Below are 115,343 nucleotides of genomic sequence, written 5' to 3'. Positions count from 1 at the left end.
CTAGCTCAGGTAAAGGGAATGGCTCTCTTTCTAATTGAATCTGAGCTTGCTCTAAATGGTTTTTGTATAAATGGCAATCACCACCTGTCCAAATAAAATCACCAACATCAAGATTACACTGCTGAGCAATTATATAAGTTAGTAATGAATAAGAAGCGATATTGAAGGGAACACCTAAAAAGACGTCAGCAGAACGTTGATATAACTGACAAGATAATTTTCCCTGCGCAACATAAAATTGAAATAAAGCATGGCAAGGCATTAAAGCCATTTTATCTAACTCACCAACATTCCAAGCACTAACAATAAGACGCCTTGAATCCGGATTAGTTTTAATTTGTTCTAAGAGTTCAGCTAATTGATCAATGGTGCGGCCATCAGATGTCGGCCAACTACGCCACTGTCGCCCGTAAACAGGACCTAAATTACCTTGCTCATCGGCCCATTCATCCCATATGGTAACACCATTTTCATTTAGATAAGCCGTATTGGTATCACCACGTAAAAACCACAATAGTTCATGAATAATACTACGCACATGTAGTTTTTTTGTAGTTACCAGTGGAAATCCTGTCGCTAAATTAAAACGCATCTGATAACCGAAAACAGATAATGTACCTGTACCTGTCCGATCTGATTTCTCGATACCCTGTTGTAAAATATGTTTTAATAACGCTAAATACGTTTGCATCGTCTATTCCACCATAACCAAAATCCTGCGGCAAGCATAGGAATTGATAATAACTGTCCCATGGTTAGCCAATTAAAAGCGATGAATCCGATTTGTACATCCGGCTCTCGGAAAAACTCAATAATTAAACGGCTACAAGCATAACCAATTAAAAAAATAGCAGACACACAGCCATGGGGTCTTGGCTTTGCAGCATACCACCAAACTAAAATAAATAAGGCAATTCCCTCTAAACCAAATTCATAAAGTTGAGAAGGATGACGAGGCAGACCATCTGAATGTGGAAAAACCATAGCCCAAGGAACATCAGTTACACGTCCCCATAGCTCACCATTAATAAAGTTCCCTAATCGGCCAGCAGCAAGTCCTAAAGGCACTAGCGGTGCTACAAAATCGCCAACTTCTAAAAAAGACTTCTTTATTTTACGTGAATATAAGATTAGGGCTATAGCAACACCTAATAATCCACCATGAAAAGCCATTCCGCCTTCCCATAATTTAAAAAATATTAAGGGATTACTGATAAATTGTTGGGTATTATAAAATAGCATATATCCTAATCTACCGCCTAAAATAACACCGAGAGCGGCATAAAAGATTAGATCACTAATTTGTTCACTTGTCCAATTCAAATGATAATGTTTGACACGCCACTGGGCTAAACACCAAGCAGCTGTAATCCCAAATAAATACATTAAACCGTACCAATGTACTCTTAACGGTCCAATAGAAAATGCAACCGGATCAATAGTAGGATAAGTTAGCATATTCTTACCTCAAGTTATTTGCAGAATTTCGCCAAATTGCCGGTAAAAACTAATTACCTCTTTAAGATATCTAAGGTTAAATACTTACATAATAAAAATTAAATAGCTTTAATATTATTAATTATGACGCAATAAAACTACAATGCTAATTGGATACTTGTTATAAGTAAAATCAAAATAAAAACATATTCTAAATGTTTTGGTGAAAGAAGATAAGTAAGTTTCACTCCCCACCAAGCTCCAAGAATACTAGGCAGAGCAATACATAATACAGCTGGCCAATACACATAGCCAGTACTATAAGCTGGAAGTGTAGCCTCAGAAAGACCAATTATCATAAACATGATAGTCCCAACAATAGCTGCGGTCATAATGCATAAGGCTGCTATAGGCGTGATTTTTTTTATATCCAAGCCACAGTAAGAGAGATATGGAATAATAAGTACACCACCTCCAATACCTAATAAACCAGAAATTAATCCAATAAAAAAACTAATTAAAATATTTAAGCCAGTGGAGGGATAATGTAGTGTAGGTTGTTTGAGCTTAAGGTTAAATATTCTCTCCATAGCAATAAGCAAAAGAAAAAAAGCCAGTATTCTTTCTAACCAAATAACCGGTAAATAATTAGATAACAGCACGCCAACAAAAGTACCAAGAAAAATACCTAGTGCTAGCTTGAGATAAGTCCACCATAAAATGGTACCTCGCCGATAATGCGCCCGCACCGTTGCTTGTGAAATTAACAGAATAGTTGCAAGAGAGGTGCCTGTGGCTAAATGAATAGCTAAATCTGCGGGCATTTTGCCTATATATTGGAAAATAAAGAGTAAAGCGGGCACAATAATAATCCCGCCCCCAATACCTATCATGCCTGACATTAAGCCTGCGACAATACCAGTAAAACTATAAAGGAAAGTAGTCAAAATCATTATATTCTGCCAGCTCTAATTAAGCCACCTAGACCTTCATCTTCTAATGCTTTTTGTAAATAAAGTCTTATTTCAACAGCATGTTCTAATTCCAATACATCAGCAAGCACCTTTCGTGCTTTAGCTAAAGAAATATTACGAATTACCCATTTTACCCGAGGTAGGCTGGTAGAATTCATACTTAATGTATCAAAGCCCATAGCGATTAGTAAAATCACAGCCAATGGATCACTAGCCATTTCTCCACAGATACTTACTTCAATTCCCGCTGCATGACCACCTTCTATAATCTTTATGAGAGAACGTAACATCGCGGGATGAAATGAATCATATAAATTAGCTACGCGAGAATTGTTCCTATCCACAGCCAATAAATACTGAGTTAGATCATTACTTCCTACTGAAATAAAATCAACGCGCTTGGCTAAATCTTTTGCCAAATAAACAGCCGCCGGTACTTCAATCATTACACCCAGTTTAGGTCTCTCAATTACACAGCTTTCTTCTAGTAGTTCTTGAAATGCTTGTTCAATTAAAAGTGCGGCTTCCTCCACCTCACTTAAACTGGTAATCATAGGCAACATAATGCGCAGATTATTTAGATCTTCACTCGCTCGCATCATTGCTCGGACTTGAATGAGAAATACATCAGGATGATCGAGCGTAACCCTTATACCGCGCCAACCTAAATAAGGATTATCTTCCTGAACAGGAAAATAAGGTAAAATTTTATCGCCGCCAATATCCAAAGTGCGCATAGTTACTAATCTGGGCGCAAATGCTTTTAATATTTGGCGATAGATAATATGCTGCTCGTCTTCCGAAGGAAAGCGATCGCGGCTCATAAAAGGAACTTCAGAGCGATAAAGGCCTACGCCCTCTGCACCAACGCTCATGGATAAACCAGCATCCATTGCTAATCCGGTATTAACCTGCAGAGATATTTTAAAGTTATCCAGTGTCTCAGCAGGTTTATCCCGTAAGCTTTCAAGGCTTTGATTTAATTCCAACTCTTCACGAGCTAGTTTTTTAAATTCAGCAAGTAAAGCGCGCGAAGGAGAAACATAAATATGACCTAGAAAGCCATCTACAATAACAGCTCGGTTAGATAAAGTTTCTAATTTAAGGCCACGTACTCCCATAATTGTGGGGACACCTAGAGCACGAGCTAAAATAGCTACATGCGAATTATTTGATCCTTTAGCCGAAACAATACCTACCAACTGTCCTTCAGGTACTTCAGCTAGTACAGAAGCTGTAATTTCTTCGCCAACTAAAACCGTGCGTCTGGGATAGGTAATTTCTATTCGCTGTGAGAGTTGTAATTCAGCCAGAACTCGCCGGCCTAAATCTCTAAAATCACTTGCCCGCTCTTGCAAGTATTCATCTTCCATACTTTCAAATTGCTGCACATGTTTACGTATAACAACTGATAAAGCAGCTTGAGCACTTAATTTTTCGGCTTGAATAACGGAAATGACTTCCGCGCCTAAACTTTCTTTATCTAGGATGCGAATATAAACATCGAATAAAGCTTGTTCATCTTCTGCAACTGTTGATTTCATACGCCTACTTAGACGTTGCATGTCTTCACGAGCGGATTGAAGCGCTTTTAAAAAAATATCTATTTCAGCTTCAATATCTTCAACCGTATGACGCGGCACCGAATCAATATCTGCAGGCGCATAAATAACGACAGCACGCCCAATACCGACCCCCGGTACACAGCCAATGCCTGATAAGGCTATATGCGCAGGTGGTTCAGCTTTTTTTGCACCGAAAGGCTTTGGCTGGGTTAATTGAGCTAGCTCCCCTGTCGCTTCTGCATGCGCAATAATGCCACCTAATTGTGCAGCCAACGTAATTAAGAACGCTTCTTCTGCATCATCAAAATAGCGTTGTTCTATTTGCTGTACAGTAATAACGCCATAGAGCTTGCGATGCTGGATAATAGGAACGCCCAAAAAAGCATTTAGATGTTCCTCACCTAAAAGAGGATTTTTATGAAAATCAGGATGCAGAGGTGCATTAATAATGTTAATAGGCTCTTCACGCCGGCCAATTAACCCAATAATTCCACTATCTAAGCCTACTCTAACTTTAGATTCAGCATATTTATTTAAGCCTTCTGTTGCGATTAAAACATACTCAGCATGTTTATTGTCTATCAAATAGACAGACACAGCGTCTGCTGCTAAAGCCTTATGCAAACGCTGGACGAGAATAGCTAAAGCCTCAGATAAATGATTGGCGGTTGTAACATCCTGTACAATTCGTTTTAAAATTTTTAACATTTATGAACTATGATTACCTCGCTTGCGGCGCATACCAAATGGCGTGCGACGTTTTTTCAACAGGTGCTCTAACTCTTTCATAGCTTGAGCATAGACTTGTCTTTTAAAAAAAATCACCTGTTCCTGAGGTTCGTGATAATCAATCCACCGCCAACTATCAAATTCTGGCGAATCACTTAAATCAAGACGCACCTTCTGCTCACAAGCAATTAACCTAAGTAAATACCATTTCTGCTTCTGGCCAATTACTAATGGCTCACTTCCATGCCGTAAGTACTGTTTGGGCAGGCGATATTTTAACCATCGCTTCGTTACACCTATAATTTCTATGTCTTCTTTATCTAAGCCTATTTCCTCACGTAGTTCACGATACATCGCTTCAAGCGGCGTTTCACCTGCAATTAAACCGCCTTGCGGAAATTGCCAAGCATCATGGCCGTTACGCCGACCCCAAAAAACTCGACCGGAATCATTAATTAAAATAATTCCAACGTTAAGCCTATAACCGGCTCGATCAATCACCATTTTATTACTATTTACATATAAGTCATTAATTCGTGATTTTTCCATAAAGTGCAAGACTTTGGCAATTACTCTCTATTTTAATTTAAGCACAAGGGATAATATTATACTTTGTATGTAGAGAATTCGTATTTTTTTAAACGAATTTTTGCTAAATTTTTATGTTTACAATTTTGCAATAATTTAATGTTTAAACCAAATCCACTTGCGCCAATTTTTTCCCATATTGCTTTTTTTATTTACTAAATATAAGTAAAATTATCAACTTATTTAAATAATGTACTTTTATTGTTTTTTCCGCCCTAAAATCATTTAATTTACAGTTTTGTAACAACTTATTGGGCATATTTGTTTCACATCACATAAATATTTGCTATGATGCCAGCGATTTTTTCAAACATATGGAGAAAAATTATGGCATTATTTAAATTTAGAACCCCGGATAGAAATTTTATTAAAAATAACTGGAAAACTATTTCTGCAACTAGCTTGGCTCTTTTAGCTGCAGTTGGCGTTGGCGTAACTTGTGCATTCTTCCCACCTGCAATTCCTTTTATTGCTGGCCTTTCTTTCTTCGGCTTTAAAGCTTTCGCAGGCTTAAGTGCTATGTCTGTTATTGCGGCCTCTTTCTCATCTGCTGGAATTGCTGCTGCTGCCGTTGTTGCTGGTTCAGCTATTGTTAATGCTTTAACTAAAGTCTCTAACCTCTTAGATAACTTATTCCGTACTAAGAAAACTCATATTACAGACTTTAAGCGTGAAGAGATTGTTGTCACTGGTAGTCCTTACTCTAGTCGGGCATTAGGCAGTAAATCAGCAAAGGTCTCTATTTTAGAAGAAGAGGAGCCTTTATTACGTACTGATAAGAGTGCTAAAATTGATACAAGCAGAACGCCTGGTGTAACAGTCACACCTAATAATTCTACTTCTACGTCTCGAATAGAAGACTTAGGAACAAGCAGCAACCAATTTACATTCCATCAGCCTGTTCCTGCTGAAGTAAAAACAAATGTAACTGTTAAGAAAGACTCTGAGCTTGTCGTTGGAGAGCCAACTACTACTGCAAGATTAGGTTAATCTCTAAGTTAGAGCATATGTTGAGTTTTGACTCAACATATGCTTTTTTATTCTTCGCTCCATTATCTTATTTTCTGCCCTTCTTTCTAACTAAACTTTCGAATCAATTTGCCATATAAAAAAATTAAGAGTAAGCAGCATTTTGCTAACAAATGAATTATAATCTGTCATTTTCTTGAAAGGATAGGGTTAAAGTATGACTCGCAAATTAGTGGTAACCAGCGCACTGCCTTATGCTAACGGCCCACTCCATCTAGGACATTTAGTTGAGCATATTCAAACAGATATATGGGTTCGTACCCACAAGATGTTAGGCAATAATTGTATTAGCGTTTGCGGAGACGATGCTCATGGCACGCCTATTATGCTAAAAGCAGAGCAACTTGGCATAAGCCCAGAAGAATTAACGACAAAGATGAAACAAAACCATGAAGAAGATTTTCATGATTTTGCCATTTATTATGACTACTATCATACAACCCATTCAAGTGAAAATCAGATTCTAGCTAGTAAGATTTATCAGCAATTACAAGCTAATGGCGATATTGTTAAGAAAACAATACGACAAGCTTACGATCCTGTTAAAGAAATGTTCTTGCCTGATCGCTACGTTAAAGGTACCTGCCCAAAATGCGGTACGACTGATCAATATGGGGATAATTGCGAGGCTTGTGGAGCAACTTATTCAACAACCGATTTAATTGATGCAGTTTCAGCTATTTCAGGCGCAAAACCTATCGAAAAAGAGTCTGAACACTATTTTTTTGATTTACCACGCTACGAACAGTTATTAAAAGAGTGGACTCGCCAAGGTCACTTACAATTAGAGGTAAGTAATAAACTTGACGAATGGTTTGCAGCTGGCTTAAAACAATGGGATATTTCGCGTGATGCGCCCTATTTCGGCTTCCCTATCCCAGGCACTGTAAATAAATTTTTCTATGTCTGGCTAGATGCCCCTATTGGCTATATGGCAAGCTTTCAAAAATATTGTGAACTAAAGGGATTATCTTTTGACGAATACTGGGGAAAAAACTCTAATGCTGAACTTTACCACTTTGTTGGGAAAGATATAGTTTATTTTCATGCTCTCTTTTGGCCTGCCATACTTGCTGGCAGTAATCATCGACTTCCTACAGCAATTTTCACCCATGGTTTTTTAACCATTAATGGCCAAAAAATGTCTAAATCACGTGGCACTTTTATTGAAGCACGTACGTATCTTAACCATCTACATCCTGAGTATTTACGTTACTATTTTGCTGCTAAATTAAATGGTCGAGTTGATGATCTTGATTTAAATTTTGATGATTTTACTAATCGTGTTAATGCTGATTTAGTTGGCAAAGTTGTCAATATTGCTAGCCGCTGCGCTGGATTTATTAATAAATGGTTTGATAATCAATTAGCAGAAAAATTAAGTGAACCTTCACTTTATCAAGAAATTTTAAGTTTACGCGAAACGATTATTGATGCCTATCTACAACGAGACTATGCGAAAGCAATTCGGCAAATTATGGAATGCGCTGATCGTGTTAACCAATATATCGATACGCAGAAGCCTTGGGTATTAGCCAAAAATCCAGAGCAACTCCCTGAAGTACAAACTATCTGTACTATGGGATTAAATTTATTTCGAATTTTAATAACATACCTTAAACCTGTGCTACCTTTAATGGCGGTACAAGTTGAAGCATTTTTAAATTGTGGCCTGCTAACATGGGATTGTTTAGATAAACCCTTACTTAATCATTCTATTAACTTATTTAAGCCTCTAATGGTTCGGGTTGAACGTGATAAGATAGATGCGCTACTTGCTGAAATAAAGGAAAATTTAATTAACGGCCAACAATTAAAACCCGTAGAACAAGTTCAGACAAAATCTATTAGTATTGATGATTTTAGTAAAATTGATTTACGGGTTGCTAAGATTATTGCTGCCGAACCCGTTGAAGGCGCGGATAAGTTGTTGCGTCTTAAGTTAGATTTAGGCGATAGCCAAAAACAGGTTTTTGCAGGTATAAAAACAGCTTACGCCCCTGCTGACCTTGTTGGACGTTTAACAATTGTTGTTGCCAATTTAGCGCCTCGTACCATGCGTTTTGGCGTATCAGAAGGAATGGTTTTAGCAGCCGGTGATGGTAAGAAAATTTTTTTATTACAACCTGACACAGGCGCTTTACCTGGTATGAAAGTAAAATGAGTATTTCAGTAAAAGATATTGATGCAGTATTGCCGCAAACTCAATGCGGCGAGTGTGGTTTTTCAGGTTGTCTACCTTATGCAGAGGCTCTACTACAGGGTAATACCCCTATCGATCGTTGTCCGCCAGGCGGCGTTGAAACAGTCAAAGCGTTAGCTAAGTTATTACACCTAGACGCTAGCCCTTATCTAGCGACAGCTCAAGCTAGCAGACGCGAACCAAGTGTTGCTAAAATAAATGAGGAAGATTGTGTAGGTTGCACCAAGTGCATTCAAGCATGCCCTGTTGATGCCATTGTCGGTAGCGGTAAATTGATGCATATTATTTTAAAGACAGAGTGCACGGGCTGCGGCCTCTGCGTAGAACCCTGCCCAGTTGATTGTATTGAAATGCAGCCCATAAGACAGCCCACCTATAATCGCGATACTGCTCGACAACGCTTTCAGGCTAAACAAGTAAGACAATTACGTGAACAGCACGAGCAACAGCAGCTTTATCGTGCTAAAAAACAATTAGCGCAGCGCACACAACTTGCGCAAGAGCTTGAAGCAAAGCAAAATTATATATTACAAGCCCTTAAACGTGTAAACATCAAAAAAAATCATGGATAATTTAACTCGCCGCGAAATTTTTAAACGCTTTCAAGCAGCTAATCCTAATCCGACGACTGAATTAAAATTTAATTCTGCTTTTGAGTTGCTAATTGCTGTTATCTTATCTGCTCAAGCAACCGATGTGAGTGTTAATAAAGCGACTGATAAGTTATTTGCTATCGCTAACACACCGCAAGCATTTCTTGAGCTAGGTGAAGAAAAATTAAAAGAATACATAAACAAAATTAATTTATATCGAGGAAAGGCTAAAAACATACTTAAAACTTGTCAAACACTACTAGAAAAACATCATGGCAATGTGCCAAAGACACGGGCTGAATTAGAAGAACTAGCAGGTGTTGGCCGCAAAACAGCTAATGTTGTTTTAAATACAGCTTTTAAACAATCAACCGTAGCAGTTGACACCCATATCTTCCGGGTAGCTAATCGTACAGGTATTGCGCCCGGTAAAAATCCACTTGAGGTTGAACTCAATTTACTTAATGTTGTTGATGAGGAATTTATTCTCAACGCCCATCATTGGCTGCTCTTACACGGCCGTTATGTCTGTGTAGCCCGTAAACCACATTGTGGTGTCTGCTTTATTCGTGACTTATGTGAATATAAAGAAAAAACACTATAAAACTTCTAAAGCTTAAGCTAATTAATGTGAATTCGACATAAAGGAGCCTTCGTCCCTTTTATGTCGAATTTACGTTAATTAAATTAAACAACAAAATGTCTAGAAATTAATTTACTTTGGCCCTAGAATAAAATTTCCGACTTCAGCAAGGGAGCATTTATGAGTTGGTGGGACAAGGTAAAAGGATGGACCAGTGCGCTATGGAATAACGATGTGGTTGCTCAGGCAACAACAGATGTTAGCAGCTTTACTTACAATACTATCTTAAAATCTGTTGAGCTTGCGCCTGCAACTATTAAAACTGCTGCCTCAGTATTTACACATACCCAGACTAGGCAAGTTGCTTATCATATAGGACGTATTTTTGTCGAAGATATAGCGCCTTTGGTTGCCGTTAATTATATTTTTGACTCTATAAAAAAATACAGTGAAGATGAATTAATCGAAAAAAACGCCGCTTGGGTAAGTACTAGTACATTCTTACAGACCTCCCTAATTATGCTGCAAGCAGCTTTATGGGTCTACAACGCACGGAGAAAAACTCAAGCTACAGTACGTATGACTGTTGTAGCCATTGAAGCCGCTAAATCATTAAACACAGTTAATAGTGACTTACCGAAGCAAATTTGTATTGACGAAAAATGTGACTTGTTACGTTATGTACGTGGTAATTTTCGTGATCTTACAGCCTTTTGGGCTACAGAAGTAGCCTTATCTTTAGTTGGATACCTCCCACTAGGCGATAAAATTGTGGCAGTTTTATCTGTATTTCACCGCGGGCGTTATGCCTTAACAATGGTATTACCTGACTTATGCCAACGTCACCAAGTAGAATATTTAAAAGAGTATGCAGAGCTGCCGTTAACTTTAGGTATTCATGAGCTAATTTCAACAACCCTACTTAGCTGGGGTATTGAATCATTGACTGGGATACCCATAAAGTATTATAGACCTTTTGTAGCGCAAGCCATGCTTTTGACGCAAATTAGTGTTGCAGCGCACTCCCGTTTACCGCCACCAGTCCTGCAGTCTCAGCGAAAAATTATTGATCCTATCGGAGCCTATCAAAGCTTAATTGGCTTTGTTTTTGACATTGTATCCTCTGGACTTAAAAAACAAATTCCTCTTTTACTTAAAGGGCCGCCAACTGATATTCCTTGGCAAACATTCTATAACTTAGTCAAAGAAGTACAACAAAATTCTTATATCCAAAAAATTGAAACAATTATTTTACCGCGCATGCTTCACAGCTCAGAAGCCTTTATTTCTGACCCTGTTATTCAACCTTACTGGCGATATTTACGTGAACGCTCCATTCTAGCTTTGAAAGCGTTAGAAGATTCAAGTGAAACCTTTTTAACTATTACTAAAGTAGCAACGGTTGATCCTAAAAAAGCAGCTAAATTAATGTTAATTAAAGTCGCGATTTATGATCCCCAAAAAGCTGCTAAGTTATTGTGGTTAATTTTTGGCATACCTAAATCGGTTGCACGAGAAGTATTAAAATTACTTGGTAAGCAAGAGTTTATGCTTGATCTAGGTTCTATGCGCAGAAGACTAGAGGCTTTAGAAGTTAAAAAATCACTCAAAGAGATTGATTTAAGTCCTTTAACACTGCAGTTAAGACAACCCGACACTAAAGAGGAATTAACAATACCTGCACCTACAGAAGATAAAGAGGATGGTAAAAAAGTAGATGCTAAAGCAATAATCAATCCTAGGAAAAACTCTGGCACCAACCCAGCAAAAAATATTATTATTACTACCTTAAACCGACCAATACCCCATAAACAGCCTAATAATTTAATTCGGGCTAAATTTACCCCTCCGTCAACAACTTCTCGAGTGTCAGCAAATAAAGAAGGCTTATTCAACACGAATAAAGGATATAATCAACAAGAAATATCCGAACTTGACTCTATTGATAGTATGACCTTATTTCAATAGAAATCTAAGTCGATAATTATATCAATGCCACAGACATACTGTGGCATTTTCTATTAATATTAGGATTAATTCAGCTACCCCCGTCACTCATGGATGTCATCTTCGTAACAGCTAAACTCTAATCGTACTTACATTAGTTACACTTTAAAAATAAGTTTTAGCTAGATTTGCCAAATAAATAATGATAGTGTTATATTGCCGGACAGTTAATCTAAATTAGATACTTTGCTTGATTAAGTTTTTTTTGTGTAATTCTGCCATTGATCGATGTGAGGTATAAATCTATCTACTGAACCAAAATAAAGAAGAGTTATGCTAGTATTCGGCCAGAACTCCCTGTAAATGATGAGAGGATTAACTCAATACTTACAGAAAAAATAGTCAATTATTCAAGGATTTATTCATTGTAGTTTTAGTAAATGGTTTTTAATATGAATTTAATTGCGACACCATTTTACGATCGTAGGTACATGTCTCTTACATTAGCAATAATAATTTGCTTAATTCTTCTAATCAATGTTTCATTTAAGATCATTGTTATTCATGGTTTATTTTTTACAGCTAACAGCATATTATGTTCTTTAATTGCTGGTTTATACCTTTTAGTATTAAAAAATTGTAGTTTAAAGCAACAACGACAAGTTTTAAATCAATCTTTATTGGCCCTATATTTATTTTCTATTGGCGTTTATCTTTTATTAAATCTACCTTCGATAGAAAATATACGAAATACAATTGCCTATCAAATTGTTTTTGAAGAAATTCCTCGAAAATTTTTCTCTTCAACAACTGCTTTTGGTATTAGTTTCTACCTACCTCATCTTTTATTTTCGTCACGATATTCTCACGTTTTTAATTCACCGCGTAAATGTATGCTACTGGCTCTGTTAGGAGGCTATGCTTTTTTTTCTATTGATTTTTTATTACTTTTTTCTGAGCCATACACTAAGAATTTTGGCTTAATTTATATGGATTCTTTATTAATTACAGCAAGTATTTTATTGCTTATTGGCATAAGTTATTTAACTTATTTGCTCGCTTTACATAATAGTACAACATTTAATAAGCCCGATTATTTTTTTAATCCTTATTATCATTATTTAACGGGTTTAGCCGTTATCATTTTATTAATTTGTTTTGCTTGTGAATATCGCTTAATCGCCTTTGGCGATCATTGGATCATAGCGGCTAATGGTATTTTATTTCCTTTTATAATACTTATCAGTAGTTTAGTAGGAGAATTATTTGGTTATAGAGCTAATTTATATTTAATATTTATTATGATATTGGCTGAATTAGTTTTTGACTTGCTATTTTTATCTACTATTTTATTACCTTCCCCTGATTTTTTTAATTTAAATCCTTATTATTCTTTCATAATGCCAAAACGAATTCCAATGGTGACATTGGCAATCTTATTTGCTTTTAGTAGTAATGCACTTTTACTTGAAAAATTTAACAAAAATAATTATATCACTTCTCGTTTTGTACGTATTTTTGCTGCTAGTATACTTGCCAATACCTTACTTTGTATTATCAACTATACTGTTTTACTTGCTGGAATTTATCCATACGAGGAGCTCTTTAATTTAAGTTTGAGTGGTTGGATTTATAAATTTATAGTTACTCTCCTTAGCCTACCTTTTGTCATTTATTTATACAATAAATTACAAGAAAGCAGAAAATAAAAATTCTAACTTAGCTATATGCTATCCATTTAAATTACACAACGCGCCGTTGGGTGTTTTATTCTTCCTTTTTAATAGGTCTTTTCCAACCAAAGATTGTTTTTTGTGGATTTTCGCATATTGTTAATTCACCGGCGGGAGCATCTTTACGGATAGTACTACCAGCACCAATTGTTGCATAGGCCCCTACTTTAACTGGCGCGACCAATTGAGTATCTGAGCCAATAAAAGCGCCATCTTCAATAATAGTTTGATGCTTATTTACTCCATCGTAATTACATGTAATGGTACCAGCGCCAATATTAACGTGCTGACCTAACGTTACATCACCTAAATAACTTAGGTGATTGGCTTTGCTGCCCTCAGCAAATACTGCTTTCTTAGCCTCAACAAAGTTTCCTATTTTACATTGTCGTCCTAATTGTGTGCCCGGACGTAGACGCGCAAAGGGTCCTATTTGACATTGCTCTTCGATTTTACATTCTTCAAGAACACTGTTGGCATAGATTTCAGATCCAGCGCCTAAAGTTACATTTGAAAGGATACAATTAGGACCAACAGAGCAGCCATCACCCAAAATTACTTCACCATTAAAAATACAATTAATATCAATAAATACATCTTGGCCACAAATTAATTTACCACGTATGTCAATACGATTAGCATCAGCAATAGTAACGCCACTAAGTAATAATTGTTCTGCTTGACGTTGTTGCCAGGTTCGCTCCAATTGCTGTAACTGTAATCGTGTATTGACTCCTTGAACTTCTAAGATATCTTCTGTAGTAAAGGAGTTAATGTTATAACCTTCATTAACAGCAAAAGAAATAATTTCAGTAAGATAATATTCTTTCTGAGCATTATCATTACTAAGCAAAGGTAACCACCGTTCTAAATCCTTAACTGGTAGGCAACAAATCCCGGTGTAAATTTCATTAATTTGCTTTTGCTCTAGGCTGGCATCTTTTTCTTCAATAATCGCTTTTATAATGCCTGCCTGATCGCGAATAATTCGTCCAAGCCCAGTTGGATCAGGTAGTTTTGCTACTAATAAAGCTAAAGAGTTAGTAAGCTTATTAGAGCTTGCCATTTCAACTAATTTTTGCAAAGTGGGGACCTGAATTAGAGGTACATCACCTGAGAGAATTAATACGTTTGAATTAAGTGAAAGATAAGGCAAAGCTTGCTTAACTGCATGTCCTGTACCTAATTGCTGATCTTGTAAAATCCAATTGACTTCTAAATCATTTAGTTCTTGTTTTACCTGTTCACCACCATGGCCATAAATAACATGAATAGCAGCTGGCATTAATTGTTGCGCTGTATTGATTACATGCTGCAACAACGGTATGCCTGCAAGTTTATGAAGTACTTTTGGCTTAGCAGAATACATTCTTTTACCTTGTCCTGCTGCAAGTATAATGATCTCTAGCGACATAGTTACTGTAATTTCCTTAAGCTAATTGGCATCATCCTAGCTGTAAGATACCTGATTTAAGCAATTTGATTTGATATTGCTAATATTAAAATTACTGCTATGATAAAAAAATTGCGCCACAAGGAGTAGTGTAACATGACTATTTTTTTAAAAATAATTCGTAATCACCTAGTTGCTGAGTTAACAGATTATATGGGCAACTCTTCAGCTGCAGATAAATCATTCTTTAATCGTATTTCTCAGTCTTTAAGTGCCGGTCGAGAAGCCACTCTTTCAACTAAAAAGCGTGCTATTGCAGGTCAGTTGATTCATACATTAAATAATCTCGATATTTCTATTCCTGCTTTAACAAAATTACCTATTACAGAGTTAAAAGAAAAAAGCAAGGAATCAAATAACCTTTCAGGGAAAACTGAAATCTCAACTACTTCTGATAGCCTTAACAAGTCTATTCCTCAGGAAGATATCACTGATCAAGCAGTTGCAGATCAAATTATTAAATTATTACGAGACGCCAAAGAAGAAGCAAAGAAAATCAGTGACGCTTTAAATTATGATGAAGGCACATTTGGCCCCTTAATTCTAGATGCAATAGAAGTAATTGAGAAATTTTTAGAAAAGTTAGATGATATGAAGCTAGAAGACATCCCTGATAACTCAGATCCCTATAATAAATTCTGCTTTCATATGGCAAATTACTTATTTAAAAATACCTTAGCTGAGCTACATTCTAGTACCTTAGATAAAATAACAAACAATCCTAAAATAACTAATTCTCGCAAACTTACTCGAGAGAAAGAGGCACTTGTCAAGGAGATGATTAAAACATGTAAGGAAGATTTAGATGGATTAGATAAAAATTATAGTAAGTATAATCAGCACCGGCAAAAGTGTGTTCTAGATAATATAGGTGAACTAAAAAGACGAAATTTATCTAAGGTTAATGAATACGGTATTAATGTGACTGTACCTGTTACCTTTGCTTTTTTCTCTACATTTAATATTAGTGCGCCTAAATTAGGCCCTGAGGCAGGAATGCTTAATGACTGCTTAACTCATGCAGAAAATGAAATAAGAATGGAAAATCTGGAGCACGTAGTAGGGCATATTTCGTCAATTACGAGCCTAAGTTCACCCTAAAGAGACGAAGACCTTGTATGGACTCTAATAAATATTAGCCCGTATAATGGCTTAAGCATTTATACGGGCTCCTAGTATCCCATACACTATTTGCTGAAATGAAAACGCTTAAGTCTTAAACAACTATTAATTACGCACTCAGTTCACCACATAAATTTTTTTCCATTAATTTTTTTAGGCGGACAGGATTAAGATTTTTGCTTAACAAATAGAGTAGTTTGCAGTGCGCCGCTTCAGGTGTCATATCACGACCACTAATTAAACCCACCTGCTTTAATCCATGACTAGTTGCATATTGACCCATTTCAACAGAACCCTGCTGACACTGTGTACAATTAACAATAATAATATTACGGGTACATGCTTGTTTTAGTAGGCTTAAGAACTGGGGATCATAATTAGGCGCATTACCTGAGCCGTAGGTTTCTAAAACTAGACCTTGTAAAGGTTGCTGTAATAAATAAGCTAAAATATCAGTTAAGAAACCTGGGAATAAACGTATATTAGCAATTAAATGAGGAGAAATTTTTTGTAATTGTAATTCTTTTTTAGGTTTAGGCAACAATAGCTTATGATGGATATTGATAGAAATACCAATGCTTGCTAGATGTGGATAATTCGGCGAATCAAATGCTTGAAAGCGCTCGGCACTGATTTTTTGTGTACGGTTACCACGCAATAATCGTTGGTTAAAATAAATGCAGACCTCATGAATTGGCTCATGAGCACATAACCATAAAGAAGTGATAATATTATCAGTCGCATCATTTCTTACTTCTGATAAAGGAATCTGCGAACCTGTTAAAATGACCGGTTTAGCAAGGTTTTCTAACATGAATGATAAGGCAGAAGCCGTATAAGCCATTGTGTCAGTACCATGAAAGACAATAAAGCCATCATAGGATTGATAATGTTTAAAAATATCAGTAGCAATTCGATTCCAATCTGTCATCGTCATGTTAGAAGAATCAAGTAGAGGCGTGTATTCTTTAATATCATAATGAGGCATGTCGGGATGATTTAAGGCAGGAATTTGAGCCAGTGCCTTTTCAACATAGCCTAGTGCAGGTTCATAGCCGCAATTCGTTTTAACACTACTAATTGTACCACCGGTATTTAAAATTAATACTCGTTTCTTCATGTCACTAATTAATTTTTAAAAGATCATAAGTTTACCATAATGGTCTATTTTTTGGGTAAATTAAGATTGAAAGTATTTAAATTAATGTAAGTTTTTATACATTTTTGCAATTAACTGCAATTAAGGTAATTGCATCCCTGTAGACTTATCAACTTTCCGTCTTTTTTTCGCTGCTTCTTGTGAAGTGCTCGAAGTAAAAATAGATCTGCCTTGCTCTAGAGCTCGCTCTTTTTGCGATGAATAAGCGACGTCCGTTAGCGCCGCTGATACTTCTTTTTCTGTGCCAACTTCCAATTCTTCTTTTGAAGCTTTCATTAAGGTTGGTAATGGCTGATGTTGCTCTTGATTAGTACTAAAAAACCCTGGGACCATCTCTTTTCTTTTTCTTGGTTGTATAGATTCTCTTTTTTGTAAATCCTCTTCTTCTATAGGCGTTAGTGTCATTTTCTCAGCATCTTGCAGCTTCTTACTTTGTGCAATAAGAATGTTATCTGCTAATCGCAGAAGATCTCTAAAAGTAGGCGCAGGCGTTAAGTTCTCTCGCGCTGCTCTTTTAACTTGGACTTCATAAGCTTCAATTAGCTCTATTATTTGCTGTTTGCTTAGGCCTTTTGCTTGTAAAATAGCTTCCATTTCAGCCGTGTTATAAGGTGGTAGCGTTGCTTTAATAAGCCTTCTAGCCAAGGCATCACTTGGATGTCGGCGGCCGGCCATCGTGACTGGATTTTGCGTACCAATAATTAAAAACCCCGGCTTCTTAGGTCTTTCTTTTTTATCATTATACCCCATAAGTAAATCATTGATTAGACGTTCCATCATGGGTGAACTGTTAATTTCATCAATGACAACGACAGCACCTTCGTTAAAGGCTTTCAATAAGCAGGCTTTTTTCTCTTCTAAGGATAAGCTGACAGGAATATGATAAAAGATTTTTTCTGGTAGCGACTGATTTGAATCGACATGAATAGAAACCTGTTGATAACCTTGCGCGATTAAAGAGGCCATGACGAGTTCGCTTTTACCAGTACCCGGGTCACCCTCAAGAATAAGCCCCCCTAAGCCACCATACTTTTGCGCTTCATTTGCACCTTGTTGCCGGTAAACACGCAGTGCCAATAAAGCTTGCAATTGTTGCCATACCGGCCTGCGTGAAGGGGTCAGTAAAAAATCTTTTGTCACAGCTAGCGCTGCTACATCGGCTGTTTTAATTTTAGGTTTAAATTGCTCATCAAATTTTAAGCGACCGGCCGTAGGTACGTTCTCAGCAACCACATTATAAGCGTAATAACTTGCTAATTTGCTCAGAATATCAGAACTTAAGTTTAAGTTAGGGCGATTTTTAAGGTGAGAAGCCACAAAAAGAGCCATCATTTGTACTTCACGAGGTGAAATTAACACGCTTTCAGCTGAAGATTCACAAAGAAACCGATAGACTTTAAGAAGCTCACAACTTACTTTTAAAACACTCTCTTCGTCTAATCCACTCTCAGCAAACACCGGTTTTAATATCTTTTCATAAATGTACTCTTGGGGCATGGGCTCAAATATCACGGCCCGGCCATGCTCTGCAAAAAGTGATGCTAGACGACGTTCATCCCCGTAATTTAAGGGATTACCAGCAAAAATGACTTTATGGTCTGAACTTAATTCGTGGATAACGCCCTTAATAAGGACGGTAGGTGGTTTATTAAATAATCCTTTAAAAGCACTAAATTCACTCGGTAATAAATTGGCCTCATCAATAAATAAAATCTTTTGTTGACCAAATTCACTGTCAGTTGCCCAATTTAGAAGGTTATCTAATCCCTGATATAAATTTACATTGGTTTTGTTTTTAAAATGCTTTTCAACAAAGGTTGATTTTCCAACGCCTGTTAAACCCGCTAGAAAGACATGAGGGCTGTAAGCGAGTACTGCATTTACTGCTGCTAACCGTTGTCTATCAAATTCTTCAGCAATAACAGCACTCTTTGTCTTATCAAAATCCTTTAATTTCACACCGCCTGATATGCCCTCTAAACCGGCCCAATTTAACTCACTATTAGTCTTATTAGGATGGGAACGCAAATAGAGTAAGCGTGAATAAAGCTTATCAAAGGTCTCATTAACAAATAAACTTTCATCTCTGAGTTTATAAATTTCTGTGGGAAATAACCGTTGCAATAATGCCCACTTGTCCATAAGTTCTACATTATGTACACGAGTAATAGGTAAATAAGGAAAGCTGCTTTCATGACTTACAAGAGTAAGCTGGTTTGGTTTAAGCTTGTCTAAGTGACTTAGTAGGAATGGCGCTAAAGCATCAATTAAATCTTGTGAAAAATGGCCTTTTAAAATAATTGGCGTGCCATCCTCAATGGCTTTTAATAAAGCACGCTTAAACGATTCAAAAACTAAGCCTTGCGCGTGATTGAATTCAGCATGGAGATCCACTAATAAATCACTTGGCTCACATTCTGAAACATCAATGACACAATAGTCATTATTTCCTAATGTTAACTGATGAATCGTTGCACTGATATCATCGCTTATAATAGAGACTATAGAATCATGAGTAGTCTTCCGCCAGGTTGAAAACGCCGGTGGGACTTTTATTAAATCATATCGGTTTAAAGCAGCAGGTAATTTAACACCTGGTGCAACATGAACGGTTAATTTAACCTTATGCTTTTGACAAGCAGCTAAAAACATAGCCCATTGATCATCAGTTAATTCACGAGTTAAATGCACAGCCAACGCTTGTCCAGTATAGTGTTCTATTAATCCAGTGGTTGTGAGCAGCTGTTTATCTTGGCAACTGTACTGATTAAAAAAAGAGCCAAACTGACCTGGGTTTAATACCTCGGCTTGGGTATTAAGAAGATGTGAGATTGCTACGTTTGTTACTAAATAAGCCCAATCATAACCCTTGCTTACTTTTAGTTGAAAATCCTTTGGTAAGCTAATTCGCTGCCCCTCGTAATCAACATAACCTAAAGCAATCGTTTGTTGCCAGAACTGCTTAAACGCCTGGTCATCCCAGGGGCCATTCTTAATTTCAATGGGCATTGGTTTCTTTAACGCATTATGAAGTGCCCCTTCAACAAATTGAAGTTGGTTACCTCTAACAGCCCAATAACCCAGTAAACGCTCTTTCCAATCAGGCGCATTATAAAGGTCAAGGGTATTTGCTTCATGTGTAGCCTCAACAGGCATATCAACCGCAGGTAAAGGCGCAAGTCGATTAAGTTCAGCAAATAACATCTCATCTGTGACGGGACAAGCTTCAACCGCATCGAAACGTGAATAAAAATCCTCGCCTTGATAGCAGTCCGGTTTACGGGTATTGATTAACCCAATAATCTGCGTGTTAACTGGTAAAGGCGTTCCATCGGCATTAGGGGCTTTATCAATTAAAGCATTTAAGCGAACAATATCATCTGCATCAAAATTATCATAATTAACGATTAAGTAAACGGGCGCTGTACTCGTTCGGTAGCTTTCAAGGAAATCATGTAATGGCCCGCCAGGCCCTTTTTGTAACGCTCCAATCTTACCCGTGCGTTTTATAAAAGGCGCTGAACAAACCAAGTCATCAGGTGAATTAATATAAAAATAAGGACGAGAGGTGCGTTTACAATAATCCTGTAAACTAATTTGCAATGCACTAACCGCCTCAGAGCTCGATAACTCAACTAACGTTTTTTTCTTTTCTGGCTTTGCTAAGTGCTGACAATAGTGTTTAGTTGAGGTGGCTTCTGGCTTTGATTTCTCCCAGGTAGCCAAATATTTTGCATATTTAGGTTGGGTAGCGAAGATATGCTCTGATGCTGTAATAGTTTTTGGCGTGTTGGCCTTTGCCACGGACTGAGATTTAATGACTTTGTCTGGATGATTAGAGTCATTAATCTTGCATTCAGCCGGGTAACCACCTAAATCTATTTTTACCCATTGATTACATAAGTAAATCTCGGGAAACGCATGACATGAGTTACCTATAAATCGAGTTAGAACTTGATCATGATTTTCTCGTCTGACCAATTCTTGAAATGCTAAGGTACGATGACGACAAGCCCCTTTTTCCTGATCAATGATAGCTTCCAAATAATCTTCGCCAGTTGGGTTTGTTTTTTGAAACTTAAGCGCATCAGAACCAAATTTTTGCTTAAAGTACTTCTCCACATTCTCACAATATAAAGCCTGCGTAGAAGGTAACGCAGGTTGAGACTCTATTTTCAATAAAAATGAAATGTTGACGGCCTTATCACCAGGACCATAAAGATAATATAAATTATCACGTTGAGAATATTTAAGCTCAACGCCTGGAACTGGTGGGTCTAAATGATAGTGAGTTATCATTTCATGGGCAACCCAAGAATCAAGAGCAGCCCCTTCTGGCGAAGGAACAAGTCCTTCTTGATGGCCAAAATAATAAATTACGCCACTTTGCCTTCTTTTCTCATCAGCAATAAGCCTTTGCCCTTGCTCTATAATTTCCTCTACACTGGATGTCTGCTGTATATTAGTAGGTTCAACTAAGCTTAGATCACCTACATTACGTAATAAGAATGCTTGATTTGGCAAGCAGGGCTCTTCGTTAACTTCAAAATCGTTATATACGCTTTTGCGATACATAGTTACATCAGGTACTGGCGTCTCTGAATCAAGGGGGAAAAAAGTACGTTTAACATTAAATTTTTTGTTAGGATTAAACTTTGTGTCAGCATCCATCACTTTTGAATCATAGGAAGAGTGCGAGTGTACGCTTTCATCGTCATCTGTTCTTGCTCGAAAACCATGCTGACTACGTGATTTACTTCTTACTTCCTCACTATCTTCCTGCTCTAATTGGTTAAGAGCACTTAACAAATTGCGTTCTTCTAGCAATTTTTTTAATTCATCATCAATGAAATCAAATTGGCAACCACAGATATCGAGCTTCTTAAGATTAGGAGCAGCGCGAATGATTGCCTTTAAATTTTCCTGGCTTATATCTGAAGAACTTAAACTAAGATCTTCTAGCCTAGCTAACCGAAAAGAATGCTTTTCTTTAAAGGGAGAAAATAGCCCATTACAATCAGCTAAATTTAGACTTTTCAACTCACTTGCTTGATTAAAAATAGCTTCCAGGTCAGATACCTTAAGGCTGTTATGGCTTAGATTAATATACTTAATATTACTAAAGTTAACGCCAACCGTGAAATCTATGAGATCCTCCGGGTCATCTTGATCACTTTCTAAGTTTAAATCTTCAAGTAGGTTAGTTTGCCTTAATAAACTATTTAAATCTTTTCCATGAATAGAGGTATTTATTGCGTGAAATTTTTTAAGCTTCGTTAAATTGAACCCTTGTGTAGCATTACTTCTGATAATACAAAAATTTAGCTCCAATGAGGTAAGCTCTGTTGCTTTCTGTAGCAAAGAATAACTAAAATAGTTATTGTCAATTTCTTGGCCTTTAAGATGCAGGGCTTTAAGGTAAGGAAATTCAACTTCCTTAGGTAGAGGAGCGCATAAACCAAAGTTTTTTCCTAAACTTAATGTTTCAAGTTTTGTCGCTTGAGTTAGAATAGTTGCTAAATTACCTTCTGTAACCTCACTTTCAAATAGGTGCAGTCTCTTAAGATGTTCAAAATTGGCGGTTAACGGAATTTCACTACATAACTCTTCACACTCAGTTAAATTTAATGATTCAAGGTGCTTAGCATGTTTTAAAATACTCTCTAAGGTGGCAATAGTGATCTCACTAGCACTTGCATCTAATTCCTTTAGGTTGGAAAAATGAATGTCTTGCATAAGAGCACTATCGTTAAACGTTATAGTTATCCCCGACAAATTTAATACCTCAATAGCTGGGGCTTGTACTGAAATAGTAGATAATTCGGACACATCAACTTCAGGTGATAATTTAAGCGCTCTTAAAGAATTAAAGGGTGTTGTAAAAAAACTGGCTAAATCGTCATGTTCTAGTTCTAAACTTTTAACTGATTTTGATTGTTCTAAAATATCCTTTAAATGTGTTTTATTTAAATTATCCTCTATAGCATAATTAAACTTTTTTAATTGTAACGAAGTAATGTGGCCTAAATTTAAGTCCCTTGTAAAGGGGCACGTATCTACTAAGGTAATATCCTGCACAGTTAAAGATTTAAGCGAGCTAGCTGATACTAGTAACGATTCTAGACTTGCTACGTCGGTAGTGACATGTGTTATTGAAAGTGCTTCAAGCGTTGCGATTTTAGAAGAATTTTGGAGAGCTGTACTTAGATTTAAGTTTTTTAAATTTAAAGATTTAAGATTAGGAAAATAATCAACGACTGTCGCTAACTCTTCTGCCTTAAGCTCGCCTTCATTATAATAATTAATAGTTAATTTTTCTAAAGCGCTTAGTTCTGAAATAGTCCAAGTCTCATTATTAATTGTTAATAAACCCTCTCTTAGCAGCGCTTCTAGTTGCTCTCTATTAAGTTCAAGTTGCCTATATTGAGTGCGGATAGCGATCTCTTTAGATAGAGTTGATAATAAACTTTCAACATTAAGCGTTTTAAGTGTAAGTAAAGGTCCTAAATCACAGTCTATAATAACGGCATCAAAAGGAGGTGTTGCTTGTTTAGTCGTAGCTAGAACAGTACTTATATCATCACTAGCGACTAAATCGCTTAAAAACAGTTGTTGGCTTTCAGTACTAGCAGGTGTTTTTAATAAGCTTGTTAACCAATATTTATCAAGAATCTTAATTTGGTCTCTTATTAAATGATGCTGGGCTGCTGTATCAGCTATAATTTTGCGAGAAATAGTTGGGGTGATTAATTGACGAACCTCTTTCTTTTTCAGACAATTAACATTTTCTTCACCTAAAGCTATTACCTGACCATCCTGCCAAAGATAGACTGGAAAACCGTCTTCCATTAGTCGCCTTATACTTTGTATGATTTTTTCAAATTCCCAATCTTCTAAATTATTTAATGTCCAATCTGCGATTACGAGAGACTTTGGTTTAAGTTGGCTAGTTACATGTGCTTTTTTAAAAGGGGCCTGATTCCTAAGAACTCGATTTACAATTAACTTACCTTGAGGAATACGGCTAAAAACGTCACCTTCGCCTTTACTACTAAAATAAAATGTCTTATCGTACATAAAAAAATCGATATAAAAAACTTGTATTATATTTTAGCAAATATTTCTTAAAGTTTAATTAATAAGCTTTTTGTTCATTTATCAAACATATTTATTTAAATTTTATCAATCAGCTTTGTCTTTCTGGATTTAACGCTTAAAAACTCCAGTAAATAAGCCATGTAATTTTGGTTTATTTATGCTTATTTATTTTAAATTATTTAACCATCTTCTCTATATTAATAAGATCTATCAAAAGCTTAACATTTTATTACGAGTCACTTTTATTGAAAAAAGTGATATAGAGGTTTCTTGTGAAGGCTTTTAAATGGGCTGTTCCCTATGAAATCAAATTAGCTAATTTGTTATTTTTTTTACCAAAAGATTTGGCAAAATTAGTTTGCAAAAATGTAAAATCTTACAAATTGCACTGTCATTTGAATACAATCTGTGTTAGAAAAATTCTTAGTGCGATACTAAAAAACAATATGCCATTTAATTTAATTTTTGGGTAATAGCAACATGAGCATTAGCCTTTGGAGTCTCTTATTAGGGCAAGAAGGATTAAATCGAGCTCGTAGATTATTTGAGAATTTGCATAATAATCCCGACGAAGCCTTTGCTGATTTAAAATTTGAGGAAGCTCATCAATTACGTAATTTATTACCGTCGATTTCAAGTTATTATAGCCTTGAATTAACTCGCATTAATCCGGCCTATTTTAGTTATTTAAGTGATAAGCAACGAGAAGAATTAATAAATAAACTACTTTTTATGTTCTATGTTTTTGCCTTAGAATATAAAATTCATCTCACTGAAGATCGAAAAGCAAAAAGAATTGAGCTTGAAGCTAAATTAAAGCAATGTAGTGAACTTCTCTATCAGTTAGGAGAAAGCGCTAAACCGTTAACCCCTGAAAATCAACTCAATAGAGAGATAAATCATGCCGAAAAATGCTTACATTTATTGGGCTATACTATTGTCGCACCCTATATTATAGAAAAAGCATTAGCTTTTATTGATGCAAAATATCAAGAAGCTAAACAGGCTGATATTGATGTAAATACAGCAAAAATAAATGAAATCTTAACAGATATAAACGACGCGAGATTATATTGGGTATGGGCAGGTGGCCTACTAGCCAGTATTTTTCAAGCGATATCCGATACTTTTTATGGTAATGCCAAAGCAAAACAACAGCTTAATAAGATTGCGCCTTATACAGGCTATATGAGCTTTATACTTTATTATATTCGTTTTGCCGTTAATATTCTTTTACTGCTTAAACATACCATCAAAGGATTTTGGATGAGTACTGCTGAGAAAGAGATTGAACTACCAACATGGGAGAAATTTAAAACTCAATGGCAACAGCGTAAGTTTGCATTATTAAATGATTTGATCTGGGGCCTAGCGAATATGGCTTGCTACCTTTGGCTTAAAGGTGAGGGAAAGCTAGGTTACATTGGTAGTATAGTCTGCGCTCTCTTATTACTGATGGATTTAACACTATCAATCTGGCGTTATAAGGAAGAAAAAAAAGAATATGATGAAAAGATAATAGCCCTTGAGGAAGCTCAACGCCAGTTAAAAAAGCTAAAAACTAATTTAAAAGAGGAGCTAAAAGCATTAATAGATGACGATAAAAAGAGAGAGGCTTTATTACGGGAGCTAAGAGAGATAGATTATAAGATTGCTGAAAATAGCAAGCTACAGAAAGACATCCAATTTAACTGGCAATATAGTCGTTACCAACATATTAATAATATAGCTTACTCAGCAAGTTTATTTTCAGGCTTTGCAGTTATGAGTGGTTTTCTTATTCCAACTCACTTATTAGCTCAGTCCATGTTATTAACTACAGGCATTGTAGGTGCAGCATTATGTTTTACCTTGACCACCATCTATGCTGCAGTCACTTATGCCATTGAAGTTCATAAATTAACTGAGTCAAAAAGACTAATTGATGAAGAAAAAAAGCTATTAACTCGTGAATTTAAAAAGTTACAAGGTAATGATGAAGATACAGAAAATCAACGCAAACAGCTTTTCTTGCGAATCAGGGGATTAGAATTAGAAGCAGAATATACCCGCCGATTAATTTTATTTCAAAATCTGAAACTAGCTAAATCAATTATAAGTAATGTCTTAATTCCTACACTTGTTTTTATTGGACTTGTTTTTATGCCATTCGGAATTGGTGCTGCTGTAATAGCTGCTAGCGTCTTTTTAATTTTATTAACTAATGTCTTGGTAAATAGACAGAAGCCAGAAGCACCTAAGTTAGTTACATTTAATAAAGACGCTTATGAAAAATTCAGGCATAAGCAAGATAATTTAGCAGCTGCAGGAAATGAGCCAAAGACCAAAATCAGCCGTTATAGGTTGTTCAACTCAGATGGTATAAAGCAAAAAACAGTAGAATCGGCTGAATCGGCTGCAGAAGAAGCGGAATCGCTTTTACACGGAACAGAAGCTACAAGTGGTGCTATTAGCGTCTGCGGTTAAAATAATTACTCTATCTTAATAACAGCAGCGCCTATAAGTCGACCATATCGCAAATCATCAAGCGCTTGGTTTACTTTAAGTAAGGGATAAATATGAATATCGGTTTCAATGGGGATCTTGGGTGCAAGTGCTAGAAATTCTTCCCCGTCTTTACGAGTTAAATTAGCCACTGAACAAATTATTCGCTCCCCCCAAAGTAGGTCATAAGGAAAACTTGGTATAGGACTCATATGGATTCCTGCACAAATAACGATTCCGCCCTTAATAGTATGGCTAAGAGCTATCGGTATTAATTCACCTATTGGTGCAAAAATAATTGCTGCATCTAAAAGTTGTGGCGGGATTTGAGTTGAATCACCAGCCCAAACAGCGCCTAATTGATAAGCAAATTGCTGCGCTTGTATATCGCCCGCCTTAGTAAAAGCATAACATTTTCTACCTTGCTGATGAGCAACTTGAATTAAAATGTGGGCAGCAGCACCAAAGCCATAAATACCTAAGTATTCAGCATTGCCTGCTTTGAGTAACGCCCGATAACCAATTAAGCCAGCACAAAATAAAGGAGCAGCCTGTTCATCGAGGTAATCATTAGGAATTGGAAAACAAAAACGATAATCTGCTACGCAGTACTCGGCAAATCCACCATCTAATTGATAACCTGTAAAGATAGCCTTATCACAAAGATTTTCCCTGCCAGCTAAGCAAAAAGAACATACTCCGCAACTTCCTCCAAGCCAAGGCACACCTATACGCTGGCCAATGGTAATACCTTTTACTGACTCACCTTTTTCCTGAACTACGCCGACAATTTGATGTCCGGGAATAAGAGGTAATTTAGGGTGCTTTAAGTCACCATCAACAACATGTAAATCAGTCCGACAAATACCACATGAGGCGACTTTAATTAAAACTTGGCTAGAATTAGGCTTCGGCTTATTTAATTGGCGATGCTTTAATCTTTGTCCAATTTTTTCAAGTACCATGGCTTTCATATGCTTTGTCCCTGATTAATTTTTTAAGATTAAATTAAAGAGACTTATACAACGATGAGTAAAATTTTATAAGTCTTAAGGCTCTATCCTTTTGAAAGATTTTGGATCATTTGGATCAGGGTTATGTGGCGTTGGCGTCGTATTAAATAAACCATGTGTAGAAGGTCTTTGCACTGGTATAGTATGGATTAAATAATTTATTGTGTCTTGTTTTAGCTGTATCGAATTTAAATCTTGTCTATGGACATTAACTGAAATAAAGTTACAGAGCAAGTCTAAAGCTCCTGACCCTTTTTTATTAATTGTGTTACGTAGCTCTTGCTGTTCTAATATTGTTGATAAGACATCAACACCTATCTCACCTAACTGTGGATCTAATCTAGCAATGAACGCTAGAATAATTGTAGGGCCATTTGGATAACCTGCAATAAAATTAGCTGCGGATTCATTTTCAATTAAATTAAGAAGAAATTCACCGTATTGTGGCTTTAAGCTTTCATAATAATTTTTTGGTATTGCTGCTGTGCCTAATAAATTATTAATTTCCTCTTCTGTGCGTGGCATAAACAACTCCAAAGTACAGTGTTGTACTAATATTATACAATAAAATTAACTTTTAATAAAAATAAGTTTAAATTAGAAGGGAATAAGCTTTCTAAATGATTTACTCAATAGGAGAAGAGGATGTGTGGACGGTTCGTGCTAGAAGTGGATGCTAAACGCTTAAAAGAGCAGTTTGGACAAGTTTCTATTGAGTCTTTACCTCAGGGCTATAATATAGCACCAACTGAGCAAGTACTGTGTTTGAGACAAACAGAGCAAGGTTTGCTAGCTGAAAATATGAAATGGGGGATTACTCCCTGGTATCAGCCTCAAAGAAATTCAGTATTATTTAACGCGCGCCAAGAAAGCGTAGCTCAAAAATCTGTTTTTCGACAAAGTTTTAAACATCGCCGTTGTCTTATGCTTATGAGCGGCTTTTTTGAGTGGCAACCTATTAAACAAGCAAATACTGTTAAAAAGCAACCTTTCTATATTACACGGGCAGATAAGAAATTACTTGCCGTAGCTGCAATTTGGGAACGAGGAAAAACTGAAGAATCAAATGGCTTACCGTCTTGCTGCCTATTAACTACAGATGCCAATGATGTTATAAAAAAGCTTCATAATCGTATGCCTTGGATTTTAAATGAAGAACAACAAGAATTATGGTTACAAATGAAACCTCTAGATGCCAACCATCTTGAACTTATTAAACAACTCGACCACCCTATTGAACTTGATTATTTTCCAGTAAGTACAATAGTTAATAATGCTCGATATAAGGCAAACGATACAACGAAACCCTTATAAATAATTTTTATAATCAACCACTTTTATTGACTTCGTATAGGAGTTCAATTACTTTTATTCTTCAATAATAGTTAGTATCTGTCTAAAAGGTGTAGTAAATGTTGTCTATCCTTAACAGGAGTTTAGGATTAATCGCTGGCGCTATCTTTTATTCTGTTAAATCTTTATTAATTAATTTAATAATAACTGCTGGATTAATAAGTATAAGTTTACCAGTATCTTTAGGCTTCTCTTTTACTCTTAGCTACTATATTTATCATAAAACCCGAAGTAATAAACTTGATAAAAAATTGATTAGTGCATTCTTAGCAGGCATAACTTCTTTGCTGTTCATACCTTTAACACCAATCATTTTTACCGCATTAATCTTAGCTACAATTGCCGATGTTGCTACTTGCACTGTTAAAGGCATTACTGAAGGCTTTAAACAGGGTATTTTTGTAGTATTAACCTCTACAATTACGGATTTCTCGAAATTTAGCTCCTTGCTTACTTTCTTAAAGGTAGTAATAGAAACTATAAAAGAGAGAAACAACCTTAATCCTACAAGCACGCCTACTTACAAAGATTTTAATATTACTGTAGAAGATAAAATTTTTTCTGTGCAGTTACTCGAAAAGGAGGAAGTTCAATTAGCAAGTAAAATACCTACACTTAAGGTCGTGCTTGCACATTATTTATCACTTTGTGAGCGTCTAGAGCAGTTAGATAAAGCGATTATTAAGCGTCAAACTGCTAATAAGTTAGAGAATAATGAGTTAGGTACTTTAGATGATGAACTTATAACTGATGAAGTGATTTCCCTTATGCCTATAACTATACCTGTGTTATTAGTTAAGCAATATAAAGATGAGCATAGCAACTGGAAGGCAGTAATAGGTAGTACTAATATTTCCGATCTTAATAATCTTCAAAAAAGTATGAAAACGTGCCAAAGGGCTATTATTGCTCATCCACGAACAGGCGAAGATTTAATTAATGAATTTGTTGAGCCTACGGGTAGACTATGCCGTTATCGTATTTATAAGTATGTTGATATAAAAAGAAGCTCACAAGAATTATTCCAAGCTATAAAAAGTATTCGAGCATATCTGGCTCAAACTACTTTTGCTACAGAAGAGCTAGCGTCAGAGTCTAGGGCAGCTACTTATCCTTTTTTTAATCATAAAATTCAAACTAATTCATTAGATAAACAAAAATTAAACAATCACTTTGGATCTATTTAATTTTGTTAAAAAGTATCATTTTTTAGTTATAGTATCCTAAAATTTCTATATAACACTTGATCTGCACTTTTTCTTCTATGGTTAAATCTTTTGTACTTTTATAAAATTTAGTATTCAAATTTATAATTTTGTATTTGCACAGACATAAAGCTTATCCATTACTCATTAGATCCTTTCAGCCTCATTAAGATGTTTAATTAATCCTTTTTGCAAGTAAATAGGAGCCGCAACTCGACGAATTTCAGGAAGCTTTTTTATGTACCAAAATAAAACTAATAAAAGTATTATTGCGGCAATACCAAAAGCGATCATGACATTAAAAAAACTGCCAACTACGCCATAAAATAAGGTACTTCCGATAGGAATGGTACCAAAACTCACCATGGTAATAATGCCAATTATCCGGCCTTGAAATTCCACGGGTACAATCTGCTGGATAAATACCATACCTGCAGTTAGGGTTACCATTAAACCAAAATCAATTAAGAACAACACGGGTATCGCCCACAATACAGAGCGGCAAAAAGCTAATAAGAACATACTAATTATTAAAATTAAAAAAGAAAAAATAAATATACGATTCAATCCTAGAACCATTCTCCTTGCTGACATATAAAAAGCGCCAATGGTACCTCCTATGCCTCCTATAGCTAATAATAACCCTAATGTTCCTGCGCTACCGCCTAAATAGTAGCGATTAACCACAGGTACTAAAAATAGATAAGGCCACCCTAATAACCCTATAAAACCAAGTAAAGTAATGATAACGAAAACGGGTAGTGAATTTTTTACATAGAGTAAGCCGGCTAGCATTTCCTGTAAAACGGACTTCCTCGTTATAGGTATTTCTGCCCTATGAGGAATATTTAGCAAAAAAACAAAACTTAAGAAAAATAATAAAGCATTAAACCAATACGTTGCTCCTTCACTTAGATAGGTAATCAGAAGACCTCCTAGTCCATAACCAAAAAACATAACCACTCGATTAGTAGAGTTAATTAAACTTGTCGCATTGCCTCGAACATTTTCATCACTGATAAGATCAGACACACTCGTTACAATAGCAGGAAAATAAAAGGACTGACTGAATCCATAGACAATAACTAAAAACAACATTAGCCAAAAATTTGGCCAGCCAAATATCAATAATATTGCCATAAAGAGTGCTGCAAATAGCCCACTTAACGAAACTAGCTTCATAATAAAAGGACGTTGATACCGATCAACAAGCGCGCCCACTAAGGGGCCAAGTAGCATAGGCAAGTTAAAGCCAAAACCTATTAAACCTACATAAAAAGGAGAATTACCTTTGATATGGGTAGCAATTAAGCCAAATACCATACCTGCCATCCAAACAGCTGTAAAGAAGCATATTTCTGAAATATATATAAAGCGGAATCCAGGATACGCAAAAGGTTTTACAAAAGGTATTTTGGAAGCATTCATAATGTGCTCTCTAACTATAATTAGTTGTAAGCATTCTATGAGTTTAGCTACATTATTTAATTTTAGTAATTTTTTCTAAATCAGTTTTGCTAAATAGCTAAAGTTCTTATTTATAAATTGTTGCGCAGAGCTAATAAAAATTTACTATAGCGCCACCTACTAAGCTTTATACTTCGTTGTACACTCCTTCGCCTTGCTCACTTGCGCTTTGTCTAAAACTTAGTGGGCGACGTATAGAGTATTATTAATTTATTTAATTTGTTTTTAAAAATTAAATGTGTATAAATTTATGATTATTTGCACGAGAAAAAATTTTTTAATATAAGCTATTGAATTTAAATTATTTTAAAAAAAAGCACTTGTGGGTAAGTTGTGCATAATGTTGTTAATAGTTTAATTAAGCTATCTTAGGTAAAGTGATGCACTTTGCATTTATAACTTTAAAAACGCAAAGTGCTTACTGACTTTTACTTATTTAAGTGTTTTTCTCAGCTTTTGTATGGCTCGAATTTGTGCCACAGCCCTTGCTAACTCAGCTGCTGCTAAAGCGTAATTTAATTCCGTATTTTTACCAGCCATTGCTTCTTCAGCTCGAGCTTTTGCTGCGAGTGCCGCTGTTTCATCTAGGTTTTCTGCTCGCTCAACGACATCTGCCAAAACAGAAACATGATAAGGTTGAATTTCCAGCATACCTCCGGAAACATAATAGATTTCCTGCTCACCGCCTGGATGTGTGACTCTAATTTCACCAGGTTTTAATACAGTAAACAAAGGCGCATGCCCAGGTGATACACCTATTTCACCTAATTCGCCAGTAGCCACAACCATTTCAACAGGGCCTGAAAAAATCTCTTGTTCTGCGCTGACAATATCCAAACGAGTTGTATTTGGCATTTTATCTTGCCTCATAATGTTTTTGCTTTAGCTACGGCTTCTTCAATACTGCCAACCATATAGAAGGCTTGTTCAGGTAAATCATCATATTCACCAGCAAGAATACCTTGGAAGCCTTTAATAGTATCTTTTAGTGCAACATATTTACCTGGAGAGCCCGTAAATACTTCAGCAACGAAAAATGGTTGTGATAAAAAGCGTTGAATTTTACGCGCTCGAGTAACAACCCGTTTATCTTCTTCAGATAACTCATCCATACCTAAAATAGCAATGATATCTTTTAATTCTTTATATCGTTGTAGAGTCTGCTGGACACGACGAGCTGTATCATAATGTTCTTGCCCTACAATAAGTGGGTCAAGTTGGCGTGATGTAGAATCAAGTGGATCCACAGCAGGATAAATACCTAATTCAGCAATTTGACGCGATAATACAACTGTTGCATCTAAGTGAGCAAATGTAGTCGCAGGCGATGGATCAGTTAAGTCATCTGCAGGTACATATACCGCTTGTATTGATGTAATTGAGCCAGTTTTTGTAGAGGTAATACGTTCTTGTAACATACCCATTTCTTCAGCTAAAGTAGGTTGATAGCCCACAGCAGAAGGCATGCGGCCAAGTAATGCTGAAACTTCAACACCCGCTAAAGTATATCGGTAGATGTTATCAATGAACAGAAGCACGTCTCGACCTTCATCACGGAATTTTTCAGCCATGGTTAAACCAGTTAAAGCAACTCGTAGGCGGTTTCCAGGCGGCTCATTCATCTGGCCATAAACAAGCGATACTTTATCAAGTACATTTGAATCTTTCATTTCGTGATAAAAATCGTTTCCTTCCCGAGTCCGCTCGCCAACGCCAGCAAACACCGAATAACCGCTATGCTCAATAGCGATATTACGGATTAATTCCATCATATTTACAGTTTTACCAACACCAGCACCACCAAAGAGACCTACTTTACCACCTTTAGCAAATGGACATAGTAAATCAATAACTTTAATACCTGTTTCTAATAGCTCTTGGCTACCAGCTTGCTCTTCATAACTTGGTGCTTTACGGTGTATTGGCCAGAGTTCTTCAGCTTCAACTGGACCCTTTTCATCTATGGGGCGCCCTAGAACATCCATGATTCGGCCTAAGGTTTTCTTTCCAACTGGTACTTGGATTGGTTTCCCGGAATTAGTAGCACGTATACCTCGCTTAAGCCCGTCAGTTGAGCCCATAGCAATCGTACGAACAACACCATCACCTAACTGCTGCTGTACCTCAAGTACTAATTCATTATCCAATTGCAGCGCATCATTAACTTTGGGAACGTTATCACGATCAAATTCAACGTCTACTACCGCACCAATTATCTCAACTACCGTACCTAAACTCATAAAATTACCCTCTTATAAAGCGGATGCACCACCGACAATTTCTGCTAACTCTTGCGTAATGGCAGCTTGCCGGGCTTTGTTATAAGCCAATTGGAACTGTTTAATTAATTCACCAGCGTTGTCAGTTGCACTTTTCATAGCAATCATTTTTGCTGCTTGCTCACAAGCGATATTTTCTACAACAGCTTGATAAGCCTGTAATTCAATATAGCGTTCCAATAAAGCATCTAATAATTCTTTTGCATCGGGTTCATAAATATAATCCCAATAATGTCCTAGGTCTTGACTATCTTCTTCTGCCACTGGAAGAGGAAGTAGTTGTTTAATGAGAGGCTTTTGGGTCATTGTATTAATGAACTCATTATATACAATATGTAAAGCATCAATCTGACCATCGTAGAAAGCATCTAGCATTACTTTAACGACACCAATTAAATCCTTCACACCAGGTTTATCACCTAAATGATCAGCTGTGGCAATAATATTACCACCTACGCGCTTGAAAAAAGCTTGCCCTTTACGACCTATGATACACAAATCTACTTCTTTATTCTCAGTTTGCCACTGACGCATTATTCGCACAGTTTCACGCAATAAATTAGCATTTAAACCACCAACTAAGCCTCTATCCGAAGTAACAACAATTAAACCTACGCGCTTAATCTCTCGAGCCGTCATAAAAGGATGGCGATATTCAGAATTGGCTCGCGCAATATGTTTCACAACTTCGTATATTTTAGTGGCATAAGGTTTAGATGCACGCATTCTATCTTGCGTTTTACGCATTTTACTTGCTGCAACCATTTCCATCGCCCGAGTAATTTTTTGCGTATTTTTTGTACTTGCAATTTTCGAACGAATTTCTTTTGCTCCAGGCATATATCACCTTAATTTATTTGTCGGATATTAAACCAACTACACGCTTACTTTCACTTACCAACTGCCTGTACGTTTGAACTCCTCGACAGCCTTGCTCATTTCCGCTTCAATGTCATTATCGTAAGCCCCACTTTCATTAATCTTATTCATTAATGAGGCATAAGAAGAATGCATAAATGCTCGTAGAGCAGTTTCAAAGCTACCAATTTCAGTAGTCGGAATATCGTCTAAGTAACCTTTTTCAACTACAAACAAAGAAACACTCATATCAGCTACAGACAAAGGAGAATATTGCTTCTGTTTCATTATTTCTGTAATTCGTTGGCCTCGTTCTAGCTGTTTGCGTGTTGCATCATCTAAATCAGAAGCAAATTGTGAAAACGCTTCTAGCTCACGGAACTGTGCCAATGCTAAACGAGTACCGCCACCCAGTTTTTTCATAATTTTAGTCTGAGCTGCACCACCAACTCGCGATACTGAAAGACCAGAGTTAATTGCTGGACGAACACCTGAGTTAAATAAATCGACATCTAAAAATATTTGACCATCCGTAATAGAAATAACGTTAGTCGGTACGAAAGCCGATACGTCACCTGCTTGCGTTTCAATAATAGGTAAGGCAGTAAGCGAACCAGTCTTGCCTTTTACTTCACCATTTGTCAAGCGTTCAACCTCTGTAGCATTGATGCGCGCTGCACGCTCAAGTAACCTTGAATGTAGATAAAAAATATCCCCAGGATAAGCTTCACGGCCAGGTGGGCGTCTTAAAAGTAAAGAAATTTGCCGATAAGCCCAAGCTTGTTTAGTTAAATCATCATAAACAATTAAGGCATCTTCACCGCGCTCCATAAAGTATTCACCCATAGCGCAGCCAGCATAAGGAGCAATAAATTGTAATGCAGCAGAATCTGCAGCACTCGCTACAACAACAATGGTATGTTCCATTGCGCCATGTTCTTCAAGCTTACGTACCGTATTAGCGATAGAAGAAGCTTTTTGGCCAACAGCAACATAAATACATTTAATGCCTGTGCCTTTTTGATTAATAATCGCATCAATAGCAATAGCTGACTTACCCGTCTGTCTATCACCAATAATCAATTCCCGCTGCCCACGGCCAACAGGAATCATGGCGTCGATGGCTTTTAAACCAGTTTGTACTGGTTGATCAACTGACTGGCGAGAAATAACACCAGGCGCTACTTTTTCAATAGGGGACATTCTTTTAGCGTTAATCGGTCCTTTTCCATCAATAGGATTACCTAATGCATCGACAACCCGGCCTAATAAAGCCTCTCCAACTGGAACTTCAAGGATCCGGCCTGTACATTTACCTTTTTGGCCTTCTGATAAACTTGAAGCATCTCCTAAGACCACAGCACCCACCGAATCCCGCTCTAAATTAAGCGCTAATCCATAAATACCGTCAGGGAATTCTATCATTTCACCCTGCATTACATCGGCTAGACCATGAAGGCGAACAATGCCATCTCTTAAACTTACAATTGTACCTTCATTTCTTGCTTCTGAGACAACATTAAATTGTTCAATTTTCTGTCTAATTAGTTCGCTAATTTCAGATGGGTTTAATGCAACTTGTTCTGACATGAAATCTATCCTCTTAATTTATGCGGCCAAACTGGTGCTAAGTTTTTCTAATTTGCCACGAACTGAGCCATCTATTACTAAGTCGCCAGCTTGAATTACAGCACCACCAATAAGTGTTTTATCAATAGTAATTTGCAAAGTTACCTTACGTTGTAGGCGTTTACTTAGTGAATCAATCAATTTTAGCTGCTGATTTTGAGACAATTCTGAATAGCTAATTACATTTACTGTAAGCGTTTTTTCTTGTTCCGCACGCATTGCCTCAAACATATTAAAAATATCAGGCAAAGCCTTTAGACGTTTATTCTCTGCTAACAGAGTAATAAAATTTTTCAGATAAGCAGCATCTTCAGACTCAACTTGACCTACAGTAGTGATCAGCAATTCAATATGCTGCTCTATTGTTGATGCGGGATTATCAATGAAATTTGCTGCATTTTCGTCTAATATCGATAAGGCTAAACTACGCAAATATTCTGACCAGCGCTGTAATTTTCCAGCATTAAACGCATATTCAAAAACAGCTTTGGCATAAGGCCTAGCAATCGTTACGCTCTCAGACATGATGTCAAATCTCTTTATCTAAATTTCAAATCTCTTCAATTAAACTATCTAGCAATTGATTATTTATTTTTTCATCAATTTTGCGCTGAAGGATAACTTCTGCTCCTGCTACAGCTAGTTCGGCTACTTGTTTACGTAAATTTTCTCTAGCATGATTTATTTCTTGCTGTAGCTTTTCATGCGCTATCTTAGCTTGACGATTTGCCTCTTGTTTAGCATCTTCTTTGGCTTCCTCAACCAGCTGTGCAGCCCGTTTAGTCGCCTTCTCAATGATATCTGAAGCTTGAGCTTTAGCATGCTTTATTTCATCTTTAACACGAAATTGTGCTAACTCTAGCTCTTTGCGACCTCGCTCGGCCGCAGCAAGACCGTCTGCAATTTTATTTTGGCGTTCTTCCATAGCCTTTGCCAAAGGAGGCCAAACAAATTTCATCGTAAACCAAACAAATACTGCAAATACCAGCATTTGTATAATCAGTGTAAAATTAATATCCAACGCAGTCTCCCCCGTAACTTTTAAAACGCAAAGGCGCTTCTTGTTATCAAGAACCTAAATTACTTAGGAAAGGGTTAGCAAAAGTAAAGAACAAGGCAATACCTACACCGATCATTGTTACTGCATCAAGTAAACCTGCAACAATAAACATTTTTACTTGTAACATAGGAACCATTTCTGGTTGACGTGCGGAACCTTCAAGAAATTTACCTCCTAAAAGGCCAAAACCTATCGCTGTACCTAAGGCACCAAGACCAATTAGTAATGCGACTGCAATAACAGTCATACCTTGAACTTGCGCGATTAAATTTGCAGCTTGCATATAAATCCCCTTAAATGAACAATAAAATTAAAACGAACTAATGATCTTCATGAGCTAAACTAAGATAAACAATTGTTAAGACCATAAAGATAAATGCTTGTAATGTAATAACCAATATATGAAAAATCGACCAGCCAAGTGATAATAAAAATTGGGCTATACTTAATGTCGCCGTACCTACTATAGATGACTCCGCTGTCACATTAAGCGTTAGCAAAGCAATTAAAATAAAAATTAATTCACCGGCATATAAATTACCAAATAATCGTAATGCCAAAGAGATAGGTTTAGCAATTAAACCTACTAATTCTAATAACATATTAAATGGAATAAACAAAGGATGATTAAAAGGTTGTAAAGTTAATTCTTTTGCAAACCCTTTTAAGCCTTTAATTTTAATACTGTAAAAAATGATTAACAAAAATACTGATAATGCTAAGGCAAGTGTTAAGTTTAAATCATTAGTAGGTACCACTTTTAGATAATGAATTCCTACTGATTGTGCCATAAGGGGTAAGATATCCACAGGCACAATATCCATAAAATTCATTAAGAAAACCCAAGTAAAAATCGTTAATGCCAATGGACCAATTAGCTTATTTTTGCCATGGAAGCAGTCTTTTACCTGATTATCAGCGAATTCAAGCATCAGTTCAGCGAAATTTTGTAATTTACCCGGAACACCCGTTGTAATTTTACGAGCGCCAAAATACAAAAGGCCTAATACGATAAATCCTAAAACCACAGAGAAAAATACCGTATCAAGGTTTATAGTCCAAAAACCACCGGACGAGCCTAGACTCATCGTTTTTAGATCATAAGTCAGGTAGGTTAAGTGGTGCTTAATATAATTTGTACTTGATACCATTTCAGTCACTTTCGGGCCTATTCTGTTTACTATCAACCAGTAGTGGAGAAAACCAGTGCGTCATCACTACAACTATATATGTTAAAAAAAATGCCAGAGGAGTTACCTCAAAAAATATAAAAATCAAGGTAAATAGTACAATTGATGATATTATTTTTAGAAATTCCCCCAGATAGAAACTTCTAACTATTTGCCTTGCTGCTCTCGCCCCATGGTATTTAAATAATTTTTTTGCAAATATCATTGAAGGCAAAAAAGCGACTAAACCCCCTAAAAATGCAGAAAGGGCTGCCTGCTTTCCTAAAGCTACGAGCAATCCTAATGCAATCAGAGCCCAAACTGTTAGCTGAACTAACAGTAAGCGCCTAATTTGGCTCAGACTTTGATCATCTTTCACTTAGCGTACCTACCTTTCAGGCGCGGATTATAAAGTAATCAATTTGGATAAGCAACGCCAATTTCTAATTTCGCTAATCTTTACTATAACTTATTACCTACTTACCTGAGAATTTGGTAAATTAAAAGCAAATTGCCTATATTTAAATTGAGGTTGTTTTTTTATTGTCATTGAAATTAATAACTTTATTCACTCTATAGCCATTATAGAATGGATAGTAAGTTCGTTTAGAGTTTCAACTTTAAATTAATCTCATGATAGGAATAAGTTATGTCTGAGAAGCAACAAGGTACAGCGTACAGCATGCGCGAAAAAATGCACAATCGTTACGGTGATAGTATATATCATAAACACAATAAAAACCACCTGCCTTACCGTAAACATTCTAGAACCTATCCCATAAGAAGTGAAGAACACTTAAATGAAGAGGATACTCATGAAAACCTTACGAACCTTAAAGGCACAATTAAATTAAGAAAAATACGCAAACGACTGGATAAAGGTCGTTACCATTGATAAAGTTAACCTTAACCTCCCAGGTTAGCCACTTCCTGGTTTGGGTCGGTTGCACTGTGGCCTTTTTAAATAGGCCACAGACCTTAACCGGCAGGCGCTTCACTTAAATTTAAATAACGCATTAGCTTTACAACCCGCACAACACCTTGAGTATGTTTCGCTAAATTTAAAACGCGCTCTGCTTGCTTAGGTCTAACATCTCCCATTACATAAACGATATTATCGACGGTAACAATTTTAAAGTCATTAGGGTCAATTTGGGCATCTGCAAATATTTGGCTTCTTATCTTCGCTGTAAGCCAAGCATCCGTAAGATCATTTGCTGGTGCCGAATAAAGAGCAACTTGAAAAAATAATTCCCGGTATCCCCTTAATGACTGCAAGCGTGCTTTAGTTAGATCGCGCAATTTTCTATTAGGCAAATGGCCCGCTAATAAAATATCGCCTTTAAATACAGCTAAATCCAGATAGCAACCCTCTTGTTTTAATAGACGATCTTGAAATAGAGTCTGATTGGCTTGTAAAGCAAGTTGATAATCATAAATTTTTTTATAAATATTATGCCTGTCATAAACGAGCGTAGCGCCGGTCCATAAACTACCTATACAGCCAGTTAACAATGAAATAGTCGAAACGATAAATAAATAAAACCCACATCGATGCATACTTAGCAAATCCCTTATCTTAAAGCATTAGTTAACTGAGGTGAGTTTAATATACAAATAATCAATGCTGGTTAGACGACTAGTAAAACTTTATTTTGCACATACGCTACATTCCTATAGGGCTTAAATCAAATAGATTAGCTCCGTGCTAAAACTTGTTTTATGATATTAAGATCATATAAATTAATTAATATAGCGAAATACTTTAACTACCTTACGAACGCCTTCCACATGCCTTGCCACGTCTACAGCTAATTCAGCTTGCTCATGAGTTACTATTCCCATTAAATAAACAACTGAATTTTCAGTCACTACTCTTATAGATCCCGATTCTAAACCTTTTCGACTAAGCATATAACTTCGAACTTGACCTGTAATAAAAATATCTTTTGTTCTTTGTTTTAAAGGCAGCGGTTCGCCGATAGTTAATTCATTGTATACGCGGCGGACAGCGGGTGTATTTTGAGCTATTTTTTCAGCGCTAACTCGTAAGGATGAATAAGGCGTTTGGCCAACTAATAAGACAATTTGATTGAAACTAACAACGCCTATGTGTGAGCTGTTAAAACGAGCATTATCAATAATAGCTTTATGTATTGAGTGAAATATTCGCAGGTCACTTTCTATTGATTTTAATGACCGGCGATCATAAACAATCACACCTGCAGCAGCCCCTGCTACCACAGCAGCCACACAACTACAAAGTAGACTACTAATTAATAAATAAACTACAGCACGGCACTTCATAGTTACTCCAACATTTGCCCAAATAAAGACTGGTCAATTAAGTCACAAAAGCAATGTAATATAAATAAATGAATTTGACGAATTAAAGCTGCATTGTCTGCAACAACGCGAATTTCAATATCCTCGGGGCCTAAATGATTAGCTAAAACGCCACCATCTCGACCATTTAAAGCAATAGTGTCCATACCGCGATCATTAGCCGCATTGATTGCATTGAGAATACTATCTGCATTACCTGAGGTTGAGATAACCAGCAAAATATCCCCTTCTTGACCTAAAGCTTGAATTTGGCGCGCAAAAACATGCTCATAATGACTGTCATTTGCTATCGCGGTAACAGACGAGGTATCCCCTGTTAAGGCAAATACTGGTAATGCTGGGCGTTCTACTGCGAAGTGATGGAGCATAGCAACCGAGAAGTGATGACAATTAGCAGCAGATCCACCATTTCCACATAATAATATTTTGCCATCGTTTAATAAACAGTTAACTAAACGAGCGCCAGCTTTCGCTATTAGTGCTGATAAAGAGTCAGCAGCAGAAATCTGGTTTTCGATACTTATACCAAAGAGTTGTTTAACCCTTTCTTCCATTTGCGACATAACTAATAATTCCAGGTTCTTTGAATCAAATTTGACATTTTATTTTTCTACCCGACAAAGCTTATATTTCATCGATATAATTATCTTTAGGAAGTTATATCAAATTTATTATTTATCTTTTCTGAGCAAAATGTAACTTAAATAAATATAAAACACTAGTTTAAGAGGAAAGCCAACCACTTAAAAGGCTTCTTTAAGCCATTGAAGTTTTTCATGATCAATCCCGATTACATCAAACCGAACCGGATATTTATCCCCCCAGTTTTTTGTTAAAATAAAATGATTAGCAGTTTTTATAATTTTATTTTTTTTAGCTGTTGTAATACTTGCAAAAGGTCCACCAAATAAAGCAGAACTGCGCGCTCTTACTTCAATAAATACTACATATTCCCTATCTTTCATAATTAAATCTATTTCACCCCAACGGCATTGATAGTTACTTGTAAGCAATACTAACCCTTGTTTAAGAAGATAGTTACAAGCTTGTTTCTCTGCCGCTAAACCTAGCTTTTTTGACATACATTTTCACTTAACTGTAATTTTTAGTTATTTTCATGCAACCATGTTTATAAAGTTGTCTCAATTCAACACACGTGAAATTTACCGATTTAGTCTAATAATAGTCTTCTATGTTTAAAAACTAAGAATTCTGGTAGCATACGAAAATCCAAATCGTACGAACGCAATAGGATAAACGATGGATAATGCTTCAGCAACCGCCCTTGGCATACTCTATATTGTAGCAACGCCTATAGGTAACTTAGACGATATTAGTCAGCGAGCTATTAACACCTTAAAACAGGTCGATACCATTTTAGCTGAAGATACGCGCCACTCCCTACCTTTGTTAACAGCACTTGGTATCAATAAACCCATATGGTCTTTTCATGCTCATAACGAACATGAAAAAAGTGAAATTATTCTTGATGCTCTAAAAATGGGTCAAAATTTTGCTTTAATTAGTGATGCTGGTACGCCCTTAATTAGTGATCCAGGTTTTCTATTAGTTAAGTTAGCTAGAAAGGCTAATATACGAATAATTCCTATTCCAGGCCCCTGTGCTTTAGTTACGGCTCTTTGTGCTGCAGGCGTTCCATGTGATAACTTTTTATTTGTTGGTTTCTTACCCGCTAAGCAGCAAGCTCGCCTAACAAAAATAAAATCCTTATCACAAAGTGAATATACTGTTGTGCTCTATGAATCAACTCATAGAATACTTGAGTGTATCAATACTGTTCTTGACGTGTACGGTTGTGATTATGAGTTTGTACTAGCTAAAGAGCTTACTAAAACCTTTGAACGTTTTATTTATGCTAATGGCAATATTATTAAAGCTTGGTTAGATGAAAACACAGCTCACGTTAAAGGCGAGTTTGTTATTATTTTGCCTGCAAAACCTTTACTTAAGTCAGATGAGGAAGATAAAAAGCTATTAACTATTTTACTTAAGGAGCTGCCTTTAAAGCAAGCAGTTAAAATCGCCAGCTTACTCTCCTCAACGGCCAAAAATGATTTATATAAATTAGCACTTGATTTACAAACTAGGTAACATAGCGACAACTTAAATATTATTTTGAACAATTCGTTATGACACTATGAATAGTCTAAGGCCTAAGCAAATTATTTATCTAATATTTACTATAATTTACTTATAACAATTAACTAAACTATAAACCTATGCCTCTGATAAAAAAAACTTGTTTTATGCTTGTTTTTTTATTAGTTTTCTTACCCTTTGTAGGTTACTCATTAGGCGGCCTCTATAATTTTCTGCCTACTTTTATACTTTTTATTATTGTGCCTCTTATTGATTATTTAGTACAAGATTATTCCAACCCTGATGATAAGCAAGAACAATTACTGAAGAAAGAGAGGTATTTTAAAGCTATTACGTTAATTTATGTCCCGGTACAAATTATTTTTCTATCAGCAGCAATTTATATTGTGAGTAGTAATACATTACTTTGGTATGAGTGGCTAGGTTTTTGCCTTTCAATTGGCGCCTTAACAGGTGGCGTAGGTATTAATTTAGCGCATGAACTCGTTCATAAAAATAACCCAATAGAACAATTCGCGGGTAAGATATTATTAACTATGGTGTTTTACGGACACTTCATGATTGAACATGTTCGTGGCCACCATATTTGGGTCTGCACGCCTCATGATGCTGTTACAGCCAAACTTGGCGAAAGTTTTTATCAATTTTTACCTAGAGCAGTTGTAGACTCTTTTCTTTCTGCTTTAAAAATTGAGAAAAAAAGGCTTGCAAGAAATCAGCAATCTTTTTACAGTTATCATAACCAGTTTTGGTGGATTATTTTTTCACCTTTAGCAATAAGTGCCATTTGCTATCTATTAGGTGGCTGGTCTGCTTTCCTATTTTTTATAGGACAAGCGCTTGTAGCTATTTTTATACTAGAGACGGTTAATTATATCGAGCATTATGGGTTAGAAAGACAAAAACTAGCTAATGGCCAATATGAGAAAGTTTCTTCTCACCATTCTTGGAATGCTAACCATTGGTTAAGCAACGTTATACTGTTTCAATTACAACGTCATGCCGATCATCATTTAAATGGCGCAAAACCTTACCAAATTTTAAAGCATATTGACGAAAGCCCCCAATTACCTTCAGGCTACTTAGGTATGATTTTTTTAGCTTTAATTCCACCACTTTGGCATAAGGTAATGGATAAAAGAGTCTTAGAGTATAGAGCTAAACTCCCTATTAAGCTTAATTTAGAGATAGATAAATAAATTAATTTTCCTTAGTGGGATGAGTGCACACTAAAAAATCAAAGGTTTTTAATCTGCTAACGAACAAACATTATCCCGTAAACGAAAATCCTCTGTTAAATACCGTCTTCTTGCCATACAGAAATCATCTTCATAACACATGTCATCTGGAAGCCAATAAACTGATTGCAAATATAACAACTTAACTAATTTTTGCATTATTAGCTATACTAAATAACAAACCATTAAATTATGATCAAATTATGCACAGTATTTTTAGTGAACCAAATATACCCGTGTTAATAGAAGAAAAATTACGTGATGAACCCAATGGATTGCATGTGCTTAGTTCACTCAAAGGAATCTCTATTTTTAAATATAAAGGTGTACTTTATGAAGTAGTAAAGAATTTAAATTCAGGATCTTTTGGGCGTGTCGATCTCTTAATAGATATAATGGATAAAGATAAAAAAAAATACGTCTTAAAAACAATGAAGGTTGCTGCACCTAGCCCTTCATATAAAAATCTGCTTAAAACAGCTTCTGAAAGTGATTTGTTAAAAAAAGAAGAAGAAGAGATAAAAAGTCCCCAAAGTGAACCTATGCCAAGAAAAGTGAATCAATTTAATTTCACACCAGAGGAAATTGAAAGGAAAGCACATTGCGAGCTCAAAGTTTTACAACATCTTGAACGCACTTCGATGCAAGAAGTTGTTCAAATGGAAAAAATTGAAAATGACCATCGAGAATATATCCATTTTTATATTCTTATGGATTATTGTGGCACCCCTCTTTCCGATATTATTCAGGATAAGGAAAGCCGGAAAAAGTATTCTTTATCAGAAGTAGATTATCTTGATATCGCAATCACTCTTTGTGAAGATTTACAAAAATTGCATCAGCCAGAAAAAAATTATCCAGGCAATTTTCATGGCGACTTAAAGCCTAGCAATATTTTAGTATTAAAGCAGCCTAATGGTCAGTTTAGAGCATATTTGGTCGACTTCGGTAATACATCAAAGATTGAACAAAGGGAAGTAGTTACCTCTTCTGAAACTGTCTGGAAAGTTAAAGGGACTGATACGATTATTAATGATGAAAATATGGCACAGTATCTTAATGGAGAATTTGAACTTATTGAAGAAACCAGTCAAATCTGTGAGGTGCGCCTACAAGCTGAATTTCCTCGAGCTGGAACTAAAGGCTATGCAGAGGCAAAGTATGCGTCACGATCAACACAAGCCTCTGAGATTTACGAATTAGGAGTGACTTTAGCAGAATTATTCGCCTTTGGAAAAGTAGAAATAGATGACTATTATAATCAACCTAAATTTGTATTTTATAAACAAAGTCCAGCCCCCGAAGAGAAAGCTATTTATGATTTAGTGGAGGAGATGGTGTCAGATGAAACAAAAAGACCTAGTTTAACCAAAGTAATAGCAACATTAAGACAGCAAAAAGCTGAACTGTTAGCTCTCTCAGTATCTAACCAAACCAGTAAATTAGACCTGTAAATTTCCTGAAGCATTCTATTGAAAATAGAGGATAACTTTTCTTACTAAGAAGTATTAGCTAATTCAACATAAAAATTAACTAATATCTTTATGTCGAACTAATAACGAGTAAGATTAAGTAAGAATAAATTAAGCCTTACCTATAATTCTAAGCTGGACAACAACTTAAGAAAGAATTATTAATATGCTCATCTTCCTCAGGCTCTTTTGCTATCCTATCTCCTAATTCAGGATTATCTCCTTTGACTGTCAGCACTTTCGCTTGTGGCTTATTTGTCTTATGCTTCTCATAAGCATCCCAAAGCTTATAAGTAAGATAAACAGCAGTTAACACTAAGGCAGCTTCCCAGCAAATAGCAAAAGTAGCAATCATAAGTCCAGGTAAAATTGCATTTTTAACCATGGTTAATATAAATTCTTGTCGTGCCTCATGATATTCCTTTAGAGCTAAAGCTATATTCTCTTTATTGGCATTATCCACTTCTGCCTGAGTAAGCCGCAATTTCTTATCCTTATACTGGCTGTAAGCAGGCGCAGATAAATACATTGCAACGGCGATAGTACAAACAGCATAGGCTACCGGTATCAATACAGGAAACCCCACGATCATTGATGCACTAAATCCTGCAGCCAATAACAATGCTGCTGCAGCATTGAATAAATAAGTTGAGCTATTTACTTGCCAACTTAGCTCAAGTTCCTTTTGCTGTTCTCTAATTAAATCGCAATGCTTCTTTAACTTAAAAATTTCAGTTTTATCAGTAGCGTCTACTAATAACTGCTCATAGTGTTTAAGCTCTTCTTGATACTCTGATTTCTTTAGTAAATACTCTTGTTCAGCAAGATGATGCCGCCAAAGCAATAATGCAAAGTCAAACATCAGAAAACCTGCTGTAATCCAGCCTGCTGCGGTAGCAGAAATGTGAAAAAATTCGGCATAATTTGTTATACCGTTGACCGTTCCCCACACAATATCATTTAAAAATTCAGCATGCCGTTTAGATACCTCTTTACTAAAACGCTCCCATCTACTTAGATTTTTCTCAGCCTCGGTAGGCGAAAAAGTGTGTTTCAGCACTATACCAGCATTAATAATAAAACGAGCAGCAAAGAAACCCACACTTAATGCCCGAAAAATGTCATTAGGTTTTTCAAGTTGTTTAACTATATTATCGGCATCAATTGGTTTATTTATCCATTTACTCAATTGCTCTAACCAATGAGTATTTTTAGCTAAATGTTGAAAAGAATTAGTTAGGGTTAAACGACAAAATGTCCAATATATCCGATACATATTTAAGAGGCCGACTTCACTGCGCAATTTAGAGGCATGCTTAATGCTTGTAGCAAGATCTTTTAGATCGTCTCCAACTTTCTGACTTAGTTCCTTAATAAAGCTAGCACTAACAGCCTGTTTATTACTTGAATTTTCTCGGTATTTCTCTAACTCTAGCCAAATTCGCTTACGTAAATCGCTATACTCAGCAACTTTGGCAGGTTGATCATAGCCTCGATAATACGCTTCAAGCATTGAACAACAGTAATAGCAATAAAGCCAGAATTCTTCCTGCTTGTCTTTATTTCTACTTAAACTAGCATAAAGTTGACTAAATTCCTGTTCAATAAGCGCTTTATTAGCGGATAAAAATTGAAAGCTTTTTTCTTTTACTCGCATCTCAGTCATTTCAACTGAGTTAGCTGGTGCATTTTGAAAAAAACTATATTTATCATCGCGAAAAGCTTTATATTGTGTTGAAAAAGGCATAATTTAGTCCAAACAAAAAAAGTACAAGAAGGTTAAAAAATACAAACTTAACATTCTTTTAACTACCAGACAATCATTTTTTGTATCTTTTTTCTTCATTTTGCCTTATAGATAACAGCAAGTCTAAGAGTGAATTAATTAACCAATAATTGAATTAGGTGATTGATAAATAAAAGATTATTTTCTTCTATTTACCTATGCAAAAACTAGAAAAAATTTTCCCAAGTAGATCATCTGAAGTAAATTCACCTGTAATTTCACATAAGCATTGGTGAGCTAGTCGCAAATCTTCAGCCAATAATTCGCCCGCCCGAGTCTCAATTAATTGTTGTTGCCCAATTAACAAGAATTCTTTTGCTCTATCTAAAGCATCTAAATGCCTTCTACGCGCTAGAAATTGACCTTCTGCTGGTTGGAAACCAACTACTGACTTAATTTTACTGATTAAGAGATCAATACCTGCGCCTGACTTAGCCGATAAATAAATAGCATCATCTACTTGTTTAACTGGTTGGCGTATAGTATCAATTTTATTAAAAACCTTAATTAGAGGAACGCCCACTGGAAGGCGAGCTGAAATTGTCTTATTAAGCTCATTATCTTGCTTATTCTGATTAACATCTATCATTAATAATACACAATCAGCTTGGCTAACTTCTTTCCAAGCACGTCTAATGCCTTCTTGCTCAACTATATCCTTACTTTCTCTTAAACCTGCAGTATCAATAAGATGAACGGGTAAATCATCTAATAAAATATATTCACGCATTACATCACGTGTAGTTCCAGCTACTTCTGTTACAATTGCTACTTCGTGACCGGCTAAACGATTAATTAGTGTTGACTTACCTACATTTGGCTTTCCCGCAATGACGATGGATAATCCTTCGCGTAACATTGCACCTTGCGAAGCGTTTTGTCTTAAGCCTGTAAGGCTTACTATAATCTCATTAAGCAAAGAGCCAACTTTACCATCACTTAAAAAATCAATTTCCTCTTCCGGAAAGTCAATCGCAGCTTCAACATAAAGACGCAAATTGATAATTTTTTCACTAAGCTTATTTATTTTTTGCGAAAACTCACCTTGCAGTGATCGTAGAGCTAGGCGCGCAGCTGTTAATGAGCTAGCATGGACTAAATCTGCAATTGCTTCAGCTTGGGTTAAATCAATTTTTTCATTTAAAAAAGCCCGCTCTGAAAACTCACCGGGCTTAGCAAGGCGTGCACCATAAGAAATACCCTGCTGTACTAAATAATCTAAAATAAGAGGTGCACCATGACCTTGTAATTCTATTACATCCTCACCCGTAAAAGAATGTGGCGCTCTAAAATAAATAACAATACCTTGATCGATCAATTTGTTTTTCTTATCGAAAAAGTTAGTATAGATAGCCTTGCGTGGTTTAATAGTTGTTTGCTTCGTTAACTTAAGAGCAATGGAGTAAGCTAATGGCCCGGAGAGCCTCACTATACCCACTCCACCACGTCCAGGTGGAGTAGCTATAGCAATAATTGTATCCTGAAAACTACTCATTTTGCTGTCATAAGCTGCTTCTTAGAGGTAGGTTGATTATCACTGTATTTACGTGTGATATACCATTGTTGCAGAATAGACAAAGTATTATTCACAATCCAGTACAATACTAAACCAGCTGGAAAATTCCAGAATAATGCAGTAAACACAATAGGTAACAACATCATTATTTTAGCCTGTGTTGGGTCAGGCAGGGCTGGATTTAAACGCTGTTGTATTAACATAGTAGCGCCCATAATGATGGGCAAGACATGATAAGGATCAGCTGTCGCTAAATCTTTAATCCATAGGATAAATGGCGCTTGCCTTAATTCAACACTCTCTAATAAAACCCAATATAAGGCGATAAATACAGGAATTTGTACTAAGATAGGTAAACAGCCACCAAAGGGATTTACTTTTTCTTGTTTATAGAGCTCCATTGTCGCTTGGCTAATTTTTGCTTTATCATCACCATATCGCTCGCGTAATGCCTGCAACTTTGGTTGTAATTTACGCATATTTGCCATGGATTTGTAACTTGTGGCAGACAGTTTAAAAAAGGCAAGCTTAATAAGTACCGTTACAAGTATAATAGACCATCCCCAATTACCCACTACAGAGTGAATGGCTTTCATAATTGAGAATAAAGCGGAGGATACAAACCATAGCCAACCGTAATCTACTGTCAAATCTAAACCGGGCGCTATAGCGCTTAAAGTACTAGTAGTTTCCGGCCCAATATATAATTTAGAGCCTACTGCCTTTTTCTCACCTGGCTTAACAGTTAAAGGCTGACTGATTGCACCAATTGTATAATCATTATTAGCGCTGCGCGTATAAATTAGATTTTTACTATTTGGCTGCGGTACCCATGCGCTAAGAAAATAGTGTTGCTGCATTGCTATCCAGCCACCTGTTACATCAACATTCAGATTTGCTTTCGCCATATCTTTAAAGCTTACCTTCTTATAACGACTATGTTCTGGATTTGAATAGGAAGCACCAGTATAAGAACCAATATGAAATAAGCTGGATTGATCCTCATTTGGTAAAGTACGGACCAATTGTGTATTCATGTAGCCTTGCCAATCTTGCTGACTTTTATTTAAAATTTGGTAGTTAATTTCAATTAAATAACTTCCAGAAGTAAAAATAAAGTTTTTGGTTACTTCTAAGCCTGTATCAGTTTGCCCTGTTAAAGTTACTACTAATTGTTTCTGCTTAGGATCAAGAAAATAGCTTTGTTTAGGTGAGTTATAGTTTATTTTAAGTTTTTCAACGTTACCATTTGTATTGACAACGAGGCTACTATTCGCTGTATAGCGCTCATTAGGCTTGTCATACAGTAATGTTATCGGTGTTTGGCGCTCTTCTACACTTACTGGATAATCTAAAAGCTTAGCCTGGGTAATATCACCAAAATTTTTATTAATTGAAACGGAGAGTACATCAGTCTTAACTTGAATAGGTTGAGAAGCCGAATAATTTTGTTGCGTATTTGTAATTTGGCTTACCTGATTTAGGTTATTGGTTTGATTGCTATCAACATTGGGTAATAAACTATTTTGAGCATTTTTATTAACGTTACTAGAAGAAGTTACTGTCGTAGCAGGCTTAGTAGGGTAATCTTGCTGCCAAGCAGACCACAAAGAATAAATAACTAGCGCAAGCGCTGAATATAATACAACTCGTCGAATATCCATCAAGATTTCTCTTCATTATGTAACACAGGATCGTAACCTCCTGCTGACCAGGGATGGCAACGGAGTAAACGACAACACATTAACTTTATACCTTTAAAAACACCAAAATGATGAATTGCTGATAAGGCGTATTCAGAACAACTAGGATAATATCGGCACCTTGGCCCTAACACAGGGCGAATAACTAACCGATAAACGATTATTGGAAAACTAGTCAATTGACGTAGAAAGTATTTAATTTTTTCCATGCATTACCTAAATGTGCAATAATTAATTTATTTTCTACTTTTCCTGCCCCATGTCTTGCTAAAAAAACGATATCTACTGCAGGTAAATCTTGCGTGCGAAAATTTTCACGCACTAAACGCTTCAGTCTATTTCGTTGATACGCCTTTGCTATTTTCTTTTTTGACAAGATAAGCCCTAATCTTGCATAGCCTAAGGAATTTTGTCGATATAAAACTATAAATTCCGGGGTTATAATTTTATTGGCTTGAGCAAACACGTAATCATAATCACTTTTTGTGATTAAGCGTCGTTTTTTGTCAAAACCATACACTAAGCTGATAAACGCTTACGGCCTTTTGCACGTCGACGCTTTAATATTAAGCGACCACTTCGGGTTGCCATACGTTGACGAAATCCATGATCACGCTTGCGTTTTAGCTTACTAGGCTGATATGTACGCTTCATTTGAGACCTACTTAAATTAATTTAAAGGTGGGCAATGATAGAAAAATTTACAAGTTCTGTCAAACCATCTAAATCAACAAACTATTGATTTATTAATTCGAAATTAAAGTACTTATCTACTTTGGGAGAAAGGTAATCTTATGGGTTTTAAAGAAAATATTTTAAAAAGGCCTAACAGTTAAGTCTGTAATAATAATTAAATCTTAAATATTTATATTTTTTTTATTATTAGCACAAAGAAAGTGGTGCATAACTTTTAAAATCTATAATTATACAACCACTTATACTAAATATAGATCTGTTAAGACAGAGTGTGTTTCCTGCTTAATAGTTTAATATTCTTTTTATACTTTATAAGAATGACCTTAACTATACACAACATTTGCCCTGCTAAACTTATTTCTTGTTAACATTATATTAGCAATCTTTTAAATTCTAATTGGCTTAATTATGAACATCTTTGATTCACCCAATAATTATAATAATAATATAAGTATTTAAATTTGTTATGATTATTAAGCAGCGATTTTCTGTTAATAGTTTTTAAAGTTCCTTGAAAAACAAATGCTTAACTTGATTTAAACTTGGTGATATTTAGTTTGTAAGTCGTTATTTCTTTATTTAATAAAAACAAATTTTCATTGTTATTGATCCAATTTTGCTAATTGTCCCCATGATTAGTTAACTTTTTAAATGGTTTTTATGGGATATATTCTACTTTTATAAACAGATAACTATGATTGCTGATTAAATAAAGAGGTTTAGCTGTTTATTTACCACAGGAGAGGTATTAGAGTTCTTGCCTAACCTGCATCTTTTACTTTATTGCTGTGTTACAAAGGTTTTTTATATTAAAACTGCTATTCTCTCCCTACTAATGACTAGGCTTTTGTATAAATATTGCTTACTGAATTTTAATTTGAATTAAAATTTTTTAATTTTCCTTTCATAGATAGCTTTATCTCTAAACTTTTTTGCGCTACATTATTCTTTGATATACAAAGTTATCCTTCAATATGTTGGAAATGTAGTTTTGAGTTATCTAATTAGTTTTTGTATATCCATTTAAATTGACTAATTTTTGCTTAGTTAGATCAACAGACCTCATGTAATTAGTAGTTTGATTGGCTTTATTTTGGAGTTGAATATTTTGTATTCAATTTTATTAAATATTGAGCAAATATGCTGTGATATAGAAAAGTCGATCTCAAAAACTATATTTTTATTCTTTGCCAGGTATAATGATCGACCCGCCTATAAATTGTTTTATTATAGTGTTCATAATTTTTACTTTATAAAGCAATTTAAAAGGTAATAACGCTGTTATTAATTTTAATTATTGCGTTAATAGCAAGGTAACTTAATTGACTTGCTGACTGACTTCGGTGGCAGTATTTAACTTTTTTTGGTTGTCTATTATTAGCAACCATTGTTGCTTGAGGAGTTTTTTGTGTCTGCAATTGTTTGGCAGAAATGTGCAAAGCTTTTGGAAGAAGAATATCCTCCCCCACAATTTAATACTTGGTTACGGCCTCTACAAGCTGAACTACAAGAAAATTGCTTAATTCTTTTAGCTCCAAATAAATTTGTTGTTGAATGGGTTAAAAAGAATTTTTATACCCGTATTAAAGAGTTAGTGCATCAGTTTGGGGGAGATTTAATATCGTCGGTGAGTATTGAGGTAGGAACTAAAGTGGCTCAGCCTGTTACCGTTGACAAAGTAACTGTCTCTGAGGTATCACCTGCTACTCCCAAAGCTCCACCTAACAAGACTGCTGATTATAAAAATAGTTATTTAAATAAAAAATTTGTTTTTGATAGCTTCGTTGAAGGGAATTCGAACCAATTAGCTCGTGCTGCTTCTCTTCAAGTTGCTGAGCGGCCAGGAGACGCCTATAATCCTTTGTTTATTTATGGTGGAGTCGGATTAGGAAAAACTCACTTAATGCATGCTATCGGTAATGCTATTTTAAAAAATAACCCTGAGGCGAAAGTTCTTTATCTTCACTCTGAGCGCTTTGTAGCAGATATGGTTAAAGCATTGCAAACAAATTCCATTAATGAATTTAAACGTTTTTATCGCTCTTTAAATGCTTTATTAATTGACGATATTCAATTTTTTGCTGGTAAGGATCGCTCTCAGGAAGAATTTTTCCATACCTTCAATGCTCTTTTAGAGGGTCAACAACAAATTATTTTAACCAGTGATCGTTATCCTAAAGAAATCGAGGGTGTCGAAGAGCGATTGAAGTCACGCTTTGGCTGGGGATTAACGGTTGCCGTAGAACCACCTGAGCTAGAAACACGTGTAGCTATTCTTATTAGTAAAGCAGAGCAGTCTAATATTGAATTACCTTATGAAGTGGCTTTTTTTATTGCTAAGCGTATTCGCTCTAATGTTAGAGAGTTAGAGGGTGCTTTGCGACGTGTTATTGCCAATGCTCATTTTACTGGTAAGCCTATTACTATTGATTTTGTGCATGAAGCATTACGTGACTTACTCGCTCTTCAGGATAAATTAGTCACCATTGAAAACATTCAGAAAACAGTTGCTGAGTATTATAAAGTTAAGGTTGCTGATTTGCTCTCCAAACGTCGTAGCCGATCTATTGCACGCCCTAGGCAAATGGCAATGGCTTTAGCTAAAGATTTAACTAACCATAGTTTGCCAGAAATCGGTGATCATTTTGGAGGGCGGGATCACACTACCGTTATTCATGCTTGTCGTAAAATTAAGGAATTAATCCAAATTGATAACGACTTTGCAGAGGATTTTAAAAATCTTATGCGTATTTTATCGTCTTAATTGAGAATTACTATGTTTGAAATTGCTATTCCTAAGAACGAATTACTTCCACGTTTATTAATGGTGGCTGGCGCTGTCGATAAACGCCAATCTCTTGCAATTTTAGCTAATATTTTAATTTCAATTAAGCAAAAACGCTTAGTGTTGACTGCAACTGATTTAGAAATGGAAATATCAGCTTTTTTAAATTGTAATGATTGTCCTACTGAAGGTGAGATTACAGTTCCTGCTAAGAAATTTATTGATATTATTCGCTCGCTTGACGATGAAGCGATACCCACAATTAAATTAGATGATAATGCTGTAATTTTAAAGGCAGGTCGCAGTAAGTTTAAGTTAGCAACGCTTCCAGCCGAACAGTTTCCAAATAGTGATCAAGAACAACCTGACATTGAACTTACGTTGCCTAGGGTAGAATTACTTTGGTTATTGCAGTCAACTCACTTTGCTATGTCTCAGCAAGATGTCCGGGTATTTTTAAATGGTTTGCTTTTTGAACTCGAGGGTAACACAATTATCACTGTGGCTACAGATGGCCATCGTATGGCTATCTGTAGGCATTTGTCTAATCTAAATTTTCCAAGCCAGCGCCTGCTGATACCTCGAAAAGGGATTCAAGAAATGCTTCGTCTCCTTAATTCTGTTGATGATGAAGAAATTAGTGTTATTGCTGGAAAAAATTACTTCTGCTTGATTACCGAGGATTATAAATTTAATTCAAAACTAATTGAAGCTAGATTTCCTCCTTATGCTAGAGCGATTCCTACCAATAATGATAAATTTGTTTTAATTGAAAAAGATCTTTTAAAGCGCTCCCTTCAACGGATAATGATTCTTGCCCACGAAAAATCTCGAGCTGTTTTGCTTCATATCCAATCTTCTGGAGTCACTTTGGTAGCTAATAACCAAGAAAAGGAAGAAGCAACAGAATGGTTAGAAGCTAATGTTGATGGCCAAGAGCTTAAAATAGGAATTAACGCTGGTTATCTTTTAGATGTTTTAAATATCTTGCCTGGTAATTTAGTTCGACTATCTATGTCTACTACTGATCGTAGTATATTAGTTGAATCTTTAGAGGATGAGCAATATCAATATATCATTATGCCTATGAAACTATGAAGCTTAATGATATTCAAATAACAAATCTTCGCAATATTCTTTCCGCCAAAGTAAATCTTCATTCCCATCTGAATTTCATCACTGGTAAAAATGGTAGTGGTAAGACATCCTTTCTTGAGGCTATTTACCTTCTTGCCAGTGGACATTCTTTTAGAAGCCGCGAAATTTCAGCTTTAGTTTCACATGAGCAGAATAGTTTAATCGTGTTTGCAAATACCATTGACAATCAATATGTCAGTATTCAAAAATCATTACGTTCTCCTACTATAGCGCGCATTAATGGACAGCCTTGTTTAACAAGTAGTGAACTCGCTTTTTTTTTACCTTGCCAAGTTATCTATCAAGATATCTTTCAAATTATTGATGCAGGTCCTGCAGTACGTCGAAGTTTACTTGATTGGGGATTGTTTCACGTGGAACATCCTTATCATACAATCTGGAAAGATTATCGGCGAGCGCTCAAACAACGTAATACTTTATTGAAACAACGTGCTGCCAATACAGCATTAATTCCTTGGAATAAAGTACTTTCTGCTCTTGCTGAACAATTAGATAATTATCGACAAGCATATTTTGTCAAGCTAGTACAAGCATTTAAAATTATTTTACACGAGTTAACAGAGGTTGAATGTTTGCTAAACTATTATAAAGGATGGGATAAGCGCAGTGAAGGTAAAGATTTAGAAGCTGTACTTGCTGCAAGTTATGACATTGACTTAGCTCGCGCGCAAACACACTATGGTGCTCACCAAGCCGATCTGATAATCACAAGTAATGATATAAAAGTTAAACATTTTCTGTCACGAGGACAACAAAAAATGGTTTTGTTTGCGCTAAAATTTGCGCAAACTGCTTTACTTAAAACTAACTGCATTCATTTAATTGATGATTTTACTTCAGAATTAGATGAGGAGCATTTGCAGTCTTTATTAAAGTATATTGTTAAAAGCAACAATCAATTTTTTATCACTTTACGTAAGGGCTCAAAAATAATTGCCGAGCTTGATTTTTCGCATCAAGTTCTTCAGATGGAGCAGGGCAATATTAAGATCCAAATAAAGTAGCTAAAGTGTTTCACGTGAAACAAAGAAAAAATGAATTCGGCATAGAGAGGCTCTAAAAATACAGAGTGCAGAAACCGTTGAATTGTTAGTAAGTGATATAAACCCTATACAAATAATGATATAATCACTTTTTGGTAAAATGTATATTAGGTAAGAGGATACTTATGGCCATTGATGCTAATTATGATTCGTCTAATATCAAAGTGTTAAAAGGATTAGATGCAGTAAGAAAGAGGCCTGGAATGTATATTGGCGATACCGATGATGGTACAGGCCTGCATCATATGGTTTTTGAAGTAGTTGATAATTCAATAGACGAGGCGTTAGCCGGTTATTGTAAAGAGATACATGTTATTATTCATGCTGATGAATCGATTACTGTACGAGATGATGGTCGTGGTATTCCAGTAGATATTCATCAAGAAGAAGGCCGATCGGCCGCTGAAGTTATTATGACTGTCCTTCATGCTGGTGGAAAGTTTGATGATAACTCCTATAAGGTCTCAGGCGGCTTACATGGGGTAGGGATTTCGGTAGTAAATGCCTTATCAGAGGAGCTCCATTTAGTGATTCGCCGAAATGGCCAAATACATGAACAGCATTATCGCCACGGTGTTCCAGATACTCCTTTAGCAGTCACTGGCGAGGCGTCCAACACAGGTACACAAGTTTGGTTTAAACCTAGTGCTGATACATTCAATAATATTGAATTTCATTATGAGATTTTAGCAAAACGCTTAAGGGAGCTCTCTTTTTTAAATTCGGGTGTTTGTATTCACTTATATGATGAGCGAACCGAAAGGCGGGATACTTTTCGTTATGAAGGAGGCATAAAAGCATTCGTTGAACATCTTAACCGCAATAAAACACCTATTATCCCGGTAGTCTTTTCATTTACAGCAGACAAAGAGGATGTTGTAGTTGAATTAGCTATGCAGTGGAATGACTCTTTTCAAGAAAATATTTACTGCTTTACAAATAATATTCCGCAACGCGATGGTGGCACCCATTTGGCTGGCTTTCGAGCTGGTTTAACTCGTACTTTAAATAACTACATTGAAAAAGAAGGGTTCGCCAAGAAAGCTAAAGTAGCCACGACAGGCGACGATGCGCGCGAGGGACTTACTGCTGTTCTTTCCGTAAAAGTTCCGGATCCTAAATTTTCTTCTCAAACAAAAGATAAATTGGTTTCGTCTGAAGTGAAGTCAATAGTTGAATCACTTGTTAGCGAAAAATTTAATGATTTCTTACTAGAAAACCCAGCTTGTGCCAAAGCTATTGTTAGTAAAATGATTGACGCTGCTCGTGCGCGTGAAGCTGCGCGACGTGCTCGAGATATGACAAGACGCAAAGGCGCATTAGATATAGCAGGCTTACCGGGGAAATTAGCAGACTGTCAGGAAAGAGATCCGGCGCTGTCTGAATTATATATTGTGGAAGGAGATTCAGCAGGCGGGTCTGCTAAACAAGGCCGAGATCGTAAATTTCAAGCTATTTTACCTCTTAAGGGTAAAATTCTTAATGTCGAGAAAGCTCGTTTCGATAAAATGCTTTCTTCGCAGGAAGTAGCTACGTTAATAACTGCGCTAGGTTGTGGTATTGGCCCAGATGAATATGATCCAGATAAAATTCGTTATCATCGCATTATTATCATGACAGACGCCGATGTCGACGGCTCCCATATTCGTACTTTATTACTTACCTTCTTTTATCGTCAAACACCTGAACTGATTGAGCGCGGATATATTTATATTGCCCAACCGCCGCTTTACAAAATTAAACGAGGTAAACAGGAACAATATGTGAAAGATGACGAAGCATTATTTGAGCACCTGACCCAAAGTGCACTTGATAATGCAGAGTTATACCCTTCTAAGGATGCGCCAGCTATATCAGCAAGAGCTTTAGAAGAATTAGTTTTGCAGTTTAGGAAATTGGAAAAGATTATTAAACGGCTTGCAAAACGTTATAATGAAGATTTACTTAGACAACTAGCTTATCTACCAAGTTTACAAGGGCAAGATTTTACTAAGAAAGATTCTATTACGGCTTGGGTTGAGCAATTAAGTCACTATTTAGTTACTATAAGTAATAAGGCATTACAGTATCGGGCTGAAGTTATTCATCAAGCTGAGCATGATATCTATTTACCTCAAGTTGTTATTACACAACATGGTTTGGAACATTATTCTTTATTTAATGCTGAATTTTTTGGCTCTAAAGATTATAGAGAAATAGTCCAATTAGGTTCAAATTTAATTAATTTAATTGATGAAGGCGCTTATGTAAAAAGGGGTGAGAAAATTGTAGCTATCAAAAATTTTGCAGAAGCTTTATTGTGGCTAATGGAAGAAGCAAAGCGTGGTCAATCTATTCAGCGTTATAAAGGGCTTGGTGAAATGAATCCAGAACAACTCTGGGAAACTACAATGGATCCCACAGTTAGACGTATGCTGCAGGTTAATATTGAAGATGCTATTTCAGCGGATGAAATATTTACAACACTCATGGGAGATAATGTTGAACCACGGCGTGATTTTATTGAAAGTAATGCTCTAGAAGCAGAAAATATTGATGTTTAGACTGTATCATCAAGTAAAAAGCCGCATCCTTGCGGCGAAGCACATCCTGTACTGGTCCCTTGTCTTTGACTTCCTGTCAGACTAATCCATGTCATCCTTTATTGACAAGTATATGTATAATAATAAATTTAACCTAAAGTTAATTGCGGTTTAAACTATAAGAAATATCTCAAAAGAGAGGAGGATACAGACCTGAGTTCTAAAAATACCAAAACTTAGTTAAATTTATAGTTACATTAATAATTTCACTGATAAATTGGGCATATTATTTGCCTTTAAAAGCTCTAACAGCGGCTAATAATAAATCTGTGCATGAACTTAAACCATCATTTATTTTAGCTAGGCAAAAGCCTTAGTATTGTTTAATACTTAAGCTAGATTGCTGTGCTTTATATTTAGAAGCTATCTTGAAACCAATAATTTGCTAAAGGCGTATTTCGATAGTGATTAAGGTGGGTAAAAAAGAAATCATTAGCCTTTTTTTGTTGATTTGTCTTTAGTAAGCAGGATAGAAATGTTTGCGTATAAATTTCATTTTGTGCATCGCTCCCACCTAATTGAAAGCAGCTATGAATAACAGGCTGCATCACGTCATAAGCAGCTTGATAATTATTCTCAGCAAAGTATTTAATCCCAGAACATAAAGGCCAGGCAATGTTTTGCCATAAATTACGATCACAATTAGAAGTTATTGTAGAAGCATAAGATTTAATAGATTGTAAGGATTTATTCGCTAAATCACTTTTATCAGCTCGGGTAAGACAATAAATAAAATGAACATTATTAAAAGGAATATAATGTTCAAAAGGATGTGAGCCTAGATAAGGTATAATCTGATGAAAATAGTTATCTTGCGGCAGTCCTGCTAAATCCAGACGCCATAATAAGGAAATAGCATCAATTTGCTCTAAAATAGTATTAGGTAAGTTGCCAAAAATAGCAGGAAAAAGTTCTAAGACTTTCTGTTCATTACGATTAGCCAAGTGAAATAACGCGAGATGCCAAGTATTATGTCCTTTTAAAAGAGGTAAAATAGTTGCCCAAGATGAGGATAAACGTTCTAAACAGCGGATACCTTCCTCTATATTATTTTCAAGCAAATAGGCATGCGCTAAAGTATGATGTGCCCACGGGACAGCAGAGTTAGTTAATTCTATAGCTCGCTTCGCAATTGCTTTAGCTTCAGCGGAATGCCCACAAAGCTCATGTGCGAAGGAGTAACTTGATAAAAAAGCGGGATCATCTTGATTTTGTTTTACGCAACTCTTACACAATTTTAAAAAATATTGGCTTTGATAAGATTGCCCAGTACAGTAAAAAAGCCATTCAGCAAATTTTAATGCTAATACATCTTTGGGAAAATGTTTAACAATGCTAGTAAACAAAGTAATTGCGCACTCGTAATTTAACTTAGCCCAGGCATAAACGGCATAATATGTTAGTTTTTCTCGTAAGTTTGAATGATGCAGCAGTTTTTCTGACTTATGGAGAATCTGTAGTGCTATTTTAGTTGCCGTATCTTCTTGGGCATAAAGGTAAAAAGCAGCTGCGTAGGTTTGGATAAGCAAATTATCGGGATGGTCGGTCGCTGCTTTAAGAATAACTTCAGCATTATTTCCTGAATTTAAAATTTGATCATAAAAGTAATTAATAGCTTCTATTGCTTGTGGAGACTTAGTTGTAACAGTTAATCCTCTTTGGGTCTTCATAATATATACTTAGATAACAAGATCTATAAAGAAATCATAGCAGATAGAATTAAGCTGTAGATAAAGGCAATAATTGGTTTAATTTAAAACATAGTAATTTAAGTATTATTTTGCGATAATAATGACTGTTTTAGCCCAAGTTTTAATTCTTTAATTACTATTTAGTCGCAGTTAATAAATTTACCATACTTGAAATCATAGTCATTTAATTATAAATGGATAATAGTTTGATGGGTATGAAATAACTTCCAATGAATTTTAGGTAGTGTGTTTCTTATGATGATATCTAACGTTGAGCAAAAATCGCTTACAGAGTTTACTGAAAAAGCTTATCTTGATTATTCCATGTACGTCATTTTAGACAGGGCTTTGCCACATATTGCTGATGGCTTGAAGCCTGTGCAAAGACGTATTGTCTATGCTATGTCGGAGCTTGGCCTTAAAGCGACAGCTAAACATAAAAAGTCAGCGCGCACGGTTGGCGATGTATTAGGTAAATTTCACCCACATGGTGATACTGCTTGCTATGAAGCAATGGTACTCATGGCTCAACCTTTTTCTTACCGATATCCATTTGTTGATGGGCAAGGAAACTGGGGCTCACCTGATGATCCTAAATCTTTCGCAGCAATGCGTTATACAGAGGCTAAATTATCAGGCTATGCGGATTTATTGCTTTCAGAGTTACAACAAGGCACAGTTGACTGGGTAGATAATTTTGACGGCACATTATCAGAGCCTTCGCTTCTGCCAGCACGCCTACCTAATGTTTTATTAAATGGTGCAACTGGTATTGCTGTCGGTATGTCAGCAGACATATTGCCACATAACCTAACTGAAGTTGCCAACGCTTGCGCCTATTTACTTGATCACCCAAATGCTAGCTTAGATAAAATCTGCAAACACATTAAAGCACCTGATTTTCCTACGAATGCTGAAATTATTACACCCACAGCTCAAATTCGGGCAATGTATGAAACGGGCATGGGCTCAATTAAAATGAGGGCGGTGTATAAAGTTGAACGCCATCAAGTTGTAATAACAGCACTGCCTTATCAAGTTTCAGGCGCTAAAGTAATAGAACAGATAGCCGCGCAAATGCAACAAAAGAAACTTCCTTTAGTGGAAGATTTACGTGATGAATCTGATCATGAACATCCTACTCGTTTAGTTATCATACCTAAATCAAATCGGGTGGATATTGATAGCTTGATGTTACATCTCTTTGCTACGACTGATTTAGAGCGTAGCTATCGAGTTAACTTTAATATGATTGGCTTAGATGGTAAGCCTAAAGTAAAAAATTTACTAACTATTTTAACAGAGTGGTTAAGCTTTAGATTGACCACAGTTGAGAGAAGATTGCGTTATCGTTTAAATAAGATATTAGATAGGATTCATGTTTTGGAAGGATTACTCATTGCATTCCTTAATATTGATGAGGTCATTGCAATAATTCGCGAAGATGAGAATCCTAAACAAGGTTTGATGAAGCGTTTTCAATTAAGTGAAAGACAGGCTGAAGCAATTCTTGAAATAAAGCTGCGTCACTTAGCTAAGCTTGAAGAAATAAAATTAAAAGGTGAGCTGGATGAGTTATCAGAAGAACGTGATTCAATTCAAGCAATTCTAGAGAGTGAAAGTGCTCTAAAGCAATTAGTTAAAAATGAAATTATTGCTGATCGAAATAAATACGGTGATAAGCGAAAATCGCCTTTAGTAGAGCGAAGCGAAGCGCAAGCCTTAAAAGAAACGGATATTATACCTAATGAACCAGTCACGATTATTTTATCTGAGAAAGGATGGATTCGCGCAGCTAAAGGTCATGATGTAAATGGGCAAGATTTAAGTTATAAAGCGAATGATTCTTTTAAAGCTCAAACAAATGCCCGCAGCAATCAGCAGATTGTTTTTTTTGATAGTACTGGCAAAGTTTATACTTTACCAGCGCATGTATTGCCTTCAGCACGTGGTCAAGGTGAACCTCTAACAGGAAAATTAAATCCCGCTAATGGTGCTACCTTTGAGGCAGTTGTTGCTGGCGATCCAGAAGATTACTTTTTAATTGCAAGTGATGCCGGTTATGGTTTTATAGCTCAATTGAATGATTTATATGTTAAAAACCGTAATGGTAAAGTTTGTTTAAAATTGACTGATAATAGCTTGGTTTTAACGCCGCGTTTAATTAATCAGCAGGAAGCAGCAAATGTCGCTTGTGTGACAAATGTTGGCCGTTTATTAGTGTTCTCAGCAGAGGAGTTACCACTTTTAAATAAAGGTAAAGGCGTTAAGTTAATTAATATACCCAGTGCTAAATCGTCTCAGCGTGAAGAATACTTAATTGATGTGCAAGTTCTAAGTAATAAAGATCTTTTAACAGTTTACGCTGGAAAACGTCATTACACTCTTAAGCCTGCTGATTTAGAGCACTATCGAGGTGAGCGAGGCCGGCGAGGAAATTGTTTACCTCGTGGCTTACAGAATGTAACTGCTTTGCGAGTCACTAAATCTGAAGCTTAAAAACTAAAAAGGTTTATTAAGTTGATGAAAATGAAATTAGTTGCAAGTAAAAATAAAACTACTTAGTTAACATTTTAATTAATAAATTTTTTTTGGCTGATGATAAGGTAGTTAGGGGTAGCGCTTGTAACGAAAGTGACTTATATAGCGATAAAGTTGATAAATTTTCTTGTGCTTTAATATGTTTTGCAATGGTATTAATATCACCTCTAACTAAAGGCCCTGTAAGTGCTGCTGCCAGATTAGGAGCGCATTGAATATTGGTAAGGCTTGTTTGCATTAAACGAGTAATAATAGGTTTAGCTTCTTGCTCTTGAATGCCCGCTTCAATAAGTAATTCTATAGCCTGTGCTGCTAAAGTGACTAGATGGTTAGCAGCAAGAACAGCTGCTGCGTGATATAGCGTTTTTTTACTAGCATCAACAGTTACAAGATTTGCTCCTAGAGGCTTAAAAAGTGTTGCTAAAATTGCTATTGCTTGCTCATCACCTTCAATTGCACAGTCACAGTCTTTAAAAGAATTTTGATCAAGCAGATCTGCTCTGAATGCTTTTAAGGGGTGAAAACTAGCAATGAAACAGCCTTGCTCTTGCAGGGGCTTTAGTACATCAGAACTTAAAACGCCACTACAATGAACAACAATACTTCCTGGTACGATAACTTTCTTTAGCGCAAGCTCTAAAGCCATAGGCGCAATATCGTCATCAGGCGTTGTAATAAAAGTAATATTTGCTGGTGGTAAATCAGTTAGAGAGGCTACTGGTTTTCCTTGATTCAGTAGTAAATAAGTTTGTTTAGCACTGGTAAAACTCTTGTTAAGAATCCCTCTTAAAGAACCTTGCCCGGTAGAAATAAGGCTTAAAGCTAAATTTTTTCCCAAGCGGCCTGCGCCAATCAAATTAAAATATAAAGGTTGCATTAATTAAAAGTTAATTCCTAGTTAAACTCAATTTAATTGCATTAGTATAAATGAGTTAAAAATTATTTCTAATTATTTTCATAAAAGGATGGGTTTCCGAGCGCTTTAGTTAGTATAGATAAAACTAGCTGTTTAGCCTTAAAATCGATTCATAAACTCTGGCCACTTATCAAGGTTCGTAATAATGAACATTTATTGAGTTTTAGAATTATAAAAAGTACTTAAGCTAACCAAAATCTAAAGATTTACTGCGAGCACTTATATCTTTCTGAAGATTTCAATGTTTTCATTAATTTCTTCAAAATTTTTAAAAATTTCCCTATTAAAAGCCTTGCCATTTTCTGTACCAAATGCAGGTGCATCACGATTCATTATTTGAGATATTTGTTTACTTAATTTATCTTTAGTTGACATTAGCTCAGTATATGATTCAAGCTTTTTTATTTGAGGAAAATATAAGCTAATCAACATTTCAAGTTGAGATAGAGGAGCTAACCCATAGCCTCCAGCCTTATTTAAATAACTACCCATATCTCTAACGATTGCTGCTGAAGTTAATTCAGAATAATCAGTTTTAACTTGGTAAGTTGTCAGATAAAGCTGCTCTAATTTTATTTTCTTAAACTTTTCATCTTCAATTTTTTCAGCATGCTTATTTGTCAAAAAATTAGTAAGAAGAGTAACTCCCGAACCTATAATTATACCTATAAGGCCAGTTATCGCTGGAATATATTCAGAAGGAATTTGGCTCGTAATTTATTTTTCCATTTATATTATCACGATAATAAAAAGAGCGGCTAATACCCACCTTTTCGCACATTTGAGACACTGAAAACTCACCGCTAGCTTTAAGACGCTTCAATTTATCTTTCTTATCTTTAGTCATTGACCTTGGTCTACCTCCAACTCTACCTTTCTCTTTTGCTGCATCAACACCCGCTTGTACACGTTCACGAATTAACTCTCGCTCCATTTCAGAAAAAGCGGCACATATATTAAACATTAACATTCCCATTGGGTAGAAGTATCAATCTTATTGTCCAAAGACTCAAAATTTATATCTCGTTCTTTGAAGTCTAGTATCATTTCTGCAAGTTTGATAATTCTCCTTCCTAGCCTATCTAATCGAACGACACAAACAGTATCGCCTTTGCGAAGTTTTTCTAATAAGCGGTTTAATTCCTTGCATCATTTTTGGCACCGCTTACTTTTTCACTAAATATTTCATCACAACCAGCATCTTTTAACTTTCGAATTTGAATATCTAGGCTTTGATCATTTGTTGAGACATGAGAATAACCGAATTTCATTTAGTATCCTTTGCATGAATTTTGTCTCACAAACCTAAATATCATTTAGTTTCGAGATAATTAGTTTTGGAAGTAGTTTTGGAACACCATTTTGATAGTGAAATAGAAAAAAAACAATAAAATAGCTAGACGTCCCAAAACCTCATGGATTAGAATTAATTATTTAATACTGCTGCAAACCCCTCTCCTTGGAAAGGAACTCTATTTCAGAATTAGCTTGTTTAACTGCATTGTTATGGTTAAAAAGGGTGCCCGGATATGTAAAATAGCTGCTAACCTTACTAGAGCCTTGCTTTAGAGTAGGTTGGCTCTTAAGCTCGTCAGGGAAGTTAAGTGATTTTTTATCCAAAATAGGTTGTGTATCTATTTTTTGCCTACTTTCACTTTCAGTAATTATAGTTTGGGGGGTAAGAAGTGTAGAGTCTAAATAAGTAGCATTAGGACGTGAACTCCTATTAGAAGCTAGCTCTTTATCTATAATTTGACTTGGTTTAATTAGCGCTTCCAACTCAAAATTTAGTCCATATGTTGAGTTATTTAAGTTTTTTGCCTCTTTGCACCAAAAAGCTTTAGACATATTTAACTCAGTATTGCGTGCTGCTAGATCGGCCATATAAATAGCAGCTACAGTAGCTGTAATCAGAATTGCAATTCCTACCCAAGGCATAACACTCAAGCTTGCCATTAGCCCTAGACCCACTAACATGCCCACTACACCTGCAGATCCACCAGCGATGGTGCCGAATGTACCAAAAAAACTATGAAGGGCAGCTTCATTTACTTTTTCATTTTCTTCAGCAGAATAAGATTTTATATTTAATTCATTAATTAGAAATTGATTAATATATTCTCGTAATAGCTTAGGCTCTAATTGAGTATAAGTATTATGGATTGCTAGAGAGTTTAGATACCGCAAGAAGCGAGCAAATAATTTATCTTTATTCCTATCCTCTTGCTCTAATTCAAGCGCTTTCATTTCTAGAAAATCGGTCAAATCAATTTCTGTTTTTAGTTTCTCATATTGCTTCATCATAGCTAAGAGTGTAGTAAGATTATCTGATAGCTGGTTTTCATACTTTTCTTTCTTTTTTTCTAACTCTTGTTTTTGTTTTTTCAAGTTGTGATAGCTTTTATACGCCATTGGAATACTTATAAGTAAAAAAGCAATACCACAAATACTGCCTAACACAAATGCAGTTGTTCCACCGATAGCTAAATTTAATACAGCACTTAAAATCCCAAATGTAGGCCATGCTCCGTTACCAGATCCTATCCCTTCTAAAACTGATTTAATTGTTGTTATCATTTAATTTTCTCCCCTCTTTTTAATACCTAAATAATCATCTTCTCTTCGTATTGTTTCTTAGTTACAAGTCTTACTTTTAAGGTAAGGATAGTAGGGTTACTCAACGTATTTAACGAAAAATTAACAGCATTACTAAGAAGTAACTTTCATCAATATTTGCTCCAAAAGTAAGATTGTTATTCAAAGGTAACAAAAATATATATATAGTAAAAATCAATTAATTTAATGGGAACGATAAATATTTCCTATTAAATTACGGTTTTTATAAAAATAAATAGCGGCTGGGATAATATATTTTCAAAAAATAAGTTTAATTTTTTACTAAAGATGCAGCTGAGAAAAACTGTATTCACTCGTCGTAAGAACAAAGAGAAGGGCGCTTTCTTCATATTTAATTGATATTGTAAAATGTAATTTGGTATTTGTTAAAACAGGATTGGTTAATGAAACCCAGAAGAAATGTGCCTGAAATTGAATATACACAGTAGCGCCTCTGAGGGATAAATATAGGACCTTCCTACAAAATAAATTGATTAATGTTATGGTTTTATCTATTGAGGGAATTTTGAAATATAATTTTTTTAATTATTCTGGATAATTTAAATCCAAACTATGTAAAACAGGTAGAAGGTTAGAGGAGGATCAATAGGAATTAAATCGGAATTAAGTCTGGTTAATTTTCTTATTAGACTTATCAGTATGGATACATTAAGAGGTAGTGTAAATTCTTTTTATAAACTAACTTTTTAACCGCGCATTTTACTTAGCTTACTGTCTAGCACTCTAAAAAACGTTAATCAATGATTAATGAGACATATAAGGCTAAATTATCAAAAATATAAGCAAATGGTCTATATTTAATTTATATATTTTTAGTGGCCAGTAGCTATGCCAAATCGATGGGAAGGTCAGGAAAGATTAATCCACACAGCAAACACAGTTACTATTGAGCGTTGTAATGCCGAATTTAATACTCAAATTCCTTCTTTAAACCCTCGAGGTATATGCCATCTCTTATGTAAAATATGGTCAGATTCTGTGAAAAATAACCGTATTGACGATTATTTTTCTCAGTTGGAATTAATTACAGAACCTAACCTTTTTAGTTTGGAAGTCTTAAAAATTTTAAAGACAATCCATTCACCTCCTATTGATACCAAAGTGATTTTTTCATATGAAAAGCCAGTGCAGTCAATGGCAGAGTTTTCTGGGTCTGGTTTGGATCAAAAAAACTGTCTAACTCAATTAGAAGATACTTTTAAACAAGAGAATACTTTGGTCATTTCCGTCCCAATTCATTCCATTGGTATGCATAAAACCTCAACAAATCAATTCATTGTATTTGATCCCAACGAAAATTCGTTGAGTGAATATGAAATGAAAATGGGTGGAAAAGTCTTTGATACTCTTGAAAATGCTATTGCTTACCTTTATAAGTCCTTTAGCAAAGTTTACAATAATAATAGAAATGAATTTTATTTTGAATTCTATTCAACTTATCTAAAACCCGCTGATGATATTGAAATATTATTCAACGCAATCAAATTTGGTGAGGTTGAAGAATTTCTTAATTTGATTAATCAAGAAAACGTAGGGAAACTCCATTCCAATTTATCGCTTCTCGAATTTACTATCATGTGGGATCGTCCAGAATTTATTCCAATTTTATTAAAATATGGAGTGGATCCTAAAAAAACTAATTCTGAAGGGGAAAGCGTTCTCGAACTAGCGTCAAGCTTAACAGGAGAATTATTCATTAACACAAAAAGCACGATTAATTATTTGCTAGATCAGAACTTTCCCATAGAGCAAGTTTCGAAGTCTCTAGCTAAAGCAATCGAGTCAAACAATATACCAGCTATTGAAGCTTTTGCTAATTATGCAGACCAACTTAAGAATGTAGAAGATAAAATAACTCTTATAGAGGATATGGTAGTGTTGTGTAGTAACAACAATAACGAAACATGTTTAAAAGGATGTCTTTCGCTTGGGATGAATATCTTACTATCGATTGAGGATTATGACCTAAGTCTAACAGAAAAGTTAAACGCTGCATGGCTACACCTTGCAGCCATCCAAACTTCAGATGCAGACTTTATGACAGAATTTTCATTAAAGCTAGTCATGAATTTTCTAGATATGACTTCTGTTAATACAAATCCAATGCAATTACATCCATTGAAAATTGCTATGAATTTTATTACACAAGCCATTGCACGGAGCCACCCAAATGGATTGCCTTACTTTCGTTCATTTGTGAATAATATTCTTGATGAATGCTCTGATTCGGATGTATTAGAATTATGTCGTCAGACGTTAATAACAATCATGGAAATGAAAATCACCTCCAAAAGTAATACCTCCCTGGGATTTTTCTCTCCTAAGCAAGAAAGACATGAGTTATGGCTAGATATAGAGGAACTAGCTGAACAATTGAATGAGAAAATTAGCGGAAATCAAGCAGGGTTAACTCAACTAAATTAATTCAAGTAAGAAGTCTTAAGGTGATGCCTAGAAATTAACGAGAAAGAAAACTTGAAGCTGTTTGCAAAGGCTCCTGCAATGAATAAATTTATTGAAGCTAGCTCATCTTGATTTGATCTAATATTCTGAAAATATTTGAGCTTACAAAGAAATTAGGCTAGTTTTTTAAATGCAACTAATGCATATGTACAAGCCAATAGACCTAACTACAGGAGTTCCTTCAAATCATTTTTATATTTTTTAACCAGACCTCTAGTAAATAAGGCCAATTAGCTATAGGTAGATTTGTTGTTCTTACTCCAAATCTATGATCGCCTTGCGCATATAAGTGCATTTTCACGGGAATATTGGCGTTTTTTAATGCGATATAGTAAACCAATGAGTGATTTATATTATCCACATGATCATCTTGTGCTTGTATCAGAAGTGTAGGTGGTGTTTGACCGTTGACCGTGATATCTGTATTTAGTTCAAACTTTTTTTCGTCATTCCATTTTGCTATGGACTTGTGAGGACATGGTAAATCCTCCCATGTGCCTAATTCCTACTTATTAGAAACGCACTTTCAAGATGTTGCCTCCTTTCTTAGAGAAAGAATTAATGAGCCCGTGACTCTATTGGGATACTCACTAGGGGGTATGATTGCTTTAATGGTTGCAGCACGTTATCCTGAATTTGTCCAGCAACTCATTATGTTAGATTCGCCTTTAACTTTAAAAACACTAACACCTATTATTGAGTCTCAAAAAGAATTTGGACAAAGACTTTTACATTATCGCCAAACCAATCAGATTGAACAATTATATGCAGAAATAAATGATGATTCATCCAGCATAGGCATGAGCTTGTGTGATCCTAGTATTATTGAAATAACAATAAATCAGCACGAAAAAATGATTGAAGGCTTTGATATTGAGCAGTTAATTCCTTTAATTAAGTGCCCATTCTTGCTTCTGCGTGGAGAACCGCAGTTAGGTAGCATGATTTCTGATGAGGATATTGGACGAGTTAAGCAACTTTCACCTCAAGTGCGGGAGAGAAAGATGCTAGGACTCGGGCATTCTATGCTATCAGAGGAAGAAGTTATAGCAGCACTTTTGAGTGAAATTACAACATAATAGTTTATAAGATGTGCTTATTAAAATTAGCTCCTATAAACCTTTATTTAAAGACAAGGTAAAGGTAATTTTATTTGTCCCAAACCCCCATAATAATTATTGAGCTTTTACGGCATTAGGATTTTTTTGGCAATTCCCGATCAAGTATGTATGGATAGGGTTTCCCAGTGACACTCAGCATGCTCCCATTTTATATGCTTCAATAATGGTATCAATTTCCAATGCCAACCTAACCTGGGTATTTTATTAAGGATTCCCGGTCTTTTGTCAATGAAACGCCTAATTCTTATAGATTCTAGGCGTTTAGAAGTACCATAACATCTGCAGCTAGGAGAACCCGCTTATTAGTGATTTCTTGGATCGTCCTTAGAGTTTACGTAAGTAATTCCCCAGGGCCCATTACCATGTAATTGAATAACTACAGGCTCATGCGTAAAAGCATAATGATGCATAGCAATTGGCATATAAGCAAAACTACCAGGTGGCATCTGAGTTGCTTTTTTTTCATCAAGCCTGTCACCCATACCCATATAAAATGTACCGGAAATAACTGTTACGTGCTCAACAACGGGATGCCAATGGGGAGGAATACGGTAATTAGCTGGCATTTTAATTCTCATAGTAAATAGACCCTTTTCCACAGGGTTACCTTCTAGAATTGATACCTGAGCACCCTGTGGAAGTGAATTAGGGGCAGGTGTCCATTTTATATCTGCGGGGGTAAAGATAGCATGAGGACCTTGAGCTTGATTACTATCAAGAGCAAATAAGGTTGTAGAAGTTGCCAAAATTGTGCCAAAGGTCGCAAAAATCAATAAATTTTTCATTATTTCTCCCTGATATTTATCTTCAGTATGCTTATTTTTCAAAAACCAATTTAACAGTAATAATTGCACCAAATTTATCTTATTACAAATGTAACTAGTAATTGGCAGAACCTATCCCAAAGTGCGATATATATTAAGGAAAAAAATGATTTATTGTTTGATATGTAAAATTAAATAACAAAAATGAAATTCGTCTTAAAAAGCCGTGTAATTAGGACATTTTTACCTTTATAAACTTCATGTAACTCAATAGCTACAGAAGTGTTAAAGGTTAATCTACCATTTTCCCAGCCGGCTTCCTACTGATTTTTGCTGGAATAAGGTTGTTGATGATACGAGAGACAGTTCTATCTACTCGCCGCTGAAGCATGATTTCAACCATGACTGTTTCATTCGGATGAAGAATTTTGTTAATGTCAGCAAGCGAGGAATGAAAATCAAGTAACCTGTAATAGGCAAGAGCTTGGTCATTTGCTTCAGGACGCGCCTTAATGCGAAACCCCAAATTACCTTGCATTTTTGGCGTATTAATTCCGGCTTCCATGATATCGTAGTCAAGAAAATAAGTTAATTTTCCTCGATCATGCTGGTTTCGCTGACGGTCTGCAAAGAAACCCGTAGGAAGCGCATTCTCGCTATATTTAGGTCCCGCAGTTAGATAAAGATCATAATCAATAAGATGATTGCCCCTGTCATCAATAAGTCGGAATATAATCATAGAGTAGCGATTGGTAATATACTCACGCTTATAGATAAGCGTCTTGACGAATTCTATATGCTCATTTTTCTGGGTTTCTTTAGTAAGCTTATTTAGCTCTTTTACCAATTTATTATAGGAGTCATGATTTCTTACTTGGAGGCATCGCAAGACCCATATAGCTGTAGGATGAGTCGCAGCATTGGCTATAGTAATGCTGCGGATAATTCCCATTTTTTTACCGGAATGTGAACACCCAGGCAAAACCCCAAATGCCATTGGTTGTGTCCGTAACATTTTGGCGACAACAAGATTTTCACCATTATTTCCTTCCTGATGTAACTTTAATAGACTGTAATTCATATTTGCAGCAGCTACGCGTACAACGCCATCAGATCCGGCTTCTCCTGTGTAGGAGTTAAGCGCATCATAAAGTTGGCGATCAATTTTCTGGCCTGTAAGTACAAAGGCATAGATGCCATTAGCAGTACAATCGTAATCAAGCCAATTTTCATTAAGTTGCCAGCTCATATCGCTTCCGAGCTCAAGCCAATCAAGCACATGTTGTCCCGGCTCAATCCCTTCAAAAAAACTTTTTATACGGCCTAGCCGAGATTTACCAAGTTGAGCAAGTGCAGAACCGTGGTTGGCAGGAGCCAACATGATAAGATGACTTAATGGGCACTTTGCAAGATTATTCTTAAAATATAAATCCATCCATTTACGAATAACGGGGCCGCCGGTTGAGTGAGTGATACAAGCAAAACGTTCCCCATTTCGCAGCTTATCAGCAATTTCGTCACGTACTGCATGATCAAATGCACGTGCAATATCGTCGACTGTTACTGTATCGTCAAAGCTTATATATTGCCCTAAATAGATATTACCAACCTGAATGCTCAGCTCTCCATCTTTGCACTGACTTTCAAGCCATTGAGGAAGCTCGCCGTAAGTATTGGTATGTGTGACACTCCAGCCATGAACGAAGATAACAATCATAACTATCCTTAACTTATTGACGTTACATGGAAGCATTATTGAATAAGTCGATGATTTGGATTATTTTACAAGAATATAGCTAAGTCAAATTAAAAAATTGAGGGTTGACACCTTGTCGCCAGTATTTGATTCTAGCTGTCGTTAATCGAATTAATAAACCTTCTCATAAGCCATACATTTATTGGCTCCAGAAATTAAATATAAAAATAAAATTAATTGTAAGAGCAATGATGAACTTATCAATGAAGACAAAAAGTCTGATAACTTTGGTGATCAGACTTAATGGAATACTAATAAAAGGGGATTCAATTTCTTTGTGTAATACAAAGAGCTTATTTGCTATTCAAACTTATAAAAAATTCTATCGAAATTCAGTACTCTTTGCTGGATTTGGTAATGTGTAGATTTAATAAGTGAACAATTACGTTTACTGCTATCTTCCTTTGTCACAGTATTTTCAAGGAATATAATATGATTAAAGTGACGATAAAATGTTTGCATCCTTTGTTCATTAGGTAGAATTTGAGATAAAGCGAGGATACGAGAACGCTTTCGTTTAGCTAGTTGGCTCATCTCTAGAGTGAATTGATTTATCCCATTTAAAGGTATCCTCTGTAGATAATCAATGATAATAAAATTATTTTCAGGCAAGCTATTAAAATCTGCACTTATTGTGCCGTAATTGGCTGCAGGAAATCTAATTTGAATCAGTTGCTCATCTAATTCTTGTTTGTTCTTCCTAAAAATTAATTTAATTCTATTAAGAATTACCTCTCTTGAGGCATGAAATGAATAATAAGTAGACTTAATGTTCTTGTCGCTTGCCTCTGCCATTAGATTCATAGCAAACGACATTTTGCCGATATTTTTATCTGCACAAACTAACATTAAATGTCCGGGCTTTAGCATAGAAAAAATTTGGGCGATATTTACTAAAGAATAATTTGAATAATGTTTTATCAACAAAGTCCAGTGAGTAAATCCTACTTGATTAGCGACATAATCGAGCGCCTGGTGTAAAGAGATTTGTTTTTCTTTTGCGTATAATTTCGCTTGCTTTTTTAATGTTTGAATAGAATAGATAGGTTGATTGTTTGACATAAGTGCTCTCCCTACTGCAAATACCTCCCTCTTAATATTTACAAGGTTATGAATACAATTGGAGATACCCACTTACGGAAAGTTTTGCTATAGAGGGATGCACGCTTGGGCAAGCGATGTTTTATAGAATACTAAATGCGTAATTACCTTGTCAAACATCCCACCTGAAACATGGTTCACCGGAGTGGGTAAAAACATCAATGGGTAGACCAAACGCTACAATTAATGTACAAACCAGTGTTGCAGGAGTTCTAAACAAGCCGAGAAAGAATTAGCTTATAGTCATGCAGAAAAACTCCTTACTTTAGAGTGAGCTTGATTAACAAGAGTTACTTACTTAACCTAAATATTTTTATCCGAATTCTACTGACGTTTGTCACAGGCAGGCTAGGCAAGTCAATAGTAAGCATACGGTATTAAGGTGGTTCAATTTAGATGAGAACCTTCAATTTATATTGAAGAAATTGATTTACCGTATCGCCTTAAAGCATAAATTGCCATATTTTTTGCAATTTCGCCCTCAGCAAAGAACACTTTTCCTGTAACCTCTTCCTGTAATAGTTCAGCTTCCTCTTCATCATGAGTACGCACGACTATTTCTATCTCTGGATTAAGTTCGTAGGCTAATTGAATCATTCTTCTTACATGAAAAGTATCGGGTATAACTATTATAAGCATGCTGGCATGGACAATATGACTCTGAATTAAAACAGAAGGGTTAGAGGCATCCCCATAAACTGCAGGAATATTAGAATCTCGTAACTCTTTTATTAATTCACGATTCTCTTCAATAACAACATAAGGAATAGCTTTTTCAGATAGTAAATTAGCTATATTTTTTCCTACGCGCCCATAGCCGACTAGAACAACTTGCCCCGCAAGATACTCTTTTTGAGTTGACATTGGTAACTCAGCCAACGGATCATTTGAACGCTCAAAGAACCTAATTAATTTAGGATAAGATTTTATCCAAGAATAAGTAGGATTTATAAGTTTGAAAATAAGAGGATTAAGAGCGATTGATATGATGGCCCCAGCTAGAATAAAACTGCGTCCTTCCTCGGGAAGCAAACCCAAACGCACGCCAAATTCAGCAAGAATAAATGAAAACTCACCGATTTGTGCCAGACTTGCCGATACTATCAATGCTGTTTGTAATGGATAACGACAAGCTAGAACTAATGTAAAAGCCGCAATAGATTTTCCAATAACAATAATGCCTATAACAGTTAATACTTGTAATGGCTGCTCAATTAAAACAGCCGGATTAAACAACATACCAACTGAGACAAAAAATAATACAGCAAATGCTTCCCTGAGTGGCAAAGATTCCTCAGCAGCACGATGGCTGAAAGAAGATTCTCGCATAATCATGCCTGCAAAAAATGCGCCAAGAGCAAATGAAACATTAAATAGTCTGGCAGCTACATAGGCAATACTAATTGCAGCAGTAATAACACATAAGGTAAATAATTCCCGTGACCCTGTACGAGCAATATGCCAAAGTACCTTAGGAAAAATTCGTCGTCCACCTATCAGCATTAAGGCAATAAAGGTGAATACTTTAACAAGTGTAAGGCCAAGTATAAGCCATAGCGGCTTATGTACATCAACCGTTGCTTGACCTCCAAGTGAATAAGATAATGGTGGCAGTAAGACAATGACAATAATCATGACTATGTCTTCAACTAAAAGCCAGCCTATAGCAATATGCCCATTGATAGAATCTAAGGCACCTCTTTCTTCAATTGCTCTTAATAGTACAACCGTACTAGCAACCGACAAAGAAAGTCCTAAGATTAATGCACTACCATAATCCCAGCCCCACATGATAGCAGCGTAACAACCGAGTAATGTTGCTACAACAATCTGCACAAGTGCACCAGGAATTGCAATATTGCGAACTCGCAGCAAATCTGTTAACGAGAAGTGTAACCCTACACCAAACATCAACAGCATGATCCCAATTTCAGCAAGTTCCTGGGCAATTTTAACGTTTGCGGTTATGCCTGGTGTAAAGGGACCAATAATAATACCTGCTAATAGATAGCCAACCAATGCTGGAAGCTTTAAGCGTACAGCAATAAATCCCATAATTAAGGATAAAGCAAATCCCACAGCAACAGTGGTAATTATAGGGATTGCATGATCCATTTAAATATCCTTATTTTAACGATTATAAGAACTAGGTATAACCATTTATCTTATTAGTATAGAGAGAAACAAGTAATATTTTCCTTATTCAGCAACTATTTATTGTTTAGCACTAAATACTCTGTCTTTTGTATTACTACAACAATAGGAGTATTAACCAAAAACCTAAGTAATCTGATGCCTCTTGAAACAGTTGTACAGACTTATCAAGAGAATTCCCTAATCCAGTTGAATTTCGCTACTTCCCGGTAATTTAGTTACAGCGTCATCACCTAATAGCAACGATGGTGTTGTGTACCCAGCTTTCACTTTGTTATTGAGGACAAATTCCACTGCCATCAGACTACCTGTGACTGTCAATGCGTAGCCATTTGCTGTTTTAAGGCGCGCAGACTTGCGTGTTCCACTGGCATTTTTTACTTCACCCCATATCCAAGTTGATTGCTGCTTTCTTTGTTTGGCATCAGGACCATTTTGATGCGAAGCTTTTTTCTTTAGCCAGTTTTGAACAAAATTAAACCGAAAAATCCAACGTATAAAGTCTATCCTTTTCATTAAGGAGATTTGCCTCTTACTAGCCGGAATATAAACTTCAATGTTTGGAATACGCGTTGAATAATAGGCCGTACTAATGTCTCCCCATGGAATGGTCATTGCCAACTTCTCACCATTGCCAAAATTAATAGATCGAGTTTTATAGGCAAAAGGTACGTCCTTTAATTGGCCATTTATCCTGATTTTACCTCCGCTAGCTAGTCCTTCTATAGCTGTTTTGGTAGTTCCTGGAGAAAGGGGTGACTTCGAATCAAAGCCCAAGGTCAATTGATTGGCATCGGGTAAAGCTTGTTTGAGCGTATGAGCAATGCAATCGGTTGGTATGACATCAAACCCTACGCCAGGACACAGCAGTATATTGGCTTCCTTGGCTTTGTTATCACATTTTTGAGCGTATTCAAAGACATCGATTTCACCAGTAATATCTAGGTAATGAGTATGATTTTTCAAACATGCTTTGATTAGTGGTTTGCTAGTTGCTGAAAAAGGCCCAGCACAGTTTAAAAGCAGTGTCATATTAGAAATATGATGAGTAATTTGTTCTATATCATTTAGTCCAAAGATACGGTAGCTTAATCCAAGCTCATTGGCTAGTTTTTTAACTTGGATTTCATTGCGTCCAGCTAATATGGGATGCATGCCTCTGGCCTTTGCCTCCTTAGCAATTAGAGCCCCAGAATAACCATTCGCACCATATATCATCCATTCCATAAATTTAACCCTATCCGGTAGTTTGATTATCATATTCTTAGATTGTAAAGAGAAGATAGGACGTTTACAAAAATAATAGATTCCCTGGCTAATCTTATCTATTTGCCCATTACTAATCATTATAGAAGGATGATTGTTTGAATTACTTGTATTTTCTTCTAGGACAATCCTTGCTTCACTTGTTAGCTTATAATTTTTAGCCGCCTGACACATGTCAAGACAAATCCTTAACCCAGAAATATTTTCTCGAATTACATTATCAATAATGAAAGAAGCGATTTAATAATAGGTTAAAAATTATTTTTCATTCTTAGCTATTAAATGAGGATAATCTTTTACACCATAGCAGAAAATTTTGATAAAGTTGAAGGATTATAGTATTTATAATGTAATGAACATGTTGTTAAAATAAAAGATTCTTATTTTAATCTCTATGTTTGATAAAGCTCAAAACATTTATTTTAAATAAATCAATGAATTTTCAATGAATCATAATGAACAAGCACTCCAATGGGCGATTCAATATTTATCTTCCTGGGTGGGCTGTGAGCAAATTAGTTCACATAGAGTAGTTAACACTCCTTATTCTGTAGTTACAAAGCTAGAGACTAATCAAGGTGTTTTTTATTTAAAGCAAACGCCGGAACTATTATTTAAAGAATCTAAAACGTTAACTTTTCTCAACGTTAAAAAATTCAGAAATATACCAGAAATCATCGCTGAAAATGTAGAATTATATTGCTTTCTTACCACTTCTTGTGGAGACGAATCTTTGCGCCAGCTTTTTAAGGAGAGAATGGATGTTAAGCAGTTAGAGTTGGGAATTATCAATTATACAAAAATACAAAGATTATTAGAAAACCAACTGGGTGAGTTACTTTCTTTATTTTCTGACTGGCGGCTATCCCGATTACCTTCATTATTTTATAAATTACTAGAAAATGAAAAATTATTAGTAAGCGATGGGTTAACAATAAAGAAAATTGATAAGTTACATCAACTTTATCCAACTTTTACTAATTTATGCGATGAACTGTCTCAATTTAAAATACCTGAAACAATTAATCATTGTGATTTTCATGAAAATAATATGATTTGGAATAGTAAAACTGGCGAAGTAAGTATTATTGATTGGGCCGAGGTAGTCGTTTCTCATCCGTTCTTCTCTTTAAACGGCTGCTTGTGGAATATCAATTATTTTCATAAAAATAAAATAATAAAGAAAGATTTTAATCGCTTGAAACACATCTGTGTTGCTCCTTGGATAGATTTCTTAGCAAAAGGTGCTTTGCTTAGAGCATTAAAGTTATGTGATCAGATAAATGGTGTGTTTGCTGCATTAGCTTATGAAAGAATGTATTGTGCAACTAAAAATTTAACCAAAACTGTTCAGCGAGAACATAGAGGAGCTATTGCAGGATGTTTAACCTCTTTTTTATCCGCTAATAAAAACATCAAAAAATAAAAGAGTAGAAGAGGTAATTATTTATGAACAACTAAGCAAACATTTAAACTCAAAGGTGGTAATTATGCGACGTTTTTCTCGTAAGATGAATAGACTAATCACAAGTCTATGTTTATTTTTGCCCTTTACAAGTTTTGCTAATAATGCCTGTTCGCGTTTAGATAACAATATGAAGGTAGCAAGCTGGGCTTATGAAGTAATGCTACAAACCTATAATTTTAATTTCGTGAATCCTTCTAAAGAAAAAGCACAAGCTTATTTTACAAAATCAGCCTGGCTTAGTTACAAAAAAGAATTTAATCTAGATGAAAATATTAAGGAAGTCGTTAATAAAAAATTAGTTTCCAGTGTAGGCTTAAGAGATGCTCCTTTATTTTTTACAGCAGACTCCTAACAGCTGGACATTACGCCTACCCTTAATCCTCAATTATCAAAATGCAATGGCTCACAAAATAAAAAATATCAATGTAGAAATGACAATAACTAGAGATTTAGAAGCAGATGATTGTTTAAAGGTTGCCGCTATACATAAAAGACCTATCGCTAGAAAGTAGTGCATGTTAATTTTTTGCTTAAGCTAACATTTAAATTAAATTGTATAGTGAAGAAAGCGTATTAACTTTTGCAATAGGGCATCAACTGTAAATACAATAAAGGTACTTTCAGCCTCTAAGTGCGAATTTCTATTTAGGCGAATTCAACCCGCTAATGCACTTGATTTCCTAGAGTCTTACTTTTTGATTTGTGCCTGTCCTATTAATTTAGGCAAATAACAACCCTATTTAATAATTTATTAATCATTTTATTATATAATTGAACAATTGTTATTTGTTTATTTGTTTATAAGAAATCTGTGAGCTTAAGCGAACGCCCTTTTTCTTATATCTATTTTTTGATTAGGATTAATTAGCATGCCTAGAAAGATACTCATCCGCCCTGACTTAGAGAGCAAGCTTCTTGAGGAAGCCGGCCATAAAAAAGCACTCAGCCACTTTATGAACGAGCAAGACAAAAAGGGGTTAAATTTAGAAAAGCTGCAAGGTAGCTTGGGTGAACAAGCCCTCTACACGATTCGTACCAACAAAAAGAGCCGTCTTGTTCTTTGTCCTGTTGCCAGTCCTACCGGTCAAGTTTGGTTATTAATTGAGATATTAACGCATCATGATTATGAGAAATTAAAAGAAAAACCGCAAGGGTGGCTCAGTCGGCAGATTGCTAAAACGCAACAGGCCGAGATTGAGTTTACCGAGGTTTTAGAAGAGCAGCAAACGGGTAAGGAGGAAGCAGACGAGGGAGATAATGACATCATTATAGAGTCCTCAAGCCGTATCGAATTTTATAATCAACGTTTTATTTTATTCAGTGAAGGGCAAGCGAAGGCAAAAGCAGCAGGCGAGCATGCGATGCCCTGCGTCGTGACCGGTCCCCCTGGCTGCGGCAAAACGAGTGTGGGGTCTTCGGTGGTGCGGCAAAATGTTCTACGTGCCATGAACAATCAGTCAGAGCCCAAGCCTATTTTAGTGCTTGCCAAATCAGCTAATTTAATTCACTTTTTAGCCCAAGATTGGCAGGCGTTTTGTGCCGAGTTTCCTGAGGAGATGGATTCGGCGTGGGTGGTGTTTAAAACCCCCCAAATGCTGTATCAAGATAATCATGGTGCGGTGACATTTAAAGGCGAAGACGAGTTTATTGCTTGGTTTTGCAAGGAGCTCGAAACCCAAAACCAATTAAAGAAAAAAGACAAAACAGCACTACCGCTACCGGTGCGTAAGGAGGAAGCCCCGTTAGTTTATCAAGAATTACACACCATGTCAGGTTACAGCTCCTTTGAGGAATATAGAGATTTAGTCACCAGTAAGTTATCGTTATTTCCTAATCTAGACACACGCGAGTGCGAGTGGCTGTGGCAAGTTTATGAACATTACATGAAAAAACTGGCTAGCAATAAGGAAGTTGATTTGGCTTTCCTGCCCATTGAGTTGCAGAAAACGTATGATTTTATTGTCGTTGATGAAGCGCAAGATTTATCAAGACGGCAAATCAGCTCACTCGCTCAGCAATCAGAACGTATTATTTTTTGTGTAGGCGACCATCAACGCTTGTTTGGTAGTGAAACCACGGTGCCTTTTATTCGCTCGGTTTACAGGCAAAAAGCGGGAAAGGATATCACCACGGTGGTGCAGTTAGACGCCTCCTACCGCTGCCCCAACGAAGTCATTGCGCTGGCTAATGGGGTTTTGCGCCTGAAATATCAAGCCATAGGTGGCAAAGAGTTTCTGGATAAAAATGAGCTGGTGTCTGTGCAAGCCAATCCGGCCTTAAGCCAAGCAGGTAATGTCTATTGGCTTGAGCAAAAAAAAGAACTTTCCCCGCTTATCAATGACAGGCACAATGTTCAGTTTGCGGTGATTACCAGCCCTGAATTCATCGCTGAAGCCGCGAGCTTATTTGGCCGGGAGCGGGTCTTTACACCCGAGAGTATTAAAGGGCTTGAATACGACCATGTCTTACTTTACCGCCTTTTAGAGCAGGATGAGTACAAGCAGGCGAATCCGGCCATTGGTGAGGGCTTTGATGCGCAAAATGCAAGCGTTGCGAAGAGTACGGAAGGCAGCATTCGCCATAGCACGGCCTTTAATGAGCTGTTTGTCGCCGTCACCCGAGCCCAAGTGTCCGTCTCCATTTATCAGCCACCTTTAAGAGACATTCGCTTCATCAGTGAGGCATTAAAGCAATTAGTGGCAGCCCTGACTAACAGCCCTAGTAACAACAACAATAATAACAATAACAACCCTCCAGTGCATGTTCAAAGTAAGGCCACACAATCATCGGCAGAAGAATGGCGGCAGCGGGTTGCCCTCCTTAGACAACAAGGCTTAGATGACCAAGCACAAGCCATCATTGATAAGTACTTACAGGACGATAAGACGCCGAGTGTGTCTGTTGTGGCGGAGGCAAAGCACCTAACAGCCACAAGCCAGACATCAACCTCAACTGGTTATGGGACTCGAAGAAAAAAAGCCAGCAAAAAAGCGACCCCTTCTAACCCCTCACGCCACTTACTTGAGGATGTCATTAACAACAAACCCGGGGCAATGGAAAAGCTTCTCCAACATAAAGAGGTCATTCACTATCTATTTCATACTGCCTTAAACACGATCAACGCCAACCTCCCTGCTCTTTCGTTGATGGACTACTTTAAAACGGAGCAAGACAAGGGTAAAGACAACGCGCTTTTAAAAGCCCTCATTAACCGCTTAAATGAAGTGGCTAAATGGGCTAAGCCAACACAAGCACAACAAGAGCAACAAGATGCGTTTATGGCACTCCTTTACTATAAACCCGATAGCCTCCCTTTTAGTTTATCAACACTCTTGCTAAAACAACTTACTGCAGGCTCACAGGCTTATAGTTTTATTCTTCAATTTAAGAATAAAAGACGAGAAGAACTTACTAAAGAATTAGCAAAAGGCCATCTTAAGGCAGTAGAGGCCTTACAACGCCTAGGGCTTCTTAATGCTTGGGATAGCCAAGGCAATACGCCTGCGCAAGTTGCAATATGCTCTGGTCAATGGGAAATCTTTGATGTCTTAGTCAAACGCGGTGCAGAGGTGAATAAGCCTAGTAAAATTGGGGTAACGTCTCTTATTATGGCGGCAAAATTTAACCAGGTAAAAGTAATCACCCAATTAAAAGCGCTGGGCGCCAAGATCAACATCTCTCAAACAGGTGAAACTTCACTTTATATTGCCTCAGAAAGAGGTCATGTAGGTGCTATCAATGCCTTGTTAGCAAACTTAAGTGAGGAGCAAATTGTCGAGCTCATCTATAAGCCTGATGCTAATGGCGCCACGCCACTTTTTGCTGCGGCATATAATGGCCATGTAGGTGCTATCAATGCCTTGTTAGCAAACTTAGGTGAGGAGCAAGTTGCAGAGCTCATCAATCAGCCCATGGCTAATGGCGCCACACCACTTTTTGTTGCGGCACAAAATGGCCATGTCCCAGTCATTAACAGATTGAAAGAGTTAAACGCCAAAGTAAACCTCTCCCTTAACACTGGCGAAACCCCTCTTTATATTGCAGCACAAAATGGCCGTGTAGATGCTATCAATGCCTTGTTAGCAAACTTAAGTAGTGAGCAAATTGCAGAGCTCATCAATCAGCCCAATGTTAATGGCACCACGCCACTTTTTATTGCGGCACAAAAGGGCCATGTCCCAGTCATTAACAGATTGAAAGAGTTAAACGCCAAAGTAAACCTCTCCTGTAACACTGGCGAAACGCCTCTTTATATTGCAGCATGCAATGGCCATGTAGATGTTATCAATGCCTTGCTAGCAAACTTAAGTAGTGAGCAAATTGCAGAGCTCATCAATAAGCCTGCTGCTAATGGCACCACGCCACTTTATATTGCGGCATATAATGGCCATGTAGATGTTATCAATGCCTTGCTAGCAAACTTAAGTCGTGAGCAAATTGCAGAGCTCATCAATCAGTCCATGGCTAATGGCGCCACGCCACTTTTTATTGCGGCACAAGAGGGCCATGTCCCAGTCATTAAAAGATTGAAAGAGTTGAACGCCAAAGTAAACCTCTCCCTTGACACTGGCGCAACCCCTCTTTTTATTGCGGCATACCATGGCCATGTAGATGCTATCAATGCCTTGCTAGCAAACTTAAGTAGTGAGCAAATTGCCGAGCTCATTAATCAGTTCGATGTTGATGGCGCCACACCACTTTTTATTGCGGCACAACAGGGCCATGTCCCAGTCATTAACAGATTGAAAGAGTTAAACGCCAAAGTAAACCTCTCCTGTAACACTGGCGCAACCCCTCTTTATACTGCGGCATGCCATGGCCATGTAGCTGCTATCAATGCCTTGCTAGCAAACTTAAGTAGTGAGCAAATTGCCGAGCTCATCAATCAGCCCGGTGCTGATGGCACTACGCCACTTTATATTGCGGCACAACATGGCCATGTCCCAGTCATTAAGAGATTGAAAGAGTTGAATGCCAAAGTAAACCTCCCCCGTAACACTGGCGCAACCCCTCTTTATATTGCGGCACAAAATGGCCATGTAGATGCTATCAATGCCTTACTAGCAAATTTAAATGAGGAGCAAATTGCCGAGCTCATCAATCATCCTACTGCTGATGGCGCAACCCCTCTTTATATTGCGGCACAAAATGGCCATGTAGATGTTATCAATGCCTTACTAGCAAATTTAAATGAGGAGCAAATTGCCGAGCTCATCAATCATCCTACTGCTGTTGGCGCCACGCCACTTTTTGTAGCGGCACAACATGGCCATGTCCTAGTCATTAAAAGATTGAGAGAGTTGAACGCCAAAGTAAACCTCTCCCTTAACACTGGCGAAACCCCTCTTTTTACTGCGGCATACTATGGCCATGTAGATGCTATCAATGCCTTGCTAGCAAACTTAAGTAGTGAGCACATTGCAGAGCTCATCAATAAGCCCAATGCTAAGAGCGCCACGCCACTTTTTGCTGCGGCGCAAAAAGGAGGTCATACTAGTATTGTTTCTTGTCTATTGAACATAGGGGCTTCCTGCTTTGATGCTTGCCAAACAAACAGTGAGATTTTAATTAGCGTTGCCAAGGATTCAGGAAAGGAAGAGACCTTGGCCCGAGCAAAAACCTTCATTGAAAGTAAAGGACTAACCGTTGATTCAACAGAGAAGACGCTGCCTATTTTACCTCATGAAATTGCCTATATTATGGGCCATAATGAGATAGGGCAACTTATTCAAGCTAAGATGTCTTTACCTCCAATACATATTAATAGTCATTTTGGATTTTTTAAAGAAGAAAAAGCTGCAAAATCAAAAGTTGACGAGGCCTTGCAAAGAGATAAAAATTCCTCCATCACGGATAAGGTATACACCTAGCCAAATCCTCAGTTAGAGTAATCTATTCTAGGCTTTTGATTATTGTTAGAAAATTAAATCTAATCTAATTAGAGCTCATTTTGCTAATTTACAATTATAAAAAATAGGATGCTTTTCTGTTAGCAAAAAAGATATTATCTAAGAAATAAAATTAAATAACCTCTACCTCTTCAGCTCGTAACCCTTTTTTCCCTTGACCTACTGTAAAACTTACTCGCTCGCCTTCAGATAAGCTTTTAAATTCACTTGTTTGAATAGCACTAAAATAGCGCCATTTTGAAATTGGTTGGATTTTTACAACTCATAAGCTTTAAGGAAAATATGGCCATTATAAAATTGATTCATTCTACAACATCGCTGTATTTTGTAACCTTATATAAAGCGCTTACCGCCTATTTTATTAAAAATAAAGTCAATTACACATTTAACACGCGCAGAAATATGTCCAGGATGTAACAAGTAAATTGGTTGCCATTCATTAAAATTGAGATGTTCAAGGAGAGGAGTAAGTTTGCCTTGTGTAATATCTTCTCTTACCATGAATGCAGAAAGACGTGCAATGCCTCCACCTGACAGCACCATTCTAGCAATGCTTTCACCATTATCTGCGCTAAATGAATTTTTAGCATACCATTCCCAAGTTGTTTTTTTGTTTTTAAATGGCCAACGATTTAATTCAGGATGACCATAAAAATTAAGGCAAATATGTTTTTCAAGATCAGAGAAATCTCTAGGAATACCATGCTGTTTTAAGTAGTTTGGTGACGCGACTAATATCATTTTACTTTCTGCAAGTTTGCGCATTTTTAAAGATGAATCCGATAATTTCCCAATTCGAATTGCGATATCACAACGTTCTGCAAGCAAATCAACCACAGCATCTGTACTTAATAAAATGATTTCAATCGTTGGATTTAAAAATGTAAACTCAGATAGAGTAGGAATTAGTTGATGTAAAGCAAAAGGTATTGAACAAGTGATGCGAACTTTACCTTTTGGTTGAGAAGTAAGTGATGTCTCAGCTTCTTTAATGTCTGCGAGAATACGAACCACTTTATGATAGAAACGCTCGCCTTCTTCCGTTAGAGCAACTTTGCGTGTAGTACGATGCATTAATCTTACACCTAATCTTGTTTCTAATCTCAAAATGAGTTTGCTGATTGAAGAAGGATCCATTTGTAAACGGCGTGCAGCTTCAGAAAAATTTCCACTGTCTACTACATGAGAAAAAATTTCCATCTCGCTAATACGATTATTATTTAATTCTTTCATCTATGAAAATGTATCATAAAACATATGACTATTGGGATATTGATTCATTGAATAAACATAGCATAATAGAAGTCCAATATCTACATTAAAAGGCTATGTGAAAATGAAGTATTTTATAGGCATCTTTATGTTATTTTTGTCTAACTTACCCGCTCAAGCCTTAACCATCAATAAACTGAATAAGGCAGAAGATAATATACTCCATACCACCGTATTTCATAATAAAGATCATAAGACATTAGAGTTCTTGGTGACCTTTGGCGTTGGCTACGGCGATGGAAATAATTGCCAAATAGTAAAACAAAGAGTTTTTAAAGCAATCCACCCTGATGGTTTTGAGGCACATAATTATGGTCGATACCTAGCTAAAGAATATGGCCCTGAATTGTTTACATGTGTGCATGAAAACCTTCATGTTATGGGTAGCCAATATCCTGATGAAAACATGACTTACTCTTTAACTAATAATGGAGAGTACTATACAAGTGCCATCCCTAACAAAACAGATGTTTATCCAAAATAAATAGAGGTTATATGAAATATCTTACTTTAAACAATATAAAAATACCGGCAATAGGTTTTGGTAGTTTAAGCTCTATGGTTAAACGCTTTATCAACCTTAAAGGCTTGTCTCCTATAGGTTAAATAGTGAATTTTTGTTTAATTAACTGAAAAAATAAAATATGAAAATTGATTTAAAAGGTAAAAAAGCCCTCATAACAGGATCAACAAAGGGCATTGGGCTTGCTATTGCTAAAAACTTAGCAGAAGCTGGTGCGAAAGTTTACTTAAATGGCAGATCGGAAGAAGGCTTAGAAAAGGCTAAAGAACAGATCCTTACTGATTTTCCAAGAGCGGACATCGTTACTGTAGCAGCTGATCTTCAAGATCAAGAAGGGGCTGAAATTATTTTTAAACAGATTCTTGATATTGATATCTTAATTAATAATCTTGGAATTTTTGAGCCTACGCCTTTTTTTGAAATTACAGATTCAATCTGGTTAAAGTTTTTCAATGTTAACTTCATGAGCGCAGTTAGAATGACTAGACACTTTACGCCAGGTATGGTACAGAAAAAATGGGGCCGGGTGATTTTTATATCAAGTGAATCTGCCATTCAAATACCGGTTGAAATGATCCACTATGGAATGACTAAAACTGCACTTCTTGCTCTTTCGCGTGGGCTGGCCGAAACAGTAGCGGGTACTGGCGTAACGGTAAATACGGTTATGCCAGGTCCTACAAAGACAGAAGGTGTTGAATTATTTGTTCGGCAATTAGCTGCTGATCCTCAAAAAAATTTTGAGGAACTAGAAAAAGAATTTTTTACTCATTTTCGACCAAACTCACTGATTAAACGATTTGTAACACCTAAAGAGGTAGCAAATCTTGTAACTTATATTGCTTCTCCTGAGGCATCAGGAACGACAGGTTCAACCTTGAGAGTTGACGGTGGACTAGCTCAATCACTTCTTTAAGGGACTTTCCTCTAGAAGTAGCGAGCCATAGCAATAAGAAGGCTTAAAGGGTTTAGTCATTGCTAGTTAATGCCTTAGCTACGCTTTATAGAATTTATGTGGGGAAGTTGTTATTTTTTGTTATCGTTAATTTGAATCAGCTTTAATAGAAGTCACTAATTTGTTAGTGAAATATACTTTATAGGCAAAATCCTCAGGAGAGGTCTGATAAGTCCACACTTCCGTAAGATAAGGTGCTGAGCCATAAATAGCACCAGAAGAATTATATAAGGGTTGAGTCGTGCTTAATGTTTCTTTCTTTTGGGGATCACCACACTTTTGCTCTACTTGTTCCTGAGTATCACCTTCATAGACTAAGTTGCCTTGACAACGTAGAGCCCAACTTGTGTCTACTACCGAAAACAAGATAATAAGAAAGAATATTACTTTCATAAAAATTTCAGCCGCAATCTATAATATTAATTATAGTATTAACTAATAACCAGCCTAAACCTTCAAAACTAGTAGGTTATAGGGGCCCTAAGGGATTTAGAATTATTTTATCAAACACTTATTTACAGCTATTAATATAGAGATTAGATCAGATTTCATAGTTAAATTCCATAAATCTTATTGTTTATACGCCACAACAGTCGGAAATATTTTTGCATCATCATATATAAATTGTATATTTTTAAATCCGGCAGCTTTTAATTGCTCATTAGTTTGCTCTGATGATCGATAGCATTGAAATTTTGCTTCGATAATATCGGCAAAAATAATTTTTTGAATGAGTAAATCATTCTGATTAATTTTAGATAATTCCCATTCACAGTGATTTGTTAAAATATGAGGGTAAGTTAAGAAACTTGCTACTAGCTGGCCATCAGGTTTTAAAGCTTTATAAAATTGGTGATATAATTCAGTTACTTTTTCATCGTCAGGTTCATAAATATTTAGTTCATTACTCGAAATCAAATCAAACTCTTCTTGAAAGGCAAGATCCCAGGCATTCTGTTGAACTAAATGCATGAAATTTGTTCACAAAATGATAAATTCTAAACAAATTTTTCGAAAGATTAACTTATCTAGAAGTGAAATTAAGCTATACTGCAGGCTTTCTAAATTTAAATATAGTTAGTATGCTGTATCTAATTAGAGGAACAAGTGAGAAAATTTATAAAACCTTTGGTTTATCAGCATTATTACGTGCTGGGACAACAAGCAAAGATATTGAAAAGGATTTATTTCGTACTTTATTCCTTGGCAGTAAAGAAGATTGTCAATATCATATTCATACTTGGTTAGATAGGGCTAAAAGTGATTATAAATATTATAGCCAGGGCAATATGTCGGCAGGAAATTTATTTCTGCTCTTTGGCTTAGAGCCCTTTTTTAAAGAAAATGAAGAGCTAACTGACTATTACACCAATAAGGTTAATTTTCATTTTGCCTTTATAGATCAAAATAAGGTTTTAAATGGCTTAAGTTTATATTACCGTCGCGATGATCCAACAAAATGGATGATTGGTTTAATTAAACATACTAATTTAGCACCCAACGAACGCAAAGTTTTCATTTTAACGAGCGTTAATCCGGAACCTTTTACCAAAAATAAAAAGGCTAGACCAGGAAATTTAATTTCAGCTACAGAGGCAGTGATTTTTACTGCATTACTTAATCAACCTTTGCTTACTCGTCTACTTAATTTAAGTATTACGCCTAATGGCCAAATTAACTCTAATTTAGAAGTCGTTGGCCAATTTTTACAGTATGTAGACTTAAGTGATAACTATCAAGATAATCAAGAATTACTTGCAACGTTAAAAGAATCGCCTAGTGAGATTCTCTCTAATAAAGCATTACAAGTAGCGCAGTATTTACAATTAGAGTTATCCATCTCTCAAGTCTTTAATTGTCTAGATGAGACAAGCCTACTTTACCGATGTATATGCTATTTATCACAATTTAAAGTAACGAAAGCAAGACAGTCGGGTGATCTCTTACTGCTCTTTAATCAGGCTGGATTAATCGAAAAATGGGATATTGTTATGCAAAATAAACTACTAGCGAAGCATTTATTTGCTGTGTCTAGTAGTTTACAAGTTTCTTTTTTAAAATATGCTTTTAGTGATGAATTTATCCCTTCTTTACTCTTTCTTGTTAACCATAATGAATTTGCTTCTTTTTATGAGAAACTTAATAAAGAAGAAAAAAATATTAACATTATATGGCGCAATTTAGCTTTGTTAGCGCAGTTAGAATGGCAATTGCCGAAAGAGAATTTTAAGCGAGCGCTTCTTTTTAAATTAATCTTTAATATAACTAATATTGCTTGTTTTCAGACTTTAATAAATACTTTGCAAAATAATGAATTAAATCTTGAGAAAATTTTTAATGCCACGGAGCTTGCTCAATTTTTGGCAGATGGCTTTTATTTTAGCCATTTATCATGGCAAGACACTATTAATTTGGCACGTTTGTGTCAAACAACTGAGCAAGCTCAGGCCTGCCATAATTTATTTAAATTAGGATGTAATTTAAATACAATTTCTTCTTTGCTGGCTGCCCCTTGGCAACTACCTATTCTTAATAACTTAGCTATGTTTGAAACAAACAAGCCTACAATCTTTGAGTCCTTGAATTCTTTAAAAACACAGCCGAACCCTAATAGAAAATCGACACTAATTCAGGCTGTTAAACTATTAGAGACCAATGAGCACTCCATTGCTCCCTTTTTAAAAGATGATTTAAAAAGTGAGCAATTGTGCCAAGTGCCTAATTTGCTTAAAAAGCAAAAACCAACTGTGCAGCCTATTTTAATGAAAATGGCTTATACGACTATTACCACAGGCCGCATCGAACTGTTACCAGCAGAGCTTAACTTACTTAAGGGAGAGGTAAGTTCTTATTTCATATTCCAATTTATTGCTACTTTGAAAATAATGAATTCCTTAGAAACTTTACAGCTTGACAACAGCAAGGAAATAGTTGAATTTTTAACTCAGACAAACAAGGAAAGAGCCCTTTTTATAAAAGTAATAAGTACTCTTGAATATGAATGTCATAAAATTAGAACACGACTTAGACAAGAGTTGCCAGATAAGTTAGAGGAGGTTGAACAAGAAGAAAAAATTTATCGTAAAAAGATGTACTCGATAATATTTAAGCAAATTAATTATCCTACTTCAGAAAAAGATTTACTTAGGGAAATTAAAGCGGCTGAGCGGCCTTTTTTAGCTGTTGCTGATATTGATCATCATCCTTGGCTAAGATATACATTAGCTACTATTACTAATACCGTTACTTTGTTATTAACAGCGGGACTTGCTAATTTTTATCATTATAAACGTTCAGGAGATTTCTTCTTTTTTCAACATACTGCTTCTAGGGAGTCTATAAAAGCGTTAGATATTAATATTGCGGAGCAACTCAAACTCACTATAAGTGCATAGCTATTTAATTTTGATGTCATTAGCATGATCAGAATAAGATGTTAATAGCTGCCATCTTTTTTGTAAAAAAGTGCTAATATCATATTAAATGATTAAAAATTAAGTTATTATTTTTTAAGCAAATTTAATTTAAAATAAACATTGGTAATCAGCAAATGATTAGTATGTTAGCAATTCTTTTTAAGTCGGTGCATGTTTGTTATTAAAAATACTATTGAACAAATCTGCATTTTCTGCTTAATATGAATATATTCTGCTGATACCAGAAAATAAGGAAATAGAGCCATGCCTTTGCCAAGTAAGGCTTTACGATATGGCCAGTTAGTTTTTAAAAGCGCCGGAGAAGCGGTGCCTACCTCAGGCCATGAAGTTTTCAAGATCGAGTTTATCGACACAGCTGGCGAGACAAAGAAAGGATTTTATAAACCTCTCGCTCCCTCATACCCTCGTATACTAGCTGAGTACTCGGTTGCTAGTAGTGTTTTTATGAGCACTTTTGTCGATCGAGTAGCTGAAGAGCGGTTGGTATTTAATGATAATAATGAAGTTATTGGTACCATTTCAATTGCCATCCCTAATTTTAAGCCTCTACTACAGTGGACTGATCCTACCCCTTCTGATCCACAAGAAAAGGAGCTGGTTTGTCCTAGTGTAGAATCCTTATTGTTAAATAATTTTGCTGAGTTCATAGCAATCATATTAACAATTGGCGAAGATGACGAACACCCTAAGAATATCTCGACTCAAGGGTTAATTGATGGCGATATGCGTTTTTATGATATCACCTACATCATGAAAGGCGGCCGATTAAGCGATAGTTTTTTAAAGGCGCCGCCAGAAGTACTCATGCGCATAAAAGGAAGTCAACTAGATAATTTACCTAATTCGCTTCCGGGAACCCATTCGCCAGCTCGTACAATTCCTGCCAATGGTAATGTTACTAAGATTTATAAAAATTTTGCTGAGTTTCAAAAGCTGGCTACTAACCCAGTTCTTCTTACTGAAAATGGTTCTATTTCATTTCAAGAGCAACTATTTGGTGCTTTTCTAAAGCAATTAATTCTTTTTGACCCAGAATTAATACGTGCACGACTTGAACATTATTTTGGTGATACTAAATTTGATTATTCCTGTCTAGATGAAAAGCAAAGAGCCGAATTAAAAAGAGTCCACCCAGCTTACTTTAAGCCAGAATTTGAAGGACAGGAAACTTTTGTTGATCACATGATGAAGGTTTTGTACGATCGTTATCAACAATTGTATAGAGCTGTTGTTTTCTATCCAGGCTGTCCTAAAAATGAAAGTGGTGCCCCAGTTGCTTCTTTCAGCGATTATCTACGCAATAAACCTTCTGCCATTGGGCAGATTATCTCCCAAGTTGATGAGAAAAATAAAAAAATGAAACAAGCTTGGGATTATTATCAAAATGTCTCTGATAAAAAAAATGATGAAGAATTTATCCATATTAAAAAACCTTTAGATATTGATGCTTTTTTATTTAATTCTAATGCTTGGTTTCAGCCAGTAAAAATAGAGCAGAGATATCATCAAGTTTGGCGAGATTCACTCATTTTTTTAATTAAAGATAGTTTATCGCAAGCTAAACAATTAACTAAAGATTTAATTGATGAATTAAGAATTACACCCATAGTTTTACCTCAATCCGATAAAACTACCGTTGCCCTAGATGATACAGAGTTAACTAAAGCAGCTCAACTTTTAGAAGAGAATGATTTAGATATCGAGTCAATTACAGTTGATTGTGATAAAGACAATAGTATCTTGCTAGGCTTAAAAGAGTTAATTAAATTCAGAGAAAGTTTAAAAAAAGCCGCAGTAGATTATTATAAGTTAGAAAGGCATAAACTAACGACAGAAAAAAATCAAGAATTTTGTCGGCTTGTGTCCACTGCCATTGAGAATCATGAGAATAAAATTTACCATTATTTAGCTGGCACACGCTGGTCTAGGAAATTTGGTGAGTTAATGAGTAAGATCTTAAATCTCTATGGAAATTTTAATTTTCAAAGACATCTAAGTTCTGCAGATGCGCCTATTGAAAATAAAGTTAGACATAATTATGAAGAGCTGCTAAAGATTCCTCACACACATGAGGCAGTCGTATCAGAAGCTATTAAAGCTTTATTTGATTGGGTTAATAAATTAGATAAGTTGACTTTCAATGATGCTATATCATCTATTATTGCAGATTGTTATTCAGCAAGCTCATTAAATATTTTATCTAACCGCTATCGCGAAGAACCTGTAACCCAATATTTAAAAGCTAGTACAGATGATAATGCTAATAAATTAGCATTTATCTTAAGTTCTGGAGGGCACTCAAGTACTTCTTTGAATACGCAACTAATCAAACACTTAATGACTTTGTTTGTTTCGAAAACTATAAACTCTTATACCGTTAGTACGATTGAAGATAAGACATTAGGTGCAATAGATGTTAATTTAATTAGTGTTGAGTATGCCTGTGAACGTGGAAACTTTAATGAACATGTTTACACATTGCATGCTATTAAATATGCTAAAGAAGATCCACGTTTTACCCATTTATATTCTAATGATTCGTTAGCTCGCTTTAATAAATGGATGTATAAGTGGGTTGATAATTTAGAGCGCTCAACTTTTGAGGAGATAATTAGAAAAGCATTAAATCAATATCAACCCTATTCTTGGAACTTATTTAGTAAAAGAACCCGTGGCGAAAATATATATCAAGCTCTAAATGGTACAAACCATTCTAATTCAGGTATTCTTGCTAATATCTTTACGCAAGGTGAAATAAAAAGTAGCTCCCTTAATACTATTTTATTTAATTTATTATTGAAAATAATGCAAACAACTATTTCACTCAGTAAAGGGCCTGACGCAGATGCTCAATTGGTCATGAAAGTGGCTATAAATAATGATCATATACAATATTATTTGCAATCATTAGCAAATTATGCAAAAAATCAGACTTATGAAGCGCACCCTGCTTTGACAGGGCAACCTAAACCTATGACAAATTTAGCAGTTTTATAAACCAAAAGAATTAATAGAAGTGTTTACTAAGTTTTGAGTATTAGATTGAATTAAATAATCGAGATCCTTAATAAGCTCTTTTAGTGCTTTAAAATCATTTATATTAGGATTCAATTTAGTTTGCATGTTTTCTAAGGTATTGCTATATAGCTTAATTTCATCGTCCCAATCAAGGCTTTCTGATGCTTGAGCTGCAATAGCTAGTTTATCAGCCGCCTGGTTTAGTAAGGCAGTAAATTTCTCCTTATTAACTTCTTGATAAATTAAATTATTATTTTGAGCTTGCCATTTATCATAAAGAATTTTTACTATTAAAAGGCAAATAGGTAATAGAAGAATAAAACTAGCTAACCATATGAAGGAATTGTTGTCTTGTCTATTAGATATAGAACTTGAATTAGAAGGAAGTGAGGGCTGATTGATAGGGTGGCAAGATTTAAATGTTGTATTTAATTCAATTGCAAGTCTATTATTTGATGGCGCATTAAGTTTAGGCTTTTCTGTTTTGCTAAACAACGTGTTATAAGTTGATGCCTTAAGAGCGAATGACTCTGCTTGAGCAAGTTGATTATTAGAATTTTGCCTATGATGGATATCATTTGTACTTAATGAAAGGTTTACCTTTTTAGGCTTGGCTGGTAAACCCTGAGAAATACGCTGGTGATTTACCCAAGCATGCATGGAATCTATAAGTTGCTCTATTAAATTTTTGACATCGCTAATTAACTTAAGTTGTTCATTATGATTTTTCTGTTGATTTAAATGACTAATAACTTGATTAACTTGAGCAAGTAACTCATTGCTGGCTAAATGCAAATCACTCGGCGTTGTTGAAAAGCGTGCTAGGTTATCTTGATTAACAATAAAATTATCAATCCGAGTTTGTTTACTTTTAACAATTTTATCCCACCAAGTTAAATCTTGTTTCTCTTGAATGTATTTATGGTATGCTTGGGTATTAGCATCTAAAACAAGCAAAATATTCTTTTCTGACCGTTCGATAAACTGTTCGATACCTTGTAATAAATTATACATTTCTTCTCGAAATTGCAGCATTGTAAATACTTCACCTGCTTGATCAAATACTTGTAAAAGCTTATCTAAAATCATTTGAAATCGAACAATTTCTTGTAAGTCAGTAATACTTTCACCATACGCTGCTTTCACCTTGCTAGGTAAACTTTCTATAAACTTAAATTCAGGGCAATTATCTAACGTTTGCTCATTAATACTAACCGGTAAAAGGGTAGGATTTATGGCAAATTCTACTAATGCAGCACGATTAACAGTTGCACAAGATTTTGCAGCTAAGGTAGGAAATTGCGAATTAGCGTCTAATGATTGTTCGCTATTGGCAAAGAGTTCCCAATAAGGATGCGGATTAACAGGCTCTTGGGCTAAGGCAAAATGTAAAATAGTATGACGTAATTCCGCAACTTTATTAAGTTGCAGTTTTACGGCATGAAGGCGTTTTTTTAATTGTTGAGTGATAAGATTATGAATAATTTCAGACTCAATTTTAACCTCAAGACTATAGCGGCAATCTGCTAAGAATAAGCGATCACTTCCTGCAGTAGGAGATACATGTATTTCTATAGCTCGTAAATAGTGTCGTAATAATTGTAATTGTTGGGCAACATAGGTTGGATTATCAACTGTAGCGAGCCGCTTTAATATTTGCACAACATCCAACAAAACATAATTCATAGGTTGATTAAAGTGTTCGGGCGAAAGCTTACTATTACGAATTAGTAAATAATCACCAATGTTACGCATAAGCGTGCTTAATCCTGGCCAATTTAAACGTTGATTATCAATTAGGCCAATATGAAAATCATCCGAACTAAGTTCATGTCGTGGCCGAAACTCATTATTTAGAAACCAGGCATTCTCATTTTCATTAATAAAGGCAACTTCTTTATCCTCTGCAAACCAACTACTACTTGTTTGTAATAACTCTTCATCAAGTCCACTTGTGGAACGTGCTGTAAGTATACGTTGTCTAAATTGTAGTTCACTTGCTAGATAACAGTTTTCATGGTGAAGAGGCCAGCCAAAAAGGCCAAATCTAGATTGAGCAGGCATAGGGCGGTAGGGTAACTTATAGTGTCCTTCATGCATAAGACTCTCCTGATGATCAATTAAAACATGCGGGTTTCCTCTAAATAAATGAGCAGGGTTTATTAAATATTAGTTAAAATGACGCCTCACTCGTTTTTATAGGCAAAAAGTATTCTACAGTGTGATTATTAACACTTATTAACTATCATAAGTTTTAAAACTAATTCTATAATTAATTAGCCATAGATTTTTACTGTTGTAAATGCTTAAGCGAGGTAATCTTGTTGAATAAGTGCTAATTTAATATTAAATTTGTAAAGGAAATTGAGGACTTATATCTATAAAACATGACAAAGTGCTTTTTTTTCCGTTATGATGCTTTATACTTTAATTGATGTTTATTATGCTTACTGATTATTTAAAAACTCTACCTCAATATTTTACACCAAAGCATGCTTTAACTAATTTTGCCGGCCTGCTTGCTGGCGTAAAAATTCCTGTAGTTAAAAATCACTTAATCCGTCGTTTTGTGCAGAAATACGATATAGTTATGAGTGATGCTTGTGAAGAAAATCCCCTTAATTATGCCTGCTTTAATGATTTCTTTATTCGGCAATTAAAACCTGAAAAAAGACCATTAGCAGCAGCTGATATTGTTTCACCTGTTGATGGTGTGATAAGTGAGCTTGGTGAAATTAATAAAGGCCAAATATTACAAGCTAAAGGTCGTTATTATACGGTTGATGAATTTTTAGCTTGTGATAAGGATTTAAGTGATAAGTTTATTGCAGGGCGTTTTGCTACTTTATATCTGTCACCTAGAGATTATCATCGCGTGCATATGCCATTAACAGCAACGCTACTTAATATGGTTTATATTCCAGGCAAGTTATTCTCTGTGCAGCCAACAACGGCACGAGTAGTCCCTAAGCTGTTTGCTCGTAATGAAAGGCTTGTGACATTTTACGATACAGAAGTAGGTTTAATGGCCATGGTTTTAGTTGGCGCGACCATTGTTGGCGCTATTGGAACAAGTTGGCATGGAGAACTTTCGCGTGCTAAAAGGGAGCAGCATTTTGATTATCGCAATAGTCCTAAAATACTCAATAAAGGGGATGAGATGGGCTACTTTAAGTTAGGCTCAACAGTCGTACTACTGTTTGCCAATGGTCAACAAATACACTGGCTTGATACGCTTAAAGCAGGTGATACCATTCAGTATGGGCAAGCTTTAGGTAAAATAACATGAGTTAAGTATAAAAGAGATAAAGGCTCTTTATGACGCTAAGAGGGATCTAAAGATAATTAGAAATAAGTTGGTACCGAGAAGAGGACTCGAACCTCCACGGAGTTGCCTCCACTAGCACCTGAAGCTAGCGTGTCTACCAATTCCACCACCTCGGCATTTATGCAGCGTAAATTACTGAAGATCAATAAAGCTGTCAACCGCTATTCTAACCTTTTTAAAGTATAGTTCTGAATAAATAGTTCTGAACTAAATAATAGAGATTAATCTAAAAGCTGGAACGCTAAATAGCATATCTTATTTTAAAGAGTGTATTTATAATAAATAAGCTAAATATATAACATGTATTATTGGAATAATTTATGATACTGCTTGACTGGCTTAGTAAAGGTATTGATACTTACTTTGCTTGTAAACCACAACCTAAGCCACAGACTGATATAATTAATAAGGCAAGATTAATTGCACATCGTGGTGCACATAATCATAAACAATCTTGTCTAGAAAATACAGATGCTGCTTTTGCGAAAGCACTTGCCCTTGGTTGTTGGGGGATCGAATTTGATGTACGAGCAACAGCTGATCAAAAATTCATTGTTAATCATGATCCTAACTTAAGGCGATTATGGAATAAGAATTTAACAATTAGTACTTTAACCTTAAATGAACTTAGGCAAGAAGTGCCTTTAGTACCGACGCTTACGGAAGTAATTGAGAAGTACGGTAAAAAAATGCATTTGTTTATTGAAATAAAAGCACCTTTTTTTGAGGTAGAATCGCTTGTTCAAACGTTAGAACCGCTTACGCCGATTCAAGATTATCATTTGCTTGCTTTAAATGAATCTATATTTAGTCTAATTGACCGCACTTTTCCCAAAGAGTCTCTCTTATTAGTTCCTCTGCATAATAATGTTGCTCATTTCTGCAATTTAAGCATACAAAAGGGATACGGCGGCGTTCTGCCACATTACTTATTGTTAAGACAAGCACAAATTAATAATTTACGTAAAGCGCGTCAGCAAGTAGGGGTAGGATTTATCGATTCAAGAAATTGCTTATATCGTGAATTAAATCGAGATATAGAGTGGATTTTTAGTAATAATGTTGAGCGAATAAGTTATTACTTACATGAATTAAAACAAAGTAGAGCTTAATAGAATAATCGATTAGGTTAAGTTTTTCTTAACCTACTCACACCTAAGATATATAAATTTTTTAACGTGGCGCTATCATTTCCTCAGGTTTAACATATTCTTTAAATTGTTCTGCAGTCAGAAAGCCAAGTTTTACAGCTGCATCGAGTAAGGAAATATTCTCATGATGAGCGGTTTTTGCAATTTTTGCAGCTTTATCATAACCAATATGCTGATTTAAAGCGGTAACCAACATTAAAGAGTTTTGTAGATAATAATTAATTTTGTCCTGATTAGCAGCCAGCCCTTCTATACAAAATTCTCTAAACGATCGGCAAGTACCTTCTAAAAGGTTTACAGAATGTAAGAAATTAAAAATAATGACTGGTTTAAAGACATTGAGTTCGAAATTACCTTGGCTACCTGCAATACCAACGGCAGTATCATTACCAAGTACTTGCGCACAGACCATGGTCATCGCTTCACATTGGGTGGGATTGACTTTGCCTGGCATAATAGAAGAGCCAGGTTCATTTTCTGGTAAAATTAATTCACCAATACCACAGCGCGGACCTGAGCCAAGCCAGCGAACATCATTGGCTATTTTCATTAATGCACAGGCAAGCGTTTTTAACGTACTATGCGCTACAACAAGAGGCTCGTGAGATGCTAAAGCCGCAAATTTATTAGGTGCAGAAATAAAGGGAAGACCTGTGATAGTTGCAATATGAGCTGCAACTTTAGTGGCAAATTCCGGATGAGTATTAAGTCCTGTTCCTACTGCTGTGCCTCCAATGGCTAGTTCGAATAACTGAGGTAAAACATTTTCAATCCAGTGCAGACAGTCATTTAATTGAGCAACGTAACCAGAAAATTCTTGGCCTAGAGTAAGTGGGACTGCATCTTGTAAATGAGTGCGGCCAATTTTTACAATATCCTTAAACTCCTCTTGCTTGTGAGCTAAGGCATCGCGTAGGCGGCGGACTTCTGGTAATAAATTATGATAAACAGCTAGGGCTGCTGCGATATGCATGGCGGTTGGAAATGTATCATTAGAAGATTGTGACATATTAACCATATCATTTGGATGAATAGGTGTTTTACTACCTAAAACTCCCCCTGCTAATTCAATTGCTCGATTTGCAATAACTTCATTGACATTCATATTGGACTGAGTCCCACTTCCCGTTTGCCAAACGTGAAGAGGAAAATGCTCATCTAGCAGACCTTGGCTGACTTCTTCTGCTGCTTGAATAATCAGTTTGGCTTTATCTGCAGACAGTTTTCCTAAGTCAACATTGGTAAGTGCTGCTGCTTTTTTTAAAATGCCAAAGGCATGAATCACTTCTATAGGCATAATATCACGACCAATATTAAAGTGATGAAGTGATCGTTCAGTTTGTGCTCCCCAGTAGCGATCAGAGGGGACAGCAATCTCGCCCATACTATCGGATTCTAAACGGGTGGTGTTCATATAATTAATTCTCCCATAAAGCATTGGCGCTTTGCAGAGCTTTTGTTTTAGCGCCATTTAAGAATGACAATAAGTGGGCTCAAGGTAATGGGTAAGCCTTAATTTGTCAAATAGGTATTTTAATTATAATTATAGCTTCGTCTACTAATCTTTATACAGCGTTGCAAGTTCACGCAGCTTCAGTCATGTATTCCCTATACATGCCTTCGCCTCAATCACTTGCGCCTTGTCTAAAGCTGAGTGTACAAGGCTATACGAACATAAAAATTAATCTTTATTAATTAAACTAAACAAATTCAATTTAAAACAAACATCATGATGGTTGGGTTAAATTATATTAATATAAGCTTACTTGTGAGTAGCTTAGTTAAATATCAACTTAAAATAGGTAGAAGATAAATTGTGATCATGACGCTCGATAATCTTGCAGCAGAACAAGTTAAGCAGTGTATTGATACGCTTGAAAATGTATTTAAAGAACATCTTTTAGGTGTCTATTTATATGGGTCGGCTATCGTTGGTGGCTTACAGAAATATAGCGATATTGATTTATTTGTTGTTGCAAGCCGTTCTACTACTGCGGTAAATAAAGCCAAATTAATTACCGAATTACTGAAAATCTCAGGTATTTATCTAAAAAGCACCAAGCGCTCTATTGAGATAACGATTGTTGTAAAATCTGACGTGAATCCATGGCGCTATCCACCCCTTTTTGATTTTCAATATGGTGAATGGTTACGAGAAGAGTTTGAATCTGGTAATAATGAGCCCTGGCTAACAAAAGAAATGCCTGATTTAGCTTTAATTATTACACAAGTTCTATTAGCCAGTACAACGTTGCTTGGGCCTCATCCAACTCAATTACTACCTTTTATCCCTTATTCAGATATTATTAGAGCTAGTTTAGAAGCCTTAGATATTTTAATTGCTGATCTTAATCATGATACAAGAAATGTTTTGTTAACCTTAGCCCGTATTTGGTGTATGGTAAAAACCGATACAATTCGCTCGAAACCCGATGCAGCTATGTGGGCTATCCACCATCTACCTAAACTATATAAGTCTGTCATGTGGCGAGCTAGAACAGTTTGCTTAGGACAAGAGAAGGAATATTGGATTGATATCGAATCGTTAGTTAAGCCTTGTGCTGATAAAATAGTCAGTAATATTAGGCAACATATCTCTCTATTAACAGATGATAACTATAAATCCATTAAAATTATTAAATAATTAAGATTAATGAAGAAAAGGGATTACATTTAATGACTTCATTTTCAATAGCATTATTAAGTAGGTTAACGTGTGAGAAAAATACGCATTTATCAAGCTGGTGAATATGATATAGGTCAGCAGATTGAACTAAGTAGTGAAGCAGGCCAGCACGTGGGTGTTGTCTTACGTATGCAGCCAGATGAACGTTTAACTTTATTCTGTGGTAATAATCACGAATTTAATGCTGAAATTGTAAGTGTCCATAAGAAAAAAGTTGTGGTGAAAATTTTATCTAGTCAGGAAGTCAATCGTGAATCCCCCTGCTCAATTCACCTGGCTCAAGCTGTTTCTAAAGGAGAGCGTATGGAAGTAGTGGTGCAAAAAGCTGTTGAGTTAGGCGTAGCAAGCATTACTCCGCTTGTTACCGAACATTGTGCAGTAAAAGTTGATTCAGGACGGTTTGAAAAGAAACGCCTACAGTGGCAAGCAATCGCTATTGCTGCTTGTGAGCAGTCGGGAAGAAATAAAATACCTAAAATTAACCCCATTATTTCTCTGCAACAATATTTAAGGCAGCCCTTACCTAAGCTAAATCTTGTCCTTACGCCTGACGCCAGTCAAAGCTTAAAAAGCTTAGAGCAAAAAATAGCTGAGATTGGGCTTATTATTGGGCCTGAAGGTGGATTAAGTGCCACTGAGCTAAATTGCCTTATTAATCAGCAATTTCTTCCAATAAGTTTAGGTCCTCGCATTCTGCGTACGGAAACTGCAGCAATTGTTGCATTAAGTGTGTTGCAAGCGGTTTGTGGTGATCTATAATGGTTAACAGCAACTTTAATTTAGCGAGGTCTTTCTTATGAGTGATAATATTAAAACTGTTACAGATGCAAACTTTGATCAAGAGGTTCTTAAATCAAGCAAACCTGTTCTCGTTGATTTTTGGGCAGAATGGTGTGGACCTTGCCGTGCTTTGACACCAATATTAGAAGAAGTCGCTGCCAATCATAGTGAAAACGTTACCTTTGCTAAACTAAATATTGATGAAAACCCTAGAATGCCTTCCCAATATGGCGTTATGAGTATACCGACTCTTATTCTTTTTAAGAATGGTCAAGTTGAAGCAGTTAAAATGGGACTTTTATCTAAGTCGCAATTAAGTGCGTTTATTGAAAGCAATAGTTAATCGTTTAGTCAATTGAATTGTTCCCGTTTAAATTAAGACGGGAATAATTTATCAATCTATCTATAAGATTCCTCACTTATTTTATTTAATTTCAATAGATTAAATTCTAATTTTCTTGATTTTCTGTAAATAATTATGCTCTAAAAATAATGCTAATGTATAAGTAAAGGTTAATTTTTAATTGACGCAGATTAAACATCCGTGTAGTTTTTACGCACTTTGTTAACGCTGAATTAAAGGAGTAACATGCTTTTTGACTTAAAGAAATTTAAATTACTTTGTGTGTTGCTGGTTGTGATTTCATTTCCACTGTTGGCTGGCCAATATATCCCAACCGAAATTAAATCAATCAGTTATGCGCTTAGTCTAAGTATGAAGACGATACTTGAATTTTTCATGCCCTTTATTATTTTTAGTTTCGTTTTTTCTTGTCTGGCTAATCTACAAAAGGGTGCAGTCTTTTTCGTCTGTTTATTAATTACTTGTGTATTTATCTCAAATTTTACGGCTTTACTGGTTGGATATTCTGCCGGATGTGTAGGGCTTGATCTTTTTCATTTTAAAGCTCAAGCTACAACAACAGCTACTCAATTATTACCGGCCTGGCAGCTACACTTAAAAAAGCTAGTTCCTAATGATATTGCACTTATAATTGGATTTTTCACAGGTATTTTCTTTTCACTTTGGCCAACATCTTGGTCTAGGCAAATGGGAATAGTATTAAATAAAATAGCCAACAACTTCTTAAAGAAGATATTTATTCCATTATTACCTGTGTTTATTTTAGGATTTTTATTTAAATTGGAGTATGAGCAAGTTTTACATACTTCTTTGCATCTATACGGTCCAATACTGATTTTAATTATAGCCACCCAATGGCTTTATTTAGGTTTTTGGTATCTTATAGCTAGCCAAGGTAGACTTAAGCAATTTCTTTTCTATTTAAAAAATATTTTACCAGCTACTTTAACAGGCCTAAGTACAATTTCTAGCGCTGCAGCAATGCCAGTTTTATTGTTGTCAACAGAGAAAAATCTTAATGTCGAGAAAGCTAGGATGCTTGTACCTGCCATCATTAATATTCACACCATTGGTAGTGCTATTGGTATACCTATTTTGGCTCTAGCCACTCTATCAACCTTTCATCTACCATTACCTTCCTTACAAACCTTTATTATCTTTGCATTTTATACAGCACTAGCAAAGTATGCAGTTGCTGCAGTACCTGGAGGCGTTATTATTGTAGTAGCGCCTATTTTAGAAGCGCATTTAGGATTTTCAAATGAAATGACTGGGTTAATTACGGCCATCTATTTGCTATGTGATCCGTTTGGGACCGCTGCAAACGTGACTGGTAATGGCGTATTTCCTATTTTATTTACCAAATTTTATGAAAAGGTTAGTAATATTAAGTTACCAACTGCTCTAGGCGCACGAAAAACATTAGTATTAACCAAAAATTAATAAATACAAAAGTAGTACTTTAGTTTGTCATTCTACCGTAGGTTATCCTGCGGTAGCCATCTAAACAGTAAATTAACTTAGTTATTGAAATTTTAATTCTTTAATAAAGAATTTAAAATTATATTTAGTTTTAATTTAAGGTGATAGACAACATTGAATGCTAAAGAGCACCATTATCAAGATTTAATTACACTTTTTAATACGTGTTTCGCACAAAAGTATAATACACAATTGGTAAAGGGTATTGATGAACCTCTTTATCTCCCTGCTGATAAAAATCGTTCTTTTCATGCCATTTATTTTGCACATGGATTTTTTAGTAGTGCTCTACATGAATGCGCTCATTGGTTAATTGCAGGCAAAGCGCGGCGAAAATTAATAGATTACGGTTATTGGTATATCCCAGACGGCCGTACACCTGAAGAACAAGCGCTCTTTCAGCAAGTTGAAGTTAAACCACAAGCGCTTGAGTGGATTTTATCAGTGGCGACTGGTTATCAATTTCAATTTAGTATTGATAATTTAAATGGTAGCCCTGTTGATATGGATGCTTTTAAACAAGCAGTTTACGAGCAGGTCATTAATTATTGCAATCACGGTTTATCTAAGCGAGCAAATCTCTTTCGTTTATGTTTGTGTCATTTTTATCAAACGCCTTTAGAACTTAGTTGTCAGCAATTTACACTTATTTAGTAAGGGAAAAGGGGATAAAAATAATTGTTAATCTGAACCTCCCATACAAATTTAACGAGTTTACTTTGTTAAAATCTTTAGCTGAAATAGATTTATTTTCTAAAGAATTTTCTCTAAAAAAATACTGCTCTGAATCAAGTTTTTCTTTAAGTAAGTTTAGAAATTTCTCTTTTTTCTAAAGAAACAACATGATGCAATGTATCTTGGACTGCTTATGTCAAGCTGCTTGAGCGAACCAATTTCAATTAGCTTAACTAATTATTGTGTTACTTATGAAAAAATTGCTTATTTATGCGGATTCGACAAATTTTTCTATATAAAATAGAAAAGTAATGTAAATAACTGGATCTAATTTAAAAGCTGTGTTAGGCTAAATATGTGGCCGTTTCCAACAGGTCGGCAATTTCAAGTTACCTCTTTATTGATATTCCTGCTAAATAGGCCAATACATTTGGTAACTAGCATTGGCAATGAAGCCTGTTGACGACAACTTTCCACGTTGATCTTCCTAATTAAATTATCTCGGAATCCCATTTCGTTTAAACAGACAATACATCAAGTGAGTAGTATGAATCTTAGAGAACTTAAGCAATTACCTATTGCCGATCTTGTTAACATAGCTCAGGAAATGGGAGTTGAAAATACTTCCAGCAAACGTAAACAAGATATTTTATTTGCAATTCTAAAAGCACACGCTAGTAAAGGTGAGGACATTCTAGGTGGAGGTGTTTTAGAAGTATTACCTGATGGTTTTGGTTTTTTACGTTCTGAAGACGACTCGTACTTAGCTGGCCCTGATGATACTTATGTATCGCCTAGTCAAATCCGCCGCTTTGGGCTTAGAACCGGTGATACAGTTTATGGCAAAATTCGCCCGCCAAAAGATAATGAACGTTATTTTGCTTTATTAAAAGTTGATCAAATAAATTTTGATGCACCAGACAGTACAAAACGCAAAATATTATTTGAAAATTTAACGCCTCTTTTTGCAAATCAACGCTTAGTTATGGAGCAAGGTAATGGCAGCTCCGAGGATTTAACCGCCCGTGTAGTTGACTTGTGCGCTCCTTTTGGCCGTGGCCAACGGGGATTAATTGTTTCACCACCAAAAGCTGGTAAAACATTAATGCTACAAAATTTAGCACATTCTATTGAAAAGAGTTATCCGGATTGTCACTTAATTGTATTGTTGATTGACGAGCGCCCAGAAGAGGTCACTGAAATGCAGCGCTCTGTTAAAGGTGAAGTTGTTGCCAGTACGTTTGATGAGCCTGCTAATCGACATGTTCAAGTGGCAGAAATGGTTATTGAAAAAGCGAAACGCTTAGTTGAACATAAACGTGATGTTGTCATTTTACTTGATTCTATAACTCGTTTAGCGCGGGCTTATAATACTGTTATTCCCTCATCAGGTAAGGTCTTAACAGGTGGTGTCGATGCTAATGCTTTACAAAGACCAAAACGACTTTACGGTGCTGCACGTAATATTGAAGAAGGTGGCAGCTTAACAATTATTGCTACGGCTCTAGTTGATACCGGCTCTAAAATGGACGAGGTTATTTACGAAGAATTTAAGGGTACGGGTAATATGGAAATTCATTTAAGCCGTAATATTGCTGAGCGTCGTGTTTTCCCTGCAATTAATATTAATCGTTCAGGAACGCGTCGTGAAGATCTCTTATTAAGCCCTGAAGAGTTACAACGTACATGGATTTTACGCAAGATTCTCCAATCTATGGATGAGTGTGATGCCATTGAATTCTTGCTCGAGAGAATGAAAAATCATAAAACGAATGCCGAATTCTTTGAAGCAATGAAACGCCAAGAATAACGGACTATTATTTAAGCCAAGGAGTTTCCTTGGCATTTTATTAATACATTATCGACGTTGCAGTTAGTTCAAAGATTGGCCAACTGCTTGCTCAATAAATAACCTTTTTAGAGGTGTAAACTGATTACAAAAGGTTAAGCCAACTTGACGAAGGGTAGCGATTGGCGGTAGAGGATTTGCAAATAAGGTTTTTAATCCACCCATTAACGCAATGACTTGCCACACAGCGTATTTTCTCTGTCTCTGATAAGCAGTTAATATTTTGGCCGAGAAGTTTTTACTGGTACTTTTATCTAGATAATTTAACCAAGTAGTAATGTCTGCTAAACCTACATTTAATCCTAAGCCAGCTAAAGGATGAATGGTATGCGCAGCATCGCCTAATAATAGCCAGTTTTTACCTACATATTGCTTGGCATGACGCATAATTAGTGGGAATTGATGCCGCTCGCTAACAACATTCACCTGTCCTAATTTATAAGCAAACGCTTTGCTAAGTATTTCGTTAAAAGTATCATTTTCTAAAGCTATTAATTGATTAACGTGCTGTGGCGTTGTTGACCAAACAATAGAACATAAATTTTTATCAATTAAAGGTAAAAAGGCGAGCGGGCCATCTGGATTAAATACTTGATAGGCTGTCTGTTGATGTGGTTTCTCGGTTTGTACTGTTGTAACTAAGGCATGTTGGTGGTAAGGCCAGCTTGTAACACGAGCTCCTAGCATCTTACGAATAGGTGAATTGGCGCCATCAGTCACTAATAGTAATTTGCTTTGCCATATTTCCTCATTACTTGTAAGCGTAATCAGTTGTGATTTGCTATTTACTTGCGTAATTTTATGCCTAGGAAATAAAGTTACCATTTGCTCTATAGCTAAGCGCTGTAATAGTGCATTTTTAATAGCAGTTTCTTCTATAATAGTTCCTAAATTAGGGCTAGCAATTAGACGCGCATCAAACTCAATATAAGCTAATGTGGCTGCATCCCAGACATACATATGCTGATAAGGTGAAACTCGCGTTTGATCAATTAATTCCCAAGTGCCTAATTGTTTAAGTAAATGTTGTGAAGCGTGATTAATGGCATAAACACGTAAATCTGATTTTGCTAATGATTTTATTTCTAAATCGCCTGCGTCAAGGAGAGCTACTGAAAAATTACGTTGTGCCATAGCTAGAGCAGCAGTCAAACCAATAACGCCTCCGCCAGCGACAATGACATCAAATTGATGTGACTTCATTCTACCCCCAGGTTATAAATCAATACCACATACTAAATCAGGAACAGTTCCTGCAAAACCACGTGCATGATGTGTAAGAAGCTTCTTTAACAGATTACTATTGTCAAATACGGATAAACCAACGCTACGTAAAAAGCCTAGCCCAGGTAATTTAGACGTAAATAGCTCGACAAGGTCATTAGTTGCTCGGGTAATAATTTGCTGGTCGTATTGACGCATGGCTTGATACTTGGCCAACATCTCAGAAGTTAATCCATATTGAACAATACATTGAGCTAAAGCTGCTATATCTCGTAAACTTAAGTTAAAACCTTGGCCAGCTACCGGATGTAGTGTGTGGGCGGCATTGCCAATAAAAACTAAGGGCCACACAATAGTATTAGGCATAATAACTTGTTTTAAGGGATAAAGTACTCGCTGACCTACTTTTTTAAATCGTCCTAGTTTATAGCCAAAAACTTGTTGTAAATGGGTTAAAAATGCAGAATCAGTAAGATTGCTAATGCGACTGGCTTCATTAGGATTTAATGCCCAGACCATTGACATACGCTGTTTGGTAATAGGCAATAAAGCTAATGGCCCAGATTGAGTAAAGCGCTCATAAGCATCATTTGTATGAGGACGGGCTAAACCAATATTAGACACAATAGCTTGTTGTAAATAGTCTTTAATTTTAATTTCCTGTTCAAGATCCGCCAGTTGCCGTATTTTTGATTGGGAGCCATCTGCTGCAACAATAAGCTTTGCCTTAATTAATAATTGTTCATTATTGTAATGAATTGTGACTGTCGGAGTTGATTTATTAAGACTCATTAATTCTGCTGGTGCAAAAACAGAACTGTGTTTTATCACTTGGTAAAAGGCCTGATTAATATGTTGCATTTCAATAACATAACCTAAAGGCTGATTATCTTTGCGGTTTAATTGAGCTTTACCGAAACGTCCTTGCTCAGAAATATAAATTTTATGAATAGGGGTTACTTCTTGCTCAAGAAGTGGCCAGATTTTAAGTGTTTGTAATATGTGCATACTAGCAGGTGATAATGCAAGCGTACGAGCATCAAAGTTAGGTTGAACTTTGTCTGAAAAAGGCGAGGCTTCAATGAGTAAACAGTCAAAGCCTTTATTAGTTAAGGCTATGTGTAATGCAGCACCAGCAAGCCCACCACCAATAATTAAAATATCAACTTGTTTTTCATTCACGCATTAATGCCTCAATATCGCTGATGTCAACGGGAAGCGCGCCAGTTAAGTTATAATGGCCAGTTTTAGTTACTAAAATATCATCTTCAATTCTAACGCCAATATTCCACCATTTTTTATCAACATTAGGAAGATTAGCGCTAATATAAAGGCCAGGCTCAACAGTTAATACTATGCCAGGCTCCAATAAGCGCCATTCATTATCCACTTTATATGAACCACTATCATGAACATCTAAGCCTAACCAATGCCCTGAATTATGCATATAAAATTGCTTATAGGCACCTTCAGCGATTAATGTTTTTACATTACCGTGTAAGATGCCTAAGTTACATAGTCCTTCTGTTAAAATAGCAACCATTGTTTCTTGAATTGTTGGCCAAGCTATACCTGGTTTAATACAGGCAATGCCAGCTTTCTGTGCTTTTAACACTAATTCATAAATTGCTCGTTGGGGTTCACTAAATCGTCCATTAATTGGAAATGTTCGCGTAATATCTGAAGCATAATTTTCAAATTCACAACCTGCATCAATTAAAACTAAATCACCCGATTTGAGAGACTGATTATTTTGGGTATAGTGCAAGACACACGTATTTGCACCACTTCCTACAATAGGCACATAAGCTACGCTATGGGAACCTTGACGAGTAAATTCATAAAGTAATTCTGCTTCAAGTTGATATTCATTTTCTAATAGGCAGCAAACTTGCATAGCTCGTTTATGAGCAGCAATAGAAATTTCAGCAGCTTTCTGCATGACAGTAATTTCAGCATCACTTTTAAATAAGCGCATCTCACTAATTAAAGGTTCAATATCATATAAACCATTTGGCGGCTTTATACCGCGTCTAACTTGCGTTTTTAATTCCTTTATAGCATGTATAATCATACCGTCTAAGATTTTGTTATGGCCGATTTCATAATAGAGAGAAGTTTTGTTAGCTATTAGCTCTGGTAATTTGGCTTTAAAAGTCTCTATAGGAAATGCTTCATCCATATTTAAGTATTGACAGGCCCCATCTTGACCTAATCGTTTTCCAGTCCATTGCTCTTCTTCTGGATGGCGGGATTGATTAAACAGATAACTCTTACCAGGTTGACCTGCAAACAAAATTAGCATGGCGTTAGGCTCATTAAATCCCGTAAGATAGTAAAAATTACTGGCTTGCCGAAAGCGATAATGTGTATCGCCATTACGAAAAATTTCTTGAGCGGATGCAATAATAGCCACAGCACCTTCAGGCAGTTGCTGGGTAAGTTTGTATCGACGTTGTTGATATTCCTCTTGAGTTATCATTAAAATTCCTTCAATGTTTGGCGCTTTCATCTGTAAAATGCAGATTATGCAAATCTTCACTCAAGCGCAAGACAGCCATACGAGTATATTCACTAATCTCCACTAGTGCTTTTTCATCCTCTTCACTAACATCAACACTATCATAATCGAGTTGGGCAAATTCAACGATATACTGTAATGCTTCACGTGAATCCTCTTCATCAAGAAGTTCATAATTAACGCCAGATAAAGTAATGCCTTGGGTAAAGCCTTCACACCATTGACTAAAAGCCTGAGCTCTATCTATCAGTGGGGATTCCTCATCAGGTAAAAGTAGTTGAAAGGTAAAATCAAGGTTTGTAATCTGTTGCTGGGTTATTGTATAAGTATCAAAAATTGCCATAGCAGCTGCGCGGGTAAATTCATCTTTTTTATTTTGTAGGATTAAAGCTTGCAGATAACTCTCAGCCTTTTGAGTTGCGCCAGCACAAAGATAACCACAGATAATACCATGCAATTCACTACTTGATATGGGTAAAGAAAGAATTGCTACTTTATTAACAAATTCTTGATAAGTGGGCAAACGAGCAAGATTAGTCTCTGCTGACATATTGATACTCTTAAAATAAATGACTAATAATAGCTTAATTGTCGGAACAAGCCAAAATTGTTACTATTTAAAGAATAGCATTTGCTCTCAGTACAGGACAAAAATTGAAAAAAGGCTAATAGACTGTTTCTCTACGTGATATTTTGCAGCCTGTCCGCGGGATCCGGCGATGTAGCTAGAATTATTGTATTAATAATAACTTGCTTAATGAATTAAAAATAACTGCGCTAAGGTGCTTATGGTAAACAGCTTAAGGCGAAAAAATATGACAACGTCAAAAACTTGTACGATAAAATTATTAAATAAAACCTATGATATTAAATGCCCTGAAAATGAAGTTGATAATCTACAGCTGGCTGCAGCTAAGCTAAATGAGCAATTAGTACAGAATAAAAAAAAATTCAAACAGCTAGATGATTTTCAAAATTTAGTTTTGGCTTCTCTACATATAAGCCATGAGCTTATTGCCTGCCAGAAACAGCAGGAGCAGCAAAGACATCAAGTCACTCAATTTATCAATTCCTTGGAAAATAAAATAAATCAAGTGGTCAATGGGAATCCTTTTGTTGAAGCAAAAACAGATTGAAGTGCATTTTTACAGTTTACAATCAAGTTAAGTGATTTAAAAACGTTCAAATCACTATAATTTATTTTGCTCTAAGGTATAATAAAATGCGCACTTCTTTTCTATTTTTTAACTGTTGATTTAATGGTCATGTGTTTAAGTCGGTGCTATACTCCATTTAACCGACAGTAGCTAGATTTATGAACCAATGCACATATCTAGGGAAGCATCCTGCAGTTAGCGTTGAGCAAGCCCACCTTGGAGTGGGAAGCCTGAACTAACTCATCCGCTACCCACCTGAACCTAAGGGTTCAAATCTCATGCTGTCGGCTACCTAACTATCAAAATTCTTTAATTGATCTTTGTAAGCTAATAATTGATCTCGTACTTTTGCTGCTAACTCAAATTCCATATTTTTTGCATGCGCATACATTTGTTTTTCAAGTTGCTTTATTTGTTTAGCTAATTGCTCGGGTGTCAAAGATTTATAAGCTGGCTGACGCTCAGCAACTTGATTTTTACGCTTGCCACCGCTATAAGCGCCCTCCATAATGTCTTGAACGGCTTTATTAATACCTTGAGGCGTAATACCATGCAGAAGATTAAAAACAATTTGTTTATCACGGCGCCTTTTTGTCTCATCCAGGGCACGCTGGATTGACCCTGTAATTCGATCAGCATATAAAATAGCACGTCCTTTAATATTACGAGCGGCACGACCAATAGTTTGAATTAATGACCGATCAGAACGCAGAAAACCTTCCTTATCAGCATCTAAAATAGCGACCAAAGCTACTTCGGGCATATCTAGGCCTTCCCGTAGTAAATTAATACCAACTAAAACATCAAATTCACCTAAACGTAGGTCACGAATAATCTCGACACGTTCAACTGTATCAATATCAGCATGCAAATAACGTACTTTTACACCATGCTCGCTTAAATAATCAGTTAAATCCTCAGCCATGCGTTTAGTTAACGTTGTAACTAAAACGCGATAACCTTGTTTAACGACAAGATTGATTTCAGAAAGCAAGTCATCAACCTGATTTTGTACAGGCCGGATTATAACTTCTGGATCAACAAGCCCTGTAGGCCTTACCACCTGTTCAGCTACATTATCAGCATACTGCATTTCATAAGGGCCTGGGGTTGCAGAAACATAAATAGTTTGGGGTGAGCGCGCCTCAAATTCTTCAAAACGTAGTGGCCTATTATCCAATGCTGAAGGAAGACGGAATCCGTAATTAACTAAGGTTTCTTTACGCGAACGATCGCCTCGATACATACCGCCAATCTGCGGCACTGTCACATGCGACTCATCAATAATTAATAAGGCCTCTGGCGGCAAGTAATCAAAAAGAGTAGGTGGTGCCTCACCTTGTTGTCGTCCTGATAAGTAGCGAGAGTAATTTTCTATGCCCGAACAATAGCCAAGTTCCAACATCATTTCGATATCAAAACAAGTACGCTGTTGCAGCCGTTGTGCCTCTACCAACTTATTTTGCGCGGTAAATTGATTAACACACTCACGTAATTCTTCTTTTACCAATTCAACTGTTTGCAATAATTTATCGCGCGGGGTTACATAATGGGTTTTCGGAAATACGGTAACGCGGGGTAAACGTTGAATTACCTCGCCTGTTAGTGGATCAAAGCTTGCTAAATTTTCTACATAATCATCAAATAATTCAATACGAATAGCTTCTTTTTCAGCGTCAGCAGGAAATACATCAATGACATCGCCATTGACTCTAAATTGACCTCGCTCTAAGAAATGCAGATTACGGGTGTATTGCATTTCAGCAAGGCGCCGTAAAATTTTACGCTGGTCACATTGTTCTCCACGGGATAGATGTAATAACATACGCAAATAAGAATCAGGATCGCCTAAACCATAAATGGCTGAAACAGTAGCAACAATGATTGCATCTTTGCGTTCAATTAAAGCCTTTGTGGCTGATAAGCGCATTTGTTCAATATGCTCATTGATAGAGGCATCCTTTTCAATAAACATATCAGAGGAGGGAACATAAGCTTCGGGCTGATAATAATCATAATAAGATACAAAGTATTCTACGGCATTATCAGGAAAAAACGCTTTAAATTCACCATAAAGTTGCGCTGCTAATGTTTTATTAGGCGCCATGATCAAAGTGGGTCGTTTCATTGCTTGGATAACATGGGCAATCGTAAACGTCTTACCTGAGCCGGTTACACCTAAAAGGATTTGGCGAGCTAAGCCCGATTTTAGACCATCAATTAAGGAGTTAATCGCTGTAGGCTGATCACCTGCTGGTTTATAATTCGAATAAATTTTAAATACATTTTTCATTTCAACAATAACCTAATTTGATTTAAAACTGCAAAAATCAATTTAAACAGGAGCTTTAATATGTACATTGCACTAGCTAATCGTGTGCAGCAAGTAAAACCATCCCCTACCTTAGCTGTAGCAGCAAAAGCCACTCAAATGCAAGCTCAAGGGCTTGATATTGTTAATTTAGGAACAGGCGAGCCAGATTTTGATACACCAAAGCATATTAAAGAAGCTGCCGTTGCTGCTATTGCTGCTGGGTTTACTAAATACACAGCAGTTGATGGTATACCTGAATTAAAACAAGCTATTCGCGATAAATTTAAGCGAGATAACGGTCTTGATTATCAGTTAAATCAGATCCTTGTTTCCGTCGGCGGTAAGCAGAGTATTTATAATCTTTGCCAAGCTCTTATTAATGACGGTGATGAAGTTATTATTCCGGCGCCTTATTGGGTATCTTACCCTGATATCGTTTTATTAGCTGGTGGTACACCCGTTATTATACCGTCTACGCCAACAAATCGCTATAAAATTACACCTAATCAGCTCAAAGAGGCAATCACCCCTAAAACTAAGCTGTTATTCCTAAATAGTCCTTCTAACCCATCTGGCGTAGCTTATAGTATAGCCGAATTACAAGCACTTGCTGAGATTTTGCAAAAGCATCCGCAAGTCCTTATTGCTACAGATGATATGTATGAACATATTATGTGGTCACAACCTTTTGCTAATATCTTAAATGTATGTCCTGAGCTTTATGAGCGTACCATCGTTCTTAATGGTGTTTCTAAAGCTTATGCAATGACCGGTTGGCGCATTGGCTATGCTGCAGGACCTGCGTCTCTTATCAATGCGATGAAAACTATTCAATCTCAGGCAACCTCTAATCCCTGCTCTATTGCGCAACGAGCAGCAGTTGCTGCCCTAAATGGTGGTCTGGAAACCGTACAGGAGATGGTTTTAGCGTTTAAAAAACGCCATGATTATGTTGTTGATCGACTTTATAATATGAGTGGGATTGAAGTTATTCCTGCTGATGGTACTTTCTATATTTTTCCTAATGTGCAAGAAATTATCACGAGAAGAGGCTTTACTAATGATATAGAGTTTGCAGAAAAATTATTACAAGAGCAAGGTGTGGCATTAGTACCAGGATCTGCCTTCGGTAATGAAGGTTGTATCCGGTTGTCTTTTGCAACCAGTTTAGAAATGCTACAAAAGGCCATGGATCGTTTGCAGCAATTTTGTCAAAAGTAAAAAAAATTTAAAATACGTTATAATACTATTGACCCACAAGCGGAATCGATTTAAGATTCCGCCTCATTCCCCGGTAGCTCAGTCGGTAGAGCGGATGACTGTTAATCATTAGGTCGGCGGTTCGAGCCCGTCCCGGGGAGCCATATTTTATATGGCTCCTATTAAAATTGGGTCTTCCCCATTTTAGGGGGCATTAATCAAGAACACAAAACTTTAACTCTTAACCTATAATTTTCAAAATTTCTAAAGCCATAAGCACGCTGTTGAATGAGCTTCATCTTACGATGGAAGCCTTCAGTGATGCCGTTATTTTTAGTAAAGCGCCACATTCTAACGATTTCTTCCCGCCATTTAAATAACGTATTGCCTAATGTTTTAAGTGATTGAAAAGCACTTAGCTTTAGCTCTTTGACCATGTCTAAA

The 115,343-nt window shown here is 36.0% G+C and carries 91 protein-coding genes, 2 tRNA genes, 1 other RNA gene and 2 pseudogenes (1 of these 96 running past the window's edge); 40 read left to right on the top strand and 56 right to left on the bottom strand.

From position 1 onward, the window contains the following. The 5 genes from thyA to ACQUW5_RS09080 form a co-directional block, all read right to left on the bottom strand. Positions 1–691, bottom strand: the 5' portion of a protein-coding gene (gene thyA, locus ACQUW5_RS09100) for a thymidylate synthase (RefSeq protein ID WP_444990921.1). It extends 104 nt beyond the left edge of the window; 691 of the gene's 795 nt are visible here — the first part of the coding sequence; its start codon is at positions 689–691; the stop codon falls past the left edge of the window. Continuing rightward, positions 676–1,458 carry a prolipoprotein diacylglyceryl transferase gene (gene lgt / locus ACQUW5_RS09095; RefSeq protein ID WP_444990920.1) on the bottom strand — a complete coding sequence of 261 codons (783 nt, stop codon included), beginning with the start codon at positions 1,456–1,458 and terminating at the stop codon, positions 676–678. Before lgt ends, thyA begins: the two co-directional genes overlap by 16 nt. 137 nt (positions 1,459–1,595) lie before the next feature. After that, positions 1,596–2,390, bottom strand: a complete 795-nt coding sequence (locus ACQUW5_RS09090) for a sulfite exporter TauE/SafE family protein (protein ID WP_444990919.1) — start codon at positions 2,388–2,390, stop codon at positions 1,596–1,598. Beyond that, entirely contained in the window at positions 2,390–4,684 is a 2,295-nt protein-coding gene (ptsP, locus tag ACQUW5_RS09085; protein WP_444990918.1) for a phosphoenolpyruvate--protein phosphotransferase, read from the bottom strand. Before ptsP ends, ACQUW5_RS09090 begins: the two co-directional genes overlap by 1 nt. Beyond that, on the bottom strand, positions 4,685–5,209 hold the full coding sequence (locus ACQUW5_RS09080; protein ID WP_444990972.1) for an RNA pyrophosphohydrolase: 525 nt from the start codon (positions 5,207–5,209) through the stop codon (positions 4,685–4,687). Positions 5,210–5,620: 411 nt separating this feature from the next. On the opposite strand from ACQUW5_RS09080, the gene ACQUW5_RS09075 reads away from it, so the two are divergent. From ACQUW5_RS09075 to ACQUW5_RS09050, 6 genes are all read left to right on the top strand, one after another. Beyond that, positions 5,621–6,283, top strand: a complete 663-nt coding sequence (locus ACQUW5_RS09075) for a hypothetical protein (protein ID WP_444990917.1) — start codon at positions 5,621–5,623, stop codon at positions 6,281–6,283. 196 nt (positions 6,284–6,479) lie between these two features. Continuing rightward, on the top strand, positions 6,480–8,486 hold the full coding sequence (metG, locus tag ACQUW5_RS09070; protein ID WP_444990916.1) for a methionine--tRNA ligase: 2,007 nt from the start codon (positions 6,480–6,482) through the stop codon (positions 8,484–8,486). Next, positions 8,483–9,097: an RnfABCDGE type electron transport complex subunit B gene (locus tag ACQUW5_RS09065; protein ID WP_444990915.1), complete on the top strand. Its 615-nt coding sequence runs from the start codon at positions 8,483–8,485 to the stop codon at positions 9,095–9,097. Before metG ends, ACQUW5_RS09065 begins: the two co-directional genes overlap by 4 nt. Continuing rightward, positions 9,090–9,722, top strand: coding sequence for an endonuclease III (gene nth / locus ACQUW5_RS09060; protein WP_444990914.1), 633 nt, complete (start codon positions 9,090–9,092; stop codon positions 9,720–9,722). Before ACQUW5_RS09065 ends, nth begins: the two co-directional genes overlap by 8 nt. Before the next feature lie 159 nt (positions 9,723–9,881). Beyond that, positions 9,882–11,669: a hypothetical protein gene (locus tag ACQUW5_RS09055; protein ID WP_444990913.1), complete on the top strand. Its 1,788-nt coding sequence runs from the start codon at positions 9,882–9,884 to the stop codon at positions 11,667–11,669. A 431-nt stretch (positions 11,670–12,100) separates the two neighbouring features. Beyond that, positions 12,101–13,357 (top strand): VUT family protein, encoded by a 1,257-nt coding sequence (locus tag ACQUW5_RS09050; protein WP_444990912.1) that lies wholly within the window; start codon positions 12,101–12,103, stop codon positions 13,355–13,357. Between the two features lie 58 nt (positions 13,358–13,415). On the opposite strand, the gene glmU is transcribed toward ACQUW5_RS09050, so the two are convergent. Continuing rightward, positions 13,416–14,795 carry a bifunctional UDP-N-acetylglucosamine diphosphorylase/glucosamine-1-phosphate N-acetyltransferase GlmU gene (glmU, locus tag ACQUW5_RS09045; RefSeq protein WP_444990911.1) on the bottom strand — a complete coding sequence of 460 codons (1,380 nt, stop codon included), beginning with the start codon at positions 14,793–14,795 and terminating at the stop codon, positions 13,416–13,418. A 135-nt stretch (positions 14,796–14,930) separates the two neighbouring features. Here glmU and ACQUW5_RS09040 point away from each other — a divergent pair, with 135 nt between their 5' ends. Continuing rightward, positions 14,931–15,935: a hypothetical protein gene (locus ACQUW5_RS09040; RefSeq protein ID WP_444990910.1), complete on the top strand. Its 1,005-nt coding sequence runs from the start codon at positions 14,931–14,933 to the stop codon at positions 15,933–15,935. A 130-nt stretch (positions 15,936–16,065) separates the two neighbouring features. On the opposite strand, the gene ansA is transcribed toward ACQUW5_RS09040, so the two are convergent. Further along, complete coding sequence (gene ansA, locus ACQUW5_RS09035) at positions 16,066–17,076, bottom strand: asparaginase (protein ID WP_444990909.1); 1,011 nt, start codon at positions 17,074–17,076, stop codon at positions 16,066–16,068. A 120-nt stretch (positions 17,077–17,196) separates the two neighbouring features. Further along, positions 17,197–24,192: an AAA family ATPase gene (locus tag ACQUW5_RS09030; RefSeq protein WP_444990908.1), complete on the bottom strand. Its 6,996-nt coding sequence runs from the start codon at positions 24,190–24,192 to the stop codon at positions 17,197–17,199. Between the two features lie 501 nt (positions 24,193–24,693). Here ACQUW5_RS09030 and ACQUW5_RS09025 point away from each other — a divergent pair. Next, complete coding sequence (locus ACQUW5_RS09025; RefSeq protein WP_444990907.1) at positions 24,694–26,679, top strand: hypothetical protein; 1,986 nt, start codon at positions 24,694–24,696, stop codon at positions 26,677–26,679. Between the two features lie 5 nt (positions 26,680–26,684). On the opposite strand, the gene ACQUW5_RS09020 is transcribed toward ACQUW5_RS09025, so the two are convergent. Both ACQUW5_RS09020 and ACQUW5_RS09015 read right to left on the bottom strand, forming a co-directional pair. Beyond that, positions 26,685–27,671 (bottom strand): zinc-dependent alcohol dehydrogenase family protein, encoded by a 987-nt coding sequence (locus ACQUW5_RS09020; RefSeq protein ID WP_444990906.1) that lies wholly within the window; start codon positions 27,669–27,671, stop codon positions 26,685–26,687. Positions 27,672–27,746: 75 nt separating this feature from the next. Then, a complete protein-coding gene (locus tag ACQUW5_RS09015) occupies positions 27,747–28,235 on the bottom strand; it encodes a hypothetical protein (protein ID WP_444990905.1) in 489 nt (162 codons plus the stop codon). A gap of 120 nt (positions 28,236–28,355) precedes the next feature. Here ACQUW5_RS09015 and ACQUW5_RS09010 point away from each other — a divergent pair, with 120 nt between their 5' ends. Together ACQUW5_RS09010 and ACQUW5_RS09005 are read left to right on the top strand one after the other, a co-directional pair. Next, positions 28,356–29,024, top strand: coding sequence for an SOS response-associated peptidase (locus ACQUW5_RS09010; RefSeq protein WP_444990904.1), 669 nt, complete (start codon positions 28,356–28,358; stop codon positions 29,022–29,024). A gap of 98 nt (positions 29,025–29,122) precedes the next feature. Beyond that, positions 29,123–30,250 carry a hypothetical protein gene (locus ACQUW5_RS09005; protein ID WP_444990903.1) on the top strand — a complete coding sequence of 376 codons (1,128 nt, stop codon included), beginning with the start codon at positions 29,123–29,125 and terminating at the stop codon, positions 30,248–30,250. Between the two features lie 165 nt (positions 30,251–30,415). Here ACQUW5_RS09005 and ACQUW5_RS09000 read toward each other — a convergent pair whose 3' ends face one another. The 10 genes from ACQUW5_RS09000 to ACQUW5_RS08955 form a co-directional block, all read right to left on the bottom strand. After that, positions 30,416–31,696 carry an MFS transporter gene (locus tag ACQUW5_RS09000; RefSeq protein ID WP_444990902.1) on the bottom strand — a complete coding sequence of 427 codons (1,281 nt, stop codon included), beginning with the start codon at positions 31,694–31,696 and terminating at the stop codon, positions 30,416–30,418. Between the two features lie 471 nt (positions 31,697–32,167). After that, positions 32,168–32,590 (bottom strand): F0F1 ATP synthase subunit epsilon, encoded by a 423-nt coding sequence (locus ACQUW5_RS08995; protein WP_444990901.1) that lies wholly within the window; start codon positions 32,588–32,590, stop codon positions 32,168–32,170. Between the two features lie 11 nt (positions 32,591–32,601). Continuing rightward, positions 32,602–33,975 (bottom strand): F0F1 ATP synthase subunit beta, encoded by a 1,374-nt coding sequence (gene atpD, locus ACQUW5_RS08990; protein WP_444990900.1) that lies wholly within the window; start codon positions 33,973–33,975, stop codon positions 32,602–32,604. Positions 33,976–33,987: 12 nt separating this feature from the next. Continuing rightward, the gene (atpG, locus tag ACQUW5_RS08985; RefSeq protein ID WP_444990899.1) at positions 33,988–34,854 is read right to left on the bottom strand and encodes a F0F1 ATP synthase subunit gamma; all 867 of its coding nucleotides are present in this window, start codon (positions 34,852–34,854) and stop codon (positions 33,988–33,990) included. A 54-nt stretch (positions 34,855–34,908) separates the two neighbouring features. Then, complete coding sequence (gene atpA, locus ACQUW5_RS08980; protein WP_444990898.1) at positions 34,909–36,462, bottom strand: F0F1 ATP synthase subunit alpha; 1,554 nt, start codon at positions 36,460–36,462, stop codon at positions 34,909–34,911. An 18-nt stretch (positions 36,463–36,480) separates the two neighbouring features. Further along, a complete protein-coding gene (locus tag ACQUW5_RS08975) occupies positions 36,481–37,026 on the bottom strand; it encodes a F0F1 ATP synthase subunit delta (protein ID WP_444990897.1) in 546 nt (181 codons plus the stop codon). Positions 37,027–37,051: 25 nt separating this feature from the next. Beyond that, positions 37,052–37,522: a F0F1 ATP synthase subunit B gene (locus ACQUW5_RS08970; protein ID WP_444990896.1), complete on the bottom strand. Its 471-nt coding sequence runs from the start codon at positions 37,520–37,522 to the stop codon at positions 37,052–37,054. Positions 37,523–37,568: 46 nt separating this feature from the next. After that, positions 37,569–37,844 carry a F0F1 ATP synthase subunit C gene (gene atpE, locus ACQUW5_RS08965; RefSeq protein WP_028385819.1) on the bottom strand — a complete coding sequence of 92 codons (276 nt, stop codon included), beginning with the start codon at positions 37,842–37,844 and terminating at the stop codon, positions 37,569–37,571. Between the two features lie 37 nt (positions 37,845–37,881). Then, complete coding sequence (gene atpB / locus ACQUW5_RS08960; RefSeq protein WP_444990895.1) at positions 37,882–38,712, bottom strand: F0F1 ATP synthase subunit A; 831 nt, start codon at positions 38,710–38,712, stop codon at positions 37,882–37,884. A 1-nt stretch (position 38,713) separates the two neighbouring features. Next, on the bottom strand, positions 38,714–39,109 hold the full coding sequence (locus ACQUW5_RS08955; protein ID WP_444990894.1) for an ATP synthase subunit I: 396 nt from the start codon (positions 39,107–39,109) through the stop codon (positions 38,714–38,716). Between the two features lie 270 nt (positions 39,110–39,379). Between ACQUW5_RS08955 and ACQUW5_RS08950 the strand changes: the two genes are divergently transcribed. Next, positions 39,380–39,625, top strand: a complete 246-nt coding sequence (locus tag ACQUW5_RS08950) for a hypothetical protein (RefSeq protein ID WP_444990893.1) — start codon at positions 39,380–39,382, stop codon at positions 39,623–39,625. 83 nt (positions 39,626–39,708) lie between these two features. Here the strand turns inward: ACQUW5_RS08950 and ACQUW5_RS08945 are convergent, their stop codons facing one another. The 4 genes from ACQUW5_RS08945 to ACQUW5_RS08930 all read right to left on the bottom strand — a co-directional run bounded on the left by ACQUW5_RS08945 (position 39,709) and on the right by ACQUW5_RS08930 (position 42,158). Then, positions 39,709–40,290 carry a BON domain-containing protein gene (locus ACQUW5_RS08945; protein WP_444990892.1) on the bottom strand — a complete coding sequence of 194 codons (582 nt, stop codon included), beginning with the start codon at positions 40,288–40,290 and terminating at the stop codon, positions 39,709–39,711. 183 nt (positions 40,291–40,473) lie between these two features. Next, positions 40,474–41,037: a BON domain-containing protein gene (locus tag ACQUW5_RS08940; protein ID WP_444990891.1), complete on the bottom strand. Its 564-nt coding sequence runs from the start codon at positions 41,035–41,037 to the stop codon at positions 40,474–40,476. Between the two features lie 2 nt (positions 41,038–41,039). Then, positions 41,040–41,639, bottom strand: a complete 600-nt coding sequence (locus ACQUW5_RS08935; RefSeq protein ID WP_444990890.1) for a D-sedoheptulose-7-phosphate isomerase — start codon at positions 41,637–41,639, stop codon at positions 41,040–41,042. Between the two features lie 180 nt (positions 41,640–41,819). Next, on the bottom strand, positions 41,820–42,158 hold the full coding sequence (locus tag ACQUW5_RS08930; RefSeq protein WP_444990889.1) for a YraN family protein: 339 nt from the start codon (positions 42,156–42,158) through the stop codon (positions 41,820–41,822). A 178-nt stretch (positions 42,159–42,336) separates the two neighbouring features. Between ACQUW5_RS08930 and rsmI the strand changes: the two genes are divergently transcribed. Beyond that, positions 42,337–43,188: a 16S rRNA (cytidine(1402)-2'-O)-methyltransferase gene (gene rsmI / locus ACQUW5_RS08925; RefSeq protein WP_444990888.1), complete on the top strand. Its 852-nt coding sequence runs from the start codon at positions 42,337–42,339 to the stop codon at positions 43,186–43,188. A 155-nt stretch (positions 43,189–43,343) separates the two neighbouring features. Continuing rightward, positions 43,344–44,396, top strand: a complete 1,053-nt coding sequence (locus ACQUW5_RS08920; protein ID WP_444990887.1) for an alkane 1-monooxygenase — start codon at positions 43,344–43,346, stop codon at positions 44,394–44,396. 48 nt (positions 44,397–44,444) lie between these two features. On the opposite strand, the gene ACQUW5_RS08915 is transcribed toward ACQUW5_RS08920, so the two are convergent. Further along, on the bottom strand, positions 44,445–44,594 hold the full coding sequence (locus tag ACQUW5_RS08915; RefSeq protein WP_444990886.1) for a hypothetical protein: 150 nt from the start codon (positions 44,592–44,594) through the stop codon (positions 44,445–44,447). Between the two features lie 44 nt (positions 44,595–44,638). Between ACQUW5_RS08915 and ACQUW5_RS08910 the strand changes: the two genes are divergently transcribed. Then, positions 44,639–45,889 carry a protein kinase domain-containing protein gene (locus tag ACQUW5_RS08910; protein ID WP_444990885.1) on the top strand — a complete coding sequence of 417 codons (1,251 nt, stop codon included), beginning with the start codon at positions 44,639–44,641 and terminating at the stop codon, positions 45,887–45,889. A gap of 148 nt (positions 45,890–46,037) precedes the next feature. Here ACQUW5_RS08910 and ACQUW5_RS08905 read toward each other — a convergent pair whose 3' ends face one another. From ACQUW5_RS08905 to rpmH, 6 genes are all read right to left on the bottom strand, one after another. Further along, positions 46,038–47,654: a hypothetical protein gene (locus ACQUW5_RS08905; RefSeq protein ID WP_444990884.1), complete on the bottom strand. Its 1,617-nt coding sequence runs from the start codon at positions 47,652–47,654 to the stop codon at positions 46,038–46,040. A 187-nt stretch (positions 47,655–47,841) separates the two neighbouring features. Then, the gene (mnmE, locus tag ACQUW5_RS08900) at positions 47,842–49,188 is read right to left on the bottom strand and encodes a tRNA uridine-5-carboxymethylaminomethyl(34) synthesis GTPase MnmE (RefSeq protein WP_444990883.1); all 1,347 of its coding nucleotides are present in this window, start codon (positions 49,186–49,188) and stop codon (positions 47,842–47,844) included. After that, complete coding sequence (gene yidC, locus ACQUW5_RS08895; RefSeq protein WP_444990882.1) at positions 49,185–50,873, bottom strand: membrane protein insertase YidC; 1,689 nt, start codon at positions 50,871–50,873, stop codon at positions 49,185–49,187. Before yidC ends, mnmE begins: the two co-directional genes overlap by 4 nt. After that, complete coding sequence (gene yidD, locus ACQUW5_RS08890; RefSeq protein WP_444990881.1) at positions 50,873–51,121, bottom strand: membrane protein insertion efficiency factor YidD; 249 nt, start codon at positions 51,119–51,121, stop codon at positions 50,873–50,875. Before yidD ends, yidC begins: the two co-directional genes overlap by 1 nt. After that, positions 51,088–51,432 carry a ribonuclease P protein component gene (gene rnpA / locus ACQUW5_RS08885; RefSeq protein WP_444990880.1) on the bottom strand — a complete coding sequence of 115 codons (345 nt, stop codon included), beginning with the start codon at positions 51,430–51,432 and terminating at the stop codon, positions 51,088–51,090. The genes yidD and rnpA overlap by 34 nt, the downstream gene beginning before the upstream one ends. After that, entirely contained in the window at positions 51,432–51,566 is a 135-nt protein-coding gene (gene rpmH / locus ACQUW5_RS08880) for a 50S ribosomal protein L34 (RefSeq protein WP_444990879.1), read from the bottom strand. The genes rnpA and rpmH overlap by 1 nt, the downstream gene beginning before the upstream one ends. Positions 51,567–53,016: 1,450 nt before the next feature. On the opposite strand from rpmH, the gene dnaA reads away from it, so the two are divergent. From dnaA to gyrB, 4 genes are all read left to right on the top strand, one after another. Then, entirely contained in the window at positions 53,017–54,372 is a 1,356-nt protein-coding gene (gene dnaA / locus ACQUW5_RS08875) for a chromosomal replication initiator protein DnaA (protein ID WP_444990878.1), read from the top strand. Positions 54,373–54,384: 12 nt separating this feature from the next. Further along, positions 54,385–55,491 carry a DNA polymerase III subunit beta gene (gene dnaN, locus ACQUW5_RS08870; protein WP_444990877.1) on the top strand — a complete coding sequence of 369 codons (1,107 nt, stop codon included), beginning with the start codon at positions 54,385–54,387 and terminating at the stop codon, positions 55,489–55,491. After that, on the top strand, positions 55,488–56,555 hold the full coding sequence (gene recF / locus ACQUW5_RS08865) for a DNA replication/repair protein RecF (protein WP_444990876.1): 1,068 nt from the start codon (positions 55,488–55,490) through the stop codon (positions 56,553–56,555). Before dnaN ends, recF begins: the two co-directional genes overlap by 4 nt. 164 nt (positions 56,556–56,719) lie before the next feature. Continuing rightward, entirely contained in the window at positions 56,720–59,137 is a 2,418-nt protein-coding gene (gyrB, locus tag ACQUW5_RS08860) for a DNA topoisomerase (ATP-hydrolyzing) subunit B (RefSeq protein WP_444990875.1), read from the top strand. A 395-nt stretch (positions 59,138–59,532) separates the two neighbouring features. On the opposite strand, the gene ACQUW5_RS08855 is transcribed toward gyrB, so the two are convergent. Then, positions 59,533–60,846 carry a tetratricopeptide repeat protein gene (locus ACQUW5_RS08855; protein WP_444990874.1) on the bottom strand — a complete coding sequence of 438 codons (1,314 nt, stop codon included), beginning with the start codon at positions 60,844–60,846 and terminating at the stop codon, positions 59,533–59,535. A gap of 276 nt (positions 60,847–61,122) precedes the next feature. Between ACQUW5_RS08855 and parC the strand changes: the two genes are divergently transcribed. Then, positions 61,123–63,366 (top strand): DNA topoisomerase IV subunit A, encoded by a 2,244-nt coding sequence (parC, locus tag ACQUW5_RS08850; RefSeq protein ID WP_444990873.1) that lies wholly within the window; start codon positions 61,123–61,125, stop codon positions 63,364–63,366. Positions 63,367–63,424: 58 nt separating this feature from the next. Here parC and ACQUW5_RS08845 read toward each other — a convergent pair whose 3' ends face one another. The 5 genes and pseudogenes from ACQUW5_RS08845 to ACQUW5_RS08825 all read right to left on the bottom strand — a co-directional run bounded on the left by ACQUW5_RS08845 (position 63,425) and on the right by ACQUW5_RS08825 (position 66,901). Continuing rightward, positions 63,425–64,285 carry a Rossmann-like and DUF2520 domain-containing protein gene (locus tag ACQUW5_RS08845; protein WP_444990872.1) on the bottom strand — a complete coding sequence of 287 codons (861 nt, stop codon included), beginning with the start codon at positions 64,283–64,285 and terminating at the stop codon, positions 63,425–63,427. Between the two features lie 258 nt (positions 64,286–64,543). Further along, positions 64,544–64,948 (bottom strand): hypothetical protein, encoded by a 405-nt coding sequence (locus tag ACQUW5_RS08840; protein WP_444990871.1) that lies wholly within the window; start codon positions 64,946–64,948, stop codon positions 64,544–64,546. A gap of 70 nt (positions 64,949–65,018) precedes the next feature. Next, positions 65,019–65,171, bottom strand: coding sequence for a hypothetical protein (locus ACQUW5_RS08835; RefSeq protein ID WP_444990971.1), 153 nt, complete (start codon positions 65,169–65,171; stop codon positions 65,019–65,021). 81 nt (positions 65,172–65,252) lie between these two features. Further along, a pseudogene (locus ACQUW5_RS08830) lies at positions 65,253–65,595 on the bottom strand (recombinase family protein); the annotation flags it as partial. Between the two features lie 163 nt (positions 65,596–65,758). Next, positions 65,759–66,901 carry a hypothetical protein gene (locus ACQUW5_RS08825; protein ID WP_444990870.1) on the bottom strand — a complete coding sequence of 381 codons (1,143 nt, stop codon included), beginning with the start codon at positions 66,899–66,901 and terminating at the stop codon, positions 65,759–65,761. Between the two features lie 888 nt (positions 66,902–67,789). Here ACQUW5_RS08825 and ACQUW5_RS08820 point away from each other — a divergent pair. Beyond that, positions 67,790–69,385 carry an ankyrin repeat domain-containing protein gene (locus ACQUW5_RS08820; RefSeq protein ID WP_444990869.1) on the top strand — a complete coding sequence of 532 codons (1,596 nt, stop codon included), beginning with the start codon at positions 67,790–67,792 and terminating at the stop codon, positions 69,383–69,385. Positions 69,386–69,605: 220 nt separating this feature from the next. Here ACQUW5_RS08820 and ACQUW5_RS08815 read toward each other — a convergent pair whose 3' ends face one another. Next, positions 69,606–69,887, bottom strand: coding sequence for a prolyl oligopeptidase family serine peptidase (locus tag ACQUW5_RS08815; protein ID WP_444990970.1), 282 nt, complete (start codon positions 69,885–69,887; stop codon positions 69,606–69,608). A gap of 22 nt (positions 69,888–69,909) precedes the next feature. On the opposite strand from ACQUW5_RS08815, the pseudogene ACQUW5_RS08810 reads away from it, so the two are divergent. Continuing rightward, positions 69,910–70,503: pseudogene (locus ACQUW5_RS08810) on the top strand (alpha/beta fold hydrolase); the annotation flags it as partial. Between the two features lie 344 nt (positions 70,504–70,847). Here ACQUW5_RS08810 and ACQUW5_RS08805 read toward each other — a convergent pair. From ACQUW5_RS08805 to ACQUW5_RS08785, 5 genes are all read right to left on the bottom strand, one after another. Next, a complete protein-coding gene (locus tag ACQUW5_RS08805; RefSeq protein ID WP_444990868.1) occupies positions 70,848–71,330 on the bottom strand; it encodes a cupin domain-containing protein in 483 nt (160 codons plus the stop codon). Between the two features lie 271 nt (positions 71,331–71,601). Next, a complete protein-coding gene (plaB, locus tag ACQUW5_RS08800) occupies positions 71,602–73,026 on the bottom strand; it encodes a phospholipase PlaB (protein ID WP_444990867.1) in 1,425 nt (474 codons plus the stop codon). A 339-nt stretch (positions 73,027–73,365) separates the two neighbouring features. Next, positions 73,366–74,127: a P-loop NTPase family protein gene (locus tag ACQUW5_RS08795; protein WP_444990866.1), complete on the bottom strand. Its 762-nt coding sequence runs from the start codon at positions 74,125–74,127 to the stop codon at positions 73,366–73,368. Positions 74,128–74,577: 450 nt separating this feature from the next. Next, positions 74,578–76,281 (bottom strand): cation:proton antiporter domain-containing protein, encoded by a 1,704-nt coding sequence (locus ACQUW5_RS08790; RefSeq protein ID WP_444990865.1) that lies wholly within the window; start codon positions 76,279–76,281, stop codon positions 74,578–74,580. A gap of 219 nt (positions 76,282–76,500) precedes the next feature. Beyond that, complete coding sequence (locus ACQUW5_RS08785) at positions 76,501–77,760, bottom strand: saccharopine dehydrogenase family protein (RefSeq protein WP_444990864.1); 1,260 nt, start codon at positions 77,758–77,760, stop codon at positions 76,501–76,503. Positions 77,761–78,031: 271 nt separating this feature from the next. On the opposite strand from ACQUW5_RS08785, the gene ACQUW5_RS08780 reads away from it, so the two are divergent. The 3 genes from ACQUW5_RS08780 to ACQUW5_RS08770 all read left to right on the top strand — a co-directional run bounded on the left by ACQUW5_RS08780 (position 78,032) and on the right by ACQUW5_RS08770 (position 84,924). Beyond that, positions 78,032–79,012 (top strand): phosphotransferase, encoded by a 981-nt coding sequence (locus tag ACQUW5_RS08780; RefSeq protein ID WP_444990863.1) that lies wholly within the window; start codon positions 78,032–78,034, stop codon positions 79,010–79,012. Between the two features lie 64 nt (positions 79,013–79,076). Continuing rightward, entirely contained in the window at positions 79,077–79,406 is a 330-nt protein-coding gene (locus tag ACQUW5_RS08775; RefSeq protein WP_444990862.1) for a DotI/IcmL/TraM family protein, read from the top strand. A gap of 517 nt (positions 79,407–79,923) precedes the next feature. Further along, complete coding sequence (locus ACQUW5_RS08770) at positions 79,924–84,924, top strand: ankyrin repeat domain-containing protein (RefSeq protein WP_444990861.1); 5,001 nt, start codon at positions 79,924–79,926, stop codon at positions 84,922–84,924. 151 nt (positions 84,925–85,075) lie between these two features. Here the strand turns inward: ACQUW5_RS08770 and ACQUW5_RS08765 are convergent, their stop codons facing one another. Beyond that, positions 85,076–85,180: a cold-shock protein gene (locus tag ACQUW5_RS08765; RefSeq protein ID WP_444990969.1), complete on the bottom strand. Its 105-nt coding sequence runs from the start codon at positions 85,178–85,180 to the stop codon at positions 85,076–85,078. A gap of 116 nt (positions 85,181–85,296) precedes the next feature. Further along, the gene (locus tag ACQUW5_RS08760; protein WP_444990860.1) at positions 85,297–86,196 is read right to left on the bottom strand and encodes a LysR family transcriptional regulator; all 900 of its coding nucleotides are present in this window, start codon (positions 86,194–86,196) and stop codon (positions 85,297–85,299) included. 103 nt (positions 86,197–86,299) lie between these two features. On the opposite strand from ACQUW5_RS08760, the gene ACQUW5_RS08755 reads away from it, so the two are divergent. Then, positions 86,300–86,719 carry a hypothetical protein gene (locus tag ACQUW5_RS08755; protein WP_444990859.1) on the top strand — a complete coding sequence of 140 codons (420 nt, stop codon included), beginning with the start codon at positions 86,300–86,302 and terminating at the stop codon, positions 86,717–86,719. Between the two features lie 160 nt (positions 86,720–86,879). After that, positions 86,880–87,674 carry an SDR family NAD(P)-dependent oxidoreductase gene (locus tag ACQUW5_RS08750; RefSeq protein ID WP_444990858.1) on the top strand — a complete coding sequence of 265 codons (795 nt, stop codon included), beginning with the start codon at positions 86,880–86,882 and terminating at the stop codon, positions 87,672–87,674. Between the two features lie 126 nt (positions 87,675–87,800). On the opposite strand, the gene ACQUW5_RS08745 is transcribed toward ACQUW5_RS08750, so the two are convergent. Both ACQUW5_RS08745 and ACQUW5_RS08740 read right to left on the bottom strand, forming a co-directional pair. Continuing rightward, positions 87,801–88,106 (bottom strand): DUF2845 domain-containing protein, encoded by a 306-nt coding sequence (locus ACQUW5_RS08745; RefSeq protein ID WP_444990857.1) that lies wholly within the window; start codon positions 88,104–88,106, stop codon positions 87,801–87,803. 177 nt (positions 88,107–88,283) lie between these two features. Then, positions 88,284–88,685 (bottom strand): class I SAM-dependent methyltransferase, encoded by a 402-nt coding sequence (locus tag ACQUW5_RS08740; protein ID WP_444990856.1) that lies wholly within the window; start codon positions 88,683–88,685, stop codon positions 88,284–88,286. 110 nt (positions 88,686–88,795) lie between these two features. Here ACQUW5_RS08740 and ACQUW5_RS08735 point away from each other — a divergent pair, with 110 nt between their 5' ends. Further along, positions 88,796–91,108, top strand: coding sequence for a hypothetical protein (locus ACQUW5_RS08735; protein WP_444990855.1), 2,313 nt, complete (start codon positions 88,796–88,798; stop codon positions 91,106–91,108). 285 nt (positions 91,109–91,393) lie between these two features. After that, a complete protein-coding gene (locus tag ACQUW5_RS08730) occupies positions 91,394–94,147 on the top strand; it encodes a hypothetical protein (protein ID WP_444990854.1) in 2,754 nt (917 codons plus the stop codon). On the opposite strand, the gene ACQUW5_RS08725 is transcribed toward ACQUW5_RS08730, so the two are convergent. Continuing rightward, a complete protein-coding gene (locus tag ACQUW5_RS08725) occupies positions 94,142–96,268 on the bottom strand; it encodes a hypothetical protein (protein WP_444990853.1) in 2,127 nt (708 codons plus the stop codon). The two genes, ACQUW5_RS08730 and ACQUW5_RS08725, sit on opposite strands and share 6 nt — an antisense overlap. Before the next feature lie 343 nt (positions 96,269–96,611). On the opposite strand from ACQUW5_RS08725, the gene asd reads away from it, so the two are divergent. After that, on the top strand, positions 96,612–97,457 hold the full coding sequence (gene asd / locus ACQUW5_RS08720; RefSeq protein WP_444990852.1) for an archaetidylserine decarboxylase: 846 nt from the start codon (positions 96,612–96,614) through the stop codon (positions 97,455–97,457). Positions 97,458–97,525: 68 nt separating this feature from the next. Here asd and ACQUW5_RS08715 read toward each other — a convergent pair. Next, a tRNA-Leu gene (locus tag ACQUW5_RS08715) sits at positions 97,526–97,612 on the bottom strand. A 207-nt stretch (positions 97,613–97,819) separates the two neighbouring features. Here ACQUW5_RS08715 and ACQUW5_RS08710 point away from each other — a divergent pair. Then, positions 97,820–98,608 (top strand): glycerophosphodiester phosphodiesterase, encoded by a 789-nt coding sequence (locus ACQUW5_RS08710; protein WP_444990968.1) that lies wholly within the window; start codon positions 97,820–97,822, stop codon positions 98,606–98,608. A 61-nt stretch (positions 98,609–98,669) separates the two neighbouring features. Here ACQUW5_RS08710 and fumC read toward each other — a convergent pair whose 3' ends face one another. Beyond that, positions 98,670–100,061, bottom strand: a complete 1,392-nt coding sequence (fumC, locus tag ACQUW5_RS08705) for a class II fumarate hydratase (RefSeq protein WP_444990851.1) — start codon at positions 100,059–100,061, stop codon at positions 98,670–98,672. A gap of 408 nt (positions 100,062–100,469) precedes the next feature. Here fumC and ACQUW5_RS08700 point away from each other — a divergent pair, with 408 nt between their 5' ends. The 6 genes from ACQUW5_RS08700 (at position 100,470) to rho (ending at position 106,444) form a co-directional block, all read left to right on the top strand. Beyond that, entirely contained in the window at positions 100,470–101,291 is an 822-nt protein-coding gene (locus tag ACQUW5_RS08700) for an aminoglycoside adenylyltransferase family protein (protein WP_444990850.1), read from the top strand. Positions 101,292–101,363: 72 nt separating this feature from the next. Beyond that, entirely contained in the window at positions 101,364–102,092 is a 729-nt protein-coding gene (locus tag ACQUW5_RS08695; RefSeq protein ID WP_444990849.1) for a 16S rRNA (uracil(1498)-N(3))-methyltransferase, read from the top strand. 37 nt (positions 102,093–102,129) lie between these two features. Continuing rightward, positions 102,130–102,456 carry a thioredoxin gene (trxA, locus tag ACQUW5_RS08690; protein ID WP_444990848.1) on the top strand — a complete coding sequence of 109 codons (327 nt, stop codon included), beginning with the start codon at positions 102,130–102,132 and terminating at the stop codon, positions 102,454–102,456. A 246-nt stretch (positions 102,457–102,702) separates the two neighbouring features. After that, on the top strand, positions 102,703–103,920 hold the full coding sequence (locus ACQUW5_RS08685) for a cation:dicarboxylate symporter family transporter (protein ID WP_444990847.1): 1,218 nt from the start codon (positions 102,703–102,705) through the stop codon (positions 103,918–103,920). Positions 103,921–104,073: 153 nt separating this feature from the next. After that, a complete protein-coding gene (locus ACQUW5_RS08680; protein WP_444990846.1) occupies positions 104,074–104,613 on the top strand; it encodes an elongation factor P hydroxylase in 540 nt (179 codons plus the stop codon). Positions 104,614–105,181: 568 nt separating this feature from the next. Further along, positions 105,182–106,444, top strand: coding sequence for a transcription termination factor Rho (gene rho / locus ACQUW5_RS08675; protein WP_131781985.1), 1,263 nt, complete (start codon positions 105,182–105,184; stop codon positions 106,442–106,444). Positions 106,445–106,507: 63 nt separating this feature from the next. Here rho and ACQUW5_RS08670 read toward each other — a convergent pair whose 3' ends face one another. From ACQUW5_RS08670 to ACQUW5_RS08655, 4 genes are read right to left on the bottom strand one after another with little or no spacing between them, the layout of a single operon-like run. Then, positions 106,508–107,686, bottom strand: coding sequence for an FAD-dependent monooxygenase (locus ACQUW5_RS08670; RefSeq protein WP_444990845.1), 1,179 nt, complete (start codon positions 107,684–107,686; stop codon positions 106,508–106,510). Positions 107,687–107,698: 12 nt separating this feature from the next. Beyond that, positions 107,699–108,889: an FAD-dependent monooxygenase gene (locus ACQUW5_RS08665; RefSeq protein ID WP_444990844.1), complete on the bottom strand. Its 1,191-nt coding sequence runs from the start codon at positions 108,887–108,889 to the stop codon at positions 107,699–107,701. Beyond that, positions 108,882–110,189: a Xaa-Pro aminopeptidase gene (gene pepP / locus ACQUW5_RS08660; RefSeq protein WP_444990843.1), complete on the bottom strand. Its 1,308-nt coding sequence runs from the start codon at positions 110,187–110,189 to the stop codon at positions 108,882–108,884. The genes ACQUW5_RS08665 and pepP overlap by 8 nt, the downstream gene beginning before the upstream one ends. A gap of 10 nt (positions 110,190–110,199) precedes the next feature. After that, entirely contained in the window at positions 110,200–110,778 is a 579-nt protein-coding gene (locus ACQUW5_RS08655; protein ID WP_444990842.1) for a UPF0149 family protein, read from the bottom strand. Positions 110,779–111,043: 265 nt separating this feature from the next. Between ACQUW5_RS08655 and ACQUW5_RS08650 the strand changes: the two genes are divergently transcribed. Together ACQUW5_RS08650 and ssrS are read left to right on the top strand one after the other, a co-directional pair. Next, positions 111,044–111,364, top strand: coding sequence for a cell division protein ZapA (locus tag ACQUW5_RS08650; RefSeq protein WP_444990841.1), 321 nt, complete (start codon positions 111,044–111,046; stop codon positions 111,362–111,364). 156 nt (positions 111,365–111,520) lie between these two features. Beyond that, positions 111,521–111,679: non-coding RNA, 6S RNA (gene ssrS / locus ACQUW5_RS08645), on the top strand. Here the strand turns inward: ssrS and uvrB are convergent. Continuing rightward, on the bottom strand, positions 111,678–113,678 hold the full coding sequence (gene uvrB, locus ACQUW5_RS08640) for an excinuclease ABC subunit UvrB (RefSeq protein WP_444990840.1): 2,001 nt from the start codon (positions 113,676–113,678) through the stop codon (positions 111,678–111,680). The two genes, ssrS and uvrB, sit on opposite strands and share 2 nt — an antisense overlap. Before the next feature lie 60 nt (positions 113,679–113,738). Here uvrB and ACQUW5_RS08635 point away from each other — a divergent pair, with 60 nt between their 5' ends. Further along, positions 113,739–114,920, top strand: a complete 1,182-nt coding sequence (locus tag ACQUW5_RS08635) for a pyridoxal phosphate-dependent aminotransferase (RefSeq protein WP_444990839.1) — start codon at positions 113,739–113,741, stop codon at positions 114,918–114,920. Positions 114,921–114,987: 67 nt separating this feature from the next. Beyond that, a tRNA-Asn gene (locus ACQUW5_RS08630) sits at positions 114,988–115,063 on the top strand. A 54-nt stretch (positions 115,064–115,117) separates the two neighbouring features. Here ACQUW5_RS08630 and ACQUW5_RS08625 read toward each other — a convergent pair. Continuing rightward, positions 115,118–115,343: transposase (locus ACQUW5_RS08625; protein WP_444990838.1), on the bottom strand; the 226-nt coding region annotated here is incomplete at its 5' end.

This window comes from Legionella pelazae (assembly GCF_052527395.1).
This window is presented reverse-complemented; position numbering and strand designations above follow the sequence as displayed.

Coding starts and splice junctions, on each gene's coding strand:
- gyrB (WP_444990875.1), top strand. CDS start 56,720: ATGGCCATTGATGCTAATTATGATTCGTCTAATATCAAAGTGTTAAAA.
- ACQUW5_RS09000 (WP_444990902.1), bottom strand. CDS start 31,696: ATGAATGCTTCCAAAATACCTTTTGTAAAACCTTTTGCGTATCCTGGA.
- ACQUW5_RS08775 (WP_444990862.1), top strand. CDS start 79,077: ATGCGACGTTTTTCTCGTAAGATGAATAGACTAATCACAAGTCTATGT.
- ACQUW5_RS08730 (WP_444990854.1), top strand. CDS start 91,394: ATGCCTTTGCCAAGTAAGGCTTTACGATATGGCCAGTTAGTTTTTAAA.
- ACQUW5_RS08855 (WP_444990874.1), bottom strand. CDS start 60,846: ATGAAGACCCAAAGAGGATTAACTGTTACAACTAAGTCTCCACAAGCA.
- ACQUW5_RS08795 (WP_444990866.1), bottom strand. CDS start 74,127: ATGTCAAACAATCAACCTATCTATTCTATTCAAACATTAAAAAAGCAA.
- ACQUW5_RS08915 (WP_444990886.1), bottom strand. CDS start 44,594: ATGCAAAAATTAGTTAAGTTGTTATATTTGCAATCAGTTTATTGGCTT.
- ACQUW5_RS08930 (WP_444990889.1), bottom strand. CDS start 42,158: ATGTCAAAAAAGCTAGGTTTAGCGGCAGAGAAACAAGCTTGTAACTAT.
- ACQUW5_RS08995 (WP_444990901.1), bottom strand. CDS start 32,590: ATGCCAAATACAACTCGTTTGGATATTGTCAGCGCAGAACAAGAGATT.
- ACQUW5_RS09005 (WP_444990903.1), top strand. CDS start 29,123: ATGTTGTCTATCCTTAACAGGAGTTTAGGATTAATCGCTGGCGCTATC.
- ACQUW5_RS08735 (WP_444990855.1), top strand. CDS start 88,796: ATGCTGTATCTAATTAGAGGAACAAGTGAGAAAATTTATAAAACCTTT.
- ACQUW5_RS09065 (WP_444990915.1), top strand. CDS start 8,483: ATGAGTATTTCAGTAAAAGATATTGATGCAGTATTGCCGCAAACTCAA.
- ACQUW5_RS08755 (WP_444990859.1), top strand. CDS start 86,300: ATGAAGTATTTTATAGGCATCTTTATGTTATTTTTGTCTAACTTACCC.
- ACQUW5_RS08745 (WP_444990857.1), bottom strand. CDS start 88,106: ATGAAAGTAATATTCTTTCTTATTATCTTGTTTTCGGTAGTAGACACA.
- ACQUW5_RS08760 (WP_444990860.1), bottom strand. CDS start 86,196: ATGAAAGAATTAAATAATAATCGTATTAGCGAGATGGAAATTTTTTCT.
- yidC (WP_444990882.1), bottom strand. CDS start 50,873: ATGGATATTCGACGAGTTGTATTATATTCAGCGCTTGCGCTAGTTATT.
- ACQUW5_RS08975 (WP_444990897.1), bottom strand. CDS start 37,026: ATGTCTGAGAGCGTAACGATTGCTAGGCCTTATGCCAAAGCTGTTTTT.
- ACQUW5_RS08825 (WP_444990870.1), bottom strand. CDS start 66,901: ATGATAACAACAATTAAATCAGTTTTAGAAGGGATAGGATCTGGTAAC.
- ACQUW5_RS08670 (WP_444990845.1), bottom strand. CDS start 107,686: ATGAAGTCACATCAATTTGATGTCATTGTCGCTGGCGGAGGCGTTATT.
- ACQUW5_RS08935 (WP_444990890.1), bottom strand. CDS start 41,639: ATGTCGCAAATGGAAGAAAGGGTTAAACAACTCTTTGGTATAAGTATC.
- ACQUW5_RS08805 (WP_444990868.1), bottom strand. CDS start 71,330: ATGAAAAATTTATTGATTTTTGCGACCTTTGGCACAATTTTGGCAACT.
- rsmI (WP_444990888.1), top strand. CDS start 42,337: ATGGATAATGCTTCAGCAACCGCCCTTGGCATACTCTATATTGTAGCA.
- plaB (WP_444990867.1), bottom strand. CDS start 73,026: ATGATTGTTATCTTCGTTCATGGCTGGAGTGTCACACATACCAATACT.
- ACQUW5_RS08740 (WP_444990856.1), bottom strand. CDS start 88,685: ATGCATTTAGTTCAACAGAATGCCTGGGATCTTGCCTTTCAAGAAGAG.
- ACQUW5_RS08700 (WP_444990850.1), top strand. CDS start 100,470: ATGACGCTCGATAATCTTGCAGCAGAACAAGTTAAGCAGTGTATTGAT.
- ACQUW5_RS08845 (WP_444990872.1), bottom strand. CDS start 64,285: ATGCAACCTTTATATTTTAATTTGATTGGCGCAGGCCGCTTGGGAAAA.
- atpB (WP_444990895.1), bottom strand. CDS start 38,712: ATGGTATCAAGTACAAATTATATTAAGCACCACTTAACCTACCTGACT.
- glmU (WP_444990911.1), bottom strand. CDS start 14,795: ATGTCGCTAGAGATCATTATACTTGCAGCAGGACAAGGTAAAAGAATG.
- atpE (WP_028385819.1), bottom strand. CDS start 37,844: ATGCAAGCTGCAAATTTAATCGCGCAAGTTCAAGGTATGACTGTTATT.
- ACQUW5_RS09010 (WP_444990904.1), top strand. CDS start 28,356: ATGTGTGGACGGTTCGTGCTAGAAGTGGATGCTAAACGCTTAAAAGAG.
- pepP (WP_444990843.1), bottom strand. CDS start 110,189: ATGATAACTCAAGAGGAATATCAACAACGTCGATACAAACTTACCCAG.
- ACQUW5_RS08750 (WP_444990858.1), top strand. CDS start 86,880: ATGAAAATTGATTTAAAAGGTAAAAAAGCCCTCATAACAGGATCAACA.
- ACQUW5_RS08785 (WP_444990864.1), bottom strand. CDS start 77,760: ATGTGTCAGGCGGCTAAAAATTATAAGCTAACAAGTGAAGCAAGGATT.
- ACQUW5_RS08725 (WP_444990853.1), bottom strand. CDS start 96,268: ATGCATGAAGGACACTATAAGTTACCCTACCGCCCTATGCCTGCTCAA.
- ACQUW5_RS09040 (WP_444990910.1), top strand. CDS start 14,931: ATGACTATTTTTTTAAAAATAATTCGTAATCACCTAGTTGCTGAGTTA.
- ACQUW5_RS08945 (WP_444990892.1), bottom strand. CDS start 40,290: ATGCATCGATGTGGGTTTTATTTATTTATCGTTTCGACTATTTCATTG.
- ACQUW5_RS09025 (WP_444990907.1), top strand. CDS start 24,694: ATGAGCATTAGCCTTTGGAGTCTCTTATTAGGGCAAGAAGGATTAAAT.
- uvrB (WP_444990840.1), bottom strand. CDS start 113,678: ATGAAAAATGTATTTAAAATTTATTCGAATTATAAACCAGCAGGTGAT.
- metG (WP_444990916.1), top strand. CDS start 6,480: ATGACTCGCAAATTAGTGGTAACCAGCGCACTGCCTTATGCTAACGGC.
- nth (WP_444990914.1), top strand. CDS start 9,090: ATGGATAATTTAACTCGCCGCGAAATTTTTAAACGCTTTCAAGCAGCT.
- ACQUW5_RS08780 (WP_444990863.1), top strand. CDS start 78,032: ATGAATCATAATGAACAAGCACTCCAATGGGCGATTCAATATTTATCT.
- ACQUW5_RS08950 (WP_444990893.1), top strand. CDS start 39,380: ATGTCTGAGAAGCAACAAGGTACAGCGTACAGCATGCGCGAAAAAATG.
- ACQUW5_RS08835 (WP_444990971.1), bottom strand. CDS start 65,171: ATGACTAAAGATAAGAAAGATAAATTGAAGCGTCTTAAAGCTAGCGGT.
- ACQUW5_RS08635 (WP_444990839.1), top strand. CDS start 113,739: ATGTACATTGCACTAGCTAATCGTGTGCAGCAAGTAAAACCATCCCCT.
- ACQUW5_RS09020 (WP_444990906.1), bottom strand. CDS start 27,671: ATGAAAGCCATGGTACTTGAAAAAATTGGACAAAGATTAAAGCATCGC.
- ACQUW5_RS09080 (WP_444990972.1), bottom strand. CDS start 5,209: ATGGTGATTGATCGAGCCGGTTATAGGCTTAACGTTGGAATTATTTTA.
- dnaN (WP_444990877.1), top strand. CDS start 54,385: ATGTTTGAAATTGCTATTCCTAAGAACGAATTACTTCCACGTTTATTA.
- ACQUW5_RS09090 (WP_444990919.1), bottom strand. CDS start 2,390: ATGATTTTGACTACTTTCCTTTATAGTTTTACTGGTATTGTCGCAGGC.
- lgt (WP_444990920.1), bottom strand. CDS start 1,458: ATGCTAACTTATCCTACTATTGATCCGGTTGCATTTTCTATTGGACCG.
- ansA (WP_444990909.1), bottom strand. CDS start 17,076: ATGAAGAAACGAGTATTAATTTTAAATACCGGTGGTACAATTAGTAGT.
- asd (WP_444990852.1), top strand. CDS start 96,612: ATGCTTACTGATTATTTAAAAACTCTACCTCAATATTTTACACCAAAG.
- atpG (WP_444990899.1), bottom strand. CDS start 34,854: ATGCCTGGAGCAAAAGAAATTCGTTCGAAAATTGCAAGTACAAAAAAT.
- ACQUW5_RS08940 (WP_444990891.1), bottom strand. CDS start 41,037: ATGAAGTGCCGTGCTGTAGTTTATTTATTAATTAGTAGTCTACTTTGT.
- mnmE (WP_444990883.1), bottom strand. CDS start 49,188: ATGAGTAGTTTTCAGGATACAATTATTGCTATAGCTACTCCACCTGGA.
- trxA (WP_444990848.1), top strand. CDS start 102,130: ATGAGTGATAATATTAAAACTGTTACAGATGCAAACTTTGATCAAGAG.
- ACQUW5_RS08910 (WP_444990885.1), top strand. CDS start 44,639: ATGCACAGTATTTTTAGTGAACCAAATATACCCGTGTTAATAGAAGAA.
- parC (WP_444990873.1), top strand. CDS start 61,123: ATGATGATATCTAACGTTGAGCAAAAATCGCTTACAGAGTTTACTGAA.
- ACQUW5_RS08790 (WP_444990865.1), bottom strand. CDS start 76,281: ATGGATCATGCAATCCCTATAATTACCACTGTTGCTGTGGGATTTGCT.
- ACQUW5_RS08820 (WP_444990869.1), top strand. CDS start 67,790: ATGCCAAATCGATGGGAAGGTCAGGAAAGATTAATCCACACAGCAAAC.
- ACQUW5_RS09055 (WP_444990913.1), top strand. CDS start 9,882: ATGAGTTGGTGGGACAAGGTAAAAGGATGGACCAGTGCGCTATGGAAT.
- rho (WP_131781985.1), top strand. CDS start 105,182: ATGAATCTTAGAGAACTTAAGCAATTACCTATTGCCGATCTTGTTAAC.
- atpA (WP_444990898.1), bottom strand. CDS start 36,462: ATGTCAGAACAAGTTGCATTAAACCCATCTGAAATTAGCGAACTAATT.
- ACQUW5_RS08685 (WP_444990847.1), top strand. CDS start 102,703: ATGCTTTTTGACTTAAAGAAATTTAAATTACTTTGTGTGTTGCTGGTT.
- fumC (WP_444990851.1), bottom strand. CDS start 100,061: ATGAACACCACCCGTTTAGAATCCGATAGTATGGGCGAGATTGCTGTC.
- ACQUW5_RS08920 (WP_444990887.1), top strand. CDS start 43,344: ATGCTTGTTTTTTTATTAGTTTTCTTACCCTTTGTAGGTTACTCATTA.
- yidD (WP_444990881.1), bottom strand. CDS start 51,121: ATGGAAAAAATTAAATACTTTCTACGTCAATTGACTAGTTTTCCAATA.
- ACQUW5_RS09030 (WP_444990908.1), bottom strand. CDS start 24,192: ATGTACGATAAGACATTTTATTTTAGTAGTAAAGGCGAAGGTGACGTT.
- ACQUW5_RS08905 (WP_444990884.1), bottom strand. CDS start 47,654: ATGCCTTTTTCAACACAATATAAAGCTTTTCGCGATGATAAATATAGT.
- ACQUW5_RS08770 (WP_444990861.1), top strand. CDS start 79,924: ATGCCTAGAAAGATACTCATCCGCCCTGACTTAGAGAGCAAGCTTCTT.
- ACQUW5_RS09050 (WP_444990912.1), top strand. CDS start 12,101: ATGAATTTAATTGCGACACCATTTTACGATCGTAGGTACATGTCTCTT.
- ptsP (WP_444990918.1), bottom strand. CDS start 4,684: ATGTTAAAAATTTTAAAACGAATTGTACAGGATGTTACAACCGCCAAT.
- ACQUW5_RS09015 (WP_444990905.1), bottom strand. CDS start 28,235: ATGCCACGCACAGAAGAGGAAATTAATAATTTATTAGGCACAGCAGCA.
- ACQUW5_RS09075 (WP_444990917.1), top strand. CDS start 5,621: ATGGCATTATTTAAATTTAGAACCCCGGATAGAAATTTTATTAAAAAT.
- rpmH (WP_444990879.1), bottom strand. CDS start 51,566: ATGAAGCGTACATATCAGCCTAGTAAGCTAAAACGCAAGCGTGATCAT.
- ACQUW5_RS08650 (WP_444990841.1), top strand. CDS start 111,044: ATGACAACGTCAAAAACTTGTACGATAAAATTATTAAATAAAACCTAT.
- atpD (WP_444990900.1), bottom strand. CDS start 33,975: ATGAGTTTAGGTACGGTAGTTGAGATAATTGGTGCGGTAGTAGACGTT.
- ACQUW5_RS08655 (WP_444990842.1), bottom strand. CDS start 110,778: ATGTCAGCAGAGACTAATCTTGCTCGTTTGCCCACTTATCAAGAATTT.
- recF (WP_444990876.1), top strand. CDS start 55,488: ATGAAGCTTAATGATATTCAAATAACAAATCTTCGCAATATTCTTTCC.